General features: G+C 43.6%; 106 protein-coding genes (2 of these 106 running past the window's edge). 31 read left to right on the top strand and 75 right to left on the bottom strand.

Annotation, left to right across the window (positions count from 1 at the left end):
* On the bottom strand, positions 1-787 hold the 5' portion of the coding sequence (locus tag K5L93_RS10385; protein ID WP_246615031.1) for a DUF2804 domain-containing protein. 131 nt of this gene lie to the left of the window's left edge; only the first 787 of its 918 coding nucleotides appear in the window; the start codon lies at positions 785-787; the stop codon falls past the left edge of the window.
* 358 nt (positions 788-1,145) lie between these two features.
* Between K5L93_RS10385 and K5L93_RS10380 the strand changes: the two genes are divergently transcribed.
* The gene (locus K5L93_RS10380; protein WP_220719770.1) at positions 1,146-2,504 is read left to right on the top strand and encodes an MFS transporter; all 1,359 of its coding nucleotides are present in this window, start codon (positions 1,146-1,148) and stop codon (positions 2,502-2,504) included.
* A gap of 131 nt (positions 2,505-2,635) precedes the next feature.
* Complete coding sequence (locus K5L93_RS10375) at positions 2,636-2,830, top strand: hypothetical protein (protein ID WP_220719768.1); 195 nt, start codon at positions 2,636-2,638, stop codon at positions 2,828-2,830.
* Positions 2,831-2,888: 58 nt separating this feature from the next.
* Here K5L93_RS10375 and K5L93_RS10370 read toward each other — a convergent pair whose 3' ends face one another.
* The 6 genes from K5L93_RS10370 to K5L93_RS10345 all read right to left on the bottom strand — a co-directional run bounded on the left by K5L93_RS10370 (position 2,889) and on the right by K5L93_RS10345 (position 10,022).
* Complete coding sequence (locus tag K5L93_RS10370) at positions 2,889-3,386, bottom strand: YehS family protein (RefSeq protein ID WP_220719766.1); 498 nt, start codon at positions 3,384-3,386, stop codon at positions 2,889-2,891.
* Between the two features lie 392 nt (positions 3,387-3,778).
* Positions 3,779-6,496: a PQQ-binding-like beta-propeller repeat protein gene (locus K5L93_RS10365; protein WP_220719765.1), complete on the bottom strand. Its 2,718-nt coding sequence runs from the start codon at positions 6,494-6,496 to the stop codon at positions 3,779-3,781.
* Between the two features lie 233 nt (positions 6,497-6,729).
* Positions 6,730-7,734, bottom strand: coding sequence for an ABC transporter substrate-binding protein (locus K5L93_RS10360; RefSeq protein ID WP_220719763.1), 1,005 nt, complete (start codon positions 7,732-7,734; stop codon positions 6,730-6,732).
* Positions 7,735-7,805: 71 nt separating this feature from the next.
* Positions 7,806-8,777 carry a glutathione S-transferase family protein gene (locus tag K5L93_RS10355; protein ID WP_220719761.1) on the bottom strand — a complete coding sequence of 324 codons (972 nt, stop codon included), beginning with the start codon at positions 8,775-8,777 and terminating at the stop codon, positions 7,806-7,808.
* A gap of 10 nt (positions 8,778-8,787) precedes the next feature.
* Positions 8,788-9,627, bottom strand: a complete 840-nt coding sequence (locus K5L93_RS10350; RefSeq protein ID WP_220719759.1) for a pirin family protein — start codon at positions 9,625-9,627, stop codon at positions 8,788-8,790.
* A gap of 8 nt (positions 9,628-9,635) precedes the next feature.
* On the bottom strand, positions 9,636-10,022 hold the full coding sequence (locus tag K5L93_RS10345) for a DoxX family protein (protein WP_281422548.1): 387 nt from the start codon (positions 10,020-10,022) through the stop codon (positions 9,636-9,638).
* 138 nt (positions 10,023-10,160) lie between these two features.
* On the opposite strand from K5L93_RS10345, the gene K5L93_RS10340 reads away from it, so the two are divergent.
* A complete protein-coding gene (locus tag K5L93_RS10340) occupies positions 10,161-11,093 on the top strand; it encodes a LysR family transcriptional regulator (RefSeq protein ID WP_246615030.1) in 933 nt (310 codons plus the stop codon).
* A 49-nt stretch (positions 11,094-11,142) separates the two neighbouring features.
* On the opposite strand, the gene K5L93_RS10335 is transcribed toward K5L93_RS10340, so the two are convergent.
* Both K5L93_RS10335 and K5L93_RS10330 read right to left on the bottom strand, forming a co-directional pair.
* Positions 11,143-11,751, bottom strand: coding sequence for a DUF3299 domain-containing protein (locus K5L93_RS10335; RefSeq protein ID WP_220719758.1), 609 nt, complete (start codon positions 11,749-11,751; stop codon positions 11,143-11,145).
* A 110-nt stretch (positions 11,752-11,861) separates the two neighbouring features.
* Positions 11,862-13,385, bottom strand: a complete 1,524-nt coding sequence (locus tag K5L93_RS10330; RefSeq protein WP_220719755.1) for a M20 family peptidase — start codon at positions 13,383-13,385, stop codon at positions 11,862-11,864.
* Between the two features lie 579 nt (positions 13,386-13,964).
* Here K5L93_RS10330 and K5L93_RS10325 point away from each other — a divergent pair.
* The 3 genes from K5L93_RS10325 to K5L93_RS10315 all read left to right on the top strand — a co-directional run bounded on the left by K5L93_RS10325 (position 13,965) and on the right by K5L93_RS10315 (position 16,123).
* Complete coding sequence (locus tag K5L93_RS10325; RefSeq protein WP_220719753.1) at positions 13,965-14,900, top strand: SPFH domain-containing protein; 936 nt, start codon at positions 13,965-13,967, stop codon at positions 14,898-14,900.
* A 4-nt stretch (positions 14,901-14,904) separates the two neighbouring features.
* Positions 14,905-15,375: an NfeD family protein gene (locus K5L93_RS10320; protein ID WP_220719752.1), complete on the top strand. Its 471-nt coding sequence runs from the start codon at positions 14,905-14,907 to the stop codon at positions 15,373-15,375.
* 256 nt (positions 15,376-15,631) lie between these two features.
* Positions 15,632-16,123: an LEA/WHy family protein gene (locus K5L93_RS10315; RefSeq protein ID WP_220719750.1), complete on the top strand. Its 492-nt coding sequence runs from the start codon at positions 15,632-15,634 to the stop codon at positions 16,121-16,123.
* A gap of 30 nt (positions 16,124-16,153) precedes the next feature.
* Here K5L93_RS10315 and K5L93_RS10310 read toward each other — a convergent pair whose 3' ends face one another.
* The gene (locus K5L93_RS10310; RefSeq protein ID WP_016400208.1) at positions 16,154-16,441 is read right to left on the bottom strand and encodes a peptidylprolyl isomerase; all 288 of its coding nucleotides are present in this window, start codon (positions 16,439-16,441) and stop codon (positions 16,154-16,156) included.
* Positions 16,442-16,626: 185 nt separating this feature from the next.
* Between K5L93_RS10310 and K5L93_RS10305 the strand changes: the two genes are divergently transcribed.
* Entirely contained in the window at positions 16,627-17,928 is a 1,302-nt protein-coding gene (locus K5L93_RS10305; protein WP_220719748.1) for a GGDEF domain-containing protein, read from the top strand.
* On the opposite strand, the gene ung is transcribed toward K5L93_RS10305, so the two are convergent.
* Both ung and ppk2 read right to left on the bottom strand, forming a co-directional pair.
* The gene (ung, locus tag K5L93_RS10300) at positions 17,925-18,581 is read right to left on the bottom strand and encodes a uracil-DNA glycosylase (RefSeq protein ID WP_220719746.1); all 657 of its coding nucleotides are present in this window, start codon (positions 18,579-18,581) and stop codon (positions 17,925-17,927) included. The two genes, K5L93_RS10305 and ung, sit on opposite strands and share 4 nt — an antisense overlap.
* 68 nt (positions 18,582-18,649) lie before the next feature.
* On the bottom strand, positions 18,650-19,429 hold the full coding sequence (gene ppk2 / locus K5L93_RS10295) for a polyphosphate kinase 2 (protein ID WP_220719744.1): 780 nt from the start codon (positions 19,427-19,429) through the stop codon (positions 18,650-18,652).
* A 254-nt stretch (positions 19,430-19,683) separates the two neighbouring features.
* Between ppk2 and gmk the strand changes: the two genes are divergently transcribed.
* The 5 genes from gmk (at position 19,684) to K5L93_RS10270 (ending at position 25,348) form a co-directional block, all read left to right on the top strand.
* Positions 19,684-20,310, top strand: a complete 627-nt coding sequence (gmk, locus tag K5L93_RS10290; RefSeq protein ID WP_220719742.1) for a guanylate kinase — start codon at positions 19,684-19,686, stop codon at positions 20,308-20,310.
* A gap of 73 nt (positions 20,311-20,383) precedes the next feature.
* Positions 20,384-20,659 carry a DNA-directed RNA polymerase subunit omega gene (gene rpoZ / locus K5L93_RS10285; protein ID WP_016400213.1) on the top strand — a complete coding sequence of 92 codons (276 nt, stop codon included), beginning with the start codon at positions 20,384-20,386 and terminating at the stop codon, positions 20,657-20,659.
* Positions 20,660-20,768: 109 nt separating this feature from the next.
* Entirely contained in the window at positions 20,769-22,880 is a 2,112-nt protein-coding gene (spoT, locus tag K5L93_RS10280; protein ID WP_220719740.1) for a bifunctional GTP diphosphokinase/guanosine-3',5'-bis pyrophosphate 3'-pyrophosphohydrolase, read from the top strand.
* Between the two features lie 12 nt (positions 22,881-22,892).
* Complete coding sequence (gene trmH / locus K5L93_RS10275) at positions 22,893-23,606, top strand: tRNA (guanosine(18)-2'-O)-methyltransferase TrmH (RefSeq protein ID WP_220719739.1); 714 nt, start codon at positions 22,893-22,895, stop codon at positions 23,604-23,606.
* A gap of 122 nt (positions 23,607-23,728) precedes the next feature.
* Positions 23,729-25,348, top strand: a complete 1,620-nt coding sequence (locus tag K5L93_RS10270) for a methyl-accepting chemotaxis protein (RefSeq protein ID WP_220719738.1) — start codon at positions 23,729-23,731, stop codon at positions 25,346-25,348.
* A 15-nt stretch (positions 25,349-25,363) separates the two neighbouring features.
* Here K5L93_RS10270 and K5L93_RS10265 read toward each other — a convergent pair whose 3' ends face one another.
* Positions 25,364-25,621: a hypothetical protein gene (locus K5L93_RS10265; RefSeq protein WP_016400217.1), complete on the bottom strand. Its 258-nt coding sequence runs from the start codon at positions 25,619-25,621 to the stop codon at positions 25,364-25,366.
* Positions 25,622-25,659: 38 nt separating this feature from the next.
* Positions 25,660-26,094: an HIT domain-containing protein gene (locus K5L93_RS10260; RefSeq protein WP_220719737.1), complete on the bottom strand. Its 435-nt coding sequence runs from the start codon at positions 26,092-26,094 to the stop codon at positions 25,660-25,662.
* Positions 26,095-26,262: 168 nt separating this feature from the next.
* Here K5L93_RS10260 and yihG point away from each other — a divergent pair, with 168 nt between their 5' ends.
* The 3 genes from yihG (at position 26,263) to K5L93_RS10245 (ending at position 29,653) form a co-directional block, all read left to right on the top strand.
* Positions 26,263-27,159, top strand: a complete 897-nt coding sequence (gene yihG / locus K5L93_RS10255) for a 1-acylglycerol-3-phosphate O-acyltransferase, YihG family (RefSeq protein WP_220719735.1) — start codon at positions 26,263-26,265, stop codon at positions 27,157-27,159.
* Positions 27,160-27,263: 104 nt separating this feature from the next.
* Positions 27,264-28,925: an ABC transporter substrate-binding protein gene (locus tag K5L93_RS10250; protein WP_220721499.1), complete on the top strand. Its 1,662-nt coding sequence runs from the start codon at positions 27,264-27,266 to the stop codon at positions 28,923-28,925.
* Positions 28,913-29,653, top strand: a complete 741-nt coding sequence (locus K5L93_RS10245) for a substrate-binding periplasmic protein (protein ID WP_220719733.1) — start codon at positions 28,913-28,915, stop codon at positions 29,651-29,653. Before K5L93_RS10250 ends, K5L93_RS10245 begins: the two co-directional genes overlap by 13 nt.
* Positions 29,654-29,697: 44 nt before the next feature.
* Here K5L93_RS10245 and K5L93_RS10240 read toward each other — a convergent pair whose 3' ends face one another.
* From K5L93_RS10240 to K5L93_RS10205, 8 genes are all read right to left on the bottom strand, one after another.
* Positions 29,698-30,303: a thiol:disulfide interchange protein DsbA/DsbL gene (locus K5L93_RS10240; RefSeq protein ID WP_220719732.1), complete on the bottom strand. Its 606-nt coding sequence runs from the start codon at positions 30,301-30,303 to the stop codon at positions 29,698-29,700.
* A 100-nt stretch (positions 30,304-30,403) separates the two neighbouring features.
* Positions 30,404-32,059 carry an AMP-binding protein gene (locus tag K5L93_RS10235; protein WP_220719730.1) on the bottom strand — a complete coding sequence of 552 codons (1,656 nt, stop codon included), beginning with the start codon at positions 32,057-32,059 and terminating at the stop codon, positions 30,404-30,406.
* A 113-nt stretch (positions 32,060-32,172) separates the two neighbouring features.
* Positions 32,173-32,643, bottom strand: a complete 471-nt coding sequence (locus K5L93_RS10230; RefSeq protein ID WP_220719728.1) for a CYTH domain-containing protein — start codon at positions 32,641-32,643, stop codon at positions 32,173-32,175.
* A gap of 8 nt (positions 32,644-32,651) precedes the next feature.
* Positions 32,652-33,623, bottom strand: coding sequence for a serine/threonine protein kinase (locus K5L93_RS10225; protein ID WP_220719727.1), 972 nt, complete (start codon positions 33,621-33,623; stop codon positions 32,652-32,654).
* Between the two features lie 65 nt (positions 33,624-33,688).
* The gene (locus tag K5L93_RS10220) at positions 33,689-34,090 is read right to left on the bottom strand and encodes an MAPEG family protein (RefSeq protein WP_220719725.1); all 402 of its coding nucleotides are present in this window, start codon (positions 34,088-34,090) and stop codon (positions 33,689-33,691) included.
* Positions 34,091-34,111: 21 nt separating this feature from the next.
* The gene (gene ccoG, locus K5L93_RS10215; protein WP_220719724.1) at positions 34,112-35,521 is read right to left on the bottom strand and encodes a cytochrome c oxidase accessory protein CcoG; all 1,410 of its coding nucleotides are present in this window, start codon (positions 35,519-35,521) and stop codon (positions 34,112-34,114) included.
* Positions 35,522-35,612: 91 nt separating this feature from the next.
* On the bottom strand, positions 35,613-35,879 hold the full coding sequence (locus K5L93_RS10210) for a YihD family protein (protein WP_040306803.1): 267 nt from the start codon (positions 35,877-35,879) through the stop codon (positions 35,613-35,615).
* 5 nt (positions 35,880-35,884) lie between these two features.
* A complete protein-coding gene (locus K5L93_RS10205) occupies positions 35,885-37,021 on the bottom strand; it encodes a GGDEF domain-containing protein (protein ID WP_246615114.1) in 1,137 nt (378 codons plus the stop codon).
* Positions 37,022-37,318: 297 nt separating this feature from the next.
* Here K5L93_RS10205 and pgi point away from each other — a divergent pair, with 297 nt between their 5' ends.
* The 3 genes from pgi (at position 37,319) to K5L93_RS10190 (ending at position 40,095) form a co-directional block, all read left to right on the top strand.
* Entirely contained in the window at positions 37,319-38,971 is a 1,653-nt protein-coding gene (gene pgi, locus K5L93_RS10200; RefSeq protein WP_220719721.1) for a glucose-6-phosphate isomerase, read from the top strand.
* A 201-nt stretch (positions 38,972-39,172) separates the two neighbouring features.
* The gene (locus K5L93_RS10195) at positions 39,173-39,406 is read left to right on the top strand and encodes a hypothetical protein (RefSeq protein ID WP_220719720.1); all 234 of its coding nucleotides are present in this window, start codon (positions 39,173-39,175) and stop codon (positions 39,404-39,406) included.
* A gap of 176 nt (positions 39,407-39,582) precedes the next feature.
* Positions 39,583-40,095, top strand: coding sequence for a hypothetical protein (locus tag K5L93_RS10190; protein WP_220719718.1), 513 nt, complete (start codon positions 39,583-39,585; stop codon positions 40,093-40,095).
* Positions 40,096-40,167: 72 nt separating this feature from the next.
* On the opposite strand, the gene K5L93_RS10185 is transcribed toward K5L93_RS10190, so the two are convergent.
* A complete protein-coding gene (locus K5L93_RS10185) occupies positions 40,168-40,782 on the bottom strand; it encodes a sugar O-acetyltransferase (RefSeq protein WP_246615029.1) in 615 nt (204 codons plus the stop codon).
* Between the two features lie 167 nt (positions 40,783-40,949).
* On the opposite strand from K5L93_RS10185, the gene K5L93_RS10180 reads away from it, so the two are divergent.
* Positions 40,950-43,319: a DNA polymerase II gene (locus K5L93_RS10180; RefSeq protein ID WP_220721497.1), complete on the top strand. Its 2,370-nt coding sequence runs from the start codon at positions 40,950-40,952 to the stop codon at positions 43,317-43,319.
* Here K5L93_RS10180 and K5L93_RS10175 read toward each other — a convergent pair whose 3' ends face one another.
* The 4 genes from K5L93_RS10175 to K5L93_RS10160 all read right to left on the bottom strand — a co-directional run bounded on the left by K5L93_RS10175 (position 43,320) and on the right by K5L93_RS10160 (position 47,455).
* Positions 43,320-43,481: a hypothetical protein gene (locus K5L93_RS10175; RefSeq protein WP_220719717.1), complete on the bottom strand. Its 162-nt coding sequence runs from the start codon at positions 43,479-43,481 to the stop codon at positions 43,320-43,322.
* Positions 43,482-43,869: 388 nt separating this feature from the next.
* Positions 43,870-45,954, bottom strand: a complete 2,085-nt coding sequence (gene glgX / locus K5L93_RS10170; protein ID WP_220719714.1) for a glycogen debranching protein GlgX — start codon at positions 45,952-45,954, stop codon at positions 43,870-43,872.
* A 116-nt stretch (positions 45,955-46,070) separates the two neighbouring features.
* The gene (locus K5L93_RS10165; RefSeq protein WP_016400237.1) at positions 46,071-46,253 is read right to left on the bottom strand and encodes a hypothetical protein; all 183 of its coding nucleotides are present in this window, start codon (positions 46,251-46,253) and stop codon (positions 46,071-46,073) included.
* Positions 46,254-46,333: 80 nt separating this feature from the next.
* Complete coding sequence (locus tag K5L93_RS10160) at positions 46,334-47,455, bottom strand: 1-acyl-sn-glycerol-3-phosphate acyltransferase (protein ID WP_220719713.1); 1,122 nt, start codon at positions 47,453-47,455, stop codon at positions 46,334-46,336.
* Between the two features lie 170 nt (positions 47,456-47,625).
* Between K5L93_RS10160 and K5L93_RS10155 the strand changes: the two genes are divergently transcribed.
* A complete protein-coding gene (locus K5L93_RS10155) occupies positions 47,626-48,987 on the top strand; it encodes an MATE family efflux transporter (RefSeq protein WP_220719712.1) in 1,362 nt (453 codons plus the stop codon).
* Between the two features lie 1,882 nt (positions 48,988-50,869).
* Here the strand turns inward: K5L93_RS10155 and K5L93_RS10150 are convergent.
* Both K5L93_RS10150 and nadE read right to left on the bottom strand, forming a co-directional pair.
* Complete coding sequence (locus tag K5L93_RS10150) at positions 50,870-51,490, bottom strand: trimeric intracellular cation channel family protein (protein ID WP_220719710.1); 621 nt, start codon at positions 51,488-51,490, stop codon at positions 50,870-50,872.
* A gap of 119 nt (positions 51,491-51,609) precedes the next feature.
* Positions 51,610-52,440 carry an NAD(+) synthase gene (gene nadE / locus K5L93_RS10145; protein WP_220719708.1) on the bottom strand — a complete coding sequence of 277 codons (831 nt, stop codon included), beginning with the start codon at positions 52,438-52,440 and terminating at the stop codon, positions 51,610-51,612.
* A gap of 146 nt (positions 52,441-52,586) precedes the next feature.
* Between nadE and pyk the strand changes: the two genes are divergently transcribed.
* On the top strand, positions 52,587-54,023 hold the full coding sequence (gene pyk / locus K5L93_RS10140) for a pyruvate kinase (protein WP_220719706.1): 1,437 nt from the start codon (positions 52,587-52,589) through the stop codon (positions 54,021-54,023).
* A 38-nt stretch (positions 54,024-54,061) separates the two neighbouring features.
* Here the strand turns inward: pyk and K5L93_RS10135 are convergent, their stop codons facing one another.
* Complete coding sequence (locus K5L93_RS10135) at positions 54,062-54,742, bottom strand: DUF2786 domain-containing protein (protein WP_220719704.1); 681 nt, start codon at positions 54,740-54,742, stop codon at positions 54,062-54,064.
* Positions 54,743-55,155: 413 nt separating this feature from the next.
* Positions 55,156-56,847: a mechanosensitive ion channel family protein gene (locus K5L93_RS10130; protein WP_220719702.1), complete on the bottom strand. Its 1,692-nt coding sequence runs from the start codon at positions 56,845-56,847 to the stop codon at positions 55,156-55,158.
* A gap of 215 nt (positions 56,848-57,062) precedes the next feature.
* Between K5L93_RS10130 and K5L93_RS10125 the strand changes: the two genes are divergently transcribed.
* A complete protein-coding gene (locus K5L93_RS10125) occupies positions 57,063-57,890 on the top strand; it encodes a hypothetical protein (RefSeq protein ID WP_220719700.1) in 828 nt (275 codons plus the stop codon).
* Positions 57,891-57,963: 73 nt separating this feature from the next.
* Here the strand turns inward: K5L93_RS10125 and trpB are convergent, their stop codons facing one another.
* From trpB to K5L93_RS10030, 19 genes are all read right to left on the bottom strand, one after another.
* A complete protein-coding gene (gene trpB, locus K5L93_RS10120) occupies positions 57,964-59,187 on the bottom strand; it encodes a tryptophan synthase subunit beta (RefSeq protein ID WP_220719698.1) in 1,224 nt (407 codons plus the stop codon).
* 117 nt (positions 59,188-59,304) lie between these two features.
* A complete protein-coding gene (glmU, locus tag K5L93_RS10115) occupies positions 59,305-60,666 on the bottom strand; it encodes a bifunctional UDP-N-acetylglucosamine diphosphorylase/glucosamine-1-phosphate N-acetyltransferase GlmU (RefSeq protein WP_220719697.1) in 1,362 nt (453 codons plus the stop codon).
* Positions 60,667-60,758: 92 nt separating this feature from the next.
* Complete coding sequence (gene viaA / locus K5L93_RS10110; protein ID WP_220719696.1) at positions 60,759-62,198, bottom strand: ATPase RavA stimulator ViaA; 1,440 nt, start codon at positions 62,196-62,198, stop codon at positions 60,759-60,761.
* A gap of 8 nt (positions 62,199-62,206) precedes the next feature.
* Positions 62,207-63,856 (bottom strand): ATPase RavA domain-containing protein, encoded by a 1,650-nt coding sequence (locus K5L93_RS10105; RefSeq protein ID WP_220719694.1) that lies wholly within the window; start codon positions 63,854-63,856, stop codon positions 62,207-62,209.
* A gap of 187 nt (positions 63,857-64,043) precedes the next feature.
* Positions 64,044-64,469 (bottom strand): F0F1 ATP synthase subunit epsilon, encoded by a 426-nt coding sequence (locus K5L93_RS10100; RefSeq protein ID WP_016400252.1) that lies wholly within the window; start codon positions 64,467-64,469, stop codon positions 64,044-64,046.
* Between the two features lie 31 nt (positions 64,470-64,500).
* Positions 64,501-65,877, bottom strand: coding sequence for a F0F1 ATP synthase subunit beta (gene atpD / locus K5L93_RS10095; protein ID WP_220719692.1), 1,377 nt, complete (start codon positions 65,875-65,877; stop codon positions 64,501-64,503).
* 36 nt (positions 65,878-65,913) lie between these two features.
* Positions 65,914-66,777, bottom strand: coding sequence for a F0F1 ATP synthase subunit gamma (atpG, locus tag K5L93_RS10090; RefSeq protein ID WP_220719690.1), 864 nt, complete (start codon positions 66,775-66,777; stop codon positions 65,914-65,916).
* Between the two features lie 28 nt (positions 66,778-66,805).
* Positions 66,806-68,347, bottom strand: coding sequence for a F0F1 ATP synthase subunit alpha (atpA, locus tag K5L93_RS10085; RefSeq protein WP_220719688.1), 1,542 nt, complete (start codon positions 68,345-68,347; stop codon positions 66,806-66,808).
* A gap of 14 nt (positions 68,348-68,361) precedes the next feature.
* Positions 68,362-68,892 (bottom strand): F0F1 ATP synthase subunit delta, encoded by a 531-nt coding sequence (gene atpH / locus K5L93_RS10080; RefSeq protein WP_220719686.1) that lies wholly within the window; start codon positions 68,890-68,892, stop codon positions 68,362-68,364.
* 19 nt (positions 68,893-68,911) lie between these two features.
* On the bottom strand, positions 68,912-69,385 hold the full coding sequence (gene atpF, locus K5L93_RS10075) for a F0F1 ATP synthase subunit B (RefSeq protein ID WP_220719685.1): 474 nt from the start codon (positions 69,383-69,385) through the stop codon (positions 68,912-68,914).
* Between the two features lie 33 nt (positions 69,386-69,418).
* Positions 69,419-69,673: a F0F1 ATP synthase subunit C gene (gene atpE / locus K5L93_RS10070; RefSeq protein ID WP_016400258.1), complete on the bottom strand. Its 255-nt coding sequence runs from the start codon at positions 69,671-69,673 to the stop codon at positions 69,419-69,421.
* A 52-nt stretch (positions 69,674-69,725) separates the two neighbouring features.
* Positions 69,726-70,538, bottom strand: a complete 813-nt coding sequence (atpB, locus tag K5L93_RS10065) for a F0F1 ATP synthase subunit A (protein ID WP_220719684.1) — start codon at positions 70,536-70,538, stop codon at positions 69,726-69,728.
* Positions 70,528-70,932 (bottom strand): ATP synthase subunit I, encoded by a 405-nt coding sequence (locus tag K5L93_RS10060; protein WP_220719683.1) that lies wholly within the window; start codon positions 70,930-70,932, stop codon positions 70,528-70,530. The genes atpB and K5L93_RS10060 overlap by 11 nt, the downstream gene beginning before the upstream one ends.
* 262 nt (positions 70,933-71,194) lie before the next feature.
* Positions 71,195-72,115 carry a ParB/RepB/Spo0J family partition protein gene (locus K5L93_RS10055; protein ID WP_220719681.1) on the bottom strand — a complete coding sequence of 307 codons (921 nt, stop codon included), beginning with the start codon at positions 72,113-72,115 and terminating at the stop codon, positions 71,195-71,197.
* Positions 72,116-72,132: 17 nt separating this feature from the next.
* Positions 72,133-72,924 carry a ParA family protein gene (locus K5L93_RS10050; RefSeq protein WP_016400263.1) on the bottom strand — a complete coding sequence of 264 codons (792 nt, stop codon included), beginning with the start codon at positions 72,922-72,924 and terminating at the stop codon, positions 72,133-72,135.
* Positions 72,925-72,935: 11 nt separating this feature from the next.
* Complete coding sequence (gene rsmG / locus K5L93_RS10045) at positions 72,936-73,562, bottom strand: 16S rRNA (guanine(527)-N(7))-methyltransferase RsmG (RefSeq protein ID WP_220719680.1); 627 nt, start codon at positions 73,560-73,562, stop codon at positions 72,936-72,938.
* 9 nt (positions 73,563-73,571) lie between these two features.
* Entirely contained in the window at positions 73,572-75,461 is a 1,890-nt protein-coding gene (mnmG, locus tag K5L93_RS10040) for a tRNA uridine-5-carboxymethylaminomethyl(34) synthesis enzyme MnmG (RefSeq protein ID WP_220719679.1), read from the bottom strand.
* Positions 75,462-75,828: 367 nt separating this feature from the next.
* On the bottom strand, positions 75,829-76,272 hold the full coding sequence (gene mioC / locus K5L93_RS10035) for an FMN-binding protein MioC (protein ID WP_220719678.1): 444 nt from the start codon (positions 76,270-76,272) through the stop codon (positions 75,829-75,831).
* Positions 76,273-76,469: 197 nt separating this feature from the next.
* Complete coding sequence (locus tag K5L93_RS10030) at positions 76,470-77,159, bottom strand: substrate-binding domain-containing protein (RefSeq protein WP_281422547.1); 690 nt, start codon at positions 77,157-77,159, stop codon at positions 76,470-76,472.
* Here K5L93_RS10030 and K5L93_RS10025 point away from each other — a divergent pair.
* Positions 77,089-77,571 carry an oligogalacturonate-specific porin KdgM family protein gene (locus tag K5L93_RS10025; protein ID WP_220719676.1) on the top strand — a complete coding sequence of 161 codons (483 nt, stop codon included), beginning with the start codon at positions 77,089-77,091 and terminating at the stop codon, positions 77,569-77,571. The two genes, K5L93_RS10030 and K5L93_RS10025, sit on opposite strands and share 71 nt — an antisense overlap.
* A gap of 56 nt (positions 77,572-77,627) precedes the next feature.
* On the opposite strand, the gene K5L93_RS10020 is transcribed toward K5L93_RS10025, so the two are convergent.
* The 11 genes from K5L93_RS10020 to K5L93_RS09970 form a co-directional block, all read right to left on the bottom strand.
* A complete protein-coding gene (locus K5L93_RS10020; protein ID WP_152785087.1) occupies positions 77,628-78,632 on the bottom strand; it encodes a cytochrome d ubiquinol oxidase subunit II in 1,005 nt (334 codons plus the stop codon).
* Positions 78,629-80,020: a cytochrome ubiquinol oxidase subunit I gene (locus K5L93_RS10015; RefSeq protein WP_220719675.1), complete on the bottom strand. Its 1,392-nt coding sequence runs from the start codon at positions 80,018-80,020 to the stop codon at positions 78,629-78,631. The genes K5L93_RS10020 and K5L93_RS10015 overlap by 4 nt, the downstream gene beginning before the upstream one ends.
* Before the next feature lie 30 nt (positions 80,021-80,050).
* The gene (locus K5L93_RS10010; RefSeq protein ID WP_220719674.1) at positions 80,051-80,611 is read right to left on the bottom strand and encodes a GbsR/MarR family transcriptional regulator; all 561 of its coding nucleotides are present in this window, start codon (positions 80,609-80,611) and stop codon (positions 80,051-80,053) included.
* Positions 80,612-80,866: 255 nt separating this feature from the next.
* Positions 80,867-82,231, bottom strand: a complete 1,365-nt coding sequence (mnmE, locus tag K5L93_RS10005; protein ID WP_220719673.1) for a tRNA uridine-5-carboxymethylaminomethyl(34) synthesis GTPase MnmE — start codon at positions 82,229-82,231, stop codon at positions 80,867-80,869.
* A gap of 90 nt (positions 82,232-82,321) precedes the next feature.
* A complete protein-coding gene (gene yidC, locus K5L93_RS10000) occupies positions 82,322-83,962 on the bottom strand; it encodes a membrane protein insertase YidC (RefSeq protein ID WP_220719672.1) in 1,641 nt (546 codons plus the stop codon).
* Positions 83,963-83,970: 8 nt separating this feature from the next.
* Positions 83,971-84,225, bottom strand: a complete 255-nt coding sequence (yidD, locus tag K5L93_RS09995) for a membrane protein insertion efficiency factor YidD (protein WP_152785067.1) — start codon at positions 84,223-84,225, stop codon at positions 83,971-83,973.
* Positions 84,195-84,548 (bottom strand): ribonuclease P protein component, encoded by a 354-nt coding sequence (rnpA, locus tag K5L93_RS09990; RefSeq protein WP_084681699.1) that lies wholly within the window; start codon positions 84,546-84,548, stop codon positions 84,195-84,197. Before rnpA ends, yidD begins: the two co-directional genes overlap by 31 nt.
* 4 nt (positions 84,549-84,552) lie before the next feature.
* Positions 84,553-84,687 carry a 50S ribosomal protein L34 gene (rpmH, locus tag K5L93_RS09985; protein WP_016400276.1) on the bottom strand — a complete coding sequence of 45 codons (135 nt, stop codon included), beginning with the start codon at positions 84,685-84,687 and terminating at the stop codon, positions 84,553-84,555.
* Positions 84,688-84,904: 217 nt separating this feature from the next.
* Positions 84,905-85,651 (bottom strand): amino acid ABC transporter ATP-binding protein, encoded by a 747-nt coding sequence (locus K5L93_RS09980; protein WP_220719670.1) that lies wholly within the window; start codon positions 85,649-85,651, stop codon positions 84,905-84,907.
* A gap of 2 nt (positions 85,652-85,653) precedes the next feature.
* Positions 85,654-86,322: an amino acid ABC transporter permease gene (locus K5L93_RS09975; RefSeq protein ID WP_040306767.1), complete on the bottom strand. Its 669-nt coding sequence runs from the start codon at positions 86,320-86,322 to the stop codon at positions 85,654-85,656.
* Positions 86,322-87,080 carry an amino acid ABC transporter substrate-binding protein gene (locus K5L93_RS09970; protein WP_220719668.1) on the bottom strand — a complete coding sequence of 253 codons (759 nt, stop codon included), beginning with the start codon at positions 87,078-87,080 and terminating at the stop codon, positions 86,322-86,324. Before K5L93_RS09970 ends, K5L93_RS09975 begins: the two co-directional genes overlap by 1 nt.
* Before the next feature lie 296 nt (positions 87,081-87,376).
* Between K5L93_RS09970 and dnaA the strand changes: the two genes are divergently transcribed.
* From dnaA to K5L93_RS09945, 5 genes are all read left to right on the top strand, one after another.
* A complete protein-coding gene (gene dnaA, locus K5L93_RS09965) occupies positions 87,377-88,711 on the top strand; it encodes a chromosomal replication initiator protein DnaA (RefSeq protein ID WP_507762607.1) in 1,335 nt (444 codons plus the stop codon).
* 20 nt (positions 88,712-88,731) lie between these two features.
* Positions 88,732-89,835 (top strand): DNA polymerase III subunit beta, encoded by a 1,104-nt coding sequence (gene dnaN / locus K5L93_RS09960; RefSeq protein WP_220719664.1) that lies wholly within the window; start codon positions 88,732-88,734, stop codon positions 89,833-89,835.
* Between the two features lie 13 nt (positions 89,836-89,848).
* A complete protein-coding gene (gene recF, locus K5L93_RS09955) occupies positions 89,849-90,934 on the top strand; it encodes a DNA replication/repair protein RecF (protein ID WP_220719662.1) in 1,086 nt (361 codons plus the stop codon).
* Positions 90,927-93,341 carry a DNA topoisomerase (ATP-hydrolyzing) subunit B gene (gyrB, locus tag K5L93_RS09950; protein ID WP_220719660.1) on the top strand — a complete coding sequence of 805 codons (2,415 nt, stop codon included), beginning with the start codon at positions 90,927-90,929 and terminating at the stop codon, positions 93,339-93,341. The genes recF and gyrB overlap by 8 nt, the downstream gene beginning before the upstream one ends.
* A 194-nt stretch (positions 93,342-93,535) precedes the next feature.
* Positions 93,536-94,003, top strand: a complete 468-nt coding sequence (locus K5L93_RS09945) for an Hsp20 family protein (RefSeq protein ID WP_220719658.1) — start codon at positions 93,536-93,538, stop codon at positions 94,001-94,003.
* A 54-nt stretch (positions 94,004-94,057) separates the two neighbouring features.
* On the opposite strand, the gene K5L93_RS09940 is transcribed toward K5L93_RS09945, so the two are convergent.
* The 14 genes from K5L93_RS09940 to fadB form a co-directional block, all read right to left on the bottom strand.
* The gene (locus K5L93_RS09940) at positions 94,058-95,305 is read right to left on the bottom strand and encodes a valine--pyruvate transaminase (protein WP_220719655.1); all 1,248 of its coding nucleotides are present in this window, start codon (positions 95,303-95,305) and stop codon (positions 94,058-94,060) included.
* Between the two features lie 151 nt (positions 95,306-95,456).
* Positions 95,457-97,292 (bottom strand): alpha-amylase, encoded by a 1,836-nt coding sequence (locus K5L93_RS09935; protein WP_220719653.1) that lies wholly within the window; start codon positions 97,290-97,292, stop codon positions 95,457-95,459.
* A 79-nt stretch (positions 97,293-97,371) separates the two neighbouring features.
* Positions 97,372-97,821 (bottom strand): early set domain-containing protein, encoded by a 450-nt coding sequence (locus tag K5L93_RS09930; protein WP_220719651.1) that lies wholly within the window; start codon positions 97,819-97,821, stop codon positions 97,372-97,374.
* Between the two features lie 241 nt (positions 97,822-98,062).
* Complete coding sequence (gene glyS / locus K5L93_RS09925; RefSeq protein WP_220719649.1) at positions 98,063-100,141, bottom strand: glycine--tRNA ligase subunit beta; 2,079 nt, start codon at positions 100,139-100,141, stop codon at positions 98,063-98,065.
* 10 nt (positions 100,142-100,151) lie between these two features.
* The gene (glyQ, locus tag K5L93_RS09920) at positions 100,152-101,057 is read right to left on the bottom strand and encodes a glycine--tRNA ligase subunit alpha (protein ID WP_016400289.1); all 906 of its coding nucleotides are present in this window, start codon (positions 101,055-101,057) and stop codon (positions 100,152-100,154) included.
* 128 nt (positions 101,058-101,185) lie between these two features.
* The gene (tusA, locus tag K5L93_RS09915; RefSeq protein WP_220719647.1) at positions 101,186-101,437 is read right to left on the bottom strand and encodes a sulfurtransferase TusA; all 252 of its coding nucleotides are present in this window, start codon (positions 101,435-101,437) and stop codon (positions 101,186-101,188) included.
* Positions 101,438-101,869: 432 nt separating this feature from the next.
* On the bottom strand, positions 101,870-102,982 hold the full coding sequence (locus K5L93_RS09910) for an ABC transporter ATP-binding protein (protein ID WP_220719645.1): 1,113 nt from the start codon (positions 102,980-102,982) through the stop codon (positions 101,870-101,872).
* A 6-nt stretch (positions 102,983-102,988) separates the two neighbouring features.
* Positions 102,989-103,843 carry a carbohydrate ABC transporter permease gene (locus tag K5L93_RS09905; protein ID WP_220719643.1) on the bottom strand — a complete coding sequence of 285 codons (855 nt, stop codon included), beginning with the start codon at positions 103,841-103,843 and terminating at the stop codon, positions 102,989-102,991.
* Between the two features lie 2 nt (positions 103,844-103,845).
* Complete coding sequence (locus K5L93_RS09900) at positions 103,846-104,718, bottom strand: carbohydrate ABC transporter permease (protein ID WP_016400294.1); 873 nt, start codon at positions 104,716-104,718, stop codon at positions 103,846-103,848.
* An 85-nt stretch (positions 104,719-104,803) separates the two neighbouring features.
* Positions 104,804-106,054 carry an ABC transporter substrate-binding protein gene (locus tag K5L93_RS09895; RefSeq protein WP_220719641.1) on the bottom strand — a complete coding sequence of 417 codons (1,251 nt, stop codon included), beginning with the start codon at positions 106,052-106,054 and terminating at the stop codon, positions 104,804-104,806.
* A 137-nt stretch (positions 106,055-106,191) separates the two neighbouring features.
* On the bottom strand, positions 106,192-107,631 hold the full coding sequence (locus tag K5L93_RS09890) for an ATP-binding protein (protein ID WP_220719640.1): 1,440 nt from the start codon (positions 107,629-107,631) through the stop codon (positions 106,192-106,194).
* Positions 107,621-108,337, bottom strand: coding sequence for a response regulator (locus tag K5L93_RS09885; RefSeq protein ID WP_220719639.1), 717 nt, complete (start codon positions 108,335-108,337; stop codon positions 107,621-107,623). The genes K5L93_RS09890 and K5L93_RS09885 overlap by 11 nt, the downstream gene beginning before the upstream one ends.
* Positions 108,338-108,469: 132 nt before the next feature.
* A complete protein-coding gene (gene fadA, locus K5L93_RS09880; protein ID WP_220719638.1) occupies positions 108,470-109,633 on the bottom strand; it encodes an acetyl-CoA C-acyltransferase FadA in 1,164 nt (387 codons plus the stop codon).
* A 14-nt stretch (positions 109,634-109,647) separates the two neighbouring features.
* Positions 109,648-111,807 (bottom strand): fatty acid oxidation complex subunit alpha FadB, encoded by a 2,160-nt coding sequence (gene fadB / locus K5L93_RS09875; RefSeq protein WP_220719636.1) that lies wholly within the window; start codon positions 111,805-111,807, stop codon positions 109,648-109,650.
* Between the two features lie 270 nt (positions 111,808-112,077).
* Between fadB and pepQ the strand changes: the two genes are divergently transcribed.
* The 3 genes from pepQ to K5L93_RS09860 all read left to right on the top strand — a co-directional run.
* Positions 112,078-113,403: a Xaa-Pro dipeptidase gene (gene pepQ, locus K5L93_RS09870; RefSeq protein ID WP_220719633.1), complete on the top strand. Its 1,326-nt coding sequence runs from the start codon at positions 112,078-112,080 to the stop codon at positions 113,401-113,403.
* Positions 113,394-114,020 (top strand): YigZ family protein, encoded by a 627-nt coding sequence (locus tag K5L93_RS09865; RefSeq protein WP_220719631.1) that lies wholly within the window; start codon positions 113,394-113,396, stop codon positions 114,018-114,020. Before pepQ ends, K5L93_RS09865 begins: the two co-directional genes overlap by 10 nt.
* Positions 114,021-114,089: 69 nt before the next feature.
* A protein-coding gene (locus tag K5L93_RS09860) for a TrkH family potassium uptake protein (protein ID WP_220719630.1) crosses the window boundary here: on the top strand, positions 114,090-115,343 show its 5' portion. It continues 204 nt past the right edge of the window; only the first 1,254 of its 1,458 coding nucleotides appear in the window; the start codon lies at positions 114,090-114,092; the stop codon falls past the right edge of the window.

Raw genomic sequence — 115,343 nt, 5'->3', positions numbered from 1 at the left:
AATGCACCGGGCCAAGCAAGTGCTTCTCTCCATCAATCCATAAGGCATTTTCGTTACAGCCGGTTTCGTTTACCCCTGCGGCGAGGTTTAAGCCAATGCAGGTCTGATTTAAACGAGTAGAGAAGCTTGCCCAGCGCCAAGAAGTTTCTCTGCGCATATAGCCCGCCGAGAAATCATAAGCGCCTAAGGCTGTCGCCACATTCTGTGCTTTACCATTTACCAACAAATAACCATTAACAGGCAAGGCATTGTGCTTTTGGGTATACGTCCAGCCGGAGTAGCCGGTAGGGCCGCACATGGCCATGCATTGTTGTTGGTTAACTGAAGTTAACGTTAACTCGGCTGCTAAAAACGGTGTGTTGGCGCTGATGTGCCATTGTCCCTCCACTATCTGAATCTGCAGTGAATGTTTGCCTTTTAGATAAGCCAAACTATTTACCGGGCTTGGCTGGGTGCCATACCCCATGCCACAAGGCTTAAGCCAGGTGTGCTCTTGCAAGGTTTGGCTAGGGATATGAAACACGTAACAAAAGCCACTGCCTAGGTAGCGAATATCTGCCAAGGCAAAGCCTAAAATGTAGTCATCACAGTTAATGCTCACAAACTGAAATTGCTTGTAATGAAAATGCTTTGCCCAAAGCGACGCAGGTTTGTCCATCACATTGGTATATACAAAGTTTGCCAAACCCAACTGGCTAACCGGGCCATTAAAGTGACCAAAGCTTAGTTCTCCATTCGCTGCGATTAAGCTATTAGGAGCTGAAATAAGTTGTTGGGAGTTTTGCATTTACCAAACCTTTAACGGTTACATTTTATTAACATTTATTAGCTAAGCAGAGTTTGAGTAAATATTCTAAAAAGGAGTGATTGCTTTGTGAGCCAGCTTGCAAGAAAACAGCTGATACCGAGCAAATGCCGTGATAAGCCTCTAAGCAGAAGCCCAAATCCAGAACATCAATTCGAAAAACCAATAAAAATTAGCTAAAAACACCTAAAAATGTGATTTTGAAAACACTTTCAACCATTAACGTGATGCAGATCACTTAATTTTTGTGGATTAAATCACCTTTTGTGTTCACAATCTCGGCAGTTTCAAATTCATCTGGTTAGACCAGATAACACCTTTATCACCTTCAGGTAAGTTCATGAACACTAACAAACCTAAATTACACTTTTGGCAAATCTGGAACATGAGTTTCGGTTTCCTAGGTATTCAGTTTGGCTTTGGTTTACAAAATGCCAACGTAAGTCGAATCTTTGAAACCTTGGGCGCTAGCATCGATCAAATCCCAATTTTGTGGCTAGCTGCGCCAGTAACAGGATTACTTATTCAACCGATTATCGGTTACATGAGTGATAGAACATGGAATGGTTTAGGTCGTCGTCGCCCCTACTTTTTAGCTGGCGCGATCATGTCTTCTCTCGCATTAATCATTATGCCTAACTCGCCTTATCTTTGGATGGCAGCAGGCATGTTGTGGATACTAGATGCCTCGATTAACGTTTCAATGGAACCGTTTCGCGCTTTAGTTGCTGATAACCTCCCTTCAGAACAGCGTACCCAAGGCTTTGCGGTGCAAACCTTTTTCATTGGTGTGGGTTCAGTAATTGCTTCTGCCATGCCGTATGTACTGGCTAACTGGTTCGGCATTGCCAACACCGCCCCAGAAGGGGTTATTCCGCCGTCAGTTAAAATCTCATTTTATGCTGGTGCAGTGGTGTTTTTTGGTGCTGTTTTATGGACCGTTCTCAAAACCAAAGAATACAGCCCTGAAGAAATGGAGCGCTTTGAAGGCGCAGAGCCAGAACAAGATCAAGAAACGCGCGAAGGTCTTGCTGAAGTTTGGGCAGATGTGAAGAAAATGCCTACAACTATGCGCCAATTAGCCGTTGTGCAGTTCTTCTCATGGTTTGCTCTGTTTGCCATGTGGATCTACACCACCTCGGCGGTAACTAGCAGCGTTTACGGCGCCACAGACACCTCCTCAGCTCTCTATAACCAAGGTGCAGACTGGGTAGGCTTATGTTTTGCCATGTATAACGGTGTTAGTGCCTTGGCTGCCTTTGCGCTACCTTGGTTAGCTGCCCGCAGCAGCCGTAAAGTAGTGCATGCCTTTTGTTTAACCTTGGGCGGCGTAAGCTTAGCCGGCATGTACTTTATTAACGATCCAAAAATGTTAATGCTTAACATGGTAGGTATTGGTTTTGCTTGGGCGAGTATTTTATGTATGCCTTACGCCATTTTAGCGGGTTCTTTACCTAGCAAAAAAATGGGCTTTTTTATGGGCGTATTTAACTTCTTCATTGTTATTCCACAAATTTTGGCGGCCGGTATCTTAGGTTACTTCACCCGCGAATTCTTTGGTGGCGACTCAATGATGGCCTTGGTACTAGGTGGAGCATCGATGGTAGTAGCGGCATTGGTTACCTTAACCGTAACCGACCGAGACGACCCACAATTAGCCAACCAAGACGCCGAGCTAAACCAAGCACAAACCGCATAAACAAACGGTCTATGCCAAAAAGGGTGAGCTAAGGCTCACCCTTTTTTATTGGGAAACATGACTAATAGGTCGATCGAAACGTCTAATTGCAACGTTATATAAGCTGAACCTTTGAACAAGGAGTCAGCATCATGAGCAAGCATATTTTCAAAGTAGGCATGCGTTGTATTTACGACAACGGTGAAGCCCTAGTAGACACCTTAGATGAAAGAAACAACGTGGCGCTGGTACGCGATAAACATACCGGTAATCTTCACACCCGGGCTTACAACGACCTTTTTCCCGATGATGAACAGTTTCATAGCGAAAGCGATACTTACTACTAAGCCAATATTTACTTATAAAAAAGCCGAGCTTAGCTCGGCTTTTTTATTTATCTAAAGACTACTCTTCGTCCCACTCAAAATCAGGGGCTTCGTCTGGATTAGCGCGGTATTTAAGCTGCATGCCATGCAAGAAGTTACGCATGATTTGATCTTTACACAGGCGGTAATGCTTATGATCGGGTTTGCGGAAAAAAGCACTTAATTCATGTTTGCTTAGCTGAAAACCGGTTAGCCCTAGTACCTCTAGCATATCTTCTGCTTTGAGGTTTAAAGCAATCTTTAGCTTCATCAAAATAAGATTATTGTTTAGGCGCTTTTCTGGCTCGGGTTGCGGGCCTTCACGTTTACCGCGTTTTTCGTTGATTAAGCCGTTAAGAAAAATTGCTAAGGTTCTATCGTTAAGATTGCGATAAGCGGCGTCATCATCTTTTTTCAACCAATCACTCACTTCTGCGCGGCTCACTGTTAACTCAGCTTGCGCAAAAATAGCAATCATCTTGTTATCATTAAAATTAAAACAGTAGCGAAGACGACGAAGAATATCGTTATTAGTCATGGATAGATCCCAAATAAAGTAAACCTACAGCCAACAGGCTGAAAAACCAGCAGGATTCTACGCTATCCAGCGGCAAGTAGATAGCGCCCCAGCCGCTTATTTAACCTGAAATCAGGATAAGGAAGTGACGATAACGCCGCAACTCAGTACTTAATCTAGCTTAATGTTTTTGGCGAGATAGTCTTTCTTAGTTCAAGGCGAAGCAGCGCGCCAATAGCTAGCCTATTTCAAGTAGCTTCAACACCGAAATAAGTAAAAGTAGCCGCTAGAAACCGGTTTGTTATCCCCAGCTCAGCTTATCTATTGAGCGTAGTCAAAACCTCTCTAAGCTGCCTTTTTTTAAGGCAATAAAAAACGGCCATAAAGGCCGTTTGTTATTAACTAGCGTCAACCTATGGTAAAGCAGGTACGTCGCTGCCACTAATAAGTGTCCGTATATCGGTCCACACTTCACCTTCATCTTCACTCATATAGGGGAAGTCTTCTGGCCAAGTACTTTGTTGTGCAAAGATCTTAAGCGCCATTTCTACCCCATCCGTTGCAATAATGGTAGTGCTTTCCTCTAAGGTTAAGCCAAATAAAGCTTCAGCGTTCAGGCGCAGATTTAGCTCACCACTCTCATTAACCTGCCACTCCATTGGTATGCTAAACTCTTCAACTAACTCGCGAAACTCACCGTTATACCAACCTGCGGTACTACTCTCGGTATCGCCGAAGATATAGTAAGACTCTTCATCATCATCGCTAGCCACTAGCGCATTGCCCATTAAGGAATCTGCACTAAATTTGGCACTACGACCACCAATCGTTTCAATACACTCTGCAATGGCATTATCGTAATCAGCGATAAGCTTTTCTGTCCCCTCAACCGGAACACTATTTTCATCGTCCCAGTCAGAGTCACCTGTTGCACAATATTCAACCCCTGCATTGCGCTCTACCACTTTGCCTTTGTAATACCATGCTTCGGTGCCTAGGTCCGCTTCATTTGAGAACACCGCCATCGCTACCTCATTTACTTCATCAAAGGCTTCTACAAACACTAACAAATCGTAATCATTTTCGCTGTAACTCAACTTAATGAAATCTTGATCGGTAAGGTTGTAGCTCAGTTCACCACTTAGCAATCCAGCCTTGTAGAAATTTACACTTCCATCTTGATTAAACTCATAGGCTCGTGTGGTTCCATCGCTTCCTCTAACCCGAACAATACGCTCTTGGTATAAATCAGGAAAGGCAAGTTGCGCAGAAATGTAATTACAGGTAGTGAAGAAGCCCATAAACTGTTGTTCAGTCCAGGTTTCTTCAAGCATCTCTACATCACAGGTATCGCGAGCAAGCACAGCACCCATGTCTTGGATAGCTTGCTGATTAAACAAATAGAAAGAAGGCATTCCTGCCATTTCTATATTACCGCGACGCACTAAACCATCAGCTACGGTATAGAAAATCTCCAAGTCCCCAATATCCGCACCATAAGCAACCAATGCTGCCGGTAAACTAACTCTGACCAACTCTTGTCCATTTACGGTTTGTAAAGCCCAAGTGGTGCTAAAGGCTAACTTTTCTGTAGTTTGATCATTGTGATAAATTTTGTAGAAATTAACGGTATTGCTATCATCTTCGACAAATTCAGCCAATACGCTAGTATTTCCTGGCCATTGGGTTGGTGTCATCCAAATCCCTTGCATACTGTAATCATTAGCTTCTGCTGGCTCAGCAGAAAATAACGCCGACAAGGCGGTGGGGGCGTTTTCTTCAGCGCCTCCTCCCATATTGCGGTATATACGGTTACAAAATTCACCTTCTTGTTCACACTCCCAATTGAAGATGCGGTATCGGTCGGCAACAAGCGTCTCTGAACCTAAGTAAGCAATAGCTCCATCACTAAACACTGCATTACTTGGGATTAACGGCAACAACTCGCTAGCATCTTCGGTAGAAGCAAAAGCTCGAATAGGGCTACCTGCTAAATCAACTTGTTTTAAGGTTACTTGTCGGTCTAAGCCGCTATCAGATTGTAAACCCGCATTAGTTATAACAGCGGTGGTTTCTGTGGCGCTACGGAATAAAGGCATGTCAACATCCTCTAACCAGCCTTCACTACCTAGCACCCAGCGATCGACTTCATATTGGCTGGTGTCTACATTACCAATAGAGGCTGAATAACTCTCTTCAGGGCTACTTAAATCTAACGCTGCTCCGCCGTTTACATCCCATTGGTAAATTTGCTCAGAAGTTGTCACTCCATCAAAACTAACTTTACCCGCCTCAAACTCTAAGTAGTCATCATATTTGTCGGCATATACCCACCACACACCTTGTTGAAGAACTTCGGCTACATTGGTATCTACTGCATCAATTTCGGTTTCAATGCGATCAACAACTGTATCAACAAGCTCTAAAATTGACGGATCTTCTAAAATGTCCTCCAGAGTAAAATCATTGCCCGAATCAATAATTGCCTGATTGATTTCGTCTCTCACTTCTTCAATGACACTGGCCACTAATTGTTGTGCCATCTCTACATTGCTGGCTAGTTCATCACCAGCAGGAACGGCAGAAGCAAACTCTCCCCAATCGCTACCAGAGGTGCTGGCAGCGGCAATTTGTTCAACCACTGCACGATAAGCAGCGGTTGAGCTTAAGTCGACTTGGAATTCCTCTGAGGTAGTTGGCGCAAACAAGTTATCGCTAGGTAGTGGCTGATTAAGCTGCAGAGCCGGTGTTCCATCAAGGTCAATCAGTACCACACAATCTAAACGTTCGCCACCCGGTAAGGTGATCACATAGGTGCCGTCTGGCTCTCGCGACCACTGGTCATCGGCCAATTCAACAATTTCAATTACGTTGCCATCGGCATCGATAATGGCTACTGCAAAATTATCTTTTTCTAAATTATCAACACTATCGGCATAAGCCTTTGAAAATAAACTAAACCCACCAGTTCTAGCGGTAATTAAGCTAGGTGGCGCGTCCACGCTAACAGAAAATGCCGTGGTGACTGTAGGGGTGGGGGCTGGGTCTGGCGTTTCTGAATCACTAGAACCGCCACAAGCATTAAGTAAACCAGCTGAAAAAATGACAGCTAGAGTGGTGAGCTGTTTCATTATTAAGTCCCTTTTTATTATTTATGTTGGGGTTTGCTGAATATTCATCAAGCAAGCGGTAGTAAAGACAAGGTGTTTACGTTCACTCACAAGAATGTTTGGTATTCACTAAAATGCTTACCACAACAGCAAACTAAAAATAAACATAGTTTTTAAAAGGCCTTAACGCAACCAAAACAAACCAATAACACAATTTACTACTTAAACGAATTAAACAACCTTTAATAAAAATTTTACTCAACAAAGTTGGCTTTGTTGGCCATTTTTCGCGGTAGGGTCAAGTGATGACGTTCTAATTGGCTACGGCTAAACAAATACCGACCTTTTTCTGCGGTTTTAGGGCCTAAACTTTGAGGAATAACATCAGTAGTTAAGATGGTATGTGCCATTTCGCCGGCAATGCGCCCTTGCTCGTAACCAAATAATACTAAGCCGCCGATAGTTTTGTTTTTGCCTACGGCAAAATCCCAAAAGCTGAAAGGAGGCAGCGGTGTATGCTGCGACGACCACTGTAATACTTCACTTGCATCAACATATTTGTTTCGGTCGTCTCTCAAGGTGTGATAAAGGCCAAAGGCTATTGCATCAAAGCCTTCATCTTTTGCTGTATTAACCGCTTGCTTCCATGTGTCCCAACGGCTAATTAATCGCAACTCTAGATCAACTCCAGACACTCGCAATTGCGTATCACCACCAAATATCTCTTGCAGTACCGTTTTAGCAGTGATGCCGTCGTCAAATAAAATGAGCATGCGATTAAGCCCATTTGGAAACAATGGCTTAATGCTAGAAATAGAGCGCTTGATTAAAGGGCGCTCCAAAACACCGGTAATATTATCTCGTTGGTGTACATGATAACGACGTGGATTGTTATTGATGCCCAAATACACCACTGGCACCAAGGTTTTAGCAAATCGCTGACCTAAATATCTGAGCGCATTATCGTCACCTAAAATAACTAGATCGGGTTTTACATCTAGGTAGCGCTGCCAAGCCAGTTCACCGCGACTTCGATGGCGTGAACGAGGGATCCGTTTGGTGTCCATTTGGAAATACAAGAGTTGGTAGTGTTCGCCAAGTACTGACTCTAAGCCTTCTATGTAACTTTGATCCCATGCGTATCCTTGGTGATAGCTTTCTATCACCAAAATCTTTTGCTTCGCGAGCAACCCAAAGGGCACTAGCAGCAATAAAACCCCACAAATTAATCGACCTAAAACATTCACTAACCGGCTCATTTTTAAACGCTTAGGCTAAGTATAGTCAATGCCTATTTAAGGCACTGACTATTCACTAGATCTTGATCAACTTAGCCACGATTATGAGGTTTGTCTAACTGTAGAACTGGCCCAACAGGCACGATACCAGTAGGATTGATGGTGCCGTGGCTCTCGTAGTAATGACGCTTAATATGGTCAAAATTGATGGTTTCTGCCACGCCATCGATTTGATAAAGCTCGCGCATGTAGCCATCGATATTTGGGTAATCAACTATTCGCTTTAAGTTGCATTTAAAATGCCCGACATACACCGCATCAAAACGAATCAAGGTGGTGAATAAACGCCAATCAGCCTCGGTGAGTTGATCACCCAATAAATAACGATTGTTTGACAAAATGTGCTCTAAAAAATCTAAGCTCTCAAACAAGGGGAATACGGCTTCTTGGTAGGCTTCTTGGCTAGTTGCAAAGCCCGCTTTATACACGCCATTGTTAACGGTGTCGTAAACACGCTGATTAAGAGCATCAATCTCTTCGCGTAGCGCTTCTGGGTAGTAGTCACCTTGCTTGGCCCCAAGATCATCAAAGGCTGAGTTGAACATACGAATGATGTCGGCAGACTCGTTAGATACAATGGTTTGCTGTTGCTTGTCCCATAAAATTGGCACCGTCACTCGACCAGAGTAGTTAGCATCAGCTGCGGTATACACTTGATGTAAAAATTCAGCGCTATTGATGGGGTCACTTACTACGCCTTCACCAGGCGCGAATGTCCAACCATTTTCCCCCATAAGCCAATGCACTACCGAATAATCAATCATATCCTCCAAGCCCTTAAGCTTGCGAAATATCATGGTGCGATTAGCCCAAGGACAAGCATGAGACACATAAAGATGGTAGCGACCAGCTTCGGCTTTAAACCCGGCTTTACCACTTGGCCCGGCGCTACCGTCGGCAGTTACCCAATTACGAAACTGCGATTCGCTACGCACAAACCGGCCTTTAGTTTGTTTAGTGTCGTACCACTTGTCTTGCCATTTTCCATCAACTAATAATCCCACGGTCGCGCTCCTAAAATTTATTATTCTGAAAATCGTCAAATGCTTGTAATACTTGCTCTCGAGTATTCATAACAAAGGGACCACCCCAAGCTATTGGCTCGTTAAGGGGCTCGCCCGTTACAACTAGCACGCGGCTAGCATGCTGGCTTTGTAGCAACAGTTGTTCGCCTTCGCTAAGCACGCCCAAGTGATAAGCGGCAATAGTCTGCGGGTTATCGGCAACCGTTACTTCCCCCTCAATCACGTAAACAAAACCGTGATGATGAGAAGGTAAATCTAGATTAACCTTTGCCCCTGCCACCAAACTAATATCTAAAAAGCTAGCTGCAGTGTGGCTAGTTTGCACCGCGCCAACGGTTCCGTTAGGCAGCTCTCCGGCAACTACTCTTATTACGTTGCCTTGCTCATCTTGGCTCAGTGGTATTTGCTCGGCGCTCAGCTCTTGATAATCTGGCGCCGACATTTTGTGCTCTGCGGCTAAGTTCACCCACAGTTGAAAACCTTTAAGTAAGCCATCTTGTTGCTCGGGCATTTCTGAGTGAATCACTCCGCGCCCAGCATTCATCCATTGCACGCCACCCGCTTCAATTACGCTTTCGTGGCCAGCATTGTCTTTATGGCGCATCCGACCATTAAGAATATAAGTAACCGTTTGAAAACCACGATGTGGATGCTCTGGAAAACCCGCTAAATAATCATCGGGTTTGTCAGACTCAAAGCAATCTAACATCAAGAATGGGTCTAGATGACGCAGCTGACTATTGCCCAGCATCCTGGTGAGCTTTACGCCTGCTCCATCGCTGGTGGCCTGACCGGCCACCACTTGTTGTAACTGTTTTAAGCTAGTCATATTTGTTCCTATGCACTGCGTTTATCTAGCGAATATGCGCCGCCACCATGGGCCACCAATAATAAGAACCCACCAGCTATGGCAATGTTTTTCATCAGCATAATCATTTGCATTTGATCGCCAGGGTTAAAGTGAAACAACAAACCCGACAGCAAACTAAAGCCTGCTAGCAAAAACGCCACTGGGCGAGTTTTCCAGCCTAGTAATATTGCCAAGCCCCCTAGCAGCTCCAAGGCAATAACCAAAGGTAACAACGCGCCCGGTACTCCCATGGCTTCCATATAACCTTGAGTTCCGGCGTAAGCTGCAATTTTCCCGTAGCCAGAAAGAATAAAAATCAGCGCTAAAAATACTCGTGCAGTAGGCTGGCTGAGTTGTTGTAGTAAATTCATCATTGTGTTCTCCGTCTGTTTATTTGGCTCAAGGCCATTTGCTTAACAACAGATTAATGTTGTTATGAAGAACGATAAACCGTGCGCTTAGCAAATAATTGTTCCTATAATGGCAACAATAATCACTAGCGAACATGGAATATGGCGATAGGACAGCTCGAAGAAATGCAGATTTTTGTGCGGGTGGTCGAGGCAGGCAGCATTAGCCGTGCGGCTGAACAGTTAGGAGTCGCTAAATCGGTGGTGAGTCGGCGTTTAAGTGCCTTGGAAAAGCGCCTAGGCAGCAACCTAATGCAACGGACCACGCGTCGCCTAAGTTTAAGCGACGCTGGCCAACAGTTTTATCAACGAAGTCTAGGCATTATTGACGAGGTTGATCAGCTAAACCAAGACGCTAGCTGCCAAGAACAAACCTTAACTGGCAGCTTACATATTGCGGTGCCCTTATCCTTTGGCCAAGCGCACTTAAGCAGCGCTTTTGATGCATTTATGCAACTGCACCCACAACTTAAACTTAAGGTAAGCTTGGCCGACAGCCAACATGATTTAGTGGCAGAAGGCATCGATTTAGCGCTGCGCATTGCCGAGCTGAAAGACTCCAGCCTTAAGGCAAAAAAAATTACCCCTATCAATTTTGCCTTAGTGGCCTCTCCGGCCTACCTTGCCAAACATGGCCGTCCCACCAAGCCAGAACAACTTAGCCAACACCAAGTACTGCATTACAGCTTACGCGGCGCTGCCAGTTGGCAATTAAGTGATAATAAAGGGCAAGTTCACCAAGTGGCTTATCAACCGCATATTAGCGCCAACAATGGTGATTTTTTGCAAGACTTAGCCATTGCCGGGCACGGCATTGCCCACACACCGAGTTTTATTGCTTGGCAAGCCATCGCAAAAGGACAGCTAGAGATAGTGCTGCCCGAGTATAAATTACCCGCATTGCACGCTTGGGCGGTTTATCCCAATACCCGCTACTTGCCACACCGCAGCCGAGTAATGATAGATTTTTTAGCCCAGCGTTTTGGTTTAAACCCTTATTGGGATCAAGCCTTAAGTCGCTATTTAAAGTGCTAACTCAGAGCGCTTAAGCCGATGGTAAATAGTGCGGTAAATAGGCTGAGGCTCAAAAATCCACAATGTCAGATGCTTCAATTACATATCCAGTTTCAATCGCCTGATTTCCATCAGACAATGTTACTGATGCAGAAACAACTTCTGCTTTAATATCCCCCTTAACCCAGACCGGAGTATAAAGGCTTCGCATTTTAAAGCCCTCAGGAAAATTGACCAAAATAGTTTGATTCACTGGAGGGGGTGGCGTATGAATACAAGCACCACCAGTAGGAACCAGAATAAACTGGGTTCCAACCATGCCTTGTATTTCAAGTGGAACCAAAAAACCAGCAAGTTTCATATCCTTTACTTCAAGGTCTGGAATAATCGCATTAGCGTACCGCTTACCGCTTACCAACTCATCCAACGCTTGTCTAACATTCAAGCCACGTTTCTCTGCGAATTCAATTCGCTTGATGTAACCATCGTGTTCCATCGGACTGAGGTTGCGGCTCTGCTGCGCAACTTCATAGGCGTAGATCTCTGTGATTAGTGCTTCATCACTTGAGGATAGATTTTGTTGCTGCACGTTTTGGGGACGAAGATCGTTCCATGATAGGGTCTCTGTTGCATTAACAAAAGGAGCTACCAGCACCAACATTAGCAATAAGCGTTTCATTTCTATTTCCCGAGATATATACCGGTTTGACCATCACCCGTTCGCGGCAATAACGGATAATTGCCAGTAACGAATACCCGTCACTGGCACCATTTGATATAACTGACTGATTAAAGGGTTTCTAAGTTATCCATCAACTTATAGAAAAAACCAATTGAACGAGCATACTCATCAACGAGGATTCGCTCATTCACACCATGGAAACCTTCAAACTCTTTTACATTTTCCAGTTGTAGAGCTGTAATGGTATACACATCCGGTGCAAAATCACGCGCTTGGAAGTGCTTAGAGTCAGAGCCTCCAATTACAAAAAATGGCGAGACAATCAGATCATTCCCCCAGATTTGACGGATAGTCTTCTCCAGCATTTTATAACCCTCACCATTTGGATCAGCAACGTTTGTTGCAGGTGTAGAAGCCGAAATGTCGCGAACGGTAATACGATCATCATTGATGGCTTTTTTCACATGCTCGATGATCACCTCTGGCGAATCTCCAGGCATTGGGCGAAAATTAACTACTGCTGTTGCCGCTGGTGGTAAAACGTTATCTTTAATACCAGCATTAAACATGGTCACCGCCGTTGTAGTATGCAACATGGCTCGAGTCACTTGATTTTGTGACATAACGTCGATGAATTTCTGCTCTAGGTCGCTGATCGAATCGTTGTCACCATAAGCCACAGCTTTATACATTGGCTGCTGGTCTTCAGGTAACTCTGGTCCCATAAAGCGGTACTGATAGCGAACTGCATCATGAATTTTGTATGGAAATTGTGCCGCCTCGACTTTTTCAACCGCTTTAGCCAGAGCCACAATGTTCGACTCACCAGCAGGTTGTGATGAGTGACCACCCACACCATGAATTGCAATTTCAAGACTAACAAAACCCTTTTGCGCAATACCGATCAAGGCTGTATTTTCACGAATGCCAGGGAAGATTCCCGGAGTAAGAGGCGCCGATTCGTCAATGACAAAGGCAACCTTGTCATAACGCTGCTCAACGATATCCGCAGCATGCTTAGCCCCTTCGGGACCACCTACTTCTTCATCGTGACCAAACACAAATAAGATAGTGCGCTCAGGTTGAAAACCTTCTTTAATCTTCATTTCAGCGGCTTCTAAAATCGCATGAATCTGGTTTTTGTCATCCAGAGATCCACGCCCCCAAATATAACCATCTTTGATTTCACCAGAGAAAGGCTCCACTTCCCATTGATCACGAGATTCCTCGGCAATCGGTACTACATCCTGATGAGCCATAAAAATGGCTGGTGGCAATGATGGATCTTTGCCTTCCCATGTGTAAATTAAGCTGAATGGGCGAGGGTCACCCACTAACTCACGCTTAAGTGTTTTATGAACTAAAGGATAAGATTTAACTAAGAAGTCATGATAGTTATTGAATGCGGCTTCATCAAAATCACTGCGGTCTTGATTCGAAATAGTAGCAAATTGCACAGCCTGAGAAAGTCGCTGCGCAGCCCCATCTATATCGACCTTCACTTCCACTTGCTCAACGCCTTGCATTTGCATTGAGCTAAAATCCTGCTCTTCGGTAGCCCAAACAGAAAGACTTGCTGAAAGAGCAAATATTGAGGCGATGCCAGTAAAAAGCTTAGTTTGCTGTGTCATAAATTACCTCCTTAGTTAAATTAAGAATCAACTCGGTTTTGATGGATTTAGTATCGATAATATTTTTATCGTTGAACAATCGTTTATGTAGGATCGAACACTACATATAAAATAGTTTGTTAACTTAAGTCTAGCGAGGTTCCCTTGAGATAGTTTCGCTAATACTTGTTTTGAAGGCATCTTCCTCGTATGGAAATTTATAGCGGCCCAATACGAAAGCTCACAACCAAAGCAAATATCATCCAATGAATTTGAATAAATTGAGATCAACTATAATTGGGTAAAAAGGCACAGGGCTCTTGAGTAGCTCTACTCACCTACACATAAACGCGCCCACAATCGTTACCAGCTAGCTCTAAAGCGTAATTTACCGCTGTTAATAAACCAATTCAGATAAATCACTCAGGCTTTACAAGCGGTTTCACTAAATAAAGCAAAACTACTGTATTGTCAGCAAGATTTATGCTTTTCTTGCGAATAAATAATAAGCGGTTAAGCAACGACTTAACATTGGCAAACTCGGCTTTTAGCTTAGCGACTATTCGCGATTTGATTAATTTTACTGTTAAGGAAAGTATTATGCCCATGATTTTTGATTATCTTCTCACCGTGCAAGTTGCGCTGTTAATTTTTGCGTTATTTGTACTTAAATCTTCGATTAAATTTGTTCCGCAAAATGAGGCATGGGTTATTGAGCGCTTTGGTAAATACCAATCGACCAAAGAAGCCGGCTTGAATTTCCTAATACCTATGATTGACCAAGTATCTGCACGCCGTTCTTTAAAAGAACAAGCCTATGACGTACCCAGCCAAGCGGCTATTACCAAAGACAACATTTCTTTGTCGGTAGATGGCGTGTTGTACTTTCGAGTACTTGACCCATACAAAGCCACTTACGGCGTAGAAGATTATGTATTTGCGGTAACTCAATTAGCGCAAACCACTATGCGTTCTGAAATTGGTAAAATTGAGCTAGATAAAACCTTCGAAGAGCGTGATGCACTTAACGCCAAAATTGTTACTCAAATTAACGAAGCCTCAGCCTCTTGGGGCGTTGCAGTGCTGCGTTACGAAATTAAAGATATTACACCGCCGGCTTCAATTATGGATTCGATGGAATCACAAATGCGCGCCGAGCGTGAACGTCGCGCTAAAATCCTAGAGTCTGAGGGTGAAAAAGCTGCCGCAATCAACATTGCTGAAGGTGAAAAACAAGCGCGAGTATTACAAGCAGAGGCAGAAAAGCGTGAGCAAGTACTAAGTGCAGAAGGTGAAGCAGAAGCGATTATTGCGGTTGCCGATGCGCAAGCCAAAGCCTTAATGACCGTGGGCCAATCGGCCGCAACCCCAGAAGGTCAAAAAGCGGTTCAGCTAGACCTTGCGACTAAAGCGATTGAAGCTAAACACGCCATTGCTAAAGAATCGAGTGTAGTATTGTTACCCGACAGCAGCACTGAAGCAGGCTCTTTAGTTGCTCAAGCCACCACCATTTTAAATACCCTAAATAGAGGCTAGTCCTATGGCAGAACTGTTTGCTAACCACATACCTCAGTTAATGATTGCCTTCGGCATCATCTTGCTTGCCATTGAAGTGGTGATCATCGGTTTTGCCACCTTCATCTTGTTTTTTATTGGCTTGTCCTTAGTCATTACTGGCTCATTGGTTTGGTTAAATGTACTACCAGAAACCTGGAATAGTATTCTATTAGCCAACGCCGTTATGAGCAGCTTACTGGCCGGTGTATTGTGGAAGCCGATGCGTAAGCTACAAAATAGTGCTGATAACAAACAAGTAAGCAGCGACTTTGATGGGCACCGTTTTTTTTGCGAACAAGACATCGATAAACGTGGTTTAAGCAGCTATAAGCACTCTGGCATTAGCTGGACCTTAAAAAGTGAGCAAACCATTGCTGCTGGTAGCGAAGTAGAGGTGATTCGCGCTGAAGTAGGCACCTTTTGGGTGGAAGCGGTAGAACCAAGCAATACTTAGAATATTGCCTTCACAAGCCAGCGATCTGCTGGCTTGTTGATTTGTCTAATACCAATCACACTAAGAAAGAGATCAGAAATAAGGCAGAATTTTTCGATAAGTACTTATTCTACAATCAAAAATTCTAAGCCAGTTACCGAGCATTTTAACCCGATAGAATGAGCAGTTAGTTAGTACGATTGGTATAACAATGCAAAGCCAAACAGATTGTGCTTAACTAGCGGTAGTTTAATTCTCTTCCTTTAGGTTTCTTATCATGCAGCTTGCACTAAAAACTCTTATTCTATCTGCCAGCTTATGGCTTATCGCCTGTAGCAGCATGGTTCCTAACGACCCGCCTAAAGTAAACTTGGTATCGGTAGTGCCTACCGCAGGTGACAGCATGACACCAAGCTTCGATATTAATTTACGGGTGGTTAACCCCAATAAACAAACACTCAGCTTAGCTGGGGCAGTATATACCTTGTCACTAAACGGCCATGAAATCGTCACTGGTGCCACCAGCGATTTACCCGAAGTGCCCGGTTATGGCGAGGCCAACTTTACCTTGCCTGCCCAAGCCAACTTAATTGCTACCTTCCGCCTGTTAAGCTCGTTTGTTGCCTTAAAAAGCCCTGAGTTAGATTATCAGGTAGATGTAAAACTGGACATTGGAAGCTTGTGGCCGGCGGTAAACCTTAGCGAGAAGGGCACATTTAAGTTAGAAGATCTTGGCCAGCAAATAAGCTCAAGTGTTCAGGCACTATAAAGTAAGCGCTGATAGGGCTGTTGCAAGATTTTAGCTCCAGCGCTCATTCACTTTAATTAAGTGAAAACCAAACTGTGTTTTAACTGGCCCTATTACTTCATTTAAGGGGCCAGAGAACACCGCTTTATCAAAGCTTTTCACCATATCACCTTTAGCAAACTCGCCTAAATCGCCACCTTGCTTAGCAGAAGGGCATGACGAAAAACGTAACGCCATCGCCTCAAAGCTAGAGCCTTTGTTTAACTTTTCTAGTATTTCCAAGGCTTTTTTTTCTGAACTAACAATAATGTGTTGAGCTCGCGCCTGTGCTTTTGCCATTGCTACCTCTTGAGTTTTTGCTTGTTATACACCGAACAGCAAATCAACCAAAGCTCCTGCCTAAAATTAGCAAAAAAACATAAGACAAAAGTAAAGATGCCCAAATAGCTCACATTTATTTGTCTCCAAGCAGGCTATATTTTTAGCAAGAAACAAAAGTATTTACTCACCTTTCACAGGTATAAATGGAACGATATTCATCTTCTTGGACTTGGCTGCGCAATTTTCTTTTAGCCCTTACCGTGCTAGTGCTTGTGGCTGCCCAATGGATACCTGCCAAGCGCCTTCAGATCTACCCCAGTGGAAACATGCTAGTGGATTTGTACTCCGATAAAGGACAAGGCGGCAACTCTAGTGCATATTGGCTAACCAGCAACCAAAAGTTTGTTTGTAACCTAGAAAGCAGCCATTTGCCGGCAAAGTATTGCGGAATAAGCATCAAGTTCCACAAGCCAACTGACGCGAGTACCTCAGACAAATACGCTTCCTTAGAAAACATCGATTTAAGTGACTATAAACAATTGGTGGTGGACGCAGATTTCGAAGGACCAGCTAGCGAACTACGCTTCTTTATGCGCAGCACCGAAGCAACCAACGGCCACGATCTGTCTGATGCAAAATTTATGTTCACCTACTTTGAGAAACAAGAACTGGCGGAGCACGAAGCGAAAGCTCAATTTAACCAATTCTCTATTCCGGCGTGGTGGCTAAATCGTTATTACCAATCACGTGATGACTTCACTTTAGACTTCTCTAAAGTTAAAGAAATATCCTTTGATATTCCTTCCACCTCGTCCGATGGCGAATACACCATCACCGTAAATAAGGTTGAAGCTGAAGGGAAGTGGATCAGCAACGAAAGCTTATATGCCACTATCATTACCGTATGGCTTGTTTATTTTACTGCCGAGTTGATTCGCTATGTGCTGCATCAGAAAAAGAATTTAACCCAGTCTATTCAGACCCTTGAGCAAGATGTAGACGAGCTAAAACACACCGCCAGTAACGACCAACTTACCGGCGTACTTAACCGTCGAGGTTTATTAGACGCTCTAGAAGAGAACCCAATAAGCAACAATAACTACTACTTATTCGTTTTTGATATTGACCACTTCAAACTGATTAACGACCGCTATGGTCATAACAATGGTGACGACGTATTGCGTTTTTTCTCACGCCAGTTAAGCGCAGTGACTCGCAGCCAAGACTTATTTGCTCGCTGGGGTGGTGAAGAGTTTGTATTGTTGTCGCAACAACAGCATGAGATAGACGCCTTTAACTTTGCCGAGCGTTTACGTAAATTAATTGAACAGCAAGACTTTTTGCTATCGCATCAAGGTAAACAACAACATGTCAAACTGAGTATGAGTATTGGTTTAACCCGGGTAAACAAAGACGAAGCCTTTAATCAAGCCTTCAATCGCGCCGACAGCGCACTTTATCTGGCTAAAGACAAAGGACGAAACTGCACTCAACTCGCCAGTTAAAGCTGCCAATCAATAGCGGCTTTTCCTTGCTGCTCTAGCAGCTGGTTAGTTTTAGAAAAATGGCCACAGCCTAAAAAGCCGCGGTGGGCAGACAAGGGCGAGGGGTGTACCGAACATAACAAATGGTGTTTGTTAGCATCAATCACTTGGCCTTTCTTTTGCGCATGGGCGCCCCACAACAAGAACACCACGCCATCACAATGCAGGCTTATGTAACTAATTACAGCCTCGGTAAAGGTTTCCCAGCCATATTTTGCGTGTGAATGAGCTTTTGCTTGCTCAACGGTAAGCACCGTATTCAGTAGCAACACGCCTTGCTTGGCCCAAGCACTTAAATTACCATGCTCAGGAATAACAAAGCCGTCGATATCTGTGGCTAATTCTTTGTAGATATTGCGCAGCGATGGTGGAATTTTAACCCCTTCTGGCACACTAAAACTTAAACCATGGGCTTGGCCTTCACCGTGGTAAGGATCTTGACCAAGAATCACCACTTTAAGCTGATCTATCGGGCAACTGTCGAAGGCGCTAAATACCTCAGCGTCTGGAGGGTAAATCACCTTAGCAGCGCGTTGTTCAGCCACCTTATTGATTAAACGAGGGTAATAATCCAGCTGCTGCTGTTCAGCAAACAGGTTTTGCCAACTAGCCACTATACTCAACCTTAATAAGCAAAAAAGTAGCCTGCTATTGTACCCATAAAACAACCATTTGGAGTTGGTTAATAATGCTCTGGCACAAAGCTTTGTTCGTTAATCGGCACCCGCACATAATCTTTCTTATCAATGTCTGGCAAAATAATTTTTTCATGCTCTATATCTTGATAGTCAATTTGCGTCAAAAAATGACTAATGCAATTAAGTCGCGCCGCTTTTTTGTTGTCGGAATTCACCACCCACCAAGGCGAATGCTTAGTATCGGTGTAAGCAAACATTTCATCTTTAGCTTGCGAATAAGCCACCCAACGCGAACGTGACTCTAAATCCATTGGGCTAAACTTCCAGCGTTTGAGAGGGTTATTGATGCGCTCTAAAAAGCGCTTTTCCTGCTCTTCGTCAGACACCGAAAACCAGTATTTAATCAAAATAGTACCAGAACGGATCAGCATTTTTTCAAACTCAGGGCAGGCGCGTAAAAAATCCTGATGCTGTTCATCACTGCAAAAGCCCATCACTTTTTCCACACCAGCTCGGTTGTACCAAGAGCGATCAAACAGAACTATTTCTCCAGCGGCGGGCAAGTGCGCCACATACCGCTGAAAGTACCACTGAGTTTTTTCTCGCTCATTGGGCGCTGGCAGCGCGGCAATGCGGCATACCCGTGGGTTTAGCTTTTCGGCCATCCGTTTTATCACCCCGCCTTTACCGGCAGCGTCACGCCCCTCAAATATCACCACCACTTTAAGGCCTTTTGCTACCACCCACTGCTGCAGTTTAACTAGCTCTGTTTGCAATTCCTCTAAGCGTTTTTCATAAGTCTTTTTATCAATTTTACCCGCCATACACTAACTCACCTTTAATGTTGATAACCACGCCTAAGCAAGGTGTTAAATAAAAACAAAAACGAATCAATACAATAAGTTAAATGTAGCAATAAAAACGATTGTTGCCATGAAACTGCAGACTTGAATTGCAAAGTTGAGCAAAAACAACAAGCTTAACTAAACTACAGAGGTAAATTCCAAGCGCAGACTCTTTAAAAAAAGCCACAAAATGGTAACCTTAGGCGCCTTTATCCATTCGCTTAGAATTCAATATGGCAATTACCGGTACTTTATACATCGTCTCAGCGCCCAGCGGCGCCGGCAAATCAAGCATGATTAATGCGTATCTTTCACGCCATCGTGCATATCCTGCTCAAGTATCGGTTTCTCATACCACTCGTGCAGCGCGCCCCGGTGAAATTGATGGTAACCACTATCACTTTGTTAGCCATGATGACTTTAAAAAACTCATTAGCGAACAAGCCTTTTTTGAATACGCCGAAGTATTTGGCAACTTTTACGGCACCTCTCGCTACACCATCGAAAAAACTCTTGCTGACGGCATTGATGTATTTTTGGATATTGATTGGCAAGGCGCTCGCCAAGTAAAACAAATGATGCCAGAAGCGGTATCGGTATTTATTTTACCGCCAAGTCGCGAAGAATTAGAAAACCGTTTGCACATGCGCGGCCAAGATAGCCCCGACGTTATTAAGAAACGCATGGACGAAGCAGAAAGTGAAATGTCTCATTACAATGAGTACGATTATCTAATCATTAACAGTAATTTTGACGAAGCCTTAAGCGAGCTTACTGCTATTATTACTGGACAAAGATTACAAACCCGTCAGCAAGCTGCGAAACATCGCGACTTGTTAGATGAACTTTTATCGAAATAATCTCGCTAAGTCCTAGTAAATCTTCATAAGATCGGCTAGGATCTTGCGTCATTTTTAGTCAACGGAGCTGTGCATGGCACGAGTAACAGTAGAAGATGCAGTAGAACAAGTCGGCAACCGCTTTGATCTTGTCCTTATCGCCGCACGTCGCGCGCGTCAGATCGCAGTAGAAGGCAAAGACCCTCTAGTTGAAGAAGATAACGATAAACCAACCGTTATCGCTTTGCGTGAAATTGAAGAAGGCTTGATCACCACCGAAACAATGGATGCTCAAGACCGTCAAGAACGTCAGGAACGTGAGGCAGCCGAACTGGCAGCCGTTGCCGCTATCGCCGATAAGCGCATCTAATTCGTCCCCGTCTATAAAATTACCGTGCTGGGTTTACTCTGCACGGTAAAACTCCCATAATTCTATTCAATCATATCTAGTTCTGCGCCCTCCGCTGATGAGGTAATGTTTGTATTTATTCGAAAGCCTGCGTGAAGTCGCCTCAAGTTATCTAAGTGAAGAACACGTAAACCTATTACGTGATGCTTATATTTTGGGTAAAGATGCCCATGAAGGACAATTCCGCTCTAGTGGTGAGCCATATATTACTCACCCACTGGCTGTTGCTCGCATTCTTGCCGAGCTAAAGCTAGATAATCAAACTCTGGTAGCCGCTGTATTACACGATACCATTGAAGATACGCCGGTCACTTACGAACAACTTCAAGAACAGTTTGGCACCGAAATCGCCGACTTGGTTGAAGGTGTGAGTAAGCTAGATAAAATTAAGTTTCGCGATAAAAAAGAAGCGCAGGTAGAAAATTTTCGCAAAATGATGATGGCGATGGTGCAAGACATCCGCGTTATCCTCATTAAACTAGCCGACCGCACCCACAATATGCGCACGCTAGGTTCGTTACGCCCAGATAAACGCCGCCGCATTGCCCGTGAAACCCTAGAGATTTATGCACCGATTGCCAACCGCTTGGGTATTCACAGCATTAAAAATGAATTGGAAGAGCTGGGTTTTGAAGCGCTATATCCAATGCGTTATCGAGTATTAAAAGAATCAGTAAAAAATGCTCGCGGCAATCGCAAAGAATTAATTAATGGTATTCATCAAGAGCTGCAAGGCCGCATAGAAGACGCAGGTATCCAAGCTTCGGTAAGCGGTCGTGAAAAAAATCTCTATAGCATCTACAAAAAGATGGTGAATAAAGAGCTACAATTTCATGAAGTTATGGATATTTATGCCTTTCGCATCATCGTAGACAGCCTTGATACCTGTTACCGCGTATTAGGCTTAAGTCACAGCTTGTACAAGCCACGCCCTGGCCGATTTAAAGACTATGTAGCCATTCCTAAAGCAAACGGATACCAGAGCTTACATACTTCGTTAGTTGGCCCACACGGCGTTCCTGTGGAAGTTCAAATTAGAACCGAACACATGGATCAAATGGCCGATAAAGGTGTTGCTGCACACTGGTCTTATAAACAAGCAGGCGAAAGCCCTGGCACCACCGCACAAATTCGCGCCCAGCGTTGGATGCAAAGTTTGTTAGAGCTACAACAAAGTGCTGGCTCTTCTTTCGAATTTATCGAAAACGTAAAAACAGATCTGTTCCCCGACGAAATTTATGTGTTTACCCCAGAGGGCAAAATCATTGAGCTACCCGCTGGAGCTACGCCAGTGGACTTTGCTTATGCCGTGCATACCGATGTAGGTCATGCCTGTGTTGGCGCGCGAGTAAATCGCCATCCTTTCCCACTAAGTAAAGCCCTTAGCAATGGTAAAACCGTCGAAATTATTACCGCGCCAGGTGCTCGACCTAACGCAGCTTGGTTAAACTTTGTGGTAACTGGTAAAGCACGCGGTAAAATTCGTCAATTACTTAAAAACCAGCGCCGTGAAGAATCTGTAAACTTAGGTCGCCGATTACTTAACCATGCGTTAGGCAGTGTGAAACTGGATGACATTAAACCAGAATCTTTAGGACAAGTGCTAAAGGACTTAAAGGCCGAATCACTTAGCGATTTACTGGCCGAAATTGGCTTAGGCAATGCCATGAGCATTGTGGTTGCACGCCGTTTATTAGGCAACACCGATGAGCTAAGCAACCAAGAAGGCAATGGAAATATTGCCATTCAAGGCGCCGAAGGCTTGTTGCTTACCTATGCCAACTGTTGTCGCCCCATTCCTGGAGACCCAGTAGTGGCCCACATTAGCCAGGGTAAAGGCTTGGTTGTGCACTTAGAAGCCTGTAAAAACATTAGCGGTTACCAAAAAGAGCCCGATCGTTACATTAACGTTGACTGGTCTAAAGATGCCGCCGAAGCAGCCGAGTACAAAACAGAAATGCGTATCGACATGGTTAACCATCAGGGTATTTTAGCCAGCTTAACCAATGTGGTCGCTTCCACCGGCGCTAACATCGTGAATATCGTTACCGAAGAAAAAGAAGGTCGGGTATACACCATAGACCTATTGGTAACCACGCATAGCCGTATTCACCTTGCCGATATCATGCGTAAAATTCGCGTAATGCCTGAGGTATTGCGGGTAGTACGCTTAAGAAATTAATACGAGAAAACCATGACTCCTGAACGCTATCAACGCATTCGCGCAATGTTAGATGCTCGCCAAACCGATCTTACCGTGTGCATGGAGAACGTGCACAAACCGCATAACTTATCTGCCATTGTGCGAACCTGTGATGCTGTGGGCGTAGACCACGTACATGCGGTGTGGGAAAACTACCAAGATGAAATCCGCCGCGGCACCGCTACAGGCAGCCAAAATTGGGTAAAAGTACATAACCACGAAAACATTGAAGATGCTGTAGCAGCATTACGCAACAATGGGATGCAAATTCTAGCCACTAACCTGTCTGATAGCGCAGTGGATTTTCGTGAAATAGACTATACCAAACCTACCGCCATCTTAATGGGGCAAGAGAAGTATGGGATTTCAGATAAAGCGCTTTCTCTCGCCGACCAAGACATTATTATTCCCATGGTGGGCATGGTGCAATCACTGAATGTTTCAGTGGCCAGTGCGTTAATTTTGTATGAAGCACAACGCCAACGAGAGATTGCAGGCATGTACCAAGCCCCCAGCATGGTTGATAAAACCGAGCAAAATCGCATCATGTTTGAAGGTGGTCACCCTATTTTTGCTAAAGCCTGCAGGCGCAAAGGTTTGCCTATTCCCCACATTGATGAAGAAGGGCAAATCGTAGCTGACGATGAGTGGTGGGCCAAAATGCAAATGAACAAAGAAGCCTGGGATAAACTAGATCAGGAATAAATGATAAAATTAGAGTAATTGCTTTAATTTTGAGTTTTTTCCACCAGCAATATTGATCTAAATTAAGCCCAAAACCTCAATATTAACTGAACATAGTTTTACTCCATAACAGAAGTAAAACTATGTTCAAGCAAATCAGAACTCCGCAGCTCTTCCTATTAAGTTCACTGCTAGTATTAATAGTAATTTCCATCCAAGCGTGGAACAACACCCAACAAATTAAAGCGACCTTATATCAAGGTTACCAAACCCAGTTAGCTAGCAACTTAGATCTTGCCACCAGCTTGGTAAACCACTACCAACAGCAAGAACAACAGCTAGGGCGAGAGCATGCCCAAAAACTAGCCTTAGCGGCGCTAGCCGAGCTACGCTATCAAGGTAACGAGTACTTTTGGGTGAACGATTTAGATCTTAAGCTACTTATGCACCCCATTCGCCCCACCAGCATCGGTAAAGACATGAGTCAAGTGCGCGACGCTAAAGGCTTAGCCCATTGGCAAGCCATGCTTAATACCATTAAGCAACAGGGCGAGGGCGCAGTGCAATACCACTTTTTACACCCTCAAACCCAAGTAATGCACGCTAAGTTGTCTTACGTTAAACAAGTTAAGGGTTGGAATTGGATAATTGGAACTGGCGTTTATATCGACCAAATAGACACCCAGCTTAACAGTATCTATTTCTACACCTTGCTACGTTTAGCATTCGCCTTTGGCTTGTTTGGTATAGTGGCGTGGTTAGTTAGCCGCAGCTTGGCCGGTCAAATGCAAGAGCTAGATAGTGCCATTAAAGGCCTAGCCAAAGGTAACTACCAACAAACAATTATGGTAAGAGGACGCAATGAGTTCTCTAATATTGGCCAGCAGCTTGAAAGCCTGCGCCAGCAAACTCAAGGCTTACTGCAAGATGTAAGGTATTCGAGTGATAGTCTACTAGAGGCTAACAAAGAACTAGCATCGGCTACCCATACCACTCACAGTAATACCCAAAGACAGTTTTCAGAAATAGACCAAATAGCCTCAGCAATGACCGAGATGAACTGTACGGTAGAAGAGGTAGCCAACAACAGTGCAGAGACGGCCGAAGCCTCTAAGCAAGCCCTAGAACTAGCAGGTACTAGCTTAAAGCAACAGCTAAACACCGTTAAAAGCTTAAGCGCACTGTCAGAGCAAATGGCTTCGGCTAAACCTGCGGTTGCAGAACTACGAGATTGCAGCCAAAACATTGGCTCGGTGATTGATGTGATTAACGCAATTTCTGAGCAAACCAACTTACTGGCCTTAAACGCAGCCATTGAGGCAGCCCGAGCCGGTGAGCAAGGCCGCGGCTTTGCAGTAGTCGCAGACGAAGTGCGTAACTTGGCTTCACGTACTCAGCAGTCTACTGAAGAGATCATGCAAACCATTGCGCAATTGCAGCAAGTATCGCTCACTGTAGAAACCGAAATTGTTACCACTACTGAAGGTTTGGCACAGCAGGCTGAGCAAGCTCAACAAAATATTCAGCAAATTGAAAAAATTGAAAAAATGGTGGGCAACCTAGAACAGCGCAACCAGCAAACAGCAGTGGCCACCGAGCAGCAGCGCTTAGCCAGTGATGAGATTAACCAAAATGTGCTCACTCTACGTGATGGCAGCGAAGCCAACGCTGGCGCGGCGGAGCAAGGAAAACAAGTACATAGCCACTTATCTGGCGTAGCAGAGGCCTTGAGTATTCACCTCAAAAACCTCCGCTTCAACTAAAACCAGTTTAAGAGGCTATTCCTCGGGAATAGCCTCTTCTTCTCTGGCTTTAGCAAACTTAAACTCATAATCATCGGCAAACGGAGAGTTGTAACCCCATTCAGGCGACTCACCCACTTGCTTATCAAACCAAATAATTGGCGTAACCAAAAAACGCGGCGCTTCAAATCGAATACCGTTTTCTTCGGCCTCGTAGAGTGAGCTGTTAGTTTCACACCTTACGGTTAGCATCACCATCACGATGATAAATAACCACTTCCAAAAACCGTCCATAGTTTTCCCTACTATAAATTTGCGACCAGATTGCCGTTTTAATACTCAGCAACAACTTGAAAATGTGGCTGCAAAGCCTGTTGTAACTGGGCTATTTGTTGTTGTTTTTGTTGCTCACTATAAGGCTTGGCAGAAAGCTTGCCCCAAATCGGCTGTGGCCACAAAACATCATTGTGGAAGCGCACAATATGATGAACATGCAGCTGCGGCACCATGTTACCAATAGCAGCGAGGTTTAGCTTATCACCTTTATAAAGCGCCATTACCGCTTCACTTAAGCGTTTAGATTCTCGCCAAAACTGCGCTTGCTGGCAACTATCTAACTGATATATATCGCTAATACCATTTTGCATTGGCACCAATACCAACCAAGGAAATTGGCTGTCGTTAATCAACAGAACCCGTGACAACTCAAAATCACCCAGCCAAATGCCATCCTTTTCTAATTGAGGATGTAAAGCAAATTCACTCATTATATTCTCCCTCGCTACCTTAAACAGCAACTAATTGACAGACACTATACAGTGGTCAGCGTTTCGCTTATCAAAAAAAATGCTAGAATGGCGCCAACCATAATTTAAGCTGATTTAAATCTCAATAACTACCAGCCCTTGGCTGTTTAAAGAGCTATATCGACCACTATGTTACGTTTTTTGCCTGCCCCGATACTGATGGTTATTTCTGCAAGTTTAGCCATTATTAACACCGCCTTTATCGGCACTTTAGTAACCATTTGTGGTGTATTTAAGCTACTCGTACCAAAACAGCTTTATCCTCAAGTTAGCCGCATAACTAATTTTTTAATGTGGTGCTGGAGCGAGGTAAATCGCGCCATTTTCAAACTAGTGAACAACACTGCGTTTGTGATTGAAGATAATAGTAAACTAAGTAAGAAAAGCTGGTATTTGATGATTTGTAATCATCAAAGTTGGGCCGATATTGTATTGCTGTGTATGTTATTTGGTTCTCGCATCCCTATGCCTAAGTTTTTTCTCAAACAACAGCTATTGTATGTGCCTTTTGTCGGGCTTGCTTGTTGGGCATTAGACATGCCATTTATGCGCCGATACTCACGTCAGTACTTGCTCAAACATCCAGAAAAGCGCGGTAAAGATTTAGAGTCCACTAAACGCTCTTGTGAGAAATTTAAAAACACCCCCACCACAGTAATTAACTTCGTTGAAGGTACCCGCTTCACCAAACAAAAGCAGCGAAAGTCTCATTCTAATTATCAGCACTTATTGCCACCTAAAGCACTAGGCATTGCTTATACCCTTTCAGCCTTAGGTGAACAATTTGACCAGATTATTGATGTAACCTTAGCCTATCCCGGCACCACCGAAACACTTCCGCCTTTTAAGGCCTTATTGTCAGGTAAACTCGATAAGGTAGTGGTAAAAGTCGATACCATTACCATCAACCAAGAGCTGCGCGGTGACTATTTGCAAGACAAACAATTTAAGCGACATTTTAAGTTATGGCTTGATGGCACCTGGCAAAATAAAGATCAATATCTACAAACTGTTCTAAAAGACTAACTTAGTTCACCATTATCCAATGGCCATATACTGATAGCCTAATTTTGCTGCTATTTTTATAGGAGTAAAAACAATGGAGAGATGTGTTGCGGCGATCGCTTTGGATGCTTTATTGGCTAGTAGGCAGCTGCTGGGCAGAGGATTTTAGCCCTTGGCTAGAAGAATTCCAGCCGTCTAGCCTAAGCCAACAGCAACAAATCGAAGAGCTGCGCTGGTTTAAACAAGCGGCTCAACCCTATCAAGGCATCACTATTCGCGCTATTTCAGAGCGCATAAATACTCACTGGTACGAAGCCACCGTTATTGCCCCCTTGTTTTACCAACTCACTGGTATCAAGGTTATCCACGAGATCAGCGGCGAAGACGACGTAGTAAAAAAGCTACAAAGCCAAATGGACTTGGGCATAAACTATTACGATATCTATGTCAGTGACAGTGATTTAATTGGTGGTCACTTTCGTTCTCGCAACATCGTCAACTTAAGCCAGTTTATGCAACACCAAGGAAAAGACGTCACTTTACCCAGCCTAGATATCGATGATTTTATTGGCTTAGCTTTTACCACTGGCCCTTACGGCGATTTGTTGCAACTCCCCGACCAGCAATTCGCCAACCTTTATTGGTACCGCCAAGACTGGTTTAAGCGCCCCGAGCTACAGCAGCAATTTCAAACCATTTATGGCTACCCTTTAGCCGTGCCAGTGAACTGGTCGGCCTATGAAGACATCGCCGAGTTTTTTACCGAGCACGTAAAAGAAATTGATGGGCAAAAAGTATATGGCCACATGGATTATGGTAAACGCGACCCCTCTCTAGGCTGGCGAATATCTGATGCTTGGCTTTCTATGGCAGGCATGGGTGATGTAGGTTTACCCAATGGCGTACCAGTAGATGAATGGGGCATACGCCGCCATGGTTGTCGCCCAGTGGGCGCAAGCATGAGGCGTGGCGGCGCTCTCGACTCTCCCGCTGCCATTTATGCCATTCAAAAATATGTAGATTGGTTAAAGCGTTATGCTCCTCCAGAAGCACAAAAGATGACCTTTAGTCAGGCGGGAGCCGAAATAGCCAAAGGCCACATAGCGCAACAAATTTTTTGGTACACCGCCTTTACCGCTGACTTAAGCCAACCAGACCTAGCCGTTACCGATAAAGATGGCTTACCCTTATGGCGAGTAGCCCCTTCACCGCGTGGTGCTTACTGGCAACCCGGCATGAAGTCGGGCTACCAAGATGTAGGGGCTTGGACACTGGTAAAGTCTACCCCTTTAAAGCGTCAACAAGCGGCATGGTTATACGCTCAATTTAATGTCGCCAAAACGGTTTCGCTGCGTAAAACCATGGTGGGTTTAACCCCTATTCGCCAAAGTGATGTGATGTCGAAACCTTTTAGTGAGCGCTCAGCCGAGCTCGGTGGCTTAGTAGAGTTTTACCAAAGCAATGCACGTAATGAATGGACCCCCACAGGGCTAAATGTGCCTAATTATCCAGCTTTATCTTCGTTATGGTGGCAATACATTGGCCGCGCCAGCGACCACGGAGAAGCAGTGCCTCAAATAATGAAAGAATTGGCGCAAAGTATGGATTTAGCGCTAGCTAAAATAGGTCAAGACAACCCTGGCCCTTGCAGTCCTAAGCTCATCTCAGCACAGCAAGCTGAGCTATGGCTGGCTCATCCCGGTTCTCCTAAACCCAAGCTAGCAAACGAAAAACCGCCAGGTAAAACCCTAAGTTACTCAGAGTTGATTAAACAATGGCAACCTTAAAAGTAACAACTATAGGGCTAGCACTCACGCTAAGCTTTCCGGCGTATAACAGCGAACTGGTGTTTAATACTTATATAGACCCACCTTATCTTACCGAAGGTGATGAAGATCTTACCGGCATTAATATAGATATTTTCAACCTACTAAAACAACACAGTAAACTTGATATAAGTGTAAAATTACTGCCCCTAAAGCGCGCCTACCTGATCGCTCAAGAAACACCTAACCACTGCGTTTTTGCCATAGAGCGTACCCAAGCAAGAGAGAGCTCTTTCACTTGGGTAAGCCCCATGTATATTAGCCGTTACGCGATTTACCAACGACAACAAGCCATTACACCTTTAACGAGTATCGCAGACTTAAAACAACTCAAAGTTGGCAGCTATTTGGGCAGTGGCATTGGTGAGTATTTAGAAAGCCTAGGTGTTGAGGTCGATCTTGCAAAAACCAACCTTAACAGCGCTAAAAAACTACAACGCCAACGCACTCAAGCTTGGGCCAGCGATATCTTGTCTTCAGCTTACGTGCGTTACCATTATTCTTTAGGCATTCAAAAGCAGGGGTTTGATTTTTACAGTTCACTGCGCGCCATCGCGTGTAACAAAGACAGCGATATTGGCGCTTTACAAAAACTACAAACGAGCCTTAATCAACTACAAAAAAGCGGAAAAATAAGCAAGATATTGGCGTCTTACGAACATCAGTATCAAGTAGATTTGGGTTTATAAAAATAAAAAGCAGCCATTAGGCTGCTTTTATATCAGTATTAAAATTAGCCCTTAAGATTAACTAGATAATTAACTAATTCTGTTAGCTCTTCAATCGATTTTACTGAACCCGTGTTAACTTGATACTTACCGTTAACCACTAAAGCAGGCACACCGCGAATCTTATAGTTCATGGTGTTCTTTTCCATTTGCGACACCATGCCATTCACAACAAAGCTGCTGGCTGCGCTATCAAATTTTTTACCATCAACACCGTTGGCAACAAAAATACTGCGCAGATCATCACGGCTAGTGAAGTTTTGACGTTTGTTATGGATAGAATCAAAGATAGCGCTGCTAATTGCAGGCTCTACTTCTAGCATTTCTGCTGCAGCAAAAGCGCGAACCATTTCTTCACCCATTTGGCCGCCAATAAAACTTACGTGGTTCTTTTTGAACGCAACGCCTTCTGGTAGGGATTTTTTAATACTCTCTGCTACTGGTTCAAACTTAAAACAGTGTGGGCAGTAGTACGAGAAAAACTCGATAACTTCTGGTTTAGCTGTAGCTGTTTGCTTAATCACTTCGTAGTGGGTGCCTTCTTTAAAATCAGCAGCCATTGCCATTGGCAAAGTAAGCATTGCCATTAAACCAATCAGTAGTTTTTTCATCACTCGGTATTTCCTTCCAGTGAACTTTATAAAAAACCGAGCATAATGATTAGCATCAGCTCGGTCAATCGTTGACTATGTTGTTGACACAAATTTACGTTTACCAAGATCCCATTTCAAACATTACAGTAGCATCTACATCTTGATGAATTAACACCGAATAATGTTGTTCAATTTGGTTACGTCTAATTTTTAAAGTAGGAGTAAGCAAGGCGTTATCCACGTTCCACTCCTCGTTTACCACCACCACATGCGACAACTTGGCATGGCTTTCTAATTGCTCATTCACCTTTTTAAGGGTGCGATTTAAGCTGGCTTCAATTTGTGCTTGCGAATGCTGCTTCATTTCAGCGGCTAACACCACCAACGCACAAGGCTGCGTGAGGGCGCTGCCCACCACACATACCTGCTCAACCATCGAATTTTCAGCCAAGCTCTGTTCAATAGGAACGGGGGCTACATATTTTCCTTTCGCTGTTTTAAAACTTTCTTTTAAACGGCCAATAATTTTAACGTAGCCATCATTATCTATTTCACCCTTATCTCCGGTATGCAGCCAGCCATCAACAATTGACTCCTCCGTAAGATCAGCATGTTTGTAGTAACCCTGCATCATGCCTTCACCCTTAGCAAGAATCTCACCTTGCTCAGAGATTTTAATTTCTACGCCAGGACCCGCTTTTCCAATAGTGCCAATTTTGTCGCTTCGAAAGGGTACATTTAAGGTGCCGTAGGCTAAGTTCTCGGTCATGCCCCAGGCTTCAGAGATATTTAAACCAATGCTTTGATACCAGCGCAATAATGAAGGTGCTACCGGAGCACTGCCACAGCCAAGTATCCGTGCCTTGTTTAAACCCAAAGCCTTTTTAATTTTGAGCTTAATTAAGCTAGACACCAAGGGAATAGACAACAACAGTTTAAGTTTTTTCGGCGGCAGTTTTTCAAATACCCCTTGTTGGAAGCGCGCCCACAAACGAGGCACCGAAATAAACAAAGTAGGCTGCACGCTGCGCAAGTTATCGGGGAAGGTGTCTAAGGATTCCACAAACGACACACTAAATTGGCCGCTAAAAATACTGGTGCCTTGTATGTAAACTCGCTCAGTAATATGCGCCAAGGGTAAGTACGACATAACCCGGTCTTCACTGCCAGCTTGCAACACATCAATCAACTGTTCACAGGCATAACGATAAGCCGCAAAGCTAATCTCGGCGCCTTTAGGGTCACCGGTACTGCCCGAGGTATAGATAATCGTCATAATGTCTTTTGCATCCCACAGATGATTTTTCTCAATCACCGGCATTTCCTTTAACCAATCACTCCATTGAAAGTGGCAAGGCATGGTGGGATAGGGCATCGCAACGGTTTTTAGGCCAATAGGTACGGCCGAGGCTTGCTTGCCCCATTCGTCTAACTTACCCACAAACAACAGCTTAGCTTCACTGTGCTGAAGTACAAAAGAAATGGTGTCCACACTCGCGGTGGAATAAATAGGAATGCTTACACAGCCAGCCATCATGATTGCCAGATCGGCAATAAACCACTCGGCACTATTTTTAGCTAAAATCGCCACTTTATCGCCGGGCTCTAGGCCTTGAGAGAGTATACCTTGAGCAATTTGGCCGGCTTCGCGCGCCACTACTGCCCAAGTTTTTTCATGATATACGCCATCTATAGGCTGACGTAGGTAAACGCGCTGCGGATCCTGCTTTTGCCAATGCATTAATGCATCAACCGGGGTGACAAAGTTTGTCATTCACAACCTCGTTACAAGTTATTCACCTTTTATATCAATCCTATACGGCTAGGCGCAGGATGCCAGTACAAATCGAAAATAAGCCGAAGTAATGTGAACAAACACTCTGTTTATCACCAGTTTTTGAAAGGATTTAAGCTAAGTTGAGAGTTATAGTATTTAGCTTGGCCTGTGACCTCTTGCCCCAGCCAGTCGGGCTTTGCAAAGCTTTCTTGCTCGCTGCTCAGCTCTACTTCGGCCACAATTAAGCCGAGGTTATCTCCAGCAAACACATCCACTTCAAATACATGTTGTGCAACAGGCACTAAGTAGCGAACTTTATCAATGGCACCAGGCTCACACAGTGCTAATAGCTGCTCGGCTTCGCTCAAGGGAATTTCTTTCTCCCATTCATAGCGGCTTAAGCCCGACAGATTACTTTGGCCTTTAATGGTAATAAAACCTTGCTCACCGCGAACACGCACTCGCACTGTGCGTTGTTTATCACTGTTTAAGTAAGCTTGTACAATTCGGGTTTGCTCGCTCGCTTGCTTAATAAATGCATCGCTGTTAACCAAAAACTTGCGTTCAATTTCTACACTCATAACTGTCCTCAATAACCGGGAGTTAATGACAATGGCGCTTGCTGTAATGCTGAAAGCTGTTCTTTAAGCGCAAGTATTTGGTCTTCCCAATAACGTTGCGAATTAAACCAAGGGAAGGCGCGTTGAAAGGCTGCATCTTGCCAGCGCCTTGCTAACCAGCCCATGTAGTGAATCATTCGCATAGCACGCAGCGGCTCAATTAGGGCCAGCTCACTGCTATCAAATTCACAAAAGGCCTCATAACCTTCTAAAAGAACTTCTAATTGCAGGCGGCGCTCATTGTCATCTCCGGCCAGCATCATCCATAGGTCTTGCACAGCAGGGCCATTACGCGCGTCATCTAAATCCACCAGCATCGGACCATCACGCCACAATATGTTGCTAGGGTGGCAATCTCCGTGTAAACGAATAATGGTTTTAGGTTTATAGGCTACCTTTGCCGCTTCAGCTACTTGCTCGGCTACGGTAAAAAACGGCAATGCTAAGCCCTCGGGTAGCCAATCACGTAATAACGCCAAAGGCTGGTCGAGCATCTCTTCGGTATTAATCGATAGACGATGCTCAAACAGTTTGCCACCCGCTTTTTGGTGCATACGCCCTAGGTATTGGCCAACACGCTCAATTTGGTCTAGGTTATCTACCTCAAAACCGCGCCCCCCAACACTGGGGAAAATGGTAAACAACCAACCTTGATAATCAAACAAACTGCGACCATCTCGCACTAGCGGCGCCACAATCGGCACATCCACTTCTGCCATCGATAAACTAAATTGATGTTCTTCGAGAATCTGAGCTTGGCTCCAACGCTCTGGCCGATAAAACTTCACCACATAACGCAGCCCGTCTTCGGCTTGAAATTGATAAACCCGGTTCTCGTAAGAGTTTAAAGCCAACAAACCACTACTAGGGAAAATACCTTGAGATTCAATAGCATCAAGAATAGTGTCGGGGTGTAAATCGGCAAATAGAAAGGCGCTCATGGCTCGGCAGTTTTACAAGAGGTTATCGGCGCAGTGTAGCAGTAAAACAACTTACCTAGCCAGCGCTAAGCAGGTAGCTGATAAAAGGCTTGAACCACAATATAAATACAGCTTAACCAAGCCACCAGCATGAGCAACGAACGCAAGGTAGCAAAGCCAAATACGTATACCCAAGGGTGCAACAAGCGGGTAGCAGTAAATAACACAGCAGCATATTGAATACGGCTAAAATCAAGCCCTGCAAGGTGGGCGATTAGCAAACTGCCCGTAAACAAGCTCAAGGCTTCCCAAGCATTTTGTTGAGAAGCATAGATACGTTGGCCAAGGCTGTTTAACAATTGGGATTGTTGGCGGGGATCTTGATTATCTATAGTGCCTAACTGGCGCTTACGCGCTGCCGAACCGAGTGCTGCCAGCAAATAAGGCAGCACTAATAGCAGCGCAAAACACGCCAGTACCAGTTTCAAGCTTTATTCTCCAACACCCAGTTAACCGCCACTAATAAAGCGGCTGGGCTGGATAAACTGGTCATCGCCACTTTCTAGTACAAACTCAATATCGGTGATCGAGCGTGGCAACAAGTAAGGGTCGCTCGCCAGTGAAATAGGCAAACTAAACACTTCGCCACCTTTTACTGTGACAATTTGCTGGCCTATCCACTCTACTTCTTCCAAACCACGCACACTTAAGTGGAACTCGCGCGCTTCAGAGGATTTGTTAATCACCTTTAAGGTGTAGGTATTTTCTACCAAACCTTCAGAGGTTTCGTTGTACAAAGAAGAGCGATCTCGCAGCACATCTAACTGCATTGGCTGAACGTTAAGTAAGGTGAACACAAAAGCGACCAGCATGGCGCTTAACACTACCCCATAACCAATCAGCTTAGGCCGCAGTACATCGGTTTTTTGCCCCGCCAAGTTATGCTCGGTGGTGTAGCGAATCAAACCTTTTGGATAGTTCATGCGCTCCATGGTTTGATCACAGGCATCAATACAAGCACCACAATTAATACACTCGTATTGCAAGCCTTCGCGAATATCAATGCCTGCAGGGCACACCTGCACACACAAATCACAATCTACACAGTCACCTAAACCTAAGGCCTTATGGTCGGCATTGCGTTTACGTGGGCCGCGGCTTTCGCCTCGCTCAACGTCGTAACCGACAATAAAGGTGTCTTTATCAAACATCGCCGACTGAAAACGCGCATAGGGGCACATGTGAGTACATACAATAGTGCGCATCCAACCAGCGTTGGCATAAGTTGCTACGGTAAAGAAAATCACCGAGAAGTTAACCGCAGCACTGGCATTTAGCGTGAAAAAGTCCCACCACAGCTGCTTAACGGGCACAAAGTAAGCGGCAAACGACAAAGCGGTAAATACCGACACCGCAATCCATGCGGTGTGTTTGGCTGTTTTTCGCCAAACCTTGTTAAAGTCCCAGGGCGATTTATCTAGCTTTTTGCGCTTATTGGCGCTGCCTTCAATCTTTTCTTCAAACCAGATAAAAATGAAGGTCCACACCGTTTGCGGACACAAGTAACCACACCAAACGCGGCCTAAAAAGGTGGTAATAAAAAACAAAGCAAAGGCAGCAATAATGAAGAACCAAGCCAATAACAGTAGATCTTGCGGCCACAGGGTTAAGCTAAAAAAGTGATACTGTCGCGCGCCCATATCAAGCAAAATAGCTTGGCGATCGCCATAGGGTATAAAAGGCACAATCACAAAAGCCGCAATAAAAAACCAGCCCATGTACTTACGCAAGCGTTGAAATACACCTTTTTGCTCACGCACATAAATTTGTTCTTTGGGGTTGTAACGATCTACTGGCGCCCGTTTTTTAGCCGCGCGAGGCTTGGGGCTAAGGTCTTTAACAGGAATACGTTCACTCATCACTCAATCCTTATGAGGGGAGGCATTGATGTGACTAATGCCTTTGCTTAAGCAAAAACGGCAATTGCAGACGCAATTGCCACTCAAGACATTACACTTTTACGCCACGTGCTTTTAATAAGGCGGTTTTAAAATCATCCTCGCAATCTTTTGCGATGCCAGGAATCATCTCGTCTTTACCAATTGTAAGCATTTTAAGTTGGTAAATAAGCACGTCATCGGTCAGTTCACTCAAGGGTTTATTGTTCCCAGCTTGGTCGGCTATTTGAGTGATAATTTCTACTAAGTTAAGCTCCGGTTGTTGTTTCCAAACCGGTGTGAGTAAATCGATTAATTCTTCAATACGATGCAACTGCATACTCATTATACTTCTCCACGGGCGGCCACTACAGCTTGGTTTCTACCTAACTGCTTGGCTCTATATAGTGCCTTATCGGCTTTATCTACGATCTCTTTGGTGCTTTGCTGAGCCACTGGAATTAAACAAGAAATACCAATGCTCACGGTCACATAACTGGCTGCGGTCGAATACTCGTGGCGCAATTTAGCCTCGGCCATTAGTGTTCTAACTCTTGCAGCAACTTGCAATGCGCCTTTGGTATCGGTGTTGGGCAATACCATTACAAACTCTTCGCCGCCATAGCGGGCAACAATGTCATCTTCACGCTGCAAGGCTTGGGTAAACAAATTAGCAACTTTGCTTAAACATTGATCGCCTGCAACATGACCGTAATGATCGTTATAAGGCTTGAAGAAATCAACATCGATTAGCAATAAACTTAAGGAAGTATTTGCCCGGCTGCTTAAACGCCAATGTAAAGCCAGTGTTTGCTCAAATATAGCCCGGTTATACAAGCCAGTGAGTGCGTCTCGCTCACTTTGATGGCGCATCAAGGCATGGCTGTCGGCCAATTCTAAAGCCTTAGCTCTATTTAACGCACCTTCAGAAAAATTAGCCTTAACTAAAGTTTCGGCGCGGCGTAACACAATATTTAGTACCCCCCAGCTTAGCAGCAATACCAAACAAGCCACCCACTCGATTCGGCTAGCCCCCACCATAGAAACCAACAACGCCAATAAAAGTGGGATGCTAAAGCCGTTAAAGCTACGAATACTTAGTAAATTTGGCACTACCACCAACGACAACAACGCCCCCACCAGCACCACCAATAATAAGCGCTCGGAAGCAGGTAGCAGCGGCATAAACAGCAAAATACCGACCGCCCAAAGCACCCCAGAGCTAGTGGCCAAACTAAAGTAACGCGTTAGTTGCGGCGCCGGGACAAAATCGTCAATCACTTCGCTTTGAATACGTGCAAAAAAGTAAAACACGGCCGATAAAGCCAACATGCTAAACAGCCACAGCAAATGCAGGCTTGAAGAAAGGCTAGGCGTAAACAAACACCACCAAATAAGGCTATACGCAACGGTCATTAACGCCACTAAACGCCCATTGTTAAGTAAATAACGGGCATTGTCGGTGTTTACTTGTAACTGCACATTGCGCAAAAACAGCTCCCTTGCAGGTGAGAGGCGAATAATTTGTGGGCATTGTAGCAACAACTTGAATAGCGAGAACAGAAAAACCCGTTGATAAAAAATGGATAAACCCCAATACAACGTGCGGTTTTAATACAAATTGATCAAACTTAGCTAAAATAGGTCGCAAGCTTTTGCACAATATTGATCTGATTGCTTGCGTCCTTTTTCCCAGAAAGGGTAAAGTGCTACCCGCAAGTACTGGTCAATAAACTTGCAACTCGGTCAACTAGGTAAAGCATCTAAGGAACAAGGTCAATGCTGGACAATATCAATCCAACAACTACACAGGCTTGGAAAGCGTTACAAGCGCATTTTGAAGCACAAAAAGAGGTTAAACTTAGCGAGCTATTCGCCGCTGACGCAGACCGTTTCAATCGCTTCTCGGTAGAGTTTAACGAGCAAATCTTATTGGATTACTCTAAAAACTTAATCACTGAAGAAACCATGCAGCAGTTAGTTGCACTAGCTAAAGAAACCAAGCTAGATAGCGCAATTAAAGCTATGTTCTCTGGTGAGAAAATCAACCAAACAGAAGGCCGCTCGGTACTACATACCGCACTACGTAATCGCAGCAATACCCCAGTAATGGTAGACGGCGAAGACGTAATGCCAGCAGTAAACGCCGTGCTAGAAAAAATGAAAGGCTTCTGTGAAAAAGTACATTCTGGCGAATGGAAAGGTTACACCGGCAAAGCTATTGAAAGCATTGTAAACATTGGTATTGGCGGTTCAGACCTAGGCCCAGTAATGATTACTGAAGCACTAGGCGCATACAAAGTAGAAAACATTACTACCTACTTCGTATCAAACGTAGACGGCACGCATATTGCCGAAACCCTAAAACAAGTAGATCCAGAAACTACCTTGTTCTTAGTAGCGTCTAAAACTTTCACTACCCAAGAAACCATGACTAACGCCCACAGCGCGCGCGATTGGTTCCTAGCTGCTGCTGGCGACCAAGCTCACGTAGCTAAGCACTTTGCTGCTCTATCTACTAACGCTAAATCTGTTGCCGAGTTTGGTATTGATACCGACAACATGTTTGAGTTTTGGGATTGGGTAGGCGGTCGTTACTCTTCTTGGTCGGCGATTGGTTTGTCGATTGCCCTTACGGTTGGCTACGACAACTTTATTGAACTGCTAGACGGCGCACACGCCATGGACCAACACTTTGCTAGCGCAGAGTTAGAGCAAAACCTACCGGTTATTCTTGGTTTGTTAGGCATTTGGTACAACAACTTCTTTGGTGCAGAAAGCGTATCTATTCTACCTTACGACCAATACATGCACCGCTTTGCTGCTTACTTCCAGCAAGGTGACATGGAGTCTAACGGTAAAAATGTAGACCGTAACGGCAATCCAGTTGATTACCAAACTGGCCCAATTATTTGGGGCGAACCAGGTACCAACGGCCAACACGCTTTCTACCAGCTGATTCACCAAGGCACTAAGCTAATCCCATGTGACTTTATTGCACCAGCCACTAGCCACAATCCATTATCGGATCACCACGCTAAGTTAATGTCTAACTTCTTCGCCCAAACCGAAGCCTTGGCTTTTGGTAAGTCACGCGAAACCGTAGAAGCAGAACTAGTAGCAGCCGGTAAATCAGCCGCCGAAGTAGCAGAGCTAGCACCATTTAAAGTATTCACCGGTAACAAGCCAACTAACTCTATCTTGGTTAAGAAGATCACGCCTTACACACTAGGCGCTATGGTTGCTATGTACGAGCACAAAATCTTTGTACAAGGCATTATCTGGAACATCTTCAGCTTCGACCAATGGGGCGTAGAACTAGGTAAGCAGCTAGCTAACCAAATTTTACCAGAGCTAAAAGACGGCAGCGAAGTGAGCAGCCACGACAGCTCAACCAATGGTTTAATTAACACTTTTAAAGCTTGGAGCTAAGCCTTAACGCTTACCCTTTGCGTTAAATGTAAAAAGCTGGCCTAGGCCAGCTTTTTTGTTTCCAATACGAGCTAGCACAGCATCGCTATGAAACAAAACCTTACGTTCAAAAAACACCCTAACGCTTAAAAGTTTAGCATTGACAAAGGGTTAAAACGCCCACACAATTGATTAATCAATCATTATAAAGAAGAGGCTTTCATGAGCCAAAAGATTTGCCCCACGCTAGTAGACCTTAGATTTGACGAACAGAGTCAACGCGCTATTAACGATATCAATGATATAACCAAAACGAAGAAAGTAGGCTGGTTGGTTATTGCTATTGGACAACTAGCGCTTATATTCGGAGGAAATGCAGTAAAAGGGCAATCTACCGCAGCTGGCTTAGTTGATGAGAGCCTTTTATTTAAATCAGCGTCCAATGGCGTTAGTTAAAATGGTTATAGTATTTACTCAACAAACTGGGAATACTTTTTTCAATCTTTTTCTCACTTAGAACGTTTTGCTGAAGGCCAAATCAGTACCATCGCAGGCATGCAAATGATGAGGAGTAGGATCTCTGCTAAAGAACGTCAATTCTGGAAGGCTATTCACTATGGATGTAAGCCACAATGATTAAAAAACTATATACCCTTACTTTTCTTATATTTTCAATTCACACTTCATCTAGTTTCGCAGATGATATTCTTAATTTTGGAACTCAAGTTCTAGATGAAAAATTCCAGAGTTTTACAAACATTTACTCACAATGTAGAGAAGCAGCCGCTTCTACCACACTTAGTCAGAAGACAATTGAAACCTTAAAAGGATACCCCGATAGAACAGGTGAAGCTCTAGGGTTTCTTAACCAAGAAGCTATCCGAAATTGCAGCCAACCTTTATTTACAGAGTTTTTAAGATCACTTCTCACTTTAGAATCAATAAATCGTTCTCAACCTAACCAAGCGATTTCTGAAAAAATACAAAAATACAAAACGCTTATGTTTCCATCAAGCGAAATATATACTGAACTTGCGTTTAGCAAACTAACTAAAGAACAACAGCACACGCTTTTGAGCATAAAAGAGCTTCGTAAACCATTTAATGCAATAGATGCTTTTGAACGCACTTGGCTCGAAGAATAAATAATAATGATGGCTAAACACCTCCCCTTTTAATTGAAAGGGGAAAGTCATTTACTGCACACCTTCACAACATTAGCCTATTGCTTGGCACACTGTCTCACCCGCTTGTATCTCACGAATAACCTTAGCCGGATTACCGCCCACTAATACGCCTGCTGGCACATCTTTAGTCACTACCGCACCGGCGGCGATAACCGAGCCATTGCCCACCGTTACACCCGCTAGAACTACTGCATGACCACCGATCCAAACATCGTTACCAATAGTGATGGGCGCTGGGTAGTCAATCACTTCTCGCTCACCTTGCTGATTAATGTAGGTTTTGCGTAGTTCAGGATCTAAGGCGTGGTTAATCGAAAACAAACTTACGTTCGGTGCAATCATCACCCGATCACCAATAGTAATTTTGCCCGAGTTCACCAAGGTGAAGTTAGTATTAATAAATACATCGTCACCGATAAACACCGTGTCGCCATAATCCACAGTGAGTGGTGGGCAAACCTCGATGTTTTTACCCACCTTCACAAACAGCTCACGCACTAGCGCTTCGCGCTGTTGGTTTTGCTCTGGTGTGGTTTGATTAAACTTATGAGTAATTTGCCGAGTGGCTAAACGGCGCTCGCCAAGGTCTTTATCCCAACGGTTAAAACTTAAACCCGCCATCATTCGCTCAAATTGACTTGTCATGCTTACCACTTACTAAAAGGCTTTAGGCTAACTGTGCAGCTAAATGGCTGGGCAGTCTATTAGCACCTTGGCAGAAACCACTATTCACAAATGCTTAGTTAAACAAAATAAAGATGCTGGTGGATATTAGCTATGCCACTCGGCTTTGTGCTAAGTTGCCAAGCATAATGCAGTACCGAGGGCTTACAGTGCCAAGCCAGCAGCGGCAAGGACAAGGTTTTTTACTCACCGCCAATAGTTACGATCGTCAAGGTCGGGCTTATATTCAGCTTTGGTTAGCCAGTGACCAAGGCCCAGTGTGTTTAGAGGTCAGTGACCAGCAGCCAGTATTTTTTGTGTTAAGTAGCGAGCTAGATGCCGTGTTAGAAACCGTTAGCGAGCACTTGCTTAAGCACCAAAGCGTAGCGTTAAACACCTTCCAGCATCAGCCGATTACCGCCTTGTACTTTGCCAGTATCGATGCGCATTACCGCGCCGCACAAAGCTTACAGCAAGCCGGATTAAGCTGCTTTGAGCACGACATAAAACTACATGAACGCTTTCTTACCGAACGTTTTTGTTATGGCAGTATGGCTTTTGCGGGCACCCAAGGTAGCAATCCTCGTTACCCCGCTTGGCAACAAGCCAAAATAAAAACGGCCCAATATACACCTAAGCTGTCGGTGCTATCGCTAGACATAGAATGCAGTGAAAAAGGCCAACTTTACTCGATTGGATTATACGGTGAGTACTTTCAGCAAGTGCTTATGATTGGCAGTGAACAAGCCGCAGATACGCCAATTACCTGGCTGGCTAATGAGTACGCCTTACTAAAACAGCTTGAGCTAGTAATAGAAAAACTCGACCCGGACATCATAATTGGTTGGAATGTCATCAATTTTGATTTTAGGTTGCTGGTTAAACGCGCCGCTTTGCATGGGATAAAACTGGCCTTAGGCCGCCAACAAGGCGTAGCGCGTTGGCGCGAGCGTAGCGATAACGAGCAAACAGGTTTTATTAGCATTCCTGGGCGCGTAGTAGTGGACGGCATAGACGCACTAAAATCAGCCACTTATCACTTCGATAGTTTTAGCTTGGAAAACGTTGCCCAACAACTGCTTAAGCGCGGCAAGTTGGTAGACGAAGTACATGATCGTATGGCTGAAATTAACCATAATTTTGCCCATAACAAGCCCCAGCTTGCCGCCTACAACCTCGAAGACTGTAAGTTGGTGTTAGACATCTTCCAGCATACGCAAATCCTTGAATACCTATGTTTGCGCAGCCAACTTACTGGCCTAATGCTGGATAGAAGTGGTGGTTCGGTGGCCGCCTTTACCAATGTGTATTTGCCTAAATTGCACCGAGCTGGCTATGTAGCGCCAAATCTTAGCCGAGACTTTATCGCCGATAGCCCCGGCGGTTATGTGATGAGCTCTAAACCAGGCTTGTATAACAATGTGCTAGTACTCGATTTTAAGAGCCTGTACCCCTCTATCATTCGTACCTTTAAAATTGATCCGCTGGGCTTAATTGAAGGGCTAGCGAGCCCCGACAATGCCATTGAAGGCTTTAGAGGCGGAGTATTTAGCCGCGATAAACATTTTTTACCCGAGATCATTAATCAGCTTTGGCTGCAGCGCGATCAAGCCAAGGCCGATCACGACAGCGCTCGCTCGCAGGCGATCAAAATTTTAATGAATAGCTTTTATGGAGTATTGGGCTCTACCGGTTGTCGCTTTCACGATCCACGCTTAGCCAGCTCAATCACTATGCGCGGCCACCAGCTAATGCAAGAAACAGCAGAGTGGATCAGCGAGCAAGGCCATGAAGTGATTTATGGTGATACCGACTCTACCTTTGTATGGCTAAATCAAGATTTAACCGCAGAGCAAGCCAAACAAATAGGCCAACAACTGGCGCAAGGTATAAATCAATATTGGCAGCACAAGCTAGCCTCAGAAATGCAGTTAGATAGTCACCTAGAAATTGAGTTTGAGACTCATTTTTCTCGCTTTTTAATGCCAACTATTCGCGGCTCTGAAACTGGCAGTAAAAAGCGTTATGCAGGTTTAACCAACGATAAGCAATTAGTCATAAAAGGCTTAGAAACCGTACGTTCTGATTGGACAGAGATGGCAAAGATATTTCAAACCGGTTTATTGGAGCGGGTTTTCTCCGACCAAGACCCACGCCAGTTTGTTCTCGATACCGTGGATAAGCTAATGGCTGGCGAGTACGACCAGCAACTTATTTACCGTAAGCGTTTACGCCGCAAGTTAGCCGAGTACGTGAAGAATGTGCCACCACAGGTGCGAGCAGCACGGCTCGCCGACGAGCATAACCAAGCCTTAGGTAAACCGCTGCAATATCAAAATAAAGGCAGTATTGCCTATTGGATGACCATAAATGGGCCTGAGCCGCTAACTAACCGAGTTAGCCAAATTGATTACCAACATTACTTAAACAAACAGCTACAGCCAATTGCCGATGCTATTTTGCCCTTCATTGACTTGGATTTTGAGCAAATAACTTCGGCGCAATTAGGTTTGTTTTAACTAAAGATTAGCGCGACTAGATACCGGGCTAATAACAGATTGCAATGGGTCGGCCTCTACGGCTACACCTACAAAGAGCATCAACACAATTGACGCAATCATGCTACGAATGACCAAGGTTCGTCGGCGAATGTTTTTGATAAGTTTATCTGAATTCAACACTGGCTCACTTAGTTGTTGTAATAGCCACAAGATCAATTAACTAAGAGTATGCTCTAGTGTCTCGGGTTAAATTGACTAATTACGAACGCAACATGTTTTTTGACATTTAGCATAAAAACCCAACCTAGCTCACTTTTATCAAACAAAAGTCCATAACTTATTAAAATTATGAAACTTTCGTTAGATACTAGCCTCAAACTAGCAAATCATAATGGCAAACAAGTCACACGGACGGAGGCAAAGAGGGCAACACAATGGCGTTTTTTTCGATGGGTGTAAGAGTACTATTATTGGTATTAATGTTGGGTAGCGTGCTTAGCTATTCACACACTACCCATTCTTCATGGGCAAAGTTTTATTGTCCTGCACAAACTAGTAACGCAGCGAGTTAAACTCTCTCACTACGTTTTTCAATTTGTGGGTTCGCCACAAATACCATTACCGAACGTGCAGCCACTTTAACTGAGCCTGTTTCTAACATAGGCGCTGTTTTAAAGTCATAAACATCTTCTGGCGGTTTGGCTGCGGTATTAACAAGCTTAAACCAATGCCCTTCAATGCATGGCACTTCAAACTCTAGCTCTTCCCAGTAGGAGTTAAACACCATGTATAAGCGGTCTTTTGAGTATGGATCTAATAAAGTAACCGCAATAGAGTGACTATGTTCAGACCAATCTGGCTGACCTTGATGCACACCATGCCATTCGATATTGGCATCATGAATCACATCCGACAAGCTCAAGTGAATTTTCTCTTCTAATACATCGTCATAACGACGCAACTTGATAAGCTCTTGCACAAAGCGCAATAAATTTTGGTTTTTGTCCACTAATGTCCAGTCAAACCACGACAACTCGTTATCTTGACAATAGGCGTTGTTATTACCGTTTTGAGTGCGTTTTACTTCATCACCCATGGTAATCATTGGCGTACCCAAAGAGAGCAACAAAGTAGCAAAGAAGTTCTTCATTTGTTGTTCACGCAAGTCGTTGATTTTTGGGTTTAGGGTTGGCCCCTCTACACCGTGGTTATAACTGATGTTGTGGTTATCACCATCACGGTTGTTTTCACCATTTTCGAGGTTGTGCTTATCGTTATAGCTGACTAAATCGTTTAAGGTGAAACCATCGTGCGCAGTCACTAAATTAATAGAACGCTGAGGCGAATGGTTTTCTTTATAATAAATGTCTGGGCTGCCCAATAAGCGCGACGCAAATTTGCCAGTAACACCTGAATCACCACGGAAGAACGAACGTACATCATCTCGGAATTTACCATTCCACTCGTTCCAGCGATCACCAACAAATTCACCGACTTGGTAAAGGCCCGCTGCGTCCCAAGCTTCAGCAATAATTTTAGTGCCAGCCAATGAAGGGTCTGAGTCAATCGACCATAGCAATGGTGGCTCTTTCATTACATGCCCTTCAGAGTCACGCGCTAGTACCGAGGCTAAATCAAAGCGGAAGCCATCTACGTGCATTTCGTTTACCCAAAAACGCAGTGCGTCACGGATCATACGGCGCATTACCGAGTGGTTAGCATTACAAGTATTGCCGCAACCCGAGTAGTTACTGTACCAACGCTTTTCGTTTTCTAGCATGTAGTAGGTATCGTTTTGCAAGCCCTTCATGCTAAGTGTTGGGCCGTCGTGGCCGCCTTCGGCTGTATGGTTAAACACCACATCCAATATCACCTCAATGCCGGCTTTATGCAGCTCACGCACCATGGTTCTAAATTCGTTAAAAGCGCCACAGACACTTTTGTCGGAGCTGTAAGCGGTATGTGGGGAGAAGAAGTTAATTGGGCTGTAACCCCAGTAGTTTTGCTTACCTAGAGGAGCATCTTGCAAATCGAACTGCTGTACTGGCATTAATTCCACGGCAGTTATACCCAGTTCTTTTAGGTAAGGAATTTTTTCAATTACCCCAGCATAAGTGCCTCGCTTATGCTCTGCTACACCAGACGATGGGTGTTTGGTAAAACCCGCTACGTGTAGCTCGTAAATAACAGTATCTTGCAGTGAGCGTTTAATTGGGTGAGTGCCTTGCCAATCAAAACCACGTAAATCTACCACTGCACCTTTAATACATTGACTGGTATTTACATGACCGTGGCGTGACGCGACCTGACGCAAATAGTTATCTGGGAAGTGGGTAATTCTGGCGTAAGGATCGAGCAATACCTTACTTGGGTCAAAACGCAAACCGCGCTCTGGTTGCCAAGGACCATCGACTTGAAAGCCGTAGAGCGTTCCTACGTCTAGGTCTTCAACAAAAATATGCCAGTAATGGTCGGTTTTGTTGGTATTTGGATCTAAAGGGAACTCGGCAAAAGGCTTACGAGAGTTAACTTCTTTAAATAATAGAAGGGTAACTCCCGTGGCATTTTTAGAGAAAATACTAAAGTTAACACCCTTACCTTGATAAGTGGCGCCGAGTGGAAATGAAACACCCGCTTGAGTTTTTGTGGCCATATACTGTGCTGTCTTATTTTTGCTATGAACTGAGTTGAAAAGCCTATTAATTGGCTCTTTCGTTATAGTTTATCAGTAACAGTCGATTACACAGTAAGTTTATTAACAAATAATGACTAAAATTTAGCCGAAATTGAGTGGGAACGCCCACTAGCTTGACGCTTTCTACGGCAATGCTGCGCACCAAGTTGGTCAAGTTCGGAGACTTCGTCAGGCAACATTAATGATAATAACTGCTCTAGTTTTTCTTGATCAGACAATACATTAGCAATAGTTTGGCTGGTTTTTGTACGGAACATATCATACCCCTAAATTTTGATACCTAATTAGGGGTATGCACCTATAATGCCAAAGCGATATGAAAAATTTATTACGCTTATTATTCAGATAGTTGCTGTCTAGCGCGGATAGGATTTGCGTACATTTCGAACAGCTGAGATCGGACCTCTGCACTAATATCGCGAGTCTTCGCTTCAAAATAGCGCTTTGCTTCGGCTAATTCGTTAGCCGAAATTTCTTCTGGGATAGCATCACCAAGGGCGATCCAGTTGGTAGGCATAAGCTGGTAATTACCAATAATCGCTTTATCTAAAGCTTCAGCAACATCTTTTGCATTGGCATATTCTCCACTTAATGGCTCAGCAAAATGCACGTGAACGTGACCTTTTTGACCCACAATGCCGCGAGATATGCTGTAAATGTCTTCATGCTCTTCTTTTTGGTATTCGCCGTGTTGATTTTGCGATACCAATTCGTTGGCTTTAGCCACATCACAAGGGTCAAATTCGTAAGAAATAGACACGGGGACGATGTTCAATTCTTTAATGTAATCTGCAAATGCTTGCTGCTTAGGTTTATTTAAGGCCAGCATGGAAATAAGCGCAGAATTTGTAAGATCTAAACCATCTTTAGCTCGCCCTTCACGTTGAGCAATCCAGATGTGGTCACCCGTGCTCGCCAAAGTATGTTGAATATACGCAGATAACTCTTTTAAATTGGCCAGTTTTTCACGCTTAGCTGTGGCAGAACGCTTAACAATAAAACTGCGGTTAAGACGCATTAAGTCAGACACCCAAGGCTTACTTAATAAGTTGTCACCAATGGCAATTTGCACTGTATCTTGGCCATTTATATGCAGCAAGTAGTTCACAAACGCTGGGTCTAGCGCAATATCGCGGTGATTTGAGATAAACAAATGTGGTTTAGATAAATCTAAATCCTCTAATCCGCTAGAGCTTAGTTGCGAGGTAGTTGTTTTAATCATGTGCGCCATATAGCGCTCTACCATCACTTGAAAATCGTAAACACTTTTTACATTTCTTACTTTAAATTTAAGCACCTGGCGCAAGGTAAAAGAAGTTAACGTAAGAAAGGCACCACGCGCCTTTGGATAGCGAAACTTAATTAAAGTAGTAATAAATTCGGGATCGTTAATGAGACGTTGTAGCGTACTTTTTACTTCAGAATCTTGATAAGGGCGAATACTGTCAAACTGAGACATAACTTCTCTCGCTATTAAGGAAGCCGCAATTTACCGTTTTCTGCTCTTAAAAACAACAATAACGATTAAAATTTAAACAACCATCATCAGTTTTTAAAGCTAACTCCATAATCTTTCGCTTAGCCTTTGAGCCACGTATACTGAAGCCTCGATTTCCCAGCTGCAAGTTAATGGAACAACAACGCCAGTATCTACTTGATGCTCCCATCACACCGCTTATTATCAATAAAGCCAGTCCAACATTGGTTGGTATTTTTGCGATCATCTTTTTTAACCTCGTTGATACCTTTTTTGTTGCAATGCTAGGCACCGATGCGTTGGCCGGTGTATCTTTTACTTTTCCCATCACCTTTGCCATTACCAGTGTAGCAATGGGCTTAGGCATTGGCCTGTCATCCCATGTAGGACGGCTTTTGGGGGCTCGCCAACACCAGCAGGCCGCGCAACTCACTAGCCATAGCTTACTGTTTAGCCTACTGCTAATTATGTCTGTAGCCGGATTAGGTTATTTCAGCATTTATCCTCTTTTCAGCCGCTTAGGCGCTGAATTACCAGTAATGCCCTATATTGAGCAATACATGCAAATTTGGTATCTCTCGGTACCGCTATTAGTAATTCCCATGATAGGCAATAGCGCCATAAGGGCCAGTGGCGACAGCAAAACCCCCAGTCTTGTGATGCTGGTTGCAGGTATCGTAAATGGGGTATTAGATCCTATTTTTATTTTTGGTTGGGGGCCTGTGCCAGCTATGGGTGTGCAGGGTGCCGCTTTAGCCACTGCAGTAGCTTGGGCACTCACCTTTAGTGTTGCTGTTTATTTGCTTAGTTTTAAATTAAAACTATTACGTTTTGAATTTTGCACCATTCAACAGCTTATCACCTCTTGGAAAAAGCTACTTAGCATAGCCATTCCGGCAGTGTTTTCTCAGCTACTTACTCCCATTGCCACCACCATAACCTTGGTAATTTTGGCCAGTGCCGGCACTGCAACCGTAGCAGCCTATGGCTTTGCTACTCGGGTAGAAGCCCTATTATTAATTGGGGTAATGGCGATTAACTCGGTGATTCCGATGTTAGTTGGACAAAACGTGGGAGCGGGTAAAGCACAACGTGCCCAACAAATCGTTCATCATGCCATTAGGCTAGCGGTGGTTTGGCAACTATTGCTCGCTATCGCAATGTACGCCTTGGCCCCTTTAATGAGTTATAGCTTTAATCACGATGCTGAAGTGGCTGAACTTAGCCAATATTACTTACAGTTGGTACCTTTTTGCTACGGCATGATGGCTGTCCCCTTATTGCTAGCCCAAACCTTAAATGCCTTAGCGAAGCCGCTGCTCGCAATGGCAATAAACTTAATTAGGTTGTTTGGTTTTATGTTGCCAGCTATTTACATTGGAACAATGTGGGGAAGCAGCAAAGTAATATTTTTAGCGATTATTATTGCTCACACCTTAGCGGGCTTAGCGAGCTTAATCATATTGATATGGTTAATGAGCAAAAACAGCTGGTGGCAACATTCACAATCTTAGTTTCACAAACGTGAAAAAAGGCGACACAAATGTGTCGCCTTTTTAAGTAGTCATATTGCTCTTTTCCGTGAACAGTAATTGCTCCTTGCAATCCTTTTGACTGTTGCACACTAATCCTTAGCGTTTCCTCTTCCCAGTTCCTTTGAGCTATCCTTTAGCCTTCTATGGCATAAATGTTCATCCTAAACACTTGCTCTCTCCGTCCTGGAGGTATCCTTTAACTTCATCCTGAAAGTTTGAGGTATTTTGCTTTCTAGCACTCCTGTGCTGACATCCTAAAGTTTATCTACCTTGATAAACCTGCTCTTCCTAAGCAATGCTTCCTAATACCTTGGCATCTTGCCCTGACTCTTCCTAAGCCTTGGCTCGTCCTGATGGTTGATACTTTACGCCGATGAGCCCTTAATCCCAGTAGCCAAGATAGAATAATTTTGGTTCTAGCCACAAAAAACCATGATGAAAAACATAAGACATTGAAATATATAAACTTAGTTTAATTAAGGCTTATTAAACAAGTGAAATTACCCGCTACAGCTCGGGCGGATCTCTCACACAGGCAATAGCAGATAAAGAAACTACCAGATCGAGATTAATAATATAAAAACCCAACCAATTACAGGTTATCCATTAAAAGCTCTGCCGATAGGTAATAAACCCTAACAATAAATAGCAGGCAAAGAAAAAGGGCGACACATACGTGTCGCCCTCTTAGTAGTCATATCGCTCTATTCCATGAACGTTAATTGCTCCCTGCAATCCTTTTTGACTGTTTCACACTAGTCCTTAGCGTTTCCTCTTCCCAGTTCCTTTGGGCTGTCCTTTAGCCTTCTATGGCATAAGCGTTCATCCTAAACACTTGCTCTCTCCGTCCTGGAGGTATCCCTATACTTCGTCCTGAAGCTATTTGGTATTTTGCTTTCTAGCAATCCTATGCTGACATCCAAACTCATCTACCTTGATAAGCCTGCTCATCCTGAGCGCTGCGTCCTAAATACCTCGGCGTCCTGCCTAATTCTTCCTGAATCTTGGTTCGTCCTGATGGTTGATACTTTACGCTCATTCCAACCAAAGCCCAGTAGGCCAGAAACAAAAACATCTAAACAAAACTATTACTTAAGAGGTAAAAAACAATAAGCCACTGAATAATAAATAAAAAATACTTTTCACGCTCATAAACAAAGAGACTTATCGGCTTATTTGAATGGTCGATCTCTCACACAGCCTTTGGTCGATCGCCAAACAAGCATCTAAACTCTGCACGCTAAAATTCTCAATAAGTCTAAACATAAACACCTTAAAAGCATAAAAACCTACCAAAATACTTTTAAGCTTAACTATTCATCTAAAATCGATGACAAAGTTCAGACAATAAAAAACCCAGCACTTGGCTGGGTTTAGAAAAAGTTCGGGGCGACACTTTCGTGTCGCCCCTGGTAGTCATATCGCTCAAATCCGTGAACGGGTAGTTGCTCCCTGCAATCCTTTTTGACTGTGTTACTACGTCCTGTAGTTATCCTTTTCTCAAATCCTTTGAGCTGTCCTTTAGCCTTCTATGGCATAACCGGTCATCCATACCAGTTGCACGTCTCCTTCCTAGGAGGTGTCCCTTGCTACTTCCTGTAGCTGTTCCTTTTTAGCTCCTGCTACGTTTCTCATCCTGATAAACGTCAGTGCCTCCGTGCACAAACAACTATACGGAATCTAAGTTTGAGAAAAAGCAGCGTAAGCAAAAAACTTTCATTTTTTTACTTACAAACTCTTACAAAAACACTAAACCATTAATTTAAAAGAAAATTTAATTTTAACAACTGTAAGCAAAACTGCTTTTAACGCACAAGCTTGTAAGAGATATCTCACACCCTCTATCGGAATTTATCGCAAACTAACGATTTTTGGCAAGCTTAGGTAGTGATAAATGGTAGCGAATGGCCACTAAACGAATAAGCAAAGCGGTCAAAATACAAGCACTTGTAGCAATAGTATCCGAAAACTGTAGGTATAAAGCAGCCACCCAAACCAGTCCACCAACAATACAAGCAGTGGCATACACCTCACGTTGCAGTACTAAAGGAACTTGATTAGCCAATACATCACGGATCATGCCTCCACCACAGGCGGTAATCACTCCCATGGTAACGGCTACAATCATTGGCGCCCCATATTGATAGGCTTTGTTAGCACCAATCGCCATAAATACCGCCATTCCTATAGCATCAGCTACCGGCAGTAACCAGCGAGGAGGTGTAGGAAAGTTATTAAGCAATAATACCGAGCCTAAACTAGCTGCAAGAATTACCCACAAATACAAACCGTTCTCTACCCAGAATACTGGGCTAGCACCTAAAGCCATATCGCGGATAGTACCGCCACCAATGGCGGTAACACAGGCAAGCACCAAGGCACCAAACAAATCCATTCGGCGACGACTGGCTATCAATACCCCAGAAATGGCAAATATTGCGGTACCAAATAGATCAAGACTAAATATGATGGCGTTGCCCAAAGCGAGTTCCTCTAAAAATTCGGCTGCAATTAGACAACATGTAGACTCAGCAATACAAGATGCAGATCAAACAAAGCCGAAGCCTAATTACTTCGGCTTAATTTGTTGCTGTTACAGGCTTAGTCGTAAATGGTAGGAATGGCCTGACGTTTATGTTGAGTACGTTGGTAAATGCCAATAAGTTTTTGCTCGACTTCATCGGCTACTTTCTTACCTTCTAAGAAGTCATCAATTTGGTCATAAGTAACACCTAAGGCCACTTCATCGGGTAATTGCGGACGGTCTTCTTCAAGATCGGCCGTTGGCGCTTTACCAATCAGCTTTTCTGGTGCGCCTAAATAATCTGCAACCTGGCGAACTTGGCGTTTGTTTAAACCAAAGATAGGCACTAAATCACAGGCACCATCACCATGCTTGGTGTAAAAACCCGTTAAATTTTCAGCTGAGTGATCGGTTCCAATAACTAGGCCACCACTTAACCCAGCAATCTCATACTGGGCAATCATGCGCATACGAGCCTTAACATTGCCTTTGGCAAAATCCACTGCAGCTTGGGCTGGTAAATCTAAACCAGCAGCCACTAAACTTTCACTAGCACTAGTATGCAAGCCTTCGGTACCTGCTTTGATATTAGTGGTAACAATATGTGAGGGTTTAATAAACCCTAAAGCTAGTTGTGCGTCGGCTTCATCTTTTTGCTCACCAAAAGGTAAACGCATAGCAATAAAGCGGTAGTCTTGACTATCATTCTCATTGTTAAGCTGTTCAACGGCCAACTGCGCTAAGCGACCAGTGGTTGTTGAATCAACACCGCCACTAATACCAAGTACTAGTGTTTTTAAACCCGCTTGTTTTAAACGCGCTTTTATAAAGTCGATTCGACGTTTAACTTCAAACTCTGGATCAATTTCTGGCAAAACCTTCATTTCTGCCAAGATTGCCTGTTTCATTCTGTCACCCCACAGCAAATAATATCCCTAATGCGCAATGTACTTGAGAGACAAAAAAAAACCAAGGGACAAGCTGGTTTACATATACTTAAATCAGCATCAGCGAATTCAAGCAAACATCTCATCAATTTTTAAGGATTAGCAACATGTTAAGACGTACTAAAATAGTCACAACTTTAGGCCCCGCCACCGACCGAGACGATGTACTGGAACAACTGATATTAAGTGGTGCAAATATGGTGCGCCTTAACTTCTCTCATGGAACCGCAGAAGATCATTTGGCACGCGCTGCCAAAGTGAGAGAGTTAGCCAGCAAACACAAACTACACATTGCGATACTAGGCGACTTACAAGGTCCCAAAATTCGTGTTTCCACCTTTAAAGATGGCAAAGTAAACCTAAATGTAGGCGACAGCTTTATTTTAGATAGTGAGCTAGACAAAGGTTTAGGCGATGAAAAACAAGTAGGCCTAGATTACAAACACTTGCCTAAGGATGTTGAACCAGGTGATATCTTATTGCTCGATGATGGCCGTATTCAACTTAAAGTAACGGCGGTAAAAGACAGCCAAGTAACTACCGAAGTCACCATAGGTGGCGTTTTATCTAACAACAAAGGCATAAACAAACTTGGCGGTGGCTTATCTGCAGCAGCCCTTACCGATAAAGATAAAGCCGACATTTTAACCGCGGCCAAAATTGAAGTGGACTACCTAGCCGTATCATTCCCTAATAGTGGCGAAGACATGCATTATGCTCGTCGCCTTACCCAACAAGCAGGATTAGCCACCAAATTGGTTGCTAAGGTAGAACGCGCCGAAACTGTAGCAACCGAAGAAGCGATGATCGACATAATTAAAGCCTCGGATGCAGTAATGGTTGCACGTGGAGATTTAGGAGTAGAAATTGGCGACGCCGAATTAGTGGGTGTACAAAAAACCCTAATTCGCCTCACTCGAAAATACAATCGAGCAGTAATTACCGCCACTCAAATGATGGAATCGATGATTAGCGCACCAATGCCAACCCGTGCTGAGGTAATGGATGTAGCCAATGCCGTGCTAGATGGAACCGATGCAGTGATGCTTTCTGGCGAAACTGCCGCAGGCCAATACCCTATCGAAACAGTAAAGGCTATGGCCAGTGTATGTTTAGGCGCAGAAAAACAACGCAGCATTAACGTGTCGAAATACCGCATTAATTATATCTTCGAGAGTATTTCGGAAACAGTAGCCATGAGCACCATGTTTGCTGCCAACCACATGAAAGGCATGAAGGCGATAATTGCCCTTACTGAATCCGGCAGTACACCACTGTTAATGTCTCGTTTGAGTAGTGGCTTGCCGATTTTTTCGCTATCTCGCCATGCCAATACTTTAAGCCGTTGCGCCTTGTATCGTGGCGTTTACCCAATCCATTTTGATGAAAGTAGCGAAGACATAATACAAGTATCAAAAATTGCGATTGAGCGGCTAAAAGAGCAAGGCTATTTGAGCAAAGGCGACTTGGTTATATTGACCCACGGCGATGTATTCGACCAAACCGGTCATACCAACACAAGTAAGATACTGAAAGTAAGTTAGATAATTAAGTCGCTGACTTAGCGGAGTAACTTCGCACTCTAACGTAACAAAGAAGTAGCGCGAGCGCCTTCTACAGGCCGATTAACTGACAGTTTTCGGCCTTTTTTCATACCAGTTTGAAAATCTGGGGTAAGTTGCCCCATCGACGCCTTGATTTTAGCTTTAAAGGTTTCGCGATCTAATTTTTCAAACATCTCATCAAGGTAGTCATCCATGTGCTCGTTACGACCATTAGTGGTGAGATCTGGCAGTTTTTCTAGCGCGCCCTCCAACCAACCAGCAGTAAACGAGCTAACTCGGCGTGCCACGGTTACGTTATCGGTGCCCGAGCCGGCAAAGCTATTTCTAAAAGAGCCCACTTGCTGGTTCATTTCCCGATAAACAATATCAAAAGCAAAAGCGGCAAATACCGCACGGTCGGCATGCCCAACAAACTCAGCACGTTTTAAACCTTTGTGATTAACCAACACGGCTTCAACCCCAAAACGACTATTAATGCCGCGGATAATCCGCAGAATATTTTCACTTACATTGGCAGGTAACAAGGTTTGGGTTGAGGTTTTACCCATTTGAATAAGCTCAATATCAGCTTGTTCTAGACCATGTTTAAGCATGAGCCGATGAGCCATACGAATAGCTTGAGCGGCCTCATGAACATTTGAGGAGTTACCCAACTCTAAACACTTAGCTATTTTTTCTAGGGCGCGTTGACGACTCACGAACTGCAACAACCTCTGCTCAAAAATGAAGCGCTATTTTACTTATTTTAGCCAAATTTTCCAGCTATTCAGCGTCGGAAGCCAGTATCAAAACCAACAAAGGCTTGGAAGTAAAAACCAAACCTTTGATTTTATAGTTAATGTTTTAGGGTCTGTTGATCTTTGGTGTTGAAATTTTGTTTGAGATAAGCGGGCTTTAATCGCGGCGAGCACTTAGAAGCCTAGTGGGCTAAGCAAGAAGGGCTTAACAAAGAGTAAAGTTCGCTTATCCGAACCCTTCGGGCAGCATTTCTTAGCCATTTATTCAGCGTTAGCGAGTGATTATTAAGCCCACTTAACTGCACACTCACTGCCTTGCCTAAATGGCTAATAAATTGCTGCAAAAACCATCAGAAAAGTTCAACAGACCCTAGCTATTTTTCGATTTGCGCTGCTTCGCTAGTGGCAGGATAAAAATGCACATCGCGCTGCGGGAACGGAATAGAGATACCGTCGCGGTCGAAGCGCATTTTCACTTCGCGGGTAATATCCCAATATACATTCCAGTAATCATCGGTTTTAACCCAAGGGCGAACAATAAAATCAACTGAAGATTCGTTAAGTACATGCAGCTTCACGGTGGGCTCTGGTTCTGGCAATACCATTGGATGCTGCTCGAGCAATTCGTTTAATACTGCCTCTGCTTTTTCAATGTCATCGGAGTAGCCAATACCAAACACCAAATCCACCCGGCGCAATTTTTGCGCAGTAACGTTTTTGATTACGTCACCCCAAATTTTGCTATTGGGTATAACCAAGGTTTGGTTATCAATGGTGAGAATGGTGGTTGATACAAGGTTCATGCTTTTCACCTTACCAAATACTCCACCACCCACTTCAACCATATCGCCTACATCGTAAGGGCGATAAATCAAAATCATCAAACCAGCAGCAAAGTTACCTAGAGTATCTTGCAAGGCAAAACCAATAATGAAACCGGCCACACCTAAACCGGCCAAGATAGGAGCCAGCGAAATCCCCACTTGAGCGAGCGCAAATAGAATTCCTATAATGATGACAACTCGAGCGACCGAGGAAATAATCATGTCTTTCATTAATGACGACAAATTTAGCTTGGATGAATCCAAACTCTTGGTCATCAGTTTACGCACCAAACGCGATAATGAGCGGAAAATATAGTAGATAGCCACCAGCAAAAACAGCTTGAAAATCCATTCACCACCGTGCTCAACAAAGTATTCTGATAAACGTTCTAACCAACGTTTAGCAATGCCACCTAATATATCCACATCCAAAACATCGGTAGTAATTTGACCGCCAAGCTTTAGTAAAGTCTGCTGATAGAAAGACGCGTTAAAGCCTAACTGAGTAAGTAAATCGACGGTAAGCTTAAAGCTTTCCCCAGCAACAGCAAGCTGCTCGGTAACAACTGCTAATTGGTCTTTAAGGCTTTGATCATCCGGCGTAATTTTAATTAACTTGCCGAGTTCTTCGCGCTTTTTACCCACCAAGCCCACCATGCCAGAAAAGGACTCAGCGCGGGTATATAATCGATCGATCAAGTATTCTTTTTCTGCATCTACATTAAAACCTAAGGCTTGTTGATTAACAATTTGCTGCACCATGGCATTATAAATAAGATCAGAACTAGTAAGGTGTTCGATATAGAGTTGGAAAGCTTTAATACCATCAGCTTCTTCTTCGGCATAAGCCTTATTAAACTCAAGCTGCTGCTTTTCGATACCATTCACTAAATCTTGGTTATTTTGGGCAATAATTTGCTCAACTTCAGCCAACACTTGCTCATCGGCTAAGCCCAAAGCTTTTTGCTCAATCAAATATTGAGAAAGTTGATTAATGGTCTCAAAGGCATGCAAATGGCGCTCTAATAAACGGTGAGAGATAGCCGCCTGCTCAATACTTGATACTTGGTCGATATTGGCTTTAATTTTTTCGATCCGCTGTTGCTGACGCTGATACTTTTCTAACAGCAAGGTTGCTTGGTCACTCCCAGAATCGACTGCCATAACCGAAGTTATCGGAAAGCAGACTAACAAAGCAGCTAGTACCAGAGCACCACAATAACGCGTTAATTCCTTTAACATCCTTTTCTCCAACCAACAAAGTAGTAAGCAAGCTGTGCATGCAGATTAACTTAACAGTTTAAAATAAATCAAACCGCCCCACTAAGGATAGTGGCTTGTTTATATTTTACTATCAGATTTAAGTGCTTATACTAACCAAAAGCTCACAATGAAGTGACAAACGTTAAACAGCGCATCTGCAGCACTGTTTTAGTACTGCGATACAAGGATAGTATATGAAAACCAAGCAGTGGCTCCCTCTTGCTGCACTAATAGCAAGCTTTAGCTCTACCAGTTTAGCTGGTGAATGGGTGATAAAAGCGGGCGGCTTTTGGGCGAAAACCGATTCTTCAATTACCACCAAAGCATTCAATAACGAAGACTTTCATTTAGATTTCGAAGACAACTTAAATCTAGAAGAAAACCAGTTTTTACCATTTTTCGAAGCAGGCTATAAATTTAAAGAACGCCATATTGTATATGCCGATTGGCGCAGATTGCACCGCTCAGCCAAAAGCAAATCAACCTTTGGCTACACCCTGCCTAACAACCCAGATAAAGGCATTGTTGTAGGGGCGTCTATTGATACGCGTATGGACATTGACATTTTACGCGCTGGTTATGGTTATTCTTTCTTTAAAACAGAACGGGCCGAAATTGGCGGTTCGTTAGGTTTACACGTTATGTTCATTGAAATGGGCTTTAGCGGTGAGATAGCGGGTTGTATTAATAACAGTGGTACCATCACTTGTGATAGTGCCAATACCAACGGCGAAGTAGTTGATGAGTCAACCACCGCTCCACTGCCTGACATTGGACTATGGGCAGATTATCAATTAGCGGAAGATTGGACGATTGGCGCGCACACTCAGTTCTTCTATATATCTATAGATAATACTAGTGGTTACTTAGCCGATTTAAATGCATCTCTTTCTTATCATATAACACCAAGTTGGGATGTTGAATTAGGCTACAACTATTACTTAGTTGAAGCCGATTGGAATGAAACCACCTTAAGATATCACTACCGCGGGCCAATGCTCAACGTGGCTTATAAATTCTAAACTAGCTTTCTGCAAACTAAAAAAGGCCACAGATTTTCACTTGTGGCCTTTTTTGTTTAGCAAGTTTTACTACTTATAGCAGCGATTCTATTCCGTATTCTTTACCGTATTTCTCTACCACAAAGTCGATATCTTTATCTCCTCGACCCGATAAATTAATCAAAATTGACCCTTTATTACCTTGTTTAGCTAAATTAATGGCGTGCGCCACTGCATGAGCAGATTCTATTGCTGGAATAATGCCTTCTAAACGCGAGAGCTCAAAAAAAGCATCAATCGCTTCTTGGTCACTCACTACACCATATTGAACTCGGCCTAAGTCTTTTAAATAGGCATGTTGTGGTCCAACCGAAGGATAATCTAGGCCGCTGGCGACTGAATAAACCTGTTCAGGCTCTCCTTGCTCATCTTTAAGCATGTAGGAATGGAAACCATGCATAGTGCCAGGTTCACCCTTGGTTAACGTAGCTGCATGTTCACCCACTTCTTCCAAACTGCGACCGGCAGGTTCACAACCATGCATAGCGACCGCTTCATCTTCTAAAAAGGCGCTAAACAGCCCCATAGCGTTAGAGCCACCACCAACACAAGCCACTAAATTGTCTGGTAAAGCTCCGGTCATTGCTTGGAACTGCTCACGCGCTTCTATGCCAATAATTGATTGGAAGTCTCGTACCATCATCGGGAAGGGGTGGGGTCCAACTACCGAACCAATAGCATAAAGCTGGCTATGAGGATCGGCCATGTAAGCTTGAAAAGCGCTATCTACAGCTTCTTTTAAGGTTTTTCTACCGTGAGTTGCGGGGATAACATTGGCACCTAAAATACGCATTCTCACTACGTTAGGGTGCTCTTTAGCGATATCTACTTCACCCATGTGAATATCACACTCTAACCCTAACAAGGCAGCAGCGGTTGCTAAAGCAACCCCATGTTGACCAGCGCCAGTTTCGGCAATCACTTTGGTTTTTCCCATTTTTTTAGCCAGTAGCACTTCACCTAAACAGTGATTAATTTTATGCGCGCCAGTATGGTTTAGGTCTTCACGTTTTAAATAAATGTCGCAGCCATAGGTTTGCGATAAATGCTCGGCGTGGAAAATTGGGCTAGGGCGACCTACATAGTCTTGATACAAACGCGTAAGCTCTTTTACAAACTCTGGATCTTGACGAATGTCTAAGTAAGCCTGATTAATATCATTCATAACTGTTTGAAGCTCTGGCGGGATAAAACTTCCACCATATTCGCCAAAATAACCTTCGCTGTTTGGCAGCGGGTGTTCAAACTGTTTGTTCATGGTCTGTCCCTAAAGCAAAACCCTAGTTATACCTAATTAAAGTAGGGATTTATGTGAAAACAGTCGCTAAAACAAAAAAAGCGACCAAAGGTCGCTTTTCATATACAATTCAAACAATTAAGATTTTTTAACGGGACGTTGCCAAGCTTTAATACTGCGCTGCTTGGTTCTAGATATTGCCAATACTTCAGCTTCCACATCACTTGTAATTGTAGAACCCGCACCTACAGTTGCATTCTTACCCACGGTAACTGGAGCAACTAACTGGGTATCACTGCCAATAAAGGCACCGTCTTCAATCACAGTTTGGAATTTATTAACACCATCGTAATTACAGGTAATAGTGCCAGCACCAATATTCACTTTTTCACCTACCGTAGTATCACCTAGATAAGTTAGGTGACCAGCTTTAGAGCCTTTACCTAGAGTAGACTTCTTCATTTCTACAAAGTTACCTACATGAGCATCTTGCTCCAGCTTGGCTCCAGGGCGAAGGCGAGCAAATGGACCAGCGGAAGCATCTGCCGCTAAGCTAGCTTGTTCAATAATGCTGTTAGCTTTAATGGTGACATTATCGCCAATCTCACAATCAATCAAAATAGCGTTAGCTTCAATAGTCACATTGTTACCAATGGTAACTTTGCCCTTAATTATAACGTTGATATCGATGAAACAGTCGCTACCAATGCTTAACTCACCACGTAAATCAAAGCGGTTAGCATCGGCCAAACTTACCCCATCACGCAGTAGCTGTTCAGCTTGGGCTTTTTGGTATGCGCGCTCTAAACCGTTTAGTTGAACTCGGTCATTAACCCCTTGCACTTCAACAATAGAGTCGGGTTGTACCGCTTGTACCACGTTGCCTTCTTTAGTGGCCATTTCAATAATGTCGGTAACGTAGTATTCGCCTTGAGCATTGTCGTTACTTAAGTTAGCCAACCAGCGGTTAAAGTCATTACTGTTTGCCACTAATACACCGGTGTTCACTTCTTTAATCGCTAGCTGCTCAGCGGTTGCATCTTTGTGCTCAACAATCGCTGCTACACTGCCGTTTTCACGCACAATTCGCCCATAGCCGGTTGGGTCTTCTTGATCTACGGTGAGTAAACCAATGCCATTTTCTGGCAAGGCTTCAATTAAGCGCTGAATTGTTTGTTCGCTAATTAAGGGGGTATCACCGTATAACATAACGACAGGCTGATTAGGCGCAAAATGCGGTGCAGCTTGTTGCATAGCATGACCAGTACCTAGTTGCTCAGCTTGCTCAATCCAATTTAAGCTTGGGTCTTGTATTTGCTGTTTAATCAATTCACCGCCATGGCCGTAGATAAGGTGAATAGCTTCTGGCTTTAATTTTTTAGCGGTATCGATGACGTGCTGCACCATTGGTTTATCCGCTAACTTATGAAGTACCTTCGGTAAAGTTGAACGCATCCTTGTTCCTTTACCGGCAGCCAAAATAACAACGCTGAAGTTCATTTTGTTTCCTTATTACAGGTTAATTTTCCCAATCAACCAAAATGATTATCGATAATTTAAACAAGTGTAAGCGAAACGTATCTGCTTTGGAATTATCGTTTAAATAAGCGCTTCATTGGCGAAGGAGTGTAATCCCAGAGGTGATCAAACACCTGCATTAATTCGGGGTTTCCGTAGCTAGATAGTTTAAGCGCATGAAATCGATTTTTTTGCGTTTTTAACTGCTTGATTGTATCTAACAAATCATTGGGTGGAGCAGGGGCAATAAAATCTGACAATACCACTAAATCTGCATTTTGGTATTTATCTTCTGTCATTTGTTTAACCGCTTGCTGGAGTGCTGCGGCCATATCGGTGCCACCATGAAAACTGTAAGATAGAAAATTAAGCACTTCTCTTAAGCCATCTTTTTTGGTGAGTTCGTAAGTGATGAGCTCTGTTGAAAACATAATGACATAACAGTCACGCTGTTCAGCTAAGGCTATTTGCATTAAGCCATAGGCTAGGGCTTTAGCACACTTCTCAGGAAAGCCTTGCATAGAGCCAGAGCTATCAATGGCCAAAACGAATGGCCCCTTATCTAGCATGGTCTCGTCAGCTGCTTTTTTGTAGGTTTTCACCTTACGCAATTTGCGCTGCTTGCCCTGCATTTGATAATTCATTAGCTGGTGATCAACTAAGTGCTTATAAAAAATAACCTCTAACTCTGGGTAGGCTAAGAACATGGTTTCATTAGGCAAGAGTTTGGCTAGATCATCACCTTCGTGCACTCCAACTATATCGTCGGTAACTTGCTCTAACTGCTCCTCAATCAATTGAGGCTCTTCAACCGGTGCATTGCTAGCATTTGGGTCACTCACTTGGTCGGCCATTCTGCCTAATTGCTCGGCAATTTTTTGTAGACCTTTTTGCGATTTAAGGAACACCGCAAACTGCTTAAGCAAATTAACTTCACTTTTACGCAGCTTTGCCGCCGCCATATCCCATAATCGACCTAACTTATTTGAGTCACCCGATTCAGTCATTTCAGGCATCGCCTGCAGCGTTTCAACCCGTTGATAAAGATCGGCCAGCAAGGCTTGCTTATGCTGCTTCATTTCATCTAACTGAGCTTTATTAAGCGCCTTGGCGATGTTTTCAAACCACTGATTACAAAAGTAACTTTGAAACATTGGGCTATAACGGTGGTGAGGATGAGCAGCCAACTCACTTGCCTTGCCATAAAAAGAAGAACAAACGCTTAACTGTATCAATAAGTCATCTAACTGTTGGCTGAATGCGGCACTGTCTAATTCAATAGAACGCTGATACAGCGCTATTTCTTCGGCAAATTTTTCTTCAATGGTGATTTGACCAAGCTGAGAACGAATTTGGCTTTTCCATTTGCTAACTTGGCTTTTCATGGCACTTTGAATACCAGGGCTAGACTCTGCAATCATCATCAGTTGCGGACGCATCATCACCTCGCGGACTGCTTCATCAAGCAGTCCCGACTCGGCTAACATCACACCAAATTGCAGGCTATCTAACATGTTTTAACCTAGTTAAAAAAGTCGTTTATATTGCGCATTCTATAAGCCTGTTTATCTAGCAAGCTAGCAACCCCTGATACCATCATATCCACTTCCATCAAGCTTGCTTCTATCGACTCTGGCAGTTGCTCAGAGATAAAGTTATGGGGCAAGGCACCGTGAAACTGAGCCCGGCTACGTTTTAGCTCATATTCTGCTTGTTTAATATTAGCCAATACTGCATCAATTTGCTGTTGCCAATCGGCTACCATGCTTTCATCAAGGCCTTGTTGTTTGGCAATACCAAGCAGTAAAGGTCGATTAGCTAAATCTTTAATCACTAGCTGATGGTTAATATCAATATCAAAGCGTAGCTGACATAACTCGGAACCTTCGTTGATCCGCCCGAGCATTTCACAATTACCGCTTTTTATTTTCTTTGAGAACTCGTTTGCATCCACATAGACCCAACGCGTTTCACCTTTGTCTTTTTCACTCACCGACAAATTGCTTTGCAATACCACCAGCTTAAATAGCTCGCCACCGTGTTTATTGGGGTAACGTTTAGCACTGCTAAAATCGTATTTATATTGGTCTTTTCTTAAGCCTGAATCATGAGAAAACTGTAGGGTAAGCTGCTCGCAAATATCATCCACGGTGGCTTGATAATGACGCTCGGCCCCTTCGGCAAGTTCTTTTAGTTTAAGCTGATCGAATGCATGATTGACGGCATAATCTTTGATACAAGTTTGAATAAACTGGCGGTCTTCTAGGTTATGCCAGAGACAGTCTTGCAATAGCAGCAAGTCGAGCGGATTAATCTCTGAACGACCATTAAAAAATGCACTAGTTTGCAACAAATGAACAGACTTCTTCCAGCGTCGGTCCGATACATAAAGATCGCCAACAATACTGCCTTCTCCGGCTAAAGGAAAACCTTGCTCAACCAAGTTTTTAATTAGGTACATTTTCTCAAACACTTCGTCATTCATGGTGACTTGGCCAAGTTGCGCTTGCCATGTTTGATATTCTTCGTCACTAATCACAAGGTGTTCAGGGATATCTTGTAAGCTTTGATTATCAAGCAGCAGGGCTTTGAAGTTGTCTTTTTGCTGAATCCTATTTACAAATACCCTCAGTAACATGCGGTCATAAAGCGCTTCTAAGCCGCCATCTTCTTCAGGCAGTTCATTTGAAGCAGAAATAAGTAAGCGCATGGGTACAGGCAAGTTTTCGTAGCTATTTCGAAAAGTGCGCTCATTCACTACCGTGAGTAGGGTATTAAGAATAGCCGGACCTGCTTTCCAGATCTCATCAAGAAAAACTATATGGGCAGTGGGCAAATAACCTTCGGTTAAACGAACATACTTACCATTATCTTTAAGCTCTTGAATAGATAAAGGACCAAACACTTCTTCTGGGGTTGAGAAGCGAGTCATTAAGTAATCAAAGAAGCTTTGGCTTTTAAAGGCCTTCACCAAACGTTTGGCAATCATGCTTTTGGCAATACCAGGCGGGCCTAGTAAAAATACACTTTCGCCGGCTAGAGCAGCCAAAAGGCATAGTTTAAAGCTTTCTTCACGTTCGTAGATACCTGCTGATAAGGCTTTGATAAGGCCTTGAATACGCTCTGAGAGCAAGGCTTTGCTTGCTTGATTTAATGGCGAAATTGTTGCCATATCCATCCCTTGGTGAGTGTTAGTTTGAAGCTAAGTTCAAACCCACTAAATGTAGTTGTTATTAGCACGAAGCCAATCTATTTATAGCTATAGTAACGACTATAAAAATAGGTTTCGTTGATGTCAGCATCATTTTTCACAGACAAAAAAGGCGCTCTGGGAGCGCCTTTTTATTATCAAGCTAAATCTATCGGACGTTTTTTCCGAGGATTTCGATAACTTGAAGTTGAGCCATTGCTTTCGCAAGTTCAACTTGAGCTTTCGCAAAATCCACATCGCTGTTGGGATTGCTAATGCTTTCCTCTGCAGCTTGTTTAGCTTGTTGGGCCTTGGCTTTATCGAGCTCGTTGCCTCGAATCGCGGTATCTGCCAACACGGTTACGTTTCCTGGTTGTACTTCCAAGAAACCACCCGAGATGTAAATCACCTCTTCGTGACCATGCTGTTTAACCATGCGAACCATACCAGGCTTAATTGGGGTTAGTAGTGGAGCATGACCATGCAATACTCCTAACTCACCCTCTTCACCGGTTACTCGTAAGTGCTCAACGCGGCCAGAGAAAATTTTCTCTTCTGCGCTCACCACATCCAAGTGAACTGTCATCGCTGCCATTTCAGCCTCCTGTTACGCCAATGGGCGAAGCTTACATATTTTTGGCGCGCTCAAGCACGTCATCAATATCGCCTGCATACAAGAACGCTTGCTCTGGAATATCATCGTAATCGCCAGCCAATAGGCCTTTAAAGCTACGGATAGTATCTTTAAGTGGGATAAGTTTACCTGGGTTACCAGTGAAAACTTCAGCTACGTGATAATCTTGAGTTAAGAATTTCTCGATCTTACGCGCGCGAGCTACGGTTTGCTTGTCTTCTTCAGACAATTCATCCATACCTAGAATCGCAATAATATCTTTCAATTCTTTATAGCGTTGCAATACGCCTTGCACACCGCGAGCAACTTCATAGTGCTCTTGACCTACGATAAGAGGATCTAACTGACGAGAGTTTGAATCCAGTGGGTCAATCGCTGGGTATAAACCCATTGCTGCAATGCTACGGTTTAGCGTAACGGTTGCATCTAAGTGCGCGAAAGTGGTTGCAGGAGATGGGTCAGTCAAGTCATCCGCAGGTACATATACCGCCTGAATCGAAGTAATCGAACCAGTCTTAGTAGATGTAATACGTTCTTGAAGAACACCCATTTCTTCAGCCAATGTAGGCTGGTAACCTACCGCTGATGGCATACGGCCCAACAGTGCAGATACTTCGGTACCGGCCAAGGTGTAACGGTAAATGTTGTCGATGAACAACAATACGTCTTTACCTTCGTCACGGAACTTCTCAGCCATAGTCAAACCCGTTAACGCTACGCGTAGACGGTTTCCTGGTGGCTCGTTCATCTGACCGTAAACCATGGCTACTTTATCAAGTACCCCGGCTTCTTCCATCTCGTAGTAGAAGTCATTACCTTCACGAGTACGCTCACCAACACCAGCAAACACAGATAGACCTGAGTGAGCTTTAGCGATGTTGTTGATCAACTCCATCATGTTTACGGTTTTACCAACACCGGCACCACCGAATAGACCAATTTTACCACCCTTAGCGAATGGACAAATTAAGTCGATAACTTTTACGCCTGTCTCTAGCAATTCGCTAGAGTTAGCCTGCTCTTCATAAGTTGGAGCAGAACGGTGAATCTTGTAACGCTCTTCCGTTTCAATTTCACCTTTGTGGTCAATAGTTTGACCTAGTACATTCATAATGCGACCGAGGGTTGCGTCACCCACAGGTACTTTAATCGCGTCACCAGTATCAACCACTTCTAGGCCGCGACGTACGCCTTCCGATGCACCCATACAGATACAACGAACTACGCCACCACCAATTTGCTGTTGAACTTCAAGAACTAAGTCTTCGCCTTGAACTTCTAGAGCATTGTATACCTTAGGTACACTGTCATGTGGAAATTCAACGTCCACAACAGCGCCAATTACTTGGACGATGTTACCGTTACTCATGTTGATTCCTCTAAATATATTGCTTAGTGCCTTGCCTTAAACGGCTGCAGCTCCCGCAGAAATTTCGCTCAATTCTTGAGTAATCGCTGCTTGACGCTCTTTGTTGTATACCAACTGAAGCTCATCAATCAGGTTACCCGCGTTATCGGTTGCCGCTTTCATTGCAACCATTCGTGCAGCTTGTTCACAGGCTAGGTTTTCTACCACACCTTGATACACTTGAGATTCGATATAACGAACTAGTAGGCCGTCGAGAATTTCTTCAGCACTTGGCTCGTATAAATAATCCCAGCTGCGAGACGCAATTTCTGGATCATCTGCTTTAGGCAGCGGCAATAATTGATCAATCGTTGGTTCTTGTACCATGGTGTTTACAAACTTGTTGTACACCACATAAATGCGATCTAGCTTGCCTTCATCGTAGGCTTCTAACATCACTTTCACGGTACCGATAAGCTCTTCAACAGTTGGGTTATCTCCCAAGCCAGAGTTTTGAGCTACCACTTTACCACCGTGGCTATTAAAGAAGGCTGTTGCTTTACTGCCAATAACGGCAAGATCAGCCTCAACCCCTTTTTCTTTCCACTGCTGCATGTCGGTGACAACTTGTTTAAACAAATTAATGTTTAAGCCGCCACACAAACCACGGTCAGTAGATACCACGATATAACCTACACGCTTGGCTTCTCGTTCTACAGCATACGGATGCTTGTATTCGAGCTTACCTAGCGCGATATGACCAATTACTTTGCGCATAGCTACTGCGTAGGGACGGCTGCTTTCCATTGCGTCTTGCGAACGACGCATTTTACTTGCTGCCACCATCTGCATCGCATTGGTAATCTTTTGAGTGTTTTGAACACTACCAATCTTACCTTTAATCTCTTTAGCGCCGGCCATATCTATTGCTCCTATTCGTCAGGTTTGATTACCAAGATTGGGTAGATTTAAAGCTTTCAATTAAGCCTTTAATCGCCGCATCAATCTCGTCGTTGTAATCGCCTTTTTCATTAATAGTCGCTAATAGATCGGCGTACTCGTTGTTAGCGTAAGCTAGCAACGCTGCTTCAAAATCAACAATCTTATCGATTTCTATGTCAGCTAAATAACCTTTTTCAGCGGCGTATAGACCCAAGGCTTGTTCAGCAACAGATAATGGGCTGAATTGCTTCTGCTTCATTAACTCGGTTACTTTTTGACCGTGGTCTAACTGCTTACGGGTTGCATCATCTAAGTCAGAAGCAAACTGGGCAAATGCTGCTAGTTCACGGTACTGTGCCAATGCGGTACGAATACCACCTGACAGTTTCTTGATAATCTTAGTTTGTGCTGCACCACCTACACGAGATACCGAAATACCAGGGTCAACCGCCGGACGAGTACCAGAGTTAAATAACTGGCCTGTTAGGAAGATTTGACCATCGGTAATCGAAATTACGTTGGTTGGTACGAATGCTGATACGTCACCAGCCTGGGTTTCAATAATCGGCAATGCAGTTAATGAACCTGATTTACCTTTTACTTCACCTTTCGTGAACTCTTCTACGTACTGTTCGTTTACCTGGGAGGCACGCTCTAATAAACGAGAGTGGAGGTAGAAAACGTCACCAGGGTAAGCTTCACGGCCTGGCGGACGACGTAGTAGCAAGGAAATTTGACGATAAGCTACGGCTTGCTTAGATAAATCATCATAAATGATTAACGCATCTTCACCGCGGTCACGGTAGTATTCACCCATAGTACAACCAGCATAAGGCGCTAAGTATTGTAGTGCGGCTGAATCTGATGCAGAAGCTGCAACAATGGTGGTGTACTCCATTGCGCCGTATTCTTCTAGCTTACGTACTACAGCAGCAATAGTAGAGGCTTTTTGGCCAATCGCTACGTAAATACATTTAATGCCAGAGCTTTTTTGGTTAATGATGGTGTCAACAGCGATCGCTGTTTTACCAATCTGACGGTCACCGATAATCAACTCACGTTGACCACGGCCGATTGGAATCATTGAATCAATCGCTTTAATACCTGTTTGAACAGGTTTATCTACCGATTTACGTTCCATTACGCCAGGTGCAATCACTTCGATTGGCGAGAAGCCATCGTGCTCTACCGCACCTTTACCATCAATTGGCTCACCCAGTGTATTAAGTACGCGTCCCAATAAGCCTCGACCTACAGGAACTTCCAAAATACGACCAGAACTTTTTACTTTGTCACCCTCTGCTAAGTCAGCATAAGGGCCCATTACTACCGCACCTACAGAATCACGCTCTAGGTTTAATGCGATAGCATAACGGTTACCAGGAAGCTCAATCATCTCGCCTTGCATTACATCAGCAAGACCATTAATGCGAAGAATACCGTCACTTACAGAAACGATAGTACCTTCGTTACGAGCTTCACTGACAACTTCAAACTGCTCAATACGTTGCTTGATCAGTTCGCTTATTTCAGTGGAATTCAGTTGCATGCTCTATTCCCCAATTACGCTTGCAGTGTTTCAGAAAGTTTCGCCAATTGCCCTTTTACAGAGCTATCAATCACTAAATCACCGGCTTGAATAATTACACCGGCCATTAATGAGGCGTCAACACTACAGTTAAGCTTCACTTTGCGTGCTAGACGCTGTTCCAAGGAAGCACTAATTTGCGCTTGCTGCGCGGCATCTAACTCGGTAGCGGAAACAACATCAGCAGTTATTTCCTTAGCCAATTCGGCCTTATACTCCAAGAAAAGAGCTAACACAGCAGGCAACGCATTTAAACGTCCGTTCTCAGCCATTAACTTAATTAAGTTAAGGCCATGCTCGTTAAGCTGTTCCGCACATACAGTGGTAAATAAATCAACCAAAGTATTTGCCGATTCCCTTTTCAGCTGAACTGCAACGTGCTCATTGGCTGCCACTTCGGCAACAAATGCTAACATCTCAGTCCACTGTTCTAAGGCTTTTTGCTCAACAGCAAAATCAAACGCAGCTTTAGCGTAGGGACGAGCAATGGTGGTTAAATCAGCCATAAGCTCTACCTTTTATCCCTTATTTCAGCTCAGCGACTAGCTTATCAACAATCTGCTTGTTGGCTTCTTTGTCGATTGAACGCTCAAGAATTTTCTCAGCGCCAGCGATGGCTAAAGCAGCTACTTGCGCACGTAACTCTTCTCGAGCACGATTACGTTCAGCTTCAACTTCTGCGTTACCTTGAGCAATAATTTTTTCTCGCTCAATGTTAGCCAGCTCTTTTGCTTCGTCGATGATTTGAATTTTGCGCTTGTTAGCTTGCTCGATAATACCAGCAGCTTCGGACTTGGCGTCTTTCATTTGCTCTGATGCTTTCGCTTGAGCTAATTGAAGATCCTTTCCGGCACGTTCAGCGTCAGCTAAACCATCCGCAATTTTCTTTTGACGAGCTTCAATCGCGTCGATTAGTGGTGGCCATACGTATTTAACGCAGAACCAACAAAAAATCGCGAACGATATCGCTTGTCCAAACATGGTTGCATTGATATTCACAACGACACCTCCTATTTGTTAGGAATCGAAGGATTAACCTAACAAGGCAACGAATGGGTTAGCGAATACGAAGAATAACGCGATACCCACGGCAATCATTGAGATCGCATCTAGTAGACCAGCAATAATAAACATTTTAGTTTGTAGTGCAGGGGCTAGCTCAGGCTGACGGGCTGATGCTTCTAACAATTTACCACCTAAAAGTGCAAAACCGATAGCAGTACCAAGAGCGGCCATGCTCAGCATGATTGCAACAGCGATAATAGTTAAACCAACAACAGTTTCCATGATTTTCTCCAAATAGTATTTATTAGGTTAAAACAGTTTTTATTAAACTTAATTAGTGATCTTCATGGGCTAAAGCTAGATAAACTATCGTTAGCATCATGAAAATAAACGCCTGAAGCACAATGACCAGAATATGGAAAATTGCCCATGGCACAGATAAGGTCCATTGAGCCCATAAAGGAACAAGTGCGGCAATAAGAATAAAGATCAATTCACCTGCATACAGGTTACCGAACAGACGCAAAGCGAGTGAGAAAGGTTTAGCCAATAAGGTGACCGATTCTAACAAGAAGTTGAATGGAATCATTGACCAATGGTTGAAAGGATTAAGCGTTAGCTCTTTTGTAAACCCTTTCAGTCCTTTTACTTTAATACTGTAAAATATGATTAAAGCAAACACGGCAAGAGACATGCCCATTGTGATGTTTAAATCAGTAGTTGGTACAATTTTAAAGTACTCAGCGCCCATAAGTCCGGCGACGTGGGGTATAAAGTCAACAGGCACTAAATCCATCAAGTTCATGAGGAAAATCCACACGAAGATGGTTAGACCAATTGGCGCAATAACACGGTCGGTGCGATGGAAAGCATCACGAACAGCTCCATCAACAAACTCAACCATCATTTCAACAAAACATTGAAACTTGCCAGGTACGCCAGTTGTTGCTTTTTGCCCTGCCTTATAAAAAAGAAATAAGAACAAAGCGCCCAAGCCAACTGAAAACAGGAGTGAATCAATGTGCCAAGTCCAGAACCCTGCATCCTTACAAGCGTAATTAAATGCCAGACCGCCATCGGCCATACACATTTGTGCGTTTGTCAGGTGGTGCTGGATATAGCCTGAAACGTTACCTTCAGCAGCCATTTATCATCCTATTTTTGTTACTAAGAAAAATAGAGGCAGTCCATTGCGTTAAAGTACTAAGAACAAAGCCAAGCAATAGTGCTAGAGGCACCACTTCAAGCAAGGCAAAGGCCAGTATGAACATAATGGCTGTTAGAGAAAGTTTTACGACTTCCCCGAGATAAAAGCTCAATACTACGTATTTTCGATGTCTAGCTCCCACAAACATAAATGCCATGGCAGTAAACAGCGCATTTGGTAGTAAAAAGATTATTCCTCCGAGTAACACTGAAATGGCAGTTTCTTTATCAAAAAAGAAACCACTTTTAAGTGTTAGCAGTGCGACAAACCCTGTCTGAAAGATAACAAAATATAACGCTTTAAGGCGTACTTCTGTTGTTAAAGACCCAGACATTCTCGACCTCTACTAGTTTTTACATTTAACCCATTACCTATAAGTAGGTAAAAAGGGCTTGCGAAAAAGCCTAATGATTATACGTTGAACGCGCACTTTTGCAATCAGAAGCAAAGCGGAAGTCACCAATTTGTAACAGCTTACATAAACAAATAACGGTTATTGTTAATTTTTATGTTACAAACCAGCGATTTTGGTCATTTTTTGGTGAAAGTTAGGTAATCAAGATCAAAGAAATGTAGGTAAGAATAGTTTATAAAAACTAAAGTGTTTCATCGGAATCGATGAAGAGCGCCAAAATAGCATCTAATTCATCCAAGTTTGCATAGTCTATAACCAACTTACCTTGGCCTTTTTTGTTTTGCTGAATTTTTACACCAGCACCTAAGCGTTCGCTTATTCTTTGCTCTAATCTGTTAATATCTGGATCAACTTTAGCTGCTTGTTTAGGGGCTTTAGGATTTAAAACTGCCTTAACTAGCTTTTCGGTATCGCGAACTGTTAATCCTTTGGCAGCAACATTACGTGCAGTTTCGGCTTGAGTTTCTCCACTTAACGCTAACAAGGCACGAGCATGGCCCATTTCAATATCGCCATGTTCCAATAAGATTTTTACATCGTTATCAAGGCTATTTAAACGTAGCAGGTTGGTTACAGTTGTACGAGATTTACCTACCGCTTCAGCGACCTGCTGATGAGTAAGTTCAAATTCATTCATTAAACGGTCAAGGGCAACCGCTTCTTCCATTGCATTAAGATCTTCACGCTGAATATTCTCAATAAGTGCAATAGCAACCGCGTTTTCATCACTCACGTTTTTAATCAAACAAGGAACATCGTGCAGATGAATTTGTTGCGAGGCGCGCCAACGGCGCTCACCAGCAATAATCTCAAATTGATTATCACCCACTTCTCGAACCACAATGGGTTGAATAACCCCTTGTGCTTCAATCGAGTGAGCCAGTTCCTCGAGCGCTTCAGCCGACATGTCTTTACGTGGTTGGTACTTACCTGGGCGTAACCATTCGATGGGTAGCTTACGCAGCTCACCACGGTTTTGATCAACGGTTTGCTGATTAGTATCGGCTTTAGTGTCCTCTTCAACTTGACGCTGACGAGCGTTATTACTGGTACTGAGTAATAAATCTAATCCTTTACCTAATCCACGTTTTCTCGCTGACATGTCTTTATCCGTATTCATTAATCTACGACCACCGCTTGTGCTTCTTCTTCATGGCGGCGAATAATTTCACCCGCTAAAGCAAGGTAAGCCTTAGAACCATTTGACGTTTTATCATAATACATGGCTGGTTTACCAAAGCTAGGGGCTTCGGCCAAACGCACATTTCTTGGGATCACAGTTCGGTAGACTTTTTTACCAAAATGCTGCTTAAGCTGATCACTTACATCCGACGATAACCTATTTCGAGGATCGAACATGGTGCGCAAAATGCCTTCAACTTGCAGATCAGGATTAACCACTGAAGCCAATTTACTAATGGTATCAACTAAAGCGGTTAAGCCTTCTAAGGCGTAATACTCACACTGCATTGGCACCAATACACTGTCGGCAGCAGCCATTGCATTAACAGTAAGCATGTTGAGCGAAGGCGGGCAATCTATGAAAATGTAATCGTAGTAGTCACGCACGGGCGCTAATGCATTACGTAAGCGTACTTCGCGCGCGAAAAACTCCATTAATTTAATTTCAGCAGCAGTAACATCAGAGTTAGCTGCAATTAAATCAAAAAATCCGCTGGTATCTTTTACCGTTACTTGATCGATAGGTTCTTCATCAATCAGTAACTCATAGGCTGTTTTTGGAACATCGTATTTATCAACACCACTGCCCATGGTGGCATTACCTTGTGGGTCTAGGTCAATCAACAATACTTTGCGTTTAGTGGCCGCCATAGACGCCGCTAAATTTACGCTGGTTGTAGTTTTTCCTACGCCACCTTTCTGGTTGGCAACCGCAATTACTTTACCCACAATATTTTCGCCTAAGGGTTATTTTTATCAATAATAACTAGATGTCGCTGACCTTCAAGTTCGGGAACCGTTAAACTCTCGATACTGTGCAGTTTTAAGCCTTCGGGCAGGTTTTCTAGCTCTTGTTCAGGCACTAAGCCTTTTAAAGCATAGAATTTACCATTATTTGCGGGTAGGTGAGAACACCAGTTAAGCATATCCTCTAAAGAAGCGAACGCTCTGCTTATTACGCCATCAAAATCGAGGTTTTGTTGGTAGTTTTCTACTCGGCTTTGCACTGCGGTAACATTTTCGAGTTTGAGTAAATGACAAACTTGGCGAATAAAAGTAATTCGTTTCCCCAAACTATCAAGCAATACAAACTGTTTATCAGGATTAATAATGGCCAAGGGAAGACCTGGTAATCCAGGCCCTGTGCCAACGTCAATAAAACGCTCACCTTGTAAGTAAGGACTTACCACTAAACTATCGAGAATGTGTTTTACCATCATCTCCATAGGATCTCTTACCGAGGTAAGGTTGTAAGCTTTATTCCATTTATCGAGCTGCTCAACCAAACTAACCAGTTGAGAAATTTGCAGCTCGGTAAGCTGCAAAGACGTTTGAGCCAATAAGCCCTGTAAGCGAGATTTTAACACCCGATCATCCTAAGCTGACTTGCGTGCCAAGTCGTGTTTTTTCAAATATACCAATAGCAATGATACCGCAGCTGGAGTTACTCCCGAAATACGTGCTGCTTTACCTATGGTTTCTGGTCTGGCATTGGTTAGTTTTGCAACTACCTCATTCGATAGACCGCTAATTTTAGAGTAATCTAAATCTAAAGGTAGCAAAGTATTTTCATGCTTTTGGGTTTTCTTAATTTCTTCTAATTGGCGTTTAATATAACCATCATATTTGATCTGGATTTCAACTTGCTCAGCGGCGGCTGGTAGTTCTAATCCAGGTCCAAAGCCATCAATTTCCATCAATTGTTGGTAGTTAAGCTCTGGTCGGCGAATCAACTCTTCTAAAGAATGCTCGCGAGTAATTGGATTTTTCAATAATGGGTTTAGCTGATCCAATTGCTTAGAACTGGTATGAACCCAAGTGTCTTTTAGGCGCTGGCGTTCTAACTCAACCGCTTCAACTTTTTGATTAAACAACTGCCAACGATGATCGTCTACTAAACCAAGCTTACGACCTTGCTCAGTTAAACGCATATCGGCGTTGTCTTCACGTAACAATAAGCGATATTCGGCACGACTAGTGAACATACGGTAAGGTTCTTTAGTGCCTAAAGTGGCTAAATCGTCGATCAATACGCCCATGTAAGCTTGGTCGCGTCGAGGTGCCCATGCATCTTTGCCTTGAGCGTAAAGGGCAGCATTAGAGCCTGCAATTAATCCTTGGGCACCGGCTTCTTCGTAACCGGTAGTCCCGTTGATTTGTCCAGCAAAGAACAAACCTTTTAAGTATTTGTTTTCAAGGCTTTGTTTTAAATCACGAGGATCAAAGAAGTCATACTCAATGGCATAACCCGGACGGGTTATATGGGCATTCTCTAAACCTTTCATTGAGTGAACTAACTCAACCTGAACATCAAAAGGCAAGCTGGTAGAAATACCATTTGGGTACACTTCGTGAGTGGTTAGGCCTTCAGGCTCAATAAAGATCTGATGTGAGTTTTTATCGGCGAAGCGAGTTACTTTGTCTTCGATAGAGGGGCAATAACGCGGCCCAATACCTTCAATCACACCGGTAAACATAGGGCTTCTGTCTAAACCATTACGAATAATGTTATGAGTAGACTCGTTGGTATGAGTGATATAACAAGGGATCTGTTGTGGGTGATCGCTTTGTTTACCAATAAACGAAAATACTGGTGTAGGGGTATCACCAGGCTGTGGCTGCATTTGGCTAAAATCGATACTGCGCGCATCAATGCGCGGTGGAGTACCGGTTTTTAGGCGATCAACTCGTAATGGTAGCTCTCGGAGTCGTTGGGCTAAAGCAATTGACGGGGGATCACCTGCTCGGCCACCAGCATGGTTATTTAAACCAATGTGGATCATGCCACCAAGGAATGTTCCCACAGTGAGCACTACGCTGCGTGCACGTAACTGTAGGCCCATTTGAGTAACCACCCCTACCACTTGATCATTTTCTACGATCAAGTCGTCACAAGCTTGTTGAAAGATAGTTAGGTTGGCTTGGTTTTCTAAACGCTCACGGATCGCAGCTCGATAAAGCACTCTATCTGCTTGCGCGCGAGTTGCACGAACGGCTGGGCCTTTAGATGAGTTTAGGGTTCTAAATTGGATCCCTGAAAGGTCGGCTGCTTGTGCCATTAAGCCACCTAAGGCATCAATTTCTTTTACTAAGTGACCTTTACCAATACCACCAATGGCTGGGTTACAAGACATTTGACCTAAAGTTTCAATGTTATGAGTAAGCAACAAGGTATTTTGACCCATGCGTGCAGCTGCAGCAGCTGCTTCAGTACCGGCATGACCACCACCGATCACTATCACGTCATATTGTTGTTTATAGAACATTTTTTATTACCTCGAGCCAGCCTAATCCCAGAAGGGTGCGACATTTTACTGGTTAAGTGGCGATAAGGGAATGCTTAGATCAGAATTAGATCAGTACTCGATCTCTTATAAATATATATAAGATCTTTTTTTAAAGATCTTTTATTAGATCTACTATTAGTAACTTGCTGATCTGTAGATAAGTGATTTTTTAGCTTTATGATCATTAACTTAATTAAGATCAGATCTTGTTAATGAAGGGCGATCTAAGCAGGGGAAAAACTGGGATCTAATTTGCTGTTTATCCACAGGTGGAAATGGGTATAAGCTTATCCATAGGAATAACTATGTTAAACTAATAGCTATTCCCTAGGGTTATCCACAGTATTTAGTTCACATTTAGCTCATTTTTCCAGCTTTCTAACCATGCAACTGCTGGTTCTTCAGGCACTGGTTCTAGATCCACATCTATTTCTAAACGTTCTTTTAGCTTTTTGGCACCCAAATTACTTAAGGTTTGGTCGAGATCTTTACCTGCTCCACAGAAGGTATCGTAACTGCTACTACCAATAGCCACTACGCTATAAGAAACAGAAGAAAGATCTGGTTGGTTTTCGAGTAAATGTTGGAAAAATGGCTGTAAATTGTCTGGTACATCTCCTGCGCCATGAGTAGAACTGCAAATAAGCCAAAAAGCTTGCTTATTTAGCTCTTCAAACTCTGCATCTAAGTGAATTTTTACTTGATGCTGTTCTTTTAATAGCGCTTCTAGCTCATCTGCGACGTATTCAGCCGAACCGAGGGTTGATCCCACAATGATTTCTATATCCACTTACGATCCTGTTAAATGTAGAGTCTTGGTTACATTGTAACGTGATCTAATAGGGTTTAACTAGCTGCGAATTTATTGTGATCTAGTTGTTGATAGTTTCACGTGAAACCTCAGTAAAATTCTCTTTACCCGCCATCTAAGCTGATGATCCCATTTGTTGTGTGTGAATAAGAGTTGTGCACACATTACCTAAATGGCTAATGGGGTTTGTTTCTAAACTCTGCTTTACACAAATTAATTAGCGCCTGTTGAGCTGGGGAAATCGTTGTTTGTTTGCTGTAAATCAAGCCAAGTTGTTCATTGGCAATGGCATCGTTATGGGCTAAAACTACTAATTCACCCGTTTCAATATACGGATTTAGCTGCTGTTGTTGGCCGACAAAAACGCCAACACCACGTAAACAAAGTTCAATAGCTAGCGAATGATGCTCTACTGCAATTTGCCTTTGTACTGTATCGGGATCCCACAGCTCGGTATTGGTTGAAGAAAGAACAGTTATCCAGGTATGACTTAGCACTTGCTGAAGAGTTGTTGACGTTGCAGACGCTAATTGGTGAGTTCGTGAACATACTGCTACTACTGGTATTTCACACAAAGGTTCTACAGTAAATTGGCTAGGAAAAGCGTCCCGGTAAAAACAAATGGCTAAATCTAATGATGGTTGTTGTTGCCAGTTGAGTAGCTGCTCATCGCGGCGTTGGTAAATATGTAAATCTACTTGTGGGTAGGCTTGGTTAAATTGGCTAAGCACCTTTGCTATAGCGCTATCTTGCAAATACGCACTTACTCCAAGGTTTAACCTTAAACAGTCCAGGTTGGCAATTTGCTCTACCTGTTCGTTTAGGTGCCGTTTTGCACTTAGTAACTGCTCACACAAGGGCAGCATTTTTAAGCCTTGTTCTGACAACACCGGTAAGTTTGCTCTTAAAGGTGGTTATAACTTTGATAATGGTATTTTAGTTGCTGCACGTTACCGTTACGAAGGTCCCCAAAATAACAACAGCATAAATAAAGCTGAACTAGGCGATGTAAAAACCAACCGAACCGATTTAACCGCGGGTTGGGCCGGTGATATTGTTGGCGTGTCTTTTAACTACATTCATAAAGACGCAAATGCAGAGCACAAAAGCAATAACCTAAAAATCAATGAACTTGAAACTAAGGTGTTCCTTACCAATTTAGGAAGCTATCAGCCTTATGTTCAATATACTCAAAAAAACTTTGATAGTACCGATTACAACAGCACGCCTCTTAAAGATGATAGCCAGATTAAACTTGGCGTTAGTATGAAGTTTTAAGAGAACAAAAAAAGAGCGCCATAGGGCGCTCTTTTTAGTTGGTTTAACTGTAATGTTTAATGGTAGTTCAGTGAGGTCGCTTTGCCTCTAAATACCCAGTAAGAAAAGGCGGTATACATGAGGATCACCGGCACAACAATCAGGGCGCCAATTAAAATCACAATCAGTGATTCTGGCGCAGATGCCGCCTCCCAAATATCCATTTGTCCAGGTACTACATCGGGGAAGAAGCTAAAGCCCAATGCGCTAAAACACAGCAAAAATATCAGCATAACTAAGCTAAATGGTACCCAGCAGTGGCGATCGTTTTCTTTAGGTAAACGCCCTAGTAAAAAGTCGTTAAACAAAAACGCTGCAAAACACAAAGCTGGGATCAGCAATACAAACATGACCAATGGGAAGTCAAACCAGCGATCAAATACACCAGGGTTAACTAAAGGGTTAACGATAGATACTGCAATCACCCCCATGAAACAAAAGCGGCCAGTGGTTTTTGTCCAAGCAACAGCACGTTGCTGTAAGCTGTTTTCGGTTTTCATTACTAACCAAGCTGCGCCAATATAGCTATAAGCTGCTGTAACACCCAAGCCACTGAGTAAACCAAATAAATGGGTGCTTATGCCACCCTCAAAACCCATTACATACAAACCTAACATGTAGCCTTGAGCCAGGGTGGTGAGTATAGAGCCTGCTTTAAAGGTTCTGTCCCAAGCTAACTTATGGTCCACTGCTGCTTTAGCTCTAAAGTCAAAAGCTACGCCACGCATAATAAGTCCGATCAGCATAATTGCGACCGGAATATACAGGTGGTAGAGAACGATGCTATGCGCTGCTGGAAAGGCAATTAGCATGATGCCAACTGCCAGTACTAACCAAGTTTCGTTGGCATCCCAAAACGGACCAATAGAGGCAATCATAGTATCGCGCTGCGCTTCGTCGGCTTCGCCCATTGGCAGCAAAATACCCACACCTAAGTCGTAGCCATCTAAGATTGCGTACACAAGAACCGAAAGTCCCATTAAGCCGATAAAAATAACCGGTAACCAGTAGGCGTCCATCATGCTTTAGCACTCCCTTCAACGTTGTCTTGTGGCTGATTAACATTGGTTAAGTTGCCGTCGGGCCTGGGTTCGTTGGTTTCAAACTCTTCTTCTTTAACCGCTTTACGTGCCATTAAGAAAACCGTTCGAATGTAGGCAACTAACAAGAAGCCATAAACGATTAAATATAGCGCTAACGAAAATGCCACATTTGAAGCGGGTAGGCTGGTTACCGCATCTTCGGTTCTTAGCACTCCGGTTACTAACCACGGCTGGCGGCCTATTTCGGTTACATACCAGCCGGCAAGTGTTGCTACCCAACCCGAGAAGGTTGTACCTACCAATACTTTTAGCATCCAATTTGGCATTTTGCCTTTACGCACCATGTGGTAAGAGCCAAACCAACTTAGGGCTAACATAAGTAGACCCAAGCCCACCATTACCCGGAAACTCCAAAAAACAGGTGCTACTGGCGGGTGCTCGTTTTCAAATTCGTTTAAGCCTTTAAGCTCGCCATCTAGCTCGTGAGTTAAAATTAAGCTCGCTAACTTTGGAATACCAATGGCAAATTTGTTGGTTTTGGTTTCTTCATCTGGCAATGCAAATAACAGTAATGGAGCGCCTTTCTCGGTTTCCCAGATACCTTCAATGGCAGCAATTTTTGCAGGTTGATGTTCAAGAGTATTTAAGCCATGAAAATCACCCACTAAAGCCTGAGTTGGCGCTAGTATCGCTGCCACTATTAGGCTTACTTTTAAGGTAAGACGCGGCGCTTTTTTAACGTCGCCTTTTAAAATTCGATAGGCTGAAATACCGGCGATAAAAAACGATGCAGTTAGGCCTGACGCTAACAACATGTGGATTAAGCGATAAGGAAATGATGGGTTAAATACAATTGCAAACCAATCGGTTGGATAAGCAACACCATCGCGCATTTCAAAACCCGTTGGGGTTTGCATCCATGAGTCTAGCGCTAAAATCCAAAATGCCGACAAACTGGTACCAATTGCTACCAATATGGTTGCTAGGGTATGTACTTTGTTTGGTACGCGTTTAATGCCAAACAGCATAATGCCCAAGAAGGTGGCTTCTAAGAAAAAGGCGGTAAGCACCTCGTAACCGAGCAGAGGACCAGCAATATTACCCACGGTTTCCATAAAGCCTGGCCAGTTAGTACCAAACTGGAATGACATGGTAATGCCGCTTACAACACCAATCGCAAAGGAAAGTGCAAACACCTTTACCCAAAAGCGATAGGCGCGCATCCATACCGGGTTACCGGTCATATCGTGGCGAACTTTAAAAAATACTAGGAACCAACACATCGCAATGGTGATGGTGGGAAACAGGATGTGAAAGCTGATATTGGCAGCAAACTGTATCCTTGAGAGCATTAGGGCATCAAGCATGGTTAAGCCTCGTTAAGGTTGATAATCTCATTAGCTGGCGGCAGATCCCTTGTTACCAACGATTTTGTCTTTTAGTTCTAAAATTCTGCTAATACCTGAGCCCATCTTCATTAAACTCTGTAGTTTGTCTGGGTTCATCGTATTGAGTGCGTACGACCATTGAGTGATTAACTCTAAGAGATCGTGGATCTCTTCCATTTTTTGTTGGGTATACTGATCTGCTTCGTTTTCTGGTTCTTCTAATAGATTTGAGCGCAATAGAGAAAGGGTTGGGTCTACTTCACGCTTACTGCGTTCTTCAAATACGGTTCTCGCCATATCCCAGATAGAGCCCGCTGCGGTAAAAAACTCGCGACGCTGACCTGCTTGGTGGCTTAGCTTTACTAAACGCCAAGACTGTAATTCTTTTAAACCCATACTTACGTTGCCGCGACTAATACCCAGCTGTTGCATAATTTGCTCAGCGTGCAAAGGCTCTTGATTAATCACTAACAAAGCCAATATTTGGCCAACCGTTCGGTTAAAACCCCAACGGCTGCCCATTTCGCCAAAATGAAGAACAAAAGCTTGGCTCTTCTCTGATAATTGCACGTGACAAATCCTTTTATTGAACTTTCAGAAAACAGTGAAACTTTAATTGAAAATTGATTTAAGTCAATATTTTTAGTGATGAATAACGGTGTTTGATGAAACCGTGAAGAAGATTTAGCTTAGTTTGAAAGTGGGTTTGTTTGTTAATCAAAAACCTGACAATGGCTTTATGTTTACTTGCTGTTTATCAGGTTTCGTTGGTGTTTATCTTTGTTTTAAGGGGATTTTGCTAATAGTGAATACTTACTTATTAAGCTATTTTCCGATACAGAAACTGGTGAAAATGCGGCTGAGTAAATCGTCGGAGCTGAACTCACCGGTAATTTCGCTTAAGTGTTGTTGTACCAAGCGCAGTTCTTCGGCCAACAGTTCACCTGCTTGATAAACTTCTAGTTGGGTTTTGCCGTTGTCTAAATGGCCTGCGGCAAGTTCGATGGCGTTAAGGTGGCGACGACGTGCCATAAAACCACCTTCCATATTGCCTTGAAAACCCATGCATTGTTTTAGATGGTCTTTTAGCTCTGCTAGGCCTAGCTCGGTTTTAGCTGAAATCTTATAAACAGGATGTCCGTGATCCATTACTACGTCTAAGCTTTCGCCGGTAACATCGGCTTTGTTGCGTACTACTGTCATGCCAATATTGGTGGGTAGTTTTGCCACAAATTCAGGCCAAATTTTTTGTGGGTCGAGTTCCTCGGTGGTGGTGCCGTCCACCATAAACAATACCCGATCAGCATTATTGATTTCTTCCCAAGCGCGCTCTATACCTATTTGCTCTACAACGTCTGCGTCATCACGTAAACCAGCGGTATCGATGATGTGTAGTGGCATACCGTCAATATGAATATGCTCGCGTAATACGTCACGAGTCGTTCCGGCTATGTCGGTAACAATGGCGGCTTGTTTACCTGCTAGGGCGTTAAGTAGGCTTGATTTACCGGCGTTAGGACGGCCAGCGATAACTACTCGCATGCCTTCTCGTAGTAATGAACCTTGGCGAGCTTGGCTTTGTACTAAGCCTAATTCTTCGATAATGGCGTATAAATCGGCTTGTACTTTACCGTCGCTTAAAAAGTCGATTTCTTCTTCGGGAAAATCAATTGCGGCTTCAACGTAAATACGCAGGCGAGTAACACTTTCAACTAAGCTATGGATCTTGTTTGAAAACTCACCCTGCAGCGAATGTAAGGCACTTTTGGCTGCTTGTTCGCTGGTGGCTTCAATTAGGTCGGCAATGGCTTCTGCTTGGGCTAAATCGAGCTTATCGTTTAGAAATGCGCGCTCACTAAACTCACCTGGGCGAGCCATGCGTAAACCATCTAATTGGCAAATTTCGCGAATTAGCATGTCTATTACTACCGGCCCGCCGTGACCTTGTAGTTCTAGTACATCTTCACCGGTAAAGGAATTTGGCCCTTTAAAGTACAGTGCAATACCTTGGTCAAGCGTGTCTCCGCTAAGGCTTTTAAACGGTAAGTAATCGGCATAGCGAGGAGCAGGGCACTTGCCTAATAGCGTTTCGGCTACTTGCTGGGCTAAAGGGCCAGATACTCTAATTATGCCTACACCACCACGACCTGGGGCGGTAGCTTGCGCCACAATAGTATCAGTTGAATTCATGCTCACTCTCTTTGCTCATTTCTGCTGAAAATAAAAATGCCATTCAGCCTTCACTGAATGGCATTTTAGCATTGTTGCTAAACTTTGTGCTTAGCGTTTATGCAATCCTTTTTTCTCAAGGTTACGGTAGATGATGGTTTGCTGAATCAGCGTTACCACGTTACTCATCAACCAGTAAAGTACTAGACCTGCTGGGAACCATAAGAAGAATACAGTAAAGATTACTGGCATAAACTGCATAATTTTAGCCTGCATTGGGTCGGCTACAGTGGTTGGAGACATCTTCTGAATGAAGAACATACTCACACCCATCAAAATAGGCAGAATGTAGAATGGGTCTTGTACCGATAGGTCGGTAATCCAACCAAAGAATGGTGCATGACGTAACTCTACGCTTTCCATTAACGACCAGTACAAAGCAATAAAGATAGGCATTTGTAGCAAGATAGGGAAACAACCACCTAAGGGGTTTACTTTCTCTTTCTTGTACAGCTCCATCATGCCTTGCGACATTTTCTGACGGTCGTCGCCGTACTTCTCACGAAGTGCTGCCATTTTAGGTTGCAGTAAACGCATCTTCGCCATAGAGGTGTATTGCGCTTTAGTTAGCGGGTACAACAAACCTTTTACGGTGAAGGTGATAAGGATAATTGCAACACCCCAGTTACCTACAATGCTGTGGAAGAAGGTGAGTAGTTTGTACAATGGTTGGGCAATAAACCATAACCAGCCGTAGTCTACGGTTAGGTCTAGGTGTTTTGCTGATTCAGCCATTTGCTTTTGCAGTTTAGGGCCAACCCATAACGAGCTAGTTAGGGTTGCTGTCTCGTTAGGCGCAATGGTTTGTAATGGCGCTTTGTAACCCATAAATACAAAACCGTTACCGCTGTTTGAATATAGCTGGTTGGTATCGTCTTCGTTTGGCAACCAAGCGGTTACAAAGTAGTGCTGCATCATCGCTACCCAACCACCAGTAGTAGTTTCATTTAGGTTAGATTTTTTGATGTCTTTAACGCTGTACTTTGAGTAACGAGTTGATTCGCTAGAGTAAGCACCACCACGATAAACCGGCATTACCATGCTAGAGCTATGCTCTTTATCGGTTTGCTTAAGCTGGCTGTATAGTTGCAAGCTTAGGTTGGAGTCACTTTTGTTGCTTACTTGAAAGTCTACGTTTACGTCGTAGCTACCACGAGTAAGGGTAAAGTTTTTAGTAAATACGTTACCGCTTTGGTCTTGGTAGTTAAGTGCTACAACCAGTTCATTGCTACCATCGGCTAGTTCAAAATTGTTGCTAGTTACTTGGTAGATTGGGCGGCCGTTGGCGCTGGCATCGGGGCCATCACGACCAATTAAGCCGCTTTGGGCTACATAGGTAAAGTTAGGATTTTCTTCTAACAGTACAAATGGATCTGTTGAGTCTTCTTCTATTGGGTAGGCCAATAGTTCTGCACTCACTACATCACCGCCTTGAGCGCTAATTTTAAGCTTTAGAACGTCGGTAGTAACCGTGATTAACTGACCTGCAGCGGTAGCCTGCGTTAAGTCTGAATCGTCGTGAGATGAAGCACTGGCTGGCACATCACCATTTGCAGTAGTACCAGTTGCGGTAACAGTATTGGTAGCAGTAGTTACTACAGGCTGTGGGCCGTAGTCTTTTTGCCATTGCTGATATATAAGAAAACTTACAAACAGCAACCCAATTATCAGTAAATTGCGTTGAGATTCCATAATTTTAGTTAATCACTATTGGTTTTTTTGGAACCTGGAACCGGATCATGTCCGCCAGGATGTAGAGGATGGCATTTTAATAGACGTTGGCTTGCTAACCAACTACCTTTTAACACACCATGCAAATTAATTGCTTCAATCGCGTAATCTGAACATGTTGGCGTAAACCGGCAGCGCGGACCAAGCAAAGGACTTATCACGTATTGATAAGCCTTGATTGGCATAATTGCGATTATTCGCAACGGCGCGTTAGTCTTCGCCATGATTTCTCCAGAAGCTTGGTCAGGTCTTTATTATCTAAGTCTGAAATACCGTTCTTGGAAATAACCACTATATCTACTGCGGGCAACTTGTGCTGATGTAGACGAAAGCTTTCTCTTACCAAACGTTTAATTCGATTACGACCTACCGCTAGTTTAACGCTTTTTTTAGAAACAGCTAAACCTAGACGAGGGTGTTCTAGAGTATTGGTTTTGGCAAGGATAGTGAGTTGGGGGGTACCCACACGAACGGGGTTGGAGAATACATGTTTGAAATGCATGGGAGTTAACAAACGTAACTCCCTGCTAAAAGAATGTCTTTGCACTTAATTATGCAGACAGACTTGCGCGACCTTTAGCGCGACGACGTGCCAAAACTTGGCGGCCGTTTTTTGTTGCCATGCGAGCGCGGAAACCGTGGCTACGCTTGCGCTTTAGTACGCTTGGTTGAAAAGTACGTTTCATATTTATTACTCTTGCTAGCTAGTTTTTTACTGTACAGTCGGTGCAATTAACCAAAATGGTAGGCGCACCGGGTAAAAAAGAGGCGAAATTCTAATCATTCACCTCTTCTAAGTCAAACGAAAAATCGCTTAATCTTAAATACTGTTGTGGAAAAGATCCTTTGGATCTTTGGCGGCATTATAGTGCTCCTTTATATAGGTGCAACTAAACAATGTAATTAGCCGTGATTTCGCTTAACTATACGCGATATAAACTGTTGAGTTCGTGGATCTTTCGGCTGATTAAATAGTTGTTCTGGGCTACCTTGTTCAACAATGGTTCCATCGCTCATAAATACCACGCGGTCGGCAACTTCGCGGGCGAAGGCCATTTCATGAGTAACAATAATTAATGTCTGTTTGCGCTCGGCCAGTTTTTTGATGAGTTCAAGCACTTCGCCAACCCATTCTGGATCTAAGGCTGATGTGGGTTCATCAAACAATATAGCTTGGCTGTGAGTAGCCATAGCACGGCCTATACCTATACGTTGCTGTTGGCCACCCGATAATTGGCTAGGGTAGTGTTTGGTTTTATCCGCTAAGCCAATATCCTTAAGTATCTTTCTTGCCTCGGCTAAGGCTTTATCTTTGGGTTGCTTCCAAACAGTGATCAACGCTTCGGCTATGTTTTGCTCTGCGTTTAAGTTGGCAAATAGCGAGTAATTTTGAAAGACAAAAGACAGTTTACGGCGCAGCGCAAGCACGTCTTTTTGTTGATGGCTTTGTGCATCTACTGTTAAACCATCTACGCTAATAAGGCCGGTATCGGGTTGTTCTAAGTAATTAATACAACGTAGAAATGTAGATTTTCCGGTTCCTGATGGGCCGATGATCGCTACAACTTCGCCCTCTTTTACTTCTAAATCGATACCGTTAAGCACATTTTGCCCATCGAAGGACTTGCTTAAATTGGAGATTTTTATCATCGTTAATAAGCCTTCGATAGTCGCTGTTCAGCAAGGTTTTGTAGCTGAGTAAATACTGCAACAACTGCCCAGTAGATAAGTGCTACTGCTAAAAATGCTTCAAAGAACTTAAAGCTACTAGACGCTTCCATTTGCGCTTTAGCCATTATTTCTGCCACACCTAAGGTAAAGGCCAAAGAGGTGCTTTTAATCATATCGATAAGATAGTTCATTAAAGAAGGCAGGGCGGTGCGTAGTGCCTGTGGTAGCACTACTCTGCGCAAAGCTTGCAGTCGAGTCATACCAAAGGCGTAACAAGCGTCCCACTGGCTTTTATCAATAGAGTTAATGGCTGCTCTAATGCTTTCTGCTTTATAGGCAGAAAAATGCAAACTTAAGCCGATGACAGATGCGCTAAATGCATCTAAGCCAATCAGTATTGGAAATACCTGAGGTAAGCCGTAATACAAGATAAACAGTTGTACCAGTAGCGGTGTACCGCGGAAGAATGAGATAAATACCACTGCAAATTGATTAAGCAGTGGCAACTTAAATACACGAAATAGAGCCAATACTAGCGCAAGCACTAATGCAAAAACGGCTGCAACTGCAGCCATTTCCATGGTGGTTCCCAAATACTTAAACAGTATTGGGAACAGCTCTAACATGTAACCGAAGTCAAATGTAGACATTATTTGGTGATGTCTCCGTCAAACCATTTTTGAGAAATTGCGCTTAGGCTGCCATCTTGCTGCATAGCTTCTAAGCTAGCGTTAACTTTAGCTTGTAATGCTTGGCCTGCTTCGTTGTTTTTGAATGGCATAGCATTCTCGATGGTTTCGAAAGGCTGACCAGCTAGCGCTAAGGGTAGACCAGATTTCTTGATAAGTGCTAACGAAGATACACGGTCCATAACAAATGCATCTGAACGACCCAATGCAACATCTTGCTCGATGCCTGTATCGTAAGTCGCTATGTTAATTTGCTTATCGGTGTCGTGTTTTCGCAATAGCTGCTCAAAGTTAGAACCGAGGTTTACCGCAACCTTTTTACCTTTTAAGTCGTTAATGCTAGTAATCTCGCTATTGCCTTTACGTACAACAATTTGCGCGCCATCCACCACATAAGGGTGAGAGAATAGGTATTTAGCTTTACGTTCATCGGTAATAGTAATTTGGTTAGAAATTGTATCTACACGACCTGTCTCTAACATGCCAAATAGGCCAGAGAAATTTGCGGTTACAAATTCAACTTTCCAATCATTACGTTTGGCCAGTTCATTCCAAACATCAACTTCAAAGCCTTGCAGCTGATCTTGTTTTACAAAAGTGAAAGGAAAATAACGACCAGACATACCTACTTTAACGGTATCTTGTGCAAATGCTGACCAAGGACTTATGCTAACTAGCAGTAAACCAAGTAGTAATCGTGATTTATTTAGTAGTTTCATTTCTATTCTTCTGTATCTGTAGTTGTGTATGGGTAAAAATTCTAGTTCAGCCTCGGTTAATACACAAATACGCTATGGTTATATCAAATAACTAAGCTGTTATCTGGCTCGGCGAATTTTATTCACATATTTGTTATCTGCTTGTGAATAATTCATAAGAAACCTAGAGTTTAAGCGGCTTCCGTTATAAAATAGACGGTCTTTTTGGTGATAACGCGGAGTCGCGAGTGAGTGGGTCTCTTTGGCAACAAATCCTAGTACGTTTACAAGATGAATTGCCGGCAACAGAATTTAGTATGTGGATCCGACCACTGCAAGTAGTGCAAGACGCAGAGTTATTGGTGTTATACGCACCAAACCGTTTTGTGTTGGATTGGGTTAAAGATAAGTACTTGATCCGAGTAAATGCTTTACTCGAAGAGTTTTGCGGTAGTGATAAACCGAGTTTACGTTTTGAAGTTGGCAGCAAGCCAGTTAGCCGAACCTTATCTAACCCAGTAAAAGCCGATCCTGTTCAATCTGGGGTGAGTATAGCGCCAGTAAGTCATAATGATAGTGGCAAGAGTTGGGATAAAGAGCCTGCAGTAAAGTCCGCCTTAGAAGCCAATCATCGAAATAATATTAATGCCACTTACCAGTTCGATAACTTTGTTGAAGGTAAATCGAACCAACTAGCGCGCGCTGCAGCTACTCAGGTAGCCAATAATCCTGGCGGGGCTTATAACCCGTTATTTTTATATGGCGGTACCGGCTTAGGTAAGACCCACCTTTTACATGCGGTGGGTAATGGCATTATCGAGAACAAAAAGAATGCTAAGGTGGTGTATATGCACTCTGAGCGATTTGTTCAAGATATGGTAAAAGCCCTACAAAACAATGCGATAGAAGATTTTAAACGTTACTACCGTAGCGTTGATGCTTTGTTAATCGATGATATTCAGTTTTTTGCTAATAAAGAACGCTCACAAGAAGAGTTTTTCCATACCTTTAACGCTTTGTTGGAAGGTAATCAGCAAATTATCTTAACCAGTGACCGCTACCCTAAAGAAATTGATGGCGTTGAAGATCGCTTAAAAAGTCGATTTGGTTGGGGCTTAACGGTTGCTATCGAACCCCCTGAGTTAGAAACTCGCGTAGCTATTTTAATGACTAAGGCGAACGAAAATAATATTCGTTTGCCCGACGAAGTTGCTTTCTTTATCGCTAAACGTTTGCGTTCTAATGTTCGTGAACTAGAAGGGGCATTGAATCGTGTGATTGCTAACGCTAACTTCACCGGACGGGCAATCACCATTGATTTTGTTCGTGAAGCCTTACGTGATTTGTTAGCGCTGCAAGAGAAATTGGTAACTATTGATAATATTCAAAAAACAGTTGCCGAGTATTACAAAATTAAAGTGGCTGATCTGTTGTCTAAACGACGCTCTCGTTCGGTGGCTAGGCCGCGACAATTAGCAATGGCGCTGGCAAAAGAGCTTACCAACCACAGCTTGCCAGAAATTGGTGATGCATTTGGTGGTCGCGACCATACAACGGTATTACATGCTTGTCGTAAGATCTCTCAACTTAAAGATGAAAGCCACGACATTAAAGAAGATTATCAGAATTTAATCCGCACATTATCGTCATAATCGGAGAGGCGTGACTAGGTATGCAATTTAGTATTAACCGAGAACAACTGCTTAAACCTTTGCAGCAAGTGAGTGCTGCGCTGGGTGGGCGTCCAACTATTCCTATTTTGGGTAATGTTCTGCTAGATATAAGCAACCAACAGTTGTCGATTACCGGCACCGATATGGAAGTAGAACTTATTGCGACACTTCCGCTAGAAAGTGCTGTAAACGAAGGGCGAGTTACCGTACCGGCTAAAAAGTTTGTAGATATTTGTCGTGGTTTGCCAGACGGTTGTGAGATTAGCTGTAAGGCCGACGATAATCGCTTGGTGTTACGCTCTGGACGCAGTCGTTTTTCGTTAGCAACTTTGCCAGCTAGCGATTTTCCAAACATAGAAGATTGGCAAAGCCAGCAGCTAATTCAGCTGACTCAAGGCCAGCTTAAAAACTTGATAGATAGTACTCAGTTTTCAATGGCTAGCCAGGATGTTCGTTATTACTTAAATGGTATGTTGTTTGAGACTGACGAAAAAGGTTTGAAAACTATTGCTACAGACGGACACCGTTTAGCCTTGGCCGAACAACGTTTTGAGCAACCTTTGCAAGCTCAACAAGTTATTGTTCCGCGTAAAGGGGTTATTGAGTTGTCTCGAATGCTCGAGCACGAAGATCAGCTTGTAGAATTACAGATTGGCAGCAATAACATTCGAGCCAGTGTTCAAGGTTTTACTTTTACTAGCAAGCTAGTTGACGGCCGCTTCCCTGATTATCGACGAGTCCTTCCAGCTAATAGTGATAAAGCATTAATTTCCGGTAGAGATGAGCTCAAACAAGCATTCTCACGTGCAGCTATTTTGTCTAATGAGAAGTTTCGTGGCGTACGCTTACAGCTAGAATCTGGAAGCTTAAAGATAACAGCAAATAACCCTGAACAAGAAGAAGCAGAAGAAATCTTAGACGTAGATTACCAGGCCGAAGACTTAGAAATTGGCTTTAACGTTGTTTATGTTTTGGATGTTTTGAATGCCCTTAAGTGCGATCAAATTAGAATAAATATGAGCAACAGTAATAGCAGCGCCTTGATCGAAGATGCTGAACAAAGCGGCAAAGCAATGTACGTTGTAATGCCAATGCGTTTGTAATTTCTTGTAGCTAATGCAAATTCAAAGCTTAGGTTTACAAAACTTTAGAAATATAAAGAGTGCCAACCTAAGCCCTAATCCCAAGCTTAATGTTATTTTAGGGCAAAATGGTAGCGGTAAAACAAGTGTACTAGAAGCTATTTATTATTTGGGCTTTGGTCGCTCTTTTAGAAGTAATAGAGCTAGTAAAGTTATTACTTACCAGCAAGACAGTTTTGTTGTTTTTGCTCAGTTAGAAGAGCATAAAGTCGGATTACAAAAGTTTAAAGGTGGAGACACTGCTTTAAGGATTAACAAAGAAACAGTAAGAAGCCAAGCAGTGCTTGCTTCATTACTGCCTTTGCAAATCCTTCATCCGGAAGGGTATGGCTTAGTTGATGGTAGTCCTAAACATCGACGCGCTTATTTAGATTGGGGAGTGTTTCACGTGGAACATCAGTTCCACGCCGCTTGGCAAAACTACAAGCGAATATTGAAACAAAGAAATGCTTTGCTGAAACAGACAAGGCAATATCAAGATTTGCAGTTTTGGGATAAGCAGTTAGTTGAGCTCGCTTTAGTAGTAAGTGAGCAACGTAAAAAATATGTAGAAAGCATTTCAGATACTCTGGCCGAATTGGTTACAGAGTTTTTGCCAGAGTACCAGTTTGATATGGCTTTTTATCAAGGATGGGACGATAAAGCTGTTTTAGAAGAATTGCTAAAGCAAAGCTTTGCGAGAGACCGATTGCTTGGGTATACCCAGTACGGGCCTCACAAAGCAGATTTGAAGTTTAAGTTTGATGGCATAAATGCAGTAGACGTAATTTCGAGAGGGCAGTTAAAGCTATTTGTGTGCGCTTTAATATTGGCGCAAGGGCAACATGCTCAACAAACAAGTGGAAAGAAAACCGTTTACCTGATTGATGATTTTGCAGCAGAACTAGATATGTCTAAACGACAGTTGTTAGCTAAATACTTACAACACAATGGGTCTCAAGTGTTTGTTTCCGCGATTGAGGAGCAGATGCTAGATGGATTTGATTTAGAAGGATGCACAATGTTTCACGTGGAACATGGTGTTATCAGCGACTATAAAACGAGAGTAAAACATGGCTGAAAATGAATATGGCTCATCGAGTATTAAGGTACTAAAGGGCCTTGATGCAGTAAGAAAACGTCCTGGGATGTATATTGGCGATACCGATGATGGCTCAGGTTTACATCACATGGTCTTCGAAGTTGTAGATAACTCTATTGATGAAGCATTGGCTGGCCACTGTTCTGATGTTGTAGTAACAATTCACAACGATGGTTCGGTATCGGTATCCGATGATGGTCGTGGTATTCCAGTTGATATTCACCCTGAAGAGGGCGTGTCTGCAGCTGAGGTAATCATGACGGTTCTACACGCCGGTGGTAAATTTGACGATAACTCTTATAAGGTATCGGGTGGTTTGCACGGGGTAGGTGTTTCGGTAGTTAACGCTTTGTCGATTAAACTGCAGCTTACAGTAAAGCGCCAGGGTCATGTCTATGAGCAGTTCTATACCTTAGGTGAGCCTGATGCGCCGTTGGCAGTTGTTGGCGATACCGACAAAACTGGTACTGAACTGCGCTTCTGGCCTAGTGATGAAATCTTCTCTGATACTAAGTTCCATTACGATATTCTTGCAAAACGTTTGCGTGAATTGTCATTCTTGAACTCAGGTGTGTCTATCATCTTAAAAGATGAGCGTGATGATAAGCAGGACCACTTCTGTTATGAAGGTGGTATTCAGGCTTTTGTTTCATATCTGAATACCAATAAAACACCGATCCACGATAAAGCATTTAGCTTTAACTTCCAGCGTGATGACGGCATTGCGGTAGAAGTTGCTATGCAGTGGAACGACGGTTTCCAAGAAAACATCTATTGTTTTACTAACAATATTCCTCAACGTGATGGTGGTACTCACCTTGCGGGCTTTAGAGCTGCGTTAACCCGTACGCTGAACAGCTATATGGAAAAAGAAGTAAACAAGAAAGACAAAAGTAGTGCTACCGGTGATGATGCTCGTGAAGGTTTAACTGCGGTTATTTCTGTTAAAGTACCGGACCCTAAATTTTCCAGCCAAACCAAAGACAAGTTAGTATCTTCAGAGGTGAAGTCTGCGGTTGAACAAACCATGGGTGAAAAACTTAGTGAGTACTTATTAGAGAACCCACAAGAAGCTAAAATTATCACACAAAAAATTATTGATGCAGCTCGAGCTCGTGAAGCTGCACGCAAAGCTCGTGATATGACTCGTCGTAAAGGCGCATTAGATTTAGCTGGTTTGCCGGGTAAATTAGCGGACTGCCAGGAAAAAGACCCGGCTTTATCTGAACTATACATAGTGGAGGGTGACTCTGCGGGTGGCAGTGCTAAACAAGCGCGCAACCGTAAGAACCAAGCGATTCTTCCACTAAAAGGTAAAATCTTAAACGTAGAAAAAGCCCGCTTTGATAAGATGTTATCTTCTCAAGAAGTGGCAACGCTGATTACTGCCATGGGTTGTGGTATTGGTCGTGACGAATACGATCCAGATAAAACGCGTTACCACAACATTATTATCATGACCGATGCTGATGTTGATGGCTCGCACATTCGTACTTTGCTATTGACCTTCTTCTATCGTCAAATGCCAGAAATTATTGAACGTGGCTACATTTACATTGCTCAGCCTCCTTTATATAAAGTGAAGAAAGGCAAGCAAGAGCGCTATGTAAAAGATGAAGAATCGCTAACTGAATACCTAACCACCTTGGCACTCGATAATTCTGGTTTATATGTAAACCCAGAGGCACCTGCTATTAGCGGTGAAGCGTTAGAAAGTTTAGTGACTCAGTATCGCCGTGTTTGGAAAAACAATGAGCGCTTAGCACGTCGTTACCCTATATCATTATTGAGCCAAATGGTTTACCAGCGTGCGCTTAGTGTTGAAGAACTTAAAGATCCTGAAGTATTAGAGCAATGGTCTGAAGAGCTTATTGCTCCGGTTAATGCTGAGCTTCCAAGTGGTAACTACTACTCAGTTGAAATAGAAAAACACGATGAACGCGATATCTATTATCCTGTTGTTACACTGCGTCAGCATGGTGTGGATGTAAGCTTTAAGTTTGAGCCAGAGTTCTTTGCTTCTAATGACTACAAAGATATCTGTAGTCTATATGACAATCTTAATAACTTAATAGAAGAGGGAGCCTACGTTAAGCGTGGTGAGAAGACTAAGCCTGTTACAGGTTTCGAAGAGGCGCTTAACTGGCTAATGGCTGAGTCGCGTCGCGGTCTATACATACAACGTTATAAAGGTTTGGGCGAAATGAACCCAGATCAACTTTGGGAAACGACCATGGACCCAGAAACGCGTCGTATGTTGAGAGTAACTGTTGAAGATGCGATTGCTTGTGACCAGTTGTTTACTACTTTAATGGGTGACCAAGTAGAGCCGCGCCGTAACTTCATTGAAGACAACGCATTGAATGTGGAAAACCTAGACGTTTAATTCCAAGTTCAAAAAGTAGCACTAAAAGGCAATATGAAAATATTGCCTTTTTTGTATCTGCGGCCCTTGAAACCAAAAATCTTATCCCCACATCTAGTAATAACAGGATGCCACAAAGGTGGGTCTTGTTAAGAAAGGGACGCAGCAATAGTGCTGGTCCAATACAATTTATTGCTCTATGAGGATAATATACTATGCGTAATCAATACGACTTTTCACCACTTTATCGCACAGCCATTGGTTTTGATCGTCTAGCTAACTTTATTGAAGCTGCATCTAACCAAAGCGCTCAAACTCAGAATAACGGTTACCCTCCCTACAACATTGAAGCGGTAGATGAAAATAATTACCGAATCACTTTAGCTGTTGCTGGATTTGCAGAAGACGAGCTATCAATTGTTGCTCAAGAGAATGCATTAATCGTTACTGGTACTAAGCAGAAGAAAAACAGCCAAGCTAAGTTTTTACATCAAGGTATCGCAGAACGCGGTTTTGAGCGTAAATATCAAATTGCGGACCATGTAAAAGTAAAAGCAGCTAACTTAGAAAATGGTTTGTTGTTTATTGATCTAGAGAGAGAAATTCCTGAAGCGCTTAAACCTAAGCAAATTCCAATTAATGGTAAGGTGAATGTAGAAGCGCTAGAAGCTAAATCTGCCTAGCTTGTTATGCGATAGAGAATGAAAAGGGCCAACAGGCCCTTTTTTATTAGTGAGTTAATCTGCCAGTAGTGGGTTTACCACATCAGCTAATATCTCAATTCCGCGTTTAACCTGTTCTTCATTTTGAGCAAAGTTAAGACGAATACATTCTCGGGTATGTCGCCAGTCCTTGTCGATACCAGGAAAGAAGTAACTGCCTGGCACTATGAGTAAGCCATTTGCTTTTAACTGCTGGTAAAGTTGTTTGTCGCTGATAGTTAAACCTTCAAACCAAAGCCACAAGAACATTGCACCTTCAGATTTATGTATGCGAAATTTACTAGAAGGTATAGCAGCTTGAAGCCAGCTAATCGCTTGCTGTGATTTCTGCTGGTAGAAAGGTTTAATTACGTGGTTACTAGCATCTAGCAAGCTGTTGTCTTTAAGCATCTCGTTAGCTAGCGCAGGGCCAACGCCGCCCGGTGACAAATTAATAATCCCAGATAAATTCGAGACTGCTTTGATAGTTTCTGGTTTGGCGATAACAATGCCGCAACGTGTTCCGGGTAAACCAAGCTTAGATAAACTTAAGCAAAGAATTGTATTGTTGTCCCAGAATGGGCTAGCTCCCTCGGTAAATACCAGGTTTGGAAAGGGCAGTCCGTAGGCATTATCAATCAATAGTGGTACTTGATGCTGCTTGGCAAGTGCCGAAAGTTTGCTGATTTCGTCATTGGTAATGACATTGCCAGTAGGGTTGGTGGGGCGTGACACACAGATGAGGCCAACACTTTCATCAATAGTTAAGTGCTCAAAATCAACGTGGTACTTAAACTGCCTATCGGACAAATACTCAATGCTGGGCTTATTACCAATAAACAAGTCTTCATCAATTCCGCTATCTTCATAGCCGATATATTCTGGAGCAAGTGGGAATAGTACGCGCTTATTGTTCTTGCCTTTACCTGCAAATAAGTTAAAAAGAAAAAAGAATGCACTTTGGCTACCATTAGTGAGTGCTATATTCTCCTCTTTTATATCCCAATGGAATTCGCTTCTAAAAAAAATCGAAAGGTTGGAAATGAAGTTCTTGTTTCCTTGTGGGGCGTCATAGTTACATAGTGCAGCCAGTAAGCTCTTATTGTTTAAACCTGTTTGTAGGTGCTGTTCAAAGATTGCGTTCATTTCGGGAATCTGCGCAGGATTACCGCCGCCTAACATTATTATTTCATCACCGGCTCGGATCCCTTCATCAAGGTCATCCATCAGTTGAGTAATGCCTGAATGGCGAGTGAATTTGTTGCCAAAATTTGAATATGTCATAACGCACCTTTTAAGCTAAGGCGTCACCTTAACAAAGTTTGCTTTTGAATAGCAATCGCCATTACAAATCAAACTCCGGCTGAGTTTCACTGGGCTTAGGCAATAAAAAAGCGGCTTAAGTAAGCCGCTTTTATTTTAGTGCGGGTTGAGTCTATTTGACTTGTTGGCCTACATAAACCACAACCACCGCATCATCTCCCTTGCGGCGTTCAAATACGTAAGGAGCTGAATTTAGCTGCTTGTGCTCACCACTACCCACTGCTTGGTGGCGCTTACGGAACTGAAGGAGTTTCTGCCAGTGATTATGAACAGCTAAACGTTGTTCATCATTTAACTGATCCCAGTTCATATCTGAGCGGGTTGCTTGGTGTTTATCCGAGCTACGAGGTCCTTTTTCACGAGCACTTTCATCACCGTAGTAAACCTGTACCGCAGTAGGCATTAACAAGAAGGCTGAGCCAAGTTGTTTTTGCTGCTCCAGATCCTTGCTGATGGTACCAAAGGCTAATTTGGTATCATGAGATGATACGTAGCTTAGAACCTTGCCATCGCGCTTTCCTAGAACGTCTGCGTAGCGTTGATAGCCATCTTGCATATTAGACAAACAGTTCATGCCTTTTTTAGCTAGATCGGTTTGGTAAGTGAAATCGATCAGTGAATCAAAGCCGGCGTCAAATAGGCGCGAGTTATTTAAGCCTTGGCCCCAAAACTCACCGGTCATCCAAAAGTCATTGTCATCCAATACTTTATCTGGGTTGTTTTGCTTCCATTCACTAAACGCTTTGCTAGACGCAAGCTTTAGTGCTTGCCAAGCTTCAGGTTCTACGTGTTTAACGGTGTCGGCGCGGAAACCATCGATACCGTATTCACGAACCCAGTCAGATAACCAAGTGACCAAGTAGTCTCTAACTGTTGCTCCTGGAATTTCTACCGCTTTTGTATCAGCTTTATTTTTGTAGAAAGGCGGTAAACCCACAACGTTGTCTGACTCTGTTTTAAAGTCTGGCAAGTAAGCAAGTGACATTTCAAAATCACTTGGCCCTGGATTAGGGTAGCCGGATATGTCGGTACGCACCCAATCAGGCCCCCACCATTTTACCCACTCATTTCGGTTACCATAATCAATATAGTCGTTAAAACTATGCCAGGTTTCGCCTTTCCCAGGAGTCCAGTCGGTCCATTTCTTACCTAAGTATTCTTCAATAGGTACATCGTATTCTTGGGTAGCACCAAAACCAAACTCTTGCATGTCGCTTAGGGTTGCGTAACCAGTGTGATTCATCACAATGTCCATCACCACGCGAATGCCTCGAGAATGGGCGTCATCTACGAACTGCTTAAACTCTTCCGCAGTACCCATGTTCTGGTCCATTACAGTGTAGTCTTGCACGTAGTAGCCGTGATAACCATAATGTTTAAAGTCACCGCGCATACCGCCGCCAACCCAACCACGGATTTGCTCGTAAGGTGCAGTAATCCAAATTGCGTTGATACCTAAATCTTCGATGTAATCGAGTTTTTGGCTCAGGCCGGCAATGTCGCCGCCATGGAAGGTACCAATTTCGTTCTTGCCATCTTTAGTACGGCCATAACTGTTATCGTTATCTGGGTTACCGTTGTAGAAGCGGTCTGTCATAACAAAATAAACAGAGGCGCTATCCCAGCTAAATTCATCGGCTTTTTTACCCACAGACTCTAGTAGTAACAAGCCGCCACTTTCAGGTGAGGGGGTAAAGGTTACCTTACCTTGATAAACGGTACTCATTTGACCACTATAAAAATCCTTAACAGCGGTTCCTTCTTCAAAGCTTTCGCTTACATCTACCGTTACGGGCTGACCATCCCATTGCAGACATTGTGCGCTTTGAGTAAGTGCTTCGCTTGAGCTGCTAGCAGCTCCGCCAGTGTTTGCCTCGTTTGAAGCGCACCCAGCTATTGCCATGCTGACTAAACAACCAAGCAGGGCAGGTTTAATGACTTGTTGCATTGCTTACATCCATATAGTTATTGCTGTTGACCGAAAAAAAAAGCCCCAAAGAGGGGCTTATATAGAGAGTAAGCGGTGCTTACATTTCTACTTTTTCTACGTAAGTTACTGGTATTTCCCCTGACCAATCTAGGTAGAAACGGTAAACACCATCTTCTTCTGGAGTGAACTTGAAGTTATCAAATGCAGCACATTTGTTCATTTCACGACGTTCACCAAGTTTGATATCAGCAGTACCTGATTTGAAACCGAAGTTAGTACCACATTGCCATGCTGCATCACCAAATTTCCACTCGTAAGGTTGACCATCAGCAATTAGTGGCTCGTCAACTGGAGAAGTTGCAGACCAAACATTTTCTTTACCTTCAACAGGTTGAAGTTGAAACTGAGGATCTGCATCCCACCATGTGAATACACCACGTAGATATACGTCACGAGTTAATTTGCCTTCGCCACCGCCAGAAGCACAACCTGCCGCCATAATGGTAACTAGTGCTAGCACACCTGCTTTCATAAGATTTTTAAGCATTTCCAATTCCTTTCTATTTTTTATAGCTTTCCTTTGTCTTTACAGACAAACATTACGTAATGAGCTGAACTCGAGTTTATTTATAGCGGAGCTAGCAGCGAAAAAACGTGCCAAGCTCACACTACTATGCTGAAAAGGATTTCAAGGAAAGAGTGATTTTACTAAAAGGGTTAAGTTGATCAAAAAAAGCCGCGTCCTTTACTCGGATGCGGCTTTTTATTATGCAAAGTTAGCTTGTAGGCTATTGAATCACAGAGATGTCAGCAATTTCTAAAAACAGCTCTCGTAGCGAGTTTAATAGGCTTAAACGGTTAATTTTTAGCGCGTCTTCATCGCTCATTACCATCACGTTATCAAAGAAGTTATCCACTACTTCACGTAGGGTGGCTAGCTCTATCAATGCTGCTTGGTAATCGCTGTTTTCCAACAAAGGTTTTAAGCTGCTTTGCATAGCTGAAATAGCTTCTGCTAAGTCTTTTTCTTGCGGCTCTTTTAGCAAGCTACTATCAATTTGTGGTTTAACGAAATCTGGATTTTTAGCCAGAATGTTTGATACACGTTTATTCGCTGCTGCTAAAGCTTGAGCTTGTTCTAAAGAACGGAAGTGGCTTACCGCTTTAATGCGTTGTTCAATGTCTGCAGGTTTAGTCGGTTTACGCTCTAGTACTGCAGTAATAACGCTGGCGTCAATCCCTTGCTCTAGGTACATCGCGCGTAAGCGAGCGTAGACAAACTCAATGAGTTGGCTATGGACTTTAGCTTGTTGCTCTTGGTTTAACTCAAGCGGCAATAGCAACAGGGCGCTGTTAATTAGCGTATCTAAATCTAATTCAAAGCCTTTGTCTTGAATAATGCGAATAATGCCTAAACTGGCACGGCGCAGAGCAAATGGGTCTTTATCACCTTTAGGCAGCTGACCGATAGCAAAAATACCCACCAAGGTATCTAACTTGTCGGCAATGGCAACCGCAGAAGCAACTTTAGATTCTGGCAATTTGTCACCAGAAAAGCGTGGCCAGTATTGCTGGTTAAGCGCATTGGCTACGTCTTCGTGTTCACCGTCAAACTTGGCGTAGTACATGCCCATAACGCCTTGGATGTCCGGAAACTCAAGTACCATTTCACTGTTTAAGTCAGCTTTTGATAGCAAACCTGCGCGCTGTGCGTGTTGACTATCACCGCCAATTTCTGCGGCAATTTGTGCAGCTAGCTCTGAAACACGATTAGCTTTATCAAGTAGGCTGCCTAGTTTTTGCTGAAATACAACATTGGCAAGTTTATCTAGGCGCGAGTCTAAACGTGATTTTTTATCGGTTTCAAAGAAGAACTCGGCATCAGCAAGGCGAGGGCGAACAACTTTCTCGTTACCTTCGATAACTTGCTGAGGGTCTTTACTAACAATGTTAGATACAAAGATAAAACGTGGTAGTAAGTTACCCTTGGTATCTAAAATTGGGAAGTATTTCTGATTGTCCTTCATGGTATAAATTAGTGCTTCAGCAGGAACAGCTAAGAATTTCTCTTCGAAACTACCTACCATGGCTACTGGCCATTCAACCAAAGAACATACTTCTTCAAGTAATGCTTCATCCATTTCCACTACGCCGCCTTCTCGGGCTGCTTCCGCTTCAATTTGCTCGCGAATAATGGCTTTACGTTGTTGGTAATCAACAATCACTTTGCCGCGGCGATCTAACTGTTTAACGTAGTCGTTAGCATGGTTTAGTTCGAACTCGGCTTCACCCATAAAGCGGTGGCCGCGCACGGTACGTGCTGATTCAATACCCAGAATATTGCCTTGAACTAATTTTTCACCGTATAGCATAGTGATGGTATGCACCGGGCGAATGAACTGAGTGCTTTTAGCGCCCCAGCGCATCGGTTTTGGAATTGGTAGCTTGGCTAAGCCGTCAGCTACAATTTCTGGAAATAATTGATAAATGCTTTGGCCACTGATTTCAGCTTTGTGCAGTAGCCATTCGCCTTTATCGGTTTTTAAACGCTCTGCTTGATCAACCGTAATACCATTTGAACGCGCCCAGCCTTCGGCGGCTTTGGTGGCATTGCCGTCGGCGTCAAAAGCGCTGCTAATAGCAGGGCCGCGCTTTTCTACAACTTTATCTGGGGTCTGTTCACTCAAGTTTTGAATGCTTAGTGCTAGGCGACGCGGAGCGGCATACCATTCAACACTGGTAAATTCAAAACCGGCTTTTTCTAAGCTTTGCTGTACGTTGCTTTTAAAAGACTCAGCCAAGCCGCGTAAGGCTTTAGGTGGCAACTCTTCGGTGCCGATTTCTACTAATAGGTTTTCGTTACTCATGCTGCCTCCGTTATTTTTTGTCTTTGCATAATGGGAAACCAAGCTCTTCACGAGCACTGTAATACGTTTCGGCTACAGCTTTAGAAAGGGTTCTAACTCGTAGGATGAAACGCTGACGTTCGGTTACCGATATAGCATGGCGAGCATCAAGTAGGTTGAAGGCGTGTGAGGCTTTCATTACCTGTTCGTAAGCTGGCAATGGTAAGCCTGCTTCGATTAATTTTTGGCTATCTTTTTCACACTGATCAAATTGGGCGAATAAGGCTGTGGTGTCGGCATGTTCAAAGTTGTAAGTAGACTGCTCTACTTCGTTTTGATGGAATACATCACCATAGGTCACTTTGCCCATTGGGCCATCTGTCCACACTAGGTCATAGATACTGTCTACGCCTTGAATGTACATGGCTAAGCGTTCCAAACCGTAAGTGATTTCACCGGTTACTGGCGAACATTCTAAGCCACCAACTTGTTGGAAGTAGGTGAACTGAGTAATTTCCATACCGTTTAACCAGATTTCCCAGCCTAGACCCCAAGCACCAAGTGTTGGTGATTCCCAGTTGTCTTCAACAAAACGTATGTCGTGAACTTCTGGGTTAATGCCAAGCTCAACTAAAGAGCCTAGGTAAAGCTCTTGAATGTTGTCTGGCGATGGCTTCATCACTACCTGAAATTGGTAGTAGTGTTGCAAGCGGTTAGGGTTTTCACCATAGCGGCCATCGGTTGGGCGACGACATGGTTGTACATAAGCACTAGACATCGGTTCTGGACCGATAGAGCGCAAAAAGGTTTGCGGATGAAAGGTGCCTGCACCTACTTCCATGTCTAAAGGTTGAACAATTACGCAGCCTTGGCGGGCCCAGTAGTCCTGTAAGGCCAAAATAAGGCCTTGAAAGGTTTTAATATCGTATTTATGCATGATTAGTGTCGCGCGTATGAAAAATAATCGGTTTTATAACTGACGGAGTATACCCTAGCAAGCAGGCAGACCCTAGTGCTGTTGTGCGGGGAATTGCTGATAAATTAGACTTTTTTGAAAAAACTAAGCTAACTGCCTTTCTTGATCAAATACTGGAAGGGGGTTTGGTCAGTTTTTTTAGCCACTAAGGTGTGATCCATAAATTCGCAAAAACTTACCATATCGCGAGTAGTTGATGGGTCGTCGGCTTGCACTAACAAGGTTTCGCCAATATCAATACTGCGGATGGCTTTACGCACCATCATAACGGGTTCAGGACAACGTAAACCTAAGGCATCTAATTGGTGGTCAGCTTGATTGAATTCTATGTTATTGCTCATTTACTGCGGTCTCTTTGTGCTACCTACAGCGTTATTGTATACCAGCTAAAAGCGAGGTGTCAGCTGTCAACTTTGACCATTGCGCAGAGAGTGAGCAATATGGCAGTGGAATAAGGTGCAGAAAACTCAACAAAAAGAGGCCGAAGCCTCTTGTTGCTAGGGTCTGTTGATCTTTGGTGTTGAAATTTTGTTCGAGATAAGCGGGCTTTAATCGCGGCGAGCACTTAGAGGCCTAGTGGGCTAAGTAAGAAGTGCTTAACAAAGAGTAAAGCCCGCTTATCCGAACCCTTCGGGCAGCATTTCTTAGCCATTTATTTAGCGTTAGCGAGTGATTATTAAGCGCACTTAACTGCACACTCACTGCCTTGCCTAAATGGCTAATAAATTGATGCAAAAACCATCAGCAAAGATCAACAGACCCTAGTGTATTACTTAACGTATCCGCTGTTCGTTATTAGGGTCAAAAAACACGGCGCTCGACATATCAAACATCAAGTCTAGGTTTTCGCCCATCACCGCAGGTTTATCAGGGTCTAAACGACAGCTAATTTCTTTGTCGTTTAGTGTCACCAGCGCAATGGTATCGGGGCCAGTAGGTTCTAAAACACCCAGTTTTAGGTTTAAGGTTGTGACTAATGGCTTGTCTTGTTTGTAAGGATTCACATGGGTAATCTGCTCTGGGCGAATACCTACCACGACCGATTTACCGGCGTATTTTGCTAAGTGTTCTGGCAGTGGAATAGTGTGTGATTGTTGTTGGTCACACACTAAAGTGCCTACTAAACCTTGCTCACTTTGCTCCACACTGCAATGTAAGAAGTTCATCGCTGGTGAGCCCATAAAGCCAGCAACAAACATGTCTGCTGGGTCGTTATAAATCTCAGCTGGTGAGCCCAACTGTAGTAGCTGGCCATCTTTCATCACGGCGATGCGATCTGCGAGTGTCATGGCTTCAATTTGATCGTGGGTTACATAAACGATGGTAGTGCCCAAGCGCTGGTGTAGCTTTTTAATCTCATGACGCATTTCAACTCGTAGCTTGGCATCTAGATTACTTAAAGGTTCATCAAACAAGTAGATCTTGGGTTGACGCGCTAAGGCGCGGCCCATTGATACCCGTTGTTGCTGGCCACCCGAGAGCTGCGAAGGCTTTCTATCTAGCAGGTGCTCAATTTGCAGTAATTGGGCGACACGAGTGATTTCTTTATCGCGTTCTGGTTTATCCATTTTTTGAATTTTTAAGGCAAACTCAATATTGCCACGTACGGTCATATTGGGGTAAAGCGCGTAAGACTGGAACACCATCGCAATATCGCGGTCTTTAGGGTCTACGTCGTTTACTACTTTGCCATCTATGCAAATGTCTCCGGCGGTAATTTCTTCTAAGCCGGCAATCATGTTCATTAAAGTAGATTTACCACAGCCAGAAGGACCAACTAGGATCAAAAACTCACCCGACTCAATGGAGATATTAATATCTTCTAGGGTATTGGGACCGTTTTTACCATAGCGCTTATAAAGTTGTTTTATATCTAAGGTCGCCATTAATTTTTATCCTTTTACTGAGCCAGCGGTTAAGCCGCGCACAAAATATTTTCCTGCAACAACATAAACCAATAAGGTTGGTAACGCGGCGATAATCGCGGCGGCCATGTCTACGTTGTATTCTTTAACACCAGTACTGGTGTTTACTAAGTTGTTTAACGCCACGGTAATAGGCTGCGAGTCTGAGCCCGAATACACCACGCCAAATAAGAAGTCGTTCCATATCTGGGTAAACTGCCAAATGATGCAAACCATGATGATAGGTTTGGAGATAGGCAGCATTATTTTGAAGAAAATGGTGAAGAAGCCTGCGCCATCTAACTTAGCTGCCTTTACTAGTTCTCCTGGTACCGATACATAGAAGTTACGGAAGAACAGGGTAGTAAATACCAAGCCATAAACCACATGCACAAATACTAAACCGGTGGTGGTATTGGCTAAGCCAAATTTACCTAAGGTGGCTGCCATAGGGAGCAAAATTACCTGGAAGGGAATAAAGCAGCCAAATAGCATTAAGGCAAAAAACAAGTTTGAACCTTTAAACCGCCAGTGAGCAATGACATAGCCGTTTAAAGCGCCGATCAGGGTAGAGATAAATACTGCAGGAATGGCCATTTTAAAGGAGTTCCAGAAGTAGCCTTTCACCCCTTCACAAGTTACCCCTGTACAGGCGCTTCCCCAAGCTTTAAACCAAGCTTCAAATACCCATACTTCTGGCAGCGACAACAGGTTGCCGCCACGAATATCCGGTAGGGTTTTAAACGAGGTTAATAACATTACCAGTAGCGGCATTAAATAAATGGCACAAAACAATATTAAGATGAAGTAGATGAACAAACGTCCCGGAGAAAATTTAGTCATGATTATTGCTCCCGGTTACGTAGTTCAGAGTATAAATACGGCACGAGTATCGCGAGTACGCCGCCTAACATCATCATGGCGCTGGCCGCACCTAAGCCCATTTGTCCGCGAGTAAAGGCGTGGGTATACATAAACAGTGCTGGTAAATCCGAGGAGTAACCCGGTCCGCCAGAGGTTAGGGCGGTTACTAAGTCAAAGCTCTTAATCGCGATGTGTGAGGTGATAATTACCGCACTAAAGAATACCGGGCGCAGGCAGGGAAGAATGATTTTCCAGTAAATGGTGGGCATGCTTGCGCCATCGATTTGCGCCGCTTTTACGATGCTTGAATCTATGCCGCGTAAGCCAGCCAGAAACATTGCCATTACAAAGCCGGAGGATTGCCAAACGGCTGCAATCACTAAGGTATACACCGACATGTCGTTGCTCACTAGCCAGTTGAATTCAAAGCTGGTCCAGCCCCAGTCATGCATCATTTTTTCTAAACCTAAACCGGGGTTTAAAATCCACTTCCAGGCAGTACCGGTCACAATAAATGACAGCGCCATTGGGTAAAGGTAAATCGTGCGGATCGCTCCCTCTTGGCGAATATTCTGATCCAGAAATATCGCTAACAAGGTGCCTAAAATAATTGAGATGATGATAAACAATACGCCAAAAATCAGCAGGTTAATGCATGAAGTAACCCAGCGGTCATTCTCCATCAATTTTTGGTATTGCAGTAAACCCGCCCACTTAAAGTTGGGTAAAAAGCGAGAATGGGTTAACGATAGGTAGCCAGTCCAAGCTACGTAGCCATAAATACACACTGTAACCAGAAATATCGACGGCGACAGAATGATTTTAGGCAACCATTTTTGCAGAGTATTAAACATAGTACAGCCTCGTTCGAACTCCGTGTTCAAACTAACATGGGGATAGCAAAGGTAAACTCCGGCCGGGTGGCCGGAGTTTTAAGGCTTATTTAGCGGCTTTAACTACACGCGCTAACTTCGTTACCGCTTCTTTAGGGTCACCGTCTGGATCATTAAAGAAGTTGGTCACTACATCGTAAATGGCACCTTGAACGTAACCAGTAGTGGCTAGGCCATGCGCCATGCTTGGCACTAGGTCGCCCGATTGGTTACTGGCTTTAAAGGTAGCCATTGAATCTAAAGCACAGCTGTCAAACTTGCCCATATCCATATCGGTACGCACTGGAATAGAGCCCTTGTTTAAGTTGAATACTTCTTGGAATTCAGGAGTAAGAATAGTTTTAGCTAGGGCTTTTTGCGCTTTAACATTATCGGCGTTGCTTAGTTCAAACATGGCAAAGCTGTCGATGTTAAAGGTAAATTGGCCGTCGGTACCTGGCGCTGGTAAACAAACAAAGTCTTTGCCTGGTTCTTTACCTGCGGCAACAAATTCGCCTTTCGCCCAGTCTCCCATAATTTGCATACCGGCTTGGCCATTAATTACCATGCTGGTGGCAATGTTCCAATCACGGCCTGGAGAGTCGCTATCGATGTAGTTACTCATTTTTTTGAAAACGGTAAATACTTCAACCATTTTGTCGCTGCTAAGCACTGCATCGTCGTGCATCACAAACGCTTTGTTGTAATCCTCAGAACCTAAGATGTCTAAAGCCACGGCTTCAAATACTGTGGCGTCTTGCCAAGCTTGGCCACCGTGAGCCAATGGGATAATGCCCGCCGCTTTTAGTTTTTCTGCAGAAACAAAAAACTCATCCATTGTGGTAGGGATTTTGGCGCCTGCTTTTTCAAATACTGCAGGGTTAGCCCATAACCAGTTTACGCGGTGCACGTTTACCGGAACGGCTACATAGTCGCCGTTAAACTTCATTACGTTAGTTACTACCGCTGGAACAACTTCATCCCACTTCTCGGCTTTAGCTACGTCATTCAGGTTACTTAAAAATCCAAGATCTGCCCATTCTTGAATGTCGTGACCTTTGATTTGTGCTGCTGCTGGTGGATTACCAGAGATCGCGCGAGTTTTTAGTACTGTCATCGCACTTTCACCACCGCCACCGGCTACAGCAAAGTCTTTCCAAGAGTGCCCTTGGGCTTCTAACATTTCTTTTAGCACGCCGACAGATTTGGCTTCACCACCCGAAGTCCACCAGTGAAGAACTTCTACTTCCCCTGCATAAGCAAGGTTAATAGCGCCAGTAAGTGCCAGGGTAGAGGCGAGAGTTGCATATTTACGCATATTGATGCCTTTGTTATTTTTTTGTGAATTCCATTCCTTATTTCACCAATCTTACTGCGCTGATTGGCTACTTAATAGACTAGATGAAACAGCTTGATAACAAAGTAACCTTTTGTAACTAAGTTGTTACAAAAGGCTTATTTAATGTGAGGTAGTTGGAGTTTTACTTCTAAACCTCCTTGAGGGAGGTTTTGTAGGGTGATGTCACCACCATGAGCATGGGCAATGTTGCGGGCAATACCCAAGCCTAAACCAGAGCCAGAATCGTCTTTGCTTAAGCGTACGTAGGGGTTAAATACTTCTTTAATTCGCTCTTCCGGAATACCAGGGCCATGATCAACAAATAGCAAACAAAGCTCGGCATCATCATCGAGCAAATAAATCTCAATATCGTTGCCGTACTTAATGCCATTTTCTACAAGGTTGCTGATGCAGCGCTTTATCGCTAACGGTTTTCCGCGATAAGGATTGTCAGTTTCACCAAATACCACTACTTTGCCTAAGAACGGTTCAATGCAGTGTTTTAAGTGAGTCATTATATTGATATCACTTAAGTTTTCATGAATATCGGTATCTTTAACTGTTTGCAAAGCACCCTTTGCCATGATCTCTAACTCGTCTAAATCACGGTTAAAGGCATCGATTATCTTCTCATCATCAAGCAATTCTGCGCGCAAGCGTAGTCGGGTAATCGGCGTTTTTAAGTCGTGAGAAATAGAGCGAAATAATAATTCTCGATCTTCAATATAACGCTTCAGTTTACCCTGCATAGTATTAAAGGCGCGGGTGGCTTTGCGAATTTCATCGCTGCCTTCTTCCACCAATGGCGGTTGAAATAAATCGATGGTTAAACGTGAAGCCGCTTTGGCCAAACGGCGCAGTGGGCGAGTTTGACGGCGAACTAAGATAAAGGTGAACAGTAGCAAGAAAAAAGTCATCAAGGCGATGAACATGATGCGATCTTGCGGTAACAGGTTGTCTTGCAAGGTCATGTAGGGTGCGGGCAATAATGCAGCTAAGTAAATCCACTCGCCACTTTCTAGCTCTATTTGAGTCACCAAAATGGGTGGATTAAGCGGTTGAACTTGCAGAGTATGTGATGCCCAAGAAGAGGGTAGGTCTTTAAGTAATATATCGTTTTTTAGTACATGTAGCTTGTCGGGCATGGAAAAGTCTACATCAATCATTGGGCTGCGATTGAGCTCGCGATGCAGTACTTCTCCCACGGTTTGAATCACAATGTTTTTACGGTGACTATCGGGGATGGAGTCAATGTGAATGTATTCTTTATTAAGTGAAACAAAGAAGCGGGTGCCGCCCATTTTGCGCAACTGATTAAGCACAATGTGGCGATATTCAGAAGGTAAAGACTCAAAAAAGGTCACCGTAGAAGCCAAACTCAAGGCTAAGTTTTGCGAGGTTGAACGCAAACCATCAGACTCGGATTGGCGTAATTGGTAAAACCAAATAAAGCTACTGGCACCCTGCGCTAGGCCAATTGCTAATAGCAATAGTAGTAGCATTCTCGCTAGTAAGGAGTTGGGCTTTATTCGATTTAAGAAGGCCTTAAACTTCATGGCTCACTTGTGTCACCATCATGTAACCTACACCGCGAATAGTTCTAATTAAGCGGGTATTGCTGCCATCGTCTTTGAGGCGCTGGCGCAAACGAGAAATTTGTACGTCTATGCCACGCTCCATTGGCAAGCTTTCGCGCCCGCGGGTGGCATCGCTAATCGTATCGCGATCCAGGGTTTCGTTAGGATGCTGTAAGAACAGTTGTAACAGGCGGTAGTCACTACTTGATAGTTCAAGCTTGTCCCCGTCTTCATGCTCAAGTTGCTGAGTCTGGCTATCTAAACGCCATAGGCCAAAGCGAATGTAGCGGGTATTTTGTTGCGCATTCGCGGTAACTTGAGAACGGCGCAACAAGGCTTTTACACGTGCTAATAATTCGCGAGGGTTAAAGGGTTTACCAATGTAATCATCTGCGCCTAACTCTAAACCTACAATCCGGTCCATTTCGTCTGAGTTAGCGGTAAGCATAATAATTGGCACATTTGAGGTACGACGAATTTTTTGGCAAAGGGTGAAGCCATCGTCGCCGGGTAACATAATATCAAGAATGATTAACTCTGGGTCGTTACTCTCTAGTAACTTTGCCATCTCTTCACCGTCGTTGGCGCTAATCACGTCAAAACCTGACTTACTTAAATATTGTTCAAGTAAGCTGCGAATTTCTAAGTCATCATCCACTACCAATAACTGTTTAGCTATAACCATGAGCCTCAATTCTGTTTTTCGAAGAGTTTATGGCCTAAGAATAACAAACAACGGGCTTGGGAAAAACGCTTGCTCTATTTAAGCAAAAAAAATGGGAGCTTAATGCTCCCATTCACAGCTATTTTTTAGACTTTATGGTCGTTCAAACACTGTCGCGATGCCTTGGCCTAAACCAATACACATAGTGGCAACACCCAGTTTGGCGTCTTTGGCTTCCATAAGGTTGATTAGCGTTGTAGAGATTCGCGTGCCAGAACAGCCCAAAGGATGACCTAAAGCAATGGCGCCACCGTTTAGGTTTACCTTATCGTCTACTTGGTCCATCAAGCCTAAATCTTTCACACAAGGTAAAGACTGTGCAGCAAAGGCTTCGTTAAGTTCGAATAAATCGATATCTTCAACTTTTAGACCGGCACGTTTAAGTGCTTTTTGGGTCGCGGGCACCGGGCCGTAACCCATAATCGACGGATCGCAGCCCGCAATGGCCATAGAGCGTACTTTTGCGCGTACCGTTAATCCAAGCTCAGCGGCTTTTTCTGCCGACATCACTAACATGGCCGATGCGCCGTCTGATAGTGCTGAAGAGGTACCTGCGGTTACTTTACCGTTTGCTGGGTCAAATACCGGGCGTAGTTGAGACAAACCTTCTACTGTGGTTTCTGGACGAATCACTTCGTCTGTTTCAATTAGCTTTAAGGTACCGTCGGCATCGTGGCCTTCTACTGGGAAGATTTCGTTGGCGAAACGACCCTCTAGCGTAGCTTGGTGAGCTAAACGGTGTGAGCGGGCGCCAAATTCGTCCATGGCTTCACGGCTAATCCCGTGCATTTGCGACAGCAACTCGGCGGTTAAGCCCATCATACCCGCAGCTTTTGCTACTGATTTAGCCATGCCAGGGTGAAAATCTACCCCGTGATTCATTGGCACGTGGCCCATGTGTTCAACACCACCTACGATGAATACATCACCTTGGTCGGCCATAATAGCGCGTGCGGCGTCGTGCAAGGCTTGCATCGACGAACCACATAAACGGTTTACGGTGACAGCTCCGGTTGAATGCGGCAAGCCGGCTAACAATGCGGCATTACGCGCAACGTTAAAGCCTTGCTCTAAGGTTTGTTGCACACAACCCCAGTAAACATCTTCAATGTCATTGGGATCGAGCTTAGGGTTACGCTCTACCAAGCCTTTCATTAGCTGAGCAGACAAGTCTTCGGCACGTACATGTCTAAAACACCCGTTTTTAGAGCGGCCCATAGGAGTACGAATACAATCTACAATCACTACTTCTTTCATTTTATATTCCTCCATTAACCTTGCTTGCCGTAGTAAGTTTCGCCCGCTGCTGCTTTAGCGCGGAGGCCGTCGGTAACTTGATAAAGTGGACCAAGTTCAGCGTATTGATCTGCAAGAGCTACGTAGTTATCTAAGCCCATGGTATCTAGGTAGCGGAATACACCACCACGGAATGGAGGGAAGCCTAAGCCATAAACCAGTGCCATATCGGCTTCGGCAGGGCTTTGAATAATGCCTTCTTCTAAACAGCGCACCACTTCGTTAATCATTGGAATCATCATGCGGGCAATAATCTGTTCACTGCCGTAGTCGTAACGTTCTTTGCAAATTTTGGTGAGCAAATCATAGCTGGCCGGATCGGCATCCTTTTTCGGTTTACCTCGGCGGTCTTTGGTATAGGCGTAAAATCCTAAGCCATTTTTCTGGCCAAAGCGTTCAGCCTGGTACATAACATCAATCGCATCTTCGCCGGTTTTACTCATGCGCTCTGGGAAGCCGTCAGCCATCACTGCGCCAGCATGGTGGCCGGTATCAATACCTACCACATCAAGCAGGTAAGCTGGGCCCATTGGCCAACCGAATTGTTTCTCCATGACTTTGTCTACTTTTACAAAGTCAGCACCATCTTGAAGTAGGCGAGTAAAACCAAAGAAGTAAGGGAACAATACACGGTTTACAAAAAAGCCTGGGCAGTCATTAACTACCACGGGGGTTTTGCCCATTTTGGCAGCGTAAGCTACTACGCTATCGATGGTTTCTTGAGAGGTCTTTTCACCGCGAATAACTTCAACCAATGGCATACGATGCACTGGGTTGAAGAAGTGCATGCCACAGAATTTTTCTGGGCGAGCTAAATTTTTAGCCAATAGCGAAATAGGAATGGTGGACGTATTTGAGGCAACAATGGTATCGGCAGAGACTTTCTGTTCTACCTCTTGTAGTACTGCTGCTTTAATTTTTGGATTTTCAACCACTGCTTCAACCACGATGTCGCTATTAGCGATAGACTCATAATTTAAGCTTGGATTAATGGCTGAAAGGATTTTGCCCATTTTCAAACCATCTATACGACCACGCTCTAACTGTTTGTTGAGTAACTTGGTTGCTTCATTCATGCCAAGCTCTAGTGCTGCTTGGTTAATGTCTTTCATTACCGCAGGTACGCCGCGGCTAGCGCTTTGATAAGCGATACCACCACCCATAATGCCAGCGCCTAGTACTGCGGCTTGATTAATAGCTTGGGCATTTTTAGCGGCCTTTTTAGCTAAACCTTTTAGCTGTTGGTCGTTTAGGAAGATACCAACCAGGGCTTGAGCAACATCTGATTTTGCCAAGCCAATAAAGTATTTGCCTTCTAAGGCTAAAGCTTCTTCACGTCCGCAAGCTGCTGCCTTTTCCATGGTTTTAACTGCAGTGATAGGAGCGGGGTAGTGTGGCCCCGCTTTTGCGATAACCATACCTTTGGCGCAGTTAAAGCTCATCATGGCTTCTATTTTATTTAATGCGAGGGGCGATAGTTTAGCTTGGCGACGATTCTGCCAATCAATTTTTTCACTGATGGCATCTTGCAGCATGGCTAAAGCCGCATCATGTAATCGTTCTGCGGGGACAACAGCGTCTACCATGCCAAATTTTTGTGCTGCTGCTGCTTTGTAGTTTTTACCGGTAGTAATCCACTCCATGGCGTTATCGGCGCCAATTACTCGGGGTAATCTCACTGTGCCACCAAAGCCAGGCATTATGCCCAGTTGGGTTTCGGGTAAGCCTATGCGTGCACTAGGTTCGGCAATACGTAAATCTGTAGAAAGGATAAATTCGCAGCCGCCACCTAGTGCGTAACCATTAATCGCGGAAACGGTAGGTACAGGCAGATCTTCTAGGGCGTTAAAAATGTCATTGGCTTTAGTTAGCCAAGCGCCTAGTTCTTCTTCTGGCAGTGCAAACAAACCCAAAAACTCGGTGATATCAGCACCAACAATGAAGGCGTCTTTTGCCGAACTAAGCAATAAGCCTTTTAGTTCTGTTTGCTGTTGCAACGCGCTAATAGCTTCATCTAGCGATACTAAAGTGCTTTTATCTAGCTTATTTACACTTCCTTGCTTGGCATCGAATGTTAGTTCAGCGATACCGTCGGCAATATAACGAACACTAAGGTTCTCGCCTTGATATATCATTCTGCTCTCCTTGTAGCTGGTGTGCATTGCACCAGTTTTGTGTAGGGGTTAGAGATAAACTTGTAATCAATTTGTTACTCAAACATTAAAACAAATATAACACCCATTTAAAACACTTGTTTGATATTTTGTTGCTTGCCGCACAAAACCGTTTGTGAGTGGTTGGCTTATTTCCTTAATAAATCATCAATTAACTGCTCTAGATCCAACTATATGTTTATTAAATGCGCTATAACTAAATAGCTAATTAATAGTCGTAGAGAGGGTGCTATGCCAACTATTCATCAACTGTTTTCTCAGCATATTGAACAATTGCAGCAACGTGTTGCAGATGTATTAGAGCGTGAGGAGCTTGACGCTTTAATCATTCACTCGGGTTACCCTCTACGAACCTTTTTGGATGATCAGCATTATCCTTTTAAAACAAACCCGCATTTCAAACATTGGCTGCCGCTTACAGAGCATCCACACTGTTGGCTGGTGGTTGATGGCACAAGCAAGCCGGTATTGATTTATCATCAGCCAAGTGACTACTGGCATAAAACGGCAGGTGACCCGGAAGGCTTTTGGGTAGATAGTTTTGAGATTAAGCGCATGGCTAATCCACAAGATATTGAGCCCTTCCTGCCAGTTAAACGACAACGATGTGCCTACATCGGCGAGCATCCAGAGTTAGCCGAGGCTTTGGATATTGGGGAGCGAAACCCAGAATCAGTACTTAACTACCTGCATTATTACCGCGCTTACAAAACCGACTACGAGCTTGAATGCATTCATGAGGCAAACCGTCGTGCGGTTAAAGCCCACCTTAGCGCTAAAGAGTTGTTTTTCGCTGGTGCTTCAGAGTTTGAAATTAACTTAGCCTATTTAGCTAGCTTGGGAAAAAGTGAATACTCACTTCCTTATTCAAACATTATTGGCATGAATCAAAATGCGGCAATTCTTCATTACACCGCTTTAAGTGCCAGTAAGCTTGCCGAGAAACAGCATTATTCAATGTTGATTGATGCTGGTGCTGAGTATCGGGGGTACGCGGCAGACATCACCCGCACCTATGCTTACCGTAAAGGACTGTTTGCTGAGCTGGTGGCTGAAATGGACAAACTGCAGCTGGCTTTGATTGCTGATTTAAAACCCGGGTATCGCTATACCGACCTGCACTTTAAAGCGCATCGACAGTTAGCCAAGCTGTTAGTGGATTTTGAGTTTGTATATTGCAGTGCTGCTGCCGCCGTAGAAAAAGGTATTACACGTTGTTTTTTCCCACATGGTTTGGGTCATCACTTAGGGTTGCAGGTGCATGACGTAGGGGGTTTTATGCAAGATGAAGACGGCGATGTACAAGCTGCACCGGCCAGTGATCCGTTTTTGCGCTGTACTCGCATGATTGAACCTCGCCAAGTGCTTACCATAGAGCCCGGTTTATATTTTATCGAAAGCTTGTTAAGCGAATTGGCCGAATCAGAGCATACTCGCTTGATTAATTGGGCAAGGGTTGATGAAATGCGTCGCTTTGGCGGTATTCGTATAGAAGACAATGTTGTGGTTACCGCGCTGGCTTGTAACAACCTAACGCGAGAGCAAAATTGGCAATAGCAGTAAATGATTATTTTAAACCGCAGCAAACGGTGAGCTGCGAAGAGTTAATCAAACGTAGCCGTTTTATTAGCTTGATTATTCCAGTTGCTAATCGCCAACAAGCACAGCAACAGTTAGAAGAAATAAAACAGTTACATCCACAAGCGCGTCATCATTGTTGGGCTTTTGTGGCTGGTCACCCTAACGATAGCCAGTGTTTGGGTTTTAGTGATGATGGCGAACCCTCGGGGACAGCGGGTAAACCTATGTTAGCCCAATTGCAGGGAAGTGGCTTAGGTCAAATTCTGGCGGTGGTTGTTCGCTATTCAGGTGGCATTAAACTTGGTACTGGTGGCCTGGTTAAAGCTTATGGCGGTGGCGTTCAGCAGGCATTAAAGTTAGTTGAATCTGAGCGTGTGGTAGCTTGTGGAGAGTGCAGCTTAGAATTTGATTATGCCTATACAGCCCAAGTAGAGAGTATGCTCGAGCGCCATCATGCGCTTAAGCTTGATACTCAGTTTTCTAGCCTAGCGAAGATGCAGGTTAGTTTACCGCTTAGTGAATATGCAGCTTTCAAACAACAGCTGATTAACCTCTCAAGTGGGCAGATTAAGGTAGGGAAGCTGCTGTCTTAAGTTGTCTTGTGCAACGCTTTACTTCAAGATATGCAGCATTAACTTTATTTAGAAAGAGATACGACACGGATGCAGATCAGAGCGATTATTAGGATCGTTGGACTTCTAGTAATGCTATTTAGTCTCGCTATGATCGTTCCGGCTATTGTCGCTGCGGTATATAAAGATGGTGCTGGTAAGGCCTTTATGGCCGCCTTTGCATTGTGTGTTAGCGCGGGTTTTCTATTGTGGTTCCCACAACGCCATCAAAAAACTGAACTTAAAGCCAAAGAAGGCTTCCTCATTGTTGTTCTATTCTGGACGGTGCTGGGTAGCGTAGGTGCGCTGCCGTTTATTCTTACCGAAAACCCCAACATGTCGGTTACCGACTCCTTCTTTGAATCATTCTCTGGCTTAACCACCACTGGTGCCACAGTGATTGTTGGTATCGAAAATCTGCCTAAAGGTATTTTGTTTTACCGGCAAATGCTGCAATGGCTGGGTGGAATGGGCATCATTGTATTAGCGGTTGCGGTATTGCCTATTCTTGGGGTTGGGGGCATGCAGCTATATCGCGCCGAAATTCCTGGTCCAGTTAAAGACAAAAAGATGACCCCCAGAATTGCCGAAACCGCCAAGGTGCTTTGGTACATCTATTTGTTTCTCACGATTAGTTGTACGGTGGCATTTTGGTTGGCGGGTATGTCGTTGTTTGATGCCATTTGTCACGCTTTCTCAACCATTGCTATTGGTGGTTTTTCTACTTACGACGCCAGCCTTGGTCACTTCGATAGTTCTCTCATTAATACCATCTGTGCGGTGTTTCTTATTATCTCTGGGATTAATTTCTCTTTACACTTTGCCGCGGTAAATGGTCGCAACATCACCTTTAAGTACTATTTTCTAGACCCTGAGTGCCGAGCGTTTTTCTTTATTCAAATTAGCTTAACCTTGATTTGTGTGGCTATTTTATTAGCCCAGCAAGTTTATAGCTCTCCCACGGTTGCGCTAGACCAAGCCTTTATTCAATCTGTGTCCATCTCAACGACAGCCGGTTTTACTACCACCAGTTTCTCTGAGTGGCCGTTGTTTTTGCCTGTGTTGTTAGTATTTTCTAGCTTTATTGGCGGTTGTGCTGGTTCGACCGGTGGTGGCTTAAAGGTAATTCGGGTATTTCTTTTAAGTCTGCAGGGTATGCGAGAGCTAAAACGCTTGGTTCATCCTCGTGCGGTGTATCAAATTAAGTTGGCAAATAAAGCCTTGCCCGACCGAGTATTAGAAGCCGTATGGGGCTTCTTTTCTGCTTATACATTAGTGTTTGTTATTTGTATGTTGGGGCTTATC

This window comes from Agarivorans litoreus (assembly GCF_019649015.1).
In the GTDB taxonomy this organism is placed as follows: domain Bacteria; phylum Pseudomonadota; class Gammaproteobacteria; order Enterobacterales; family Celerinatantimonadaceae; genus Agarivorans; species Agarivorans litoreus.
Note: the sequence above shows the minus strand (reverse complement) of the source record. Positions and strands in the feature narration are given on the sequence as shown.

Coding starts and splice junctions, on each gene's coding strand:
- yidC (WP_220719672.1), bottom strand. CDS start 83,962: ATGGAATCTCAACGCAATTTACTGATAATTGGGTTGCTGTTTGTAAGT.
- rpmH (WP_016400276.1), bottom strand. CDS start 84,687: ATGAAACGTACTTTTCAACCAAGCGTACTAAAGCGCAAGCGTAGCCAC.
- K5L93_RS10030 (WP_281422547.1), bottom strand. CDS start 77,159: ATGCTGCCCTTGTGTGAGCAGTTACTAAGTGCAAAACGGCACCTAAAC.
- K5L93_RS10350 (WP_220719759.1), bottom strand. CDS start 9,627: ATGACTAGCTTAAAACAGTTACAACAAGTGGTGGCCGGTCAGGCCACC.
- trpB (WP_220719698.1), bottom strand. CDS start 59,187: ATGAACAAACAGTTTGAACACCCGCTGCCAAACAGCGAAGGTTATTTT.
- K5L93_RS09970 (WP_220719668.1), bottom strand. CDS start 87,080: ATGAAACTACTAAATAAATCACGATTACTACTTGGTTTACTGCTAGTT.
- K5L93_RS10235 (WP_220719730.1), bottom strand. CDS start 32,059: ATGACAAACTTTGTCACCCCGGTTGATGCATTAATGCATTGGCAAAAG.
- fadB (WP_220719636.1), bottom strand. CDS start 111,807: ATGATATATCAAGGCGAGAACCTTAGTGTTCGTTATATTGCCGACGGT.
- nadE (WP_220719708.1), bottom strand. CDS start 52,440: ATGAAACAGGCAATCTTGGCAGAAATGAAGGTTTTGCCAGAAATTGAT.
- atpA (WP_220719688.1), bottom strand. CDS start 68,347: ATGCAACTGAATTCCACTGAAATAAGCGAACTGATCAAGCAACGTATT.
- glgX (WP_220719714.1), bottom strand. CDS start 45,954: ATGGCCACAAAAACTCAAGCGGGTGTTTCATTTCCACTCGGCGCCACT.
- K5L93_RS10015 (WP_220719675.1), bottom strand. CDS start 80,020: ATGCTTGATGCCCTAATGCTCTCAAGGATACAGTTTGCTGCCAATATC.
- K5L93_RS10345 (WP_281422548.1), bottom strand. CDS start 10,022: ATGATGAATTTACTACAACAACTCAGCCAGCCTACTGCACGAGTATTT.
- atpH (WP_220719686.1), bottom strand. CDS start 68,892: ATGGCTGATTTAACCACCATTGCTCGTCCCTACGCTAAAGCTGCGTTT.
- glmU (WP_220719697.1), bottom strand. CDS start 60,666: ATGAACTTCAGCGTTGTTATTTTGGCTGCCGGTAAAGGAACAAGGATG.
- K5L93_RS10190 (WP_220719718.1), top strand. CDS start 39,583: ATGATTAAAAAACTATATACCCTTACTTTTCTTATATTTTCAATTCAC.
- tusA (WP_220719647.1), bottom strand. CDS start 101,437: ATGAGCAATAACATAGAATTCAATCAAGCTGACCACCAATTAGATGCC.
- K5L93_RS10270 (WP_220719738.1), top strand. CDS start 23,729: ATGTTCAAGCAAATCAGAACTCCGCAGCTCTTCCTATTAAGTTCACTG.
- rpoZ (WP_016400213.1), top strand. CDS start 20,384: ATGGCACGAGTAACAGTAGAAGATGCAGTAGAACAAGTCGGCAACCGC.
- pyk (WP_220719706.1), top strand. CDS start 52,587: ATGTTAAGACGTACTAAAATAGTCACAACTTTAGGCCCCGCCACCGAC.
- atpE (WP_016400258.1), bottom strand. CDS start 69,673: ATGGAAACTGTTGTTGGTTTAACTATTATCGCTGTTGCAATCATGCTG.
- K5L93_RS10155 (WP_220719712.1), top strand. CDS start 47,626: ATGGAACAACAACGCCAGTATCTACTTGATGCTCCCATCACACCGCTT.
- K5L93_RS09890 (WP_220719640.1), bottom strand. CDS start 107,631: ATGAAGTTTAAGGCCTTCTTAAATCGAATAAAGCCCAACTCCTTACTA.
- K5L93_RS10225 (WP_220719727.1), bottom strand. CDS start 33,623: ATGAGCGCCTTTCTATTTGCCGATTTACACCCCGACACTATTCTTGAT.
- dnaN (WP_220719664.1), top strand. CDS start 88,732: ATGCAATTTAGTATTAACCGAGAACAACTGCTTAAACCTTTGCAGCAA.
- K5L93_RS10240 (WP_220719732.1), bottom strand. CDS start 30,303: ATGAAAAAACTACTGATTGGTTTAATGGCAATGCTTACTTTGCCAATG.
- K5L93_RS10335 (WP_220719758.1), bottom strand. CDS start 11,751: ATGAAACGCTTATTGCTAATGTTGGTGCTGGTAGCTCCTTTTGTTAAT.
- fadA (WP_220719638.1), bottom strand. CDS start 109,633: ATGAAAGAAGTAGTGATTGTAGATTGTATTCGTACTCCTATGGGCCGC.
- K5L93_RS09935 (WP_220719653.1), bottom strand. CDS start 97,292: ATGCAACAAGTCATTAAACCTGCCCTGCTTGGTTGTTTAGTCAGCATG.
- K5L93_RS10375 (WP_220719768.1), top strand. CDS start 2,636: ATGAGCAAGCATATTTTCAAAGTAGGCATGCGTTGTATTTACGACAAC.
- gmk (WP_220719742.1), top strand. CDS start 19,684: ATGGCAATTACCGGTACTTTATACATCGTCTCAGCGCCCAGCGGCGCC.
- trmH (WP_220719739.1), top strand. CDS start 22,893: ATGACTCCTGAACGCTATCAACGCATTCGCGCAATGTTAGATGCTCGC.
- K5L93_RS09885 (WP_220719639.1), bottom strand. CDS start 108,337: ATGGTTATAGCTAAACAGTTATTGGTAGTGGATGATGACTTAGAAATT.
- K5L93_RS09930 (WP_220719651.1), bottom strand. CDS start 97,821: ATGCTTAAAAATCTTATGAAAGCAGGTGTGCTAGCACTAGTTACCATT.
- K5L93_RS10360 (WP_220719763.1), bottom strand. CDS start 7,734: ATGAGCCGGTTAGTGAATGTTTTAGGTCGATTAATTTGTGGGGTTTTA.
- viaA (WP_220719696.1), bottom strand. CDS start 62,198: ATGTTAGATAGCCTGCAATTTGGTGTGATGTTAGCCGAGTCGGGACTG.
- ppk2 (WP_220719744.1), bottom strand. CDS start 19,429: ATGGCGGGTAAAATTGATAAAAAGACTTATGAAAAACGCTTAGAGGAA.
- K5L93_RS10245 (WP_220719733.1), top strand. CDS start 28,913: ATGGCAACCTTAAAAGTAACAACTATAGGGCTAGCACTCACGCTAAGC.
- K5L93_RS10020 (WP_152785087.1), bottom strand. CDS start 78,632: ATGATGGACGCCTACTGGTTACCGGTTATTTTTATCGGCTTAATGGGA.
- atpB (WP_220719684.1), bottom strand. CDS start 70,538: ATGGCTGCTGAAGGTAACGTTTCAGGCTATATCCAGCACCACCTGACA.
- K5L93_RS09905 (WP_220719643.1), bottom strand. CDS start 103,843: ATGACTAAATTTTCTCCGGGACGTTTGTTCATCTACTTCATCTTAATA.
- glyQ (WP_016400289.1), bottom strand. CDS start 101,057: ATGCATAAATACGATATTAAAACCTTTCAAGGCCTTATTTTGGCCTTA.
- K5L93_RS10055 (WP_220719681.1), bottom strand. CDS start 72,115: ATGTCAGCGAGAAAACGTGGATTAGGTAAAGGATTAGATTTATTACTC.
- K5L93_RS10370 (WP_220719766.1), bottom strand. CDS start 3,386: ATGACTAATAACGATATTCTTCGTCGTCTTCGCTACTGTTTTAATTTT.
- K5L93_RS10380 (WP_220719770.1), top strand. CDS start 1,146: ATGAACACTAACAAACCTAAATTACACTTTTGGCAAATCTGGAACATG.
- atpD (WP_220719692.1), bottom strand. CDS start 65,877: ATGAGTAACGGTAACATCGTCCAAGTAATTGGCGCTGTTGTGGACGTT.
- K5L93_RS10165 (WP_016400237.1), bottom strand. CDS start 46,253: ATGTTCCGTACAAAAACCAGCCAAACTATTGCTAATGTATTGTCTGAT.
- K5L93_RS10180 (WP_220721497.1), top strand. CDS start 40,950: ATGCAGTACCGAGGGCTTACAGTGCCAAGCCAGCAGCGGCAAGGACAA.
- yihG (WP_220719735.1), top strand. CDS start 26,263: ATGTTACGTTTTTTGCCTGCCCCGATACTGATGGTTATTTCTGCAAGT.
- K5L93_RS10195 (WP_220719720.1), top strand. CDS start 39,173: ATGAGCCAAAAGATTTGCCCCACGCTAGTAGACCTTAGATTTGACGAA.
- K5L93_RS10250 (WP_220721499.1), top strand. CDS start 27,264: ATGCTTTATTGGCTAGTAGGCAGCTGCTGGGCAGAGGATTTTAGCCCT.
- K5L93_RS10325 (WP_220719753.1), top strand. CDS start 13,965: ATGCCCATGATTTTTGATTATCTTCTCACCGTGCAAGTTGCGCTGTTA.
- K5L93_RS09980 (WP_220719670.1), bottom strand. CDS start 85,651: ATGATAAAAATCTCCAATTTAAGCAAGTCCTTCGATGGGCAAAATGTG.
- K5L93_RS09975 (WP_040306767.1), bottom strand. CDS start 86,322: ATGTCTACATTTGACTTCGGTTACATGTTAGAGCTGTTCCCAATACTG.
- K5L93_RS10310 (WP_016400208.1), bottom strand. CDS start 16,441: ATGGCAAAAGCACAGGCGCGAGCTCAACACATTATTGTTAGTTCAGAA.
- K5L93_RS09910 (WP_220719645.1), bottom strand. CDS start 102,982: ATGGCGACCTTAGATATAAAACAACTTTATAAGCGCTATGGTAAAAAC.
- pepQ (WP_220719633.1), top strand. CDS start 112,078: ATGCCAACTATTCATCAACTGTTTTCTCAGCATATTGAACAATTGCAG.
- ccoG (WP_220719724.1), bottom strand. CDS start 35,521: ATGAGTGAACGTATTCCTGTTAAAGACCTTAGCCCCAAGCCTCGCGCG.
- K5L93_RS10100 (WP_016400252.1), bottom strand. CDS start 64,469: ATGGCAGCGATGACAGTTCACTTGGATGTGGTGAGCGCAGAAGAGAAA.
- atpG (WP_220719690.1), bottom strand. CDS start 66,777: ATGGCCGGCGCTAAAGAGATTAAAGGTAAGATTGGTAGTGTTCAAAAC.
- pgi (WP_220719721.1), top strand. CDS start 37,319: ATGCTGGACAATATCAATCCAACAACTACACAGGCTTGGAAAGCGTTA.
- K5L93_RS10105 (WP_220719694.1), bottom strand. CDS start 63,856: ATGGCAACAATTTCGCCATTAAATCAAGCAAGCAAAGCCTTGCTCTCA.
- K5L93_RS10340 (WP_246615030.1), top strand. CDS start 10,161: ATGGCGATAGGACAGCTCGAAGAAATGCAGATTTTTGTGCGGGTGGTC.
- K5L93_RS10330 (WP_220719755.1), bottom strand. CDS start 13,385: ATGACACAGCAAACTAAGCTTTTTACTGGCATCGCCTCAATATTTGCT.
- K5L93_RS10210 (WP_040306803.1), bottom strand. CDS start 35,879: ATGCAGTTGCATCGTATTGAAGAATTAATCGATTTACTCACACCGGTT.
- dnaA (WP_507762607.1), top strand. CDS start 87,377: ATGTGGATCCGACCACTGCAAGTAGTGCAAGACGCAGAGTTATTGGTG.
- recF (WP_220719662.1), top strand. CDS start 89,849: ATGCAAATTCAAAGCTTAGGTTTACAAAACTTTAGAAATATAAAGAGT.
- yidD (WP_152785067.1), bottom strand. CDS start 84,225: ATGGCGAAGACTAACGCGCCGTTGCGAATAATCGCAATTATGCCAATC.
- K5L93_RS09895 (WP_220719641.1), bottom strand. CDS start 106,054: ATGCGTAAATATGCAACTCTCGCCTCTACCCTGGCACTTACTGGCGCT.
- K5L93_RS10185 (WP_246615029.1), bottom strand. CDS start 40,782: ATGACAAGTCAATTTGAGCGAATGATGGCGGGTTTAAGTTTTAACCGT.
- K5L93_RS10125 (WP_220719700.1), top strand. CDS start 57,063: ATGAAAACCAAGCAGTGGCTCCCTCTTGCTGCACTAATAGCAAGCTTT.
- K5L93_RS10130 (WP_220719702.1), bottom strand. CDS start 56,847: ATGTTAAAGGAATTAACGCGTTATTGTGGTGCTCTGGTACTAGCTGCT.
- gyrB (WP_220719660.1), top strand. CDS start 90,927: ATGGCTGAAAATGAATATGGCTCATCGAGTATTAAGGTACTAAAGGGC.
- K5L93_RS10320 (WP_220719752.1), top strand. CDS start 14,905: ATGGCAGAACTGTTTGCTAACCACATACCTCAGTTAATGATTGCCTTC.
- K5L93_RS10160 (WP_220719713.1), bottom strand. CDS start 47,455: ATGTCTCAGTTTGACAGTATTCGCCCTTATCAAGATTCTGAAGTAAAA.
- K5L93_RS10305 (WP_220719748.1), top strand. CDS start 16,627: ATGGAACGATATTCATCTTCTTGGACTTGGCTGCGCAATTTTCTTTTA.
- K5L93_RS09900 (WP_016400294.1), bottom strand. CDS start 104,718: ATGTTTAATACTCTGCAAAAATGGTTGCCTAAAATCATTCTGTCGCCG.
- K5L93_RS10315 (WP_220719750.1), top strand. CDS start 15,632: ATGCAGCTTGCACTAAAAACTCTTATTCTATCTGCCAGCTTATGGCTT.
- K5L93_RS09945 (WP_220719658.1), top strand. CDS start 93,536: ATGCGTAATCAATACGACTTTTCACCACTTTATCGCACAGCCATTGGT.
- K5L93_RS10265 (WP_016400217.1), bottom strand. CDS start 25,621: ATGGACGGTTTTTGGAAGTGGTTATTTATCATCGTGATGGTGATGCTA.
- K5L93_RS10230 (WP_220719728.1), bottom strand. CDS start 32,643: ATGAGTGTAGAAATTGAACGCAAGTTTTTGGTTAACAGCGATGCATTT.
- K5L93_RS10260 (WP_220719737.1), bottom strand. CDS start 26,094: ATGAGTGAATTTGCTTTACATCCTCAATTAGAAAAGGATGGCATTTGG.
- mnmG (WP_220719679.1), bottom strand. CDS start 75,461: ATGTTCTATAAACAACAATATGACGTGATAGTGATCGGTGGTGGTCAT.
- mnmE (WP_220719673.1), bottom strand. CDS start 82,231: ATGAATTCAACTGATACTATTGTGGCGCAAGCTACCGCCCCAGGTCGT.
- K5L93_RS09940 (WP_220719655.1), bottom strand. CDS start 95,305: ATGACATATTCAAATTTTGGCAACAAATTCACTCGCCATTCAGGCATT.
- K5L93_RS10060 (WP_220719683.1), bottom strand. CDS start 70,932: ATGTCTGGGTCTTTAACAACAGAAGTACGCCTTAAAGCGTTATATTTT.
- K5L93_RS10365 (WP_220719765.1), bottom strand. CDS start 6,496: ATGAAACAGCTCACCACTCTAGCTGTCATTTTTTCAGCTGGTTTACTT.
- glyS (WP_220719649.1), bottom strand. CDS start 100,141: ATGAGTAACGAAAACCTATTAGTAGAAATCGGCACCGAAGAGTTGCCA.